At 61.4% G+C, this 112,814-nt stretch carries 99 protein-coding genes, 3 pseudogenes and 1 riboswitch (1 of these 103 running past the window's edge); of the genes and pseudogenes, 51 read left to right on the top strand and 51 right to left on the bottom strand.

The genetic code is table 11. The features are described 5' to 3' along the window. The 3 genes from CFE428DRAFT_RS00490 to CFE428DRAFT_RS00480 form a co-directional block, all read left to right on the top strand. Window positions 1-299, top strand: partial view of a hypothetical protein gene (locus CFE428DRAFT_RS00490; RefSeq protein ID WP_006977433.1) — the 3' portion only. 1,075 nt of this gene lie to the left of the window's left edge; the window shows 299 of its 1,374 coding nt (coding positions 1,076-1,374); the start codon falls outside the window, past its left edge; the stop codon is at window positions 297-299. A gap of 322 nt (window positions 300-621) precedes the next feature. Then, window positions 622-1,590, top strand: coding sequence for a tryptophan--tRNA ligase (gene trpS / locus CFE428DRAFT_RS00485; protein ID WP_042724164.1), 969 nt, complete (start codon window positions 622-624; stop codon window positions 1,588-1,590). Window positions 1,591-1,773: 183 nt separating this feature from the next. After that, on the top strand, window positions 1,774-2,010 hold the full coding sequence (locus CFE428DRAFT_RS00480; RefSeq protein WP_006977431.1) for a DNA-binding protein: 237 nt from the start codon (window positions 1,774-1,776) through the stop codon (window positions 2,008-2,010). 235 nt (window positions 2,011-2,245) lie between these two features. Here CFE428DRAFT_RS00480 and CFE428DRAFT_RS00475 read toward each other — a convergent pair whose 3' ends face one another. From CFE428DRAFT_RS00475 to CFE428DRAFT_RS00455, 5 genes are all read right to left on the bottom strand, one after another. After that, window positions 2,246-3,247, bottom strand: coding sequence for a PIN/TRAM domain-containing protein (locus CFE428DRAFT_RS00475; RefSeq protein ID WP_006977430.1), 1,002 nt, complete (start codon window positions 3,245-3,247; stop codon window positions 2,246-2,248). Window positions 3,248-3,567: 320 nt separating this feature from the next. Continuing rightward, complete coding sequence (locus CFE428DRAFT_RS00470) at window positions 3,568-4,518, bottom strand: MlaD family protein (RefSeq protein ID WP_006977429.1); 951 nt, start codon at window positions 4,516-4,518, stop codon at window positions 3,568-3,570. A gap of 12 nt (window positions 4,519-4,530) precedes the next feature. Beyond that, window positions 4,531-5,268: an ABC transporter ATP-binding protein gene (locus CFE428DRAFT_RS00465; protein ID WP_006977428.1), complete on the bottom strand. Its 738-nt coding sequence runs from the start codon at window positions 5,266-5,268 to the stop codon at window positions 4,531-4,533. Window positions 5,269-5,272: 4 nt separating this feature from the next. Then, complete coding sequence (locus tag CFE428DRAFT_RS00460) at window positions 5,273-6,055, bottom strand: MlaE family ABC transporter permease (RefSeq protein ID WP_006977427.1); 783 nt, start codon at window positions 6,053-6,055, stop codon at window positions 5,273-5,275. Between the two features lie 129 nt (window positions 6,056-6,184). Continuing rightward, a complete protein-coding gene (locus CFE428DRAFT_RS00455; protein WP_006977426.1) occupies window positions 6,185-6,454 on the bottom strand; it encodes a hypothetical protein in 270 nt (89 codons plus the stop codon). Window positions 6,455-6,846: 392 nt separating this feature from the next. Here CFE428DRAFT_RS00455 and CFE428DRAFT_RS00450 point away from each other — a divergent pair, with 392 nt between their 5' ends. Both CFE428DRAFT_RS00450 and CFE428DRAFT_RS00445 read left to right on the top strand, forming a co-directional pair. After that, complete coding sequence (locus CFE428DRAFT_RS00450; RefSeq protein WP_006977424.1) at window positions 6,847-8,466, top strand: O-antigen ligase family protein; 1,620 nt, start codon at window positions 6,847-6,849, stop codon at window positions 8,464-8,466. A 75-nt stretch (window positions 8,467-8,541) separates the two neighbouring features. Continuing rightward, the gene (locus CFE428DRAFT_RS00445; RefSeq protein ID WP_006977423.1) at window positions 8,542-9,864 is read left to right on the top strand and encodes a glycosyltransferase; all 1,323 of its coding nucleotides are present in this window, start codon (window positions 8,542-8,544) and stop codon (window positions 9,862-9,864) included. Window positions 9,865-9,978: 114 nt separating this feature from the next. Here the strand turns inward: CFE428DRAFT_RS00445 and CFE428DRAFT_RS32675 are convergent, their stop codons facing one another. Together CFE428DRAFT_RS32675 and CFE428DRAFT_RS00435 are read right to left on the bottom strand one after the other, a co-directional pair. Further along, entirely contained in the window at window positions 9,979-10,560 is a 582-nt protein-coding gene (locus CFE428DRAFT_RS32675) for a hypothetical protein (protein WP_049975500.1), read from the bottom strand. 212 nt (window positions 10,561-10,772) lie between these two features. Beyond that, the gene (locus CFE428DRAFT_RS00435) at window positions 10,773-11,534 is read right to left on the bottom strand and encodes a polysaccharide deacetylase family protein (RefSeq protein WP_006977421.1); all 762 of its coding nucleotides are present in this window, start codon (window positions 11,532-11,534) and stop codon (window positions 10,773-10,775) included. A gap of 120 nt (window positions 11,535-11,654) precedes the next feature. On the opposite strand from CFE428DRAFT_RS00435, the gene CFE428DRAFT_RS00430 reads away from it, so the two are divergent. The 4 genes from CFE428DRAFT_RS00430 to CFE428DRAFT_RS00415 all read left to right on the top strand — a co-directional run bounded on the left by CFE428DRAFT_RS00430 (window position 11,655) and on the right by CFE428DRAFT_RS00415 (window position 16,493). Next, window positions 11,655-12,773 (top strand): glycosyltransferase family 4 protein, encoded by a 1,119-nt coding sequence (locus CFE428DRAFT_RS00430; protein ID WP_006977420.1) that lies wholly within the window; start codon window positions 11,655-11,657, stop codon window positions 12,771-12,773. Further along, window positions 12,770-14,101 (top strand): nucleoside/nucleotide kinase family protein, encoded by a 1,332-nt coding sequence (locus tag CFE428DRAFT_RS00425; protein WP_006977419.1) that lies wholly within the window; start codon window positions 12,770-12,772, stop codon window positions 14,099-14,101. The genes CFE428DRAFT_RS00430 and CFE428DRAFT_RS00425 overlap by 4 nt, the downstream gene beginning before the upstream one ends. Window positions 14,102-14,196: 95 nt before the next feature. Next, on the top strand, window positions 14,197-15,417 hold the full coding sequence (locus CFE428DRAFT_RS00420; RefSeq protein ID WP_006977418.1) for a glycosyltransferase family 4 protein: 1,221 nt from the start codon (window positions 14,197-14,199) through the stop codon (window positions 15,415-15,417). Then, window positions 15,414-16,493, top strand: a complete 1,080-nt coding sequence (locus tag CFE428DRAFT_RS00415) for a hypothetical protein (RefSeq protein WP_006977417.1) — start codon at window positions 15,414-15,416, stop codon at window positions 16,491-16,493. The genes CFE428DRAFT_RS00420 and CFE428DRAFT_RS00415 overlap by 4 nt, the downstream gene beginning before the upstream one ends. A gap of 3 nt (window positions 16,494-16,496) precedes the next feature. On the opposite strand, the gene CFE428DRAFT_RS00410 is transcribed toward CFE428DRAFT_RS00415, so the two are convergent. Then, on the bottom strand, window positions 16,497-17,729 hold the full coding sequence (locus tag CFE428DRAFT_RS00410; protein WP_006977416.1) for a glycosyltransferase: 1,233 nt from the start codon (window positions 17,727-17,729) through the stop codon (window positions 16,497-16,499). Window positions 17,730-17,797: 68 nt separating this feature from the next. Here CFE428DRAFT_RS00410 and CFE428DRAFT_RS00405 point away from each other — a divergent pair, with 68 nt between their 5' ends. After that, window positions 17,798-18,631 carry a glycosyltransferase gene (locus CFE428DRAFT_RS00405; protein WP_157447390.1) on the top strand — a complete coding sequence of 278 codons (834 nt, stop codon included), beginning with the start codon at window positions 17,798-17,800 and terminating at the stop codon, window positions 18,629-18,631. Between the two features lie 6 nt (window positions 18,632-18,637). Here the strand turns inward: CFE428DRAFT_RS00405 and CFE428DRAFT_RS00400 are convergent, their stop codons facing one another. From CFE428DRAFT_RS00400 to CFE428DRAFT_RS00385, 4 genes are read right to left on the bottom strand one after another with little or no spacing between them, the layout of a single operon-like run. Further along, entirely contained in the window at window positions 18,638-19,630 is a 993-nt protein-coding gene (locus CFE428DRAFT_RS00400; RefSeq protein ID WP_006977414.1) for an NAD-dependent epimerase/dehydratase family protein, read from the bottom strand. A gap of 40 nt (window positions 19,631-19,670) precedes the next feature. Next, window positions 19,671-20,453: a WecB/TagA/CpsF family glycosyltransferase gene (locus tag CFE428DRAFT_RS00395; protein WP_006977413.1), complete on the bottom strand. Its 783-nt coding sequence runs from the start codon at window positions 20,451-20,453 to the stop codon at window positions 19,671-19,673. Further along, window positions 20,450-21,388, bottom strand: a complete 939-nt coding sequence (locus CFE428DRAFT_RS00390) for a glycosyltransferase family 2 protein (protein WP_006977412.1) — start codon at window positions 21,386-21,388, stop codon at window positions 20,450-20,452. Before CFE428DRAFT_RS00390 ends, CFE428DRAFT_RS00395 begins: the two co-directional genes overlap by 4 nt. Further along, the gene (locus CFE428DRAFT_RS00385; protein ID WP_006977411.1) at window positions 21,385-22,497 is read right to left on the bottom strand and encodes a glycosyltransferase family 9 protein; all 1,113 of its coding nucleotides are present in this window, start codon (window positions 22,495-22,497) and stop codon (window positions 21,385-21,387) included. The genes CFE428DRAFT_RS00390 and CFE428DRAFT_RS00385 overlap by 4 nt, the downstream gene beginning before the upstream one ends. A 179-nt stretch (window positions 22,498-22,676) precedes the next feature. Between CFE428DRAFT_RS00385 and CFE428DRAFT_RS00380 the strand changes: the two genes are divergently transcribed. Next, on the top strand, window positions 22,677-23,717 hold the full coding sequence (locus CFE428DRAFT_RS00380; protein WP_006977410.1) for an exosortase/archaeosortase family protein: 1,041 nt from the start codon (window positions 22,677-22,679) through the stop codon (window positions 23,715-23,717). Beyond that, the gene (locus CFE428DRAFT_RS00375; RefSeq protein WP_006977409.1) at window positions 23,707-24,411 is read left to right on the top strand and encodes an exosortase C-terminal domain/associated protein EpsI; all 705 of its coding nucleotides are present in this window, start codon (window positions 23,707-23,709) and stop codon (window positions 24,409-24,411) included. Before CFE428DRAFT_RS00380 ends, CFE428DRAFT_RS00375 begins: the two co-directional genes overlap by 11 nt. Window positions 24,412-24,557: 146 nt before the next feature. Here CFE428DRAFT_RS00375 and fabV read toward each other — a convergent pair whose 3' ends face one another. Beyond that, a complete protein-coding gene (fabV, locus tag CFE428DRAFT_RS00370) occupies window positions 24,558-25,754 on the bottom strand; it encodes an enoyl-ACP reductase FabV (RefSeq protein WP_006977408.1) in 1,197 nt (398 codons plus the stop codon). Between the two features lie 224 nt (window positions 25,755-25,978). Here fabV and CFE428DRAFT_RS00365 point away from each other — a divergent pair, with 224 nt between their 5' ends. After that, window positions 25,979-26,683 (top strand): hypothetical protein, encoded by a 705-nt coding sequence (locus CFE428DRAFT_RS00365; protein WP_006977407.1) that lies wholly within the window; start codon window positions 25,979-25,981, stop codon window positions 26,681-26,683. A gap of 6 nt (window positions 26,684-26,689) precedes the next feature. After that, a complete protein-coding gene (locus CFE428DRAFT_RS00360; RefSeq protein ID WP_006977406.1) occupies window positions 26,690-28,078 on the top strand; it encodes an FAD-binding oxidoreductase in 1,389 nt (462 codons plus the stop codon). A 131-nt stretch (window positions 28,079-28,209) separates the two neighbouring features. On the opposite strand, the gene CFE428DRAFT_RS00355 is transcribed toward CFE428DRAFT_RS00360, so the two are convergent. Continuing rightward, a complete protein-coding gene (locus tag CFE428DRAFT_RS00355) occupies window positions 28,210-28,785 on the bottom strand; it encodes an LURP-one-related/scramblase family protein (protein WP_006977405.1) in 576 nt (191 codons plus the stop codon). Window positions 28,786-28,887: 102 nt separating this feature from the next. Further along, on the bottom strand, window positions 28,888-30,381 hold the full coding sequence (locus CFE428DRAFT_RS00350; protein WP_042724163.1) for a TolC family protein: 1,494 nt from the start codon (window positions 30,379-30,381) through the stop codon (window positions 28,888-28,890). A 313-nt stretch (window positions 30,382-30,694) separates the two neighbouring features. Between CFE428DRAFT_RS00350 and CFE428DRAFT_RS00345 the strand changes: the two genes are divergently transcribed. The 5 genes from CFE428DRAFT_RS00345 (at window position 30,695) to carB (ending at window position 40,041) form a co-directional block, all read left to right on the top strand. Continuing rightward, window positions 30,695-31,816: a tetratricopeptide repeat protein gene (locus tag CFE428DRAFT_RS00345; protein ID WP_006977403.1), complete on the top strand. Its 1,122-nt coding sequence runs from the start codon at window positions 30,695-30,697 to the stop codon at window positions 31,814-31,816. Next, window positions 31,813-34,182, top strand: a complete 2,370-nt coding sequence (locus CFE428DRAFT_RS00340; RefSeq protein WP_006977402.1) for an SUMF1/EgtB/PvdO family nonheme iron enzyme — start codon at window positions 31,813-31,815, stop codon at window positions 34,180-34,182. The genes CFE428DRAFT_RS00345 and CFE428DRAFT_RS00340 overlap by 4 nt, the downstream gene beginning before the upstream one ends. Next, window positions 34,179-35,069, top strand: coding sequence for a hypothetical protein (locus CFE428DRAFT_RS00335; protein WP_006977401.1), 891 nt, complete (start codon window positions 34,179-34,181; stop codon window positions 35,067-35,069). The genes CFE428DRAFT_RS00340 and CFE428DRAFT_RS00335 overlap by 4 nt, the downstream gene beginning before the upstream one ends. A 111-nt stretch (window positions 35,070-35,180) precedes the next feature. Continuing rightward, complete coding sequence (gene hemB, locus CFE428DRAFT_RS00330) at window positions 35,181-36,170, top strand: porphobilinogen synthase (RefSeq protein WP_006977400.1); 990 nt, start codon at window positions 35,181-35,183, stop codon at window positions 36,168-36,170. A 541-nt stretch (window positions 36,171-36,711) separates the two neighbouring features. Beyond that, window positions 36,712-40,041, top strand: coding sequence for a carbamoyl-phosphate synthase large subunit (carB, locus tag CFE428DRAFT_RS00325; RefSeq protein ID WP_006977399.1), 3,330 nt, complete (start codon window positions 36,712-36,714; stop codon window positions 40,039-40,041). Window positions 40,042-40,533: 492 nt separating this feature from the next. On the opposite strand, the gene CFE428DRAFT_RS35190 is transcribed toward carB, so the two are convergent. Next, a complete protein-coding gene (locus CFE428DRAFT_RS35190) occupies window positions 40,534-41,073 on the bottom strand; it encodes a low affinity iron permease family protein (RefSeq protein WP_006977398.1) in 540 nt (179 codons plus the stop codon). Between the two features lie 552 nt (window positions 41,074-41,625). On the opposite strand from CFE428DRAFT_RS35190, the gene CFE428DRAFT_RS00315 reads away from it, so the two are divergent. The 3 genes from CFE428DRAFT_RS00315 to CFE428DRAFT_RS00305 are packed head-to-tail and all read left to right on the top strand — an operon-like array spanning window position 41,626 to window position 44,184. Further along, the gene (locus tag CFE428DRAFT_RS00315; protein WP_006977397.1) at window positions 41,626-42,393 is read left to right on the top strand and encodes a hypothetical protein; all 768 of its coding nucleotides are present in this window, start codon (window positions 41,626-41,628) and stop codon (window positions 42,391-42,393) included. Continuing rightward, on the top strand, window positions 42,378-43,043 hold the full coding sequence (locus CFE428DRAFT_RS00310; RefSeq protein ID WP_006977396.1) for a hypothetical protein: 666 nt from the start codon (window positions 42,378-42,380) through the stop codon (window positions 43,041-43,043). Before CFE428DRAFT_RS00315 ends, CFE428DRAFT_RS00310 begins: the two co-directional genes overlap by 16 nt. A gap of 4 nt (window positions 43,044-43,047) precedes the next feature. Continuing rightward, on the top strand, window positions 43,048-44,184 hold the full coding sequence (locus tag CFE428DRAFT_RS00305) for a hypothetical protein (protein WP_006977395.1): 1,137 nt from the start codon (window positions 43,048-43,050) through the stop codon (window positions 44,182-44,184). A 7-nt stretch (window positions 44,185-44,191) separates the two neighbouring features. On the opposite strand, the gene CFE428DRAFT_RS32670 is transcribed toward CFE428DRAFT_RS00305, so the two are convergent. The 3 genes from CFE428DRAFT_RS32670 to CFE428DRAFT_RS00290 form a co-directional block, all read right to left on the bottom strand. After that, window positions 44,192-45,229, bottom strand: coding sequence for a L,D-transpeptidase (locus CFE428DRAFT_RS32670; RefSeq protein WP_006977394.1), 1,038 nt, complete (start codon window positions 45,227-45,229; stop codon window positions 44,192-44,194). Window positions 45,230-45,270: 41 nt separating this feature from the next. Then, complete coding sequence (locus CFE428DRAFT_RS32665) at window positions 45,271-47,781, bottom strand: bifunctional serine/threonine-protein kinase/formylglycine-generating enzyme family protein (RefSeq protein ID WP_006977393.1); 2,511 nt, start codon at window positions 47,779-47,781, stop codon at window positions 45,271-45,273. A gap of 359 nt (window positions 47,782-48,140) precedes the next feature. Then, window positions 48,141-48,767 carry a sigma-70 family RNA polymerase sigma factor gene (locus CFE428DRAFT_RS00290; RefSeq protein WP_006977391.1) on the bottom strand — a complete coding sequence of 209 codons (627 nt, stop codon included), beginning with the start codon at window positions 48,765-48,767 and terminating at the stop codon, window positions 48,141-48,143. Between the two features lie 596 nt (window positions 48,768-49,363). Between CFE428DRAFT_RS00290 and CFE428DRAFT_RS00285 the strand changes: the two genes are divergently transcribed. Together CFE428DRAFT_RS00285 and CFE428DRAFT_RS36825 are read left to right on the top strand one after the other, a co-directional pair. Beyond that, window positions 49,364-50,506 carry an SIR2 family protein gene (locus CFE428DRAFT_RS00285; protein WP_006977390.1) on the top strand — a complete coding sequence of 381 codons (1,143 nt, stop codon included), beginning with the start codon at window positions 49,364-49,366 and terminating at the stop codon, window positions 50,504-50,506. A gap of 19 nt (window positions 50,507-50,525) precedes the next feature. Continuing rightward, window positions 50,526-51,014, top strand: coding sequence for a hypothetical protein (locus tag CFE428DRAFT_RS36825; RefSeq protein WP_131989697.1), 489 nt, complete (start codon window positions 50,526-50,528; stop codon window positions 51,012-51,014). 46 nt (window positions 51,015-51,060) lie between these two features. On the opposite strand, the gene CFE428DRAFT_RS00275 is transcribed toward CFE428DRAFT_RS36825, so the two are convergent. After that, on the bottom strand, window positions 51,061-52,077 hold the full coding sequence (locus tag CFE428DRAFT_RS00275) for a WD40/YVTN/BNR-like repeat-containing protein (RefSeq protein ID WP_006977388.1): 1,017 nt from the start codon (window positions 52,075-52,077) through the stop codon (window positions 51,061-51,063). Between the two features lie 486 nt (window positions 52,078-52,563). On the opposite strand from CFE428DRAFT_RS00275, the gene CFE428DRAFT_RS00270 reads away from it, so the two are divergent. Next, on the top strand, window positions 52,564-57,282 hold the full coding sequence (locus CFE428DRAFT_RS00270; protein WP_042724161.1) for an Ig-like domain-containing alpha-2-macroglobulin family protein: 4,719 nt from the start codon (window positions 52,564-52,566) through the stop codon (window positions 57,280-57,282). Next, window positions 57,206-58,267 (top strand): alpha-2-macroglobulin family protein, encoded by a 1,062-nt coding sequence (locus CFE428DRAFT_RS40725; RefSeq protein WP_337442613.1) that lies wholly within the window; start codon window positions 57,206-57,208, stop codon window positions 58,265-58,267. Before CFE428DRAFT_RS00270 ends, CFE428DRAFT_RS40725 begins: the two co-directional genes overlap by 77 nt. A gap of 44 nt (window positions 58,268-58,311) precedes the next feature. Here the strand turns inward: CFE428DRAFT_RS40725 and CFE428DRAFT_RS41500 are convergent, their stop codons facing one another. Then, the gene (locus CFE428DRAFT_RS41500; protein ID WP_237705410.1) at window positions 58,312-58,602 is read right to left on the bottom strand and encodes a hypothetical protein; all 291 of its coding nucleotides are present in this window, start codon (window positions 58,600-58,602) and stop codon (window positions 58,312-58,314) included. Here CFE428DRAFT_RS41500 and CFE428DRAFT_RS40820 point away from each other — a divergent pair. The 4 genes and pseudogenes from CFE428DRAFT_RS40820 to CFE428DRAFT_RS00260 all read left to right on the top strand — a co-directional run. Continuing rightward, window positions 58,513-58,848 (top strand): annotated as a pseudogene (locus tag CFE428DRAFT_RS40820) (biosynthetic peptidoglycan transglycosylase); the annotation flags it as partial. The gene CFE428DRAFT_RS41500 and the pseudogene CFE428DRAFT_RS40820 sit on opposite strands and share 90 nt — an antisense overlap. An 85-nt stretch (window positions 58,849-58,933) precedes the next feature. Then, window positions 58,934-60,553, top strand: a complete 1,620-nt coding sequence (locus tag CFE428DRAFT_RS32650) for a penicillin-binding transpeptidase domain-containing protein (protein ID WP_006977384.1) — start codon at window positions 58,934-58,936, stop codon at window positions 60,551-60,553. 389 nt (window positions 60,554-60,942) lie between these two features. After that, window positions 60,943-61,215: a hypothetical protein gene (locus CFE428DRAFT_RS36820; RefSeq protein ID WP_131989694.1), complete on the top strand. Its 273-nt coding sequence runs from the start codon at window positions 60,943-60,945 to the stop codon at window positions 61,213-61,215. Then, window positions 61,202-61,387 carry a hypothetical protein gene (locus tag CFE428DRAFT_RS00260; RefSeq protein ID WP_006977383.1) on the top strand — a complete coding sequence of 62 codons (186 nt, stop codon included), beginning with the start codon at window positions 61,202-61,204 and terminating at the stop codon, window positions 61,385-61,387. Before CFE428DRAFT_RS36820 ends, CFE428DRAFT_RS00260 begins: the two co-directional genes overlap by 14 nt. 12 nt (window positions 61,388-61,399) lie before the next feature. On the opposite strand, the gene CFE428DRAFT_RS00255 is transcribed toward CFE428DRAFT_RS00260, so the two are convergent. From CFE428DRAFT_RS00255 to CFE428DRAFT_RS00240, 4 genes are read right to left on the bottom strand one after another with little or no spacing between them, the layout of a single operon-like run. Beyond that, window positions 61,400-61,816: an ExbD/TolR family protein gene (locus CFE428DRAFT_RS00255; protein ID WP_006977382.1), complete on the bottom strand. Its 417-nt coding sequence runs from the start codon at window positions 61,814-61,816 to the stop codon at window positions 61,400-61,402. A gap of 46 nt (window positions 61,817-61,862) precedes the next feature. Further along, window positions 61,863-62,342: an ExbD/TolR family protein gene (locus CFE428DRAFT_RS32645; RefSeq protein WP_006977381.1), complete on the bottom strand. Its 480-nt coding sequence runs from the start codon at window positions 62,340-62,342 to the stop codon at window positions 61,863-61,865. 20 nt (window positions 62,343-62,362) lie between these two features. Further along, a complete protein-coding gene (locus CFE428DRAFT_RS32640; RefSeq protein WP_006977380.1) occupies window positions 62,363-63,277 on the bottom strand; it encodes a MotA/TolQ/ExbB proton channel family protein in 915 nt (304 codons plus the stop codon). Between the two features lie 31 nt (window positions 63,278-63,308). Beyond that, window positions 63,309-64,073, bottom strand: coding sequence for an outer membrane protein assembly factor BamD (locus CFE428DRAFT_RS00240; RefSeq protein ID WP_006977379.1), 765 nt, complete (start codon window positions 64,071-64,073; stop codon window positions 63,309-63,311). 65 nt (window positions 64,074-64,138) lie between these two features. On the opposite strand from CFE428DRAFT_RS00240, the gene CFE428DRAFT_RS00235 reads away from it, so the two are divergent. The 6 genes from CFE428DRAFT_RS00235 to metG all read left to right on the top strand — a co-directional run bounded on the left by CFE428DRAFT_RS00235 (window position 64,139) and on the right by metG (window position 69,536). Next, on the top strand, window positions 64,139-65,662 hold the full coding sequence (locus CFE428DRAFT_RS00235; protein WP_006977378.1) for a peptidyl-prolyl cis-trans isomerase: 1,524 nt from the start codon (window positions 64,139-64,141) through the stop codon (window positions 65,660-65,662). A 182-nt stretch (window positions 65,663-65,844) separates the two neighbouring features. After that, window positions 65,845-66,186: a tetratricopeptide repeat protein gene (locus CFE428DRAFT_RS00230; protein WP_006977377.1), complete on the top strand. Its 342-nt coding sequence runs from the start codon at window positions 65,845-65,847 to the stop codon at window positions 66,184-66,186. A 3-nt stretch (window positions 66,187-66,189) separates the two neighbouring features. Next, window positions 66,190-66,480, top strand: coding sequence for a DUF421 domain-containing protein (locus tag CFE428DRAFT_RS38575; RefSeq protein ID WP_006977376.1), 291 nt, complete (start codon window positions 66,190-66,192; stop codon window positions 66,478-66,480). Then, the gene (locus tag CFE428DRAFT_RS38570) at window positions 66,452-66,685 is read left to right on the top strand and encodes a DUF421 domain-containing protein (protein WP_006977375.1); all 234 of its coding nucleotides are present in this window, start codon (window positions 66,452-66,454) and stop codon (window positions 66,683-66,685) included. The genes CFE428DRAFT_RS38575 and CFE428DRAFT_RS38570 overlap by 29 nt, the downstream gene beginning before the upstream one ends. 208 nt (window positions 66,686-66,893) lie before the next feature. Next, entirely contained in the window at window positions 66,894-67,313 is a 420-nt protein-coding gene (locus tag CFE428DRAFT_RS00220; RefSeq protein WP_006977374.1) for a YidB family protein, read from the top strand. 585 nt (window positions 67,314-67,898) lie between these two features. Beyond that, entirely contained in the window at window positions 67,899-69,536 is a 1,638-nt protein-coding gene (gene metG / locus CFE428DRAFT_RS00215; protein WP_006977372.1) for a methionine--tRNA ligase, read from the top strand. A gap of 435 nt (window positions 69,537-69,971) precedes the next feature. Here the strand turns inward: metG and CFE428DRAFT_RS00210 are convergent, their stop codons facing one another. Further along, window positions 69,972-70,712 (bottom strand): rhamnogalacturonan acetylesterase, encoded by a 741-nt coding sequence (locus CFE428DRAFT_RS00210; RefSeq protein WP_006977371.1) that lies wholly within the window; start codon window positions 70,710-70,712, stop codon window positions 69,972-69,974. Between the two features lie 170 nt (window positions 70,713-70,882). Here CFE428DRAFT_RS00210 and CFE428DRAFT_RS00205 point away from each other — a divergent pair, with 170 nt between their 5' ends. Beyond that, a complete protein-coding gene (locus tag CFE428DRAFT_RS00205) occupies window positions 70,883-71,647 on the top strand; it encodes a hypothetical protein (RefSeq protein ID WP_006977370.1) in 765 nt (254 codons plus the stop codon). Between the two features lie 75 nt (window positions 71,648-71,722). On the opposite strand, the gene CFE428DRAFT_RS00200 is transcribed toward CFE428DRAFT_RS00205, so the two are convergent. Continuing rightward, window positions 71,723-72,736, bottom strand: a complete 1,014-nt coding sequence (locus CFE428DRAFT_RS00200) for an alpha/beta hydrolase (RefSeq protein WP_006977369.1) — start codon at window positions 72,734-72,736, stop codon at window positions 71,723-71,725. A gap of 271 nt (window positions 72,737-73,007) precedes the next feature. Beyond that, the gene (locus CFE428DRAFT_RS00195) at window positions 73,008-75,083 is read right to left on the bottom strand and encodes an SPFH domain-containing protein (RefSeq protein ID WP_042724159.1); all 2,076 of its coding nucleotides are present in this window, start codon (window positions 75,081-75,083) and stop codon (window positions 73,008-73,010) included. A gap of 131 nt (window positions 75,084-75,214) precedes the next feature. Then, window positions 75,215-75,389, bottom strand: a riboswitch (cyclic di-AMP (ydaO/yuaA leader). Window positions 75,390-75,609: 220 nt separating this feature from the next. Here CFE428DRAFT_RS00195 and CFE428DRAFT_RS38565 point away from each other — a divergent pair. The 4 genes from CFE428DRAFT_RS38565 (at window position 75,610) to surE (ending at window position 80,819) form a co-directional block, all read left to right on the top strand. After that, the gene (locus tag CFE428DRAFT_RS38565; protein ID WP_006977367.1) at window positions 75,610-76,677 is read left to right on the top strand and encodes a helicase-related protein; all 1,068 of its coding nucleotides are present in this window, start codon (window positions 75,610-75,612) and stop codon (window positions 76,675-76,677) included. Further along, entirely contained in the window at window positions 76,674-78,137 is a 1,464-nt protein-coding gene (locus CFE428DRAFT_RS38560; RefSeq protein WP_006977366.1) for an ATP-dependent helicase C-terminal domain-containing protein, read from the top strand. The genes CFE428DRAFT_RS38565 and CFE428DRAFT_RS38560 overlap by 4 nt, the downstream gene beginning before the upstream one ends. A 323-nt stretch (window positions 78,138-78,460) precedes the next feature. Further along, the gene (locus CFE428DRAFT_RS00185; protein ID WP_006977365.1) at window positions 78,461-80,080 is read left to right on the top strand and encodes a hypothetical protein; all 1,620 of its coding nucleotides are present in this window, start codon (window positions 78,461-78,463) and stop codon (window positions 80,078-80,080) included. A 46-nt stretch (window positions 80,081-80,126) separates the two neighbouring features. Then, window positions 80,127-80,819 (top strand): 5'/3'-nucleotidase SurE, encoded by a 693-nt coding sequence (surE, locus tag CFE428DRAFT_RS00180; protein WP_006977364.1) that lies wholly within the window; start codon window positions 80,127-80,129, stop codon window positions 80,817-80,819. Between the two features lie 272 nt (window positions 80,820-81,091). Here surE and CFE428DRAFT_RS00175 read toward each other — a convergent pair whose 3' ends face one another. Further along, window positions 81,092-81,451 carry a hypothetical protein gene (locus tag CFE428DRAFT_RS00175; RefSeq protein ID WP_157447389.1) on the bottom strand — a complete coding sequence of 120 codons (360 nt, stop codon included), beginning with the start codon at window positions 81,449-81,451 and terminating at the stop codon, window positions 81,092-81,094. A 327-nt stretch (window positions 81,452-81,778) separates the two neighbouring features. Between CFE428DRAFT_RS00175 and CFE428DRAFT_RS00170 the strand changes: the two genes are divergently transcribed. Then, window positions 81,779-83,023, top strand: a complete 1,245-nt coding sequence (locus CFE428DRAFT_RS00170) for an SHD1 domain-containing protein (RefSeq protein WP_157447388.1) — start codon at window positions 81,779-81,781, stop codon at window positions 83,021-83,023. Between the two features lie 162 nt (window positions 83,024-83,185). Here the strand turns inward: CFE428DRAFT_RS00170 and CFE428DRAFT_RS00165 are convergent, their stop codons facing one another. Both CFE428DRAFT_RS00165 and CFE428DRAFT_RS00160 read right to left on the bottom strand, forming a co-directional pair. Beyond that, window positions 83,186-83,524 (bottom strand): P-II family nitrogen regulator, encoded by a 339-nt coding sequence (locus CFE428DRAFT_RS00165; RefSeq protein ID WP_006977360.1) that lies wholly within the window; start codon window positions 83,522-83,524, stop codon window positions 83,186-83,188. A 72-nt stretch (window positions 83,525-83,596) separates the two neighbouring features. Beyond that, a complete protein-coding gene (locus CFE428DRAFT_RS00160) occupies window positions 83,597-85,327 on the bottom strand; it encodes an ammonium transporter (RefSeq protein ID WP_420196869.1) in 1,731 nt (576 codons plus the stop codon). 588 nt (window positions 85,328-85,915) lie between these two features. On the opposite strand from CFE428DRAFT_RS00160, the gene CFE428DRAFT_RS00155 reads away from it, so the two are divergent. Further along, complete coding sequence (locus tag CFE428DRAFT_RS00155; RefSeq protein WP_042724156.1) at window positions 85,916-86,764, top strand: glycoside hydrolase family 16 protein; 849 nt, start codon at window positions 85,916-85,918, stop codon at window positions 86,762-86,764. Between the two features lie 187 nt (window positions 86,765-86,951). On the opposite strand, the gene CFE428DRAFT_RS00150 is transcribed toward CFE428DRAFT_RS00155, so the two are convergent. Further along, window positions 86,952-87,176: a hypothetical protein gene (locus CFE428DRAFT_RS00150; protein ID WP_042724155.1), complete on the bottom strand. Its 225-nt coding sequence runs from the start codon at window positions 87,174-87,176 to the stop codon at window positions 86,952-86,954. A gap of 101 nt (window positions 87,177-87,277) precedes the next feature. Next, a pseudogene (gene recA, locus CFE428DRAFT_RS00145) lies at window positions 87,278-88,313 on the bottom strand (recombinase RecA). Window positions 88,314-88,456: 143 nt separating this feature from the next. Between recA and CFE428DRAFT_RS00135 the strand changes: the two are divergent. Next, the gene (locus CFE428DRAFT_RS00135) at window positions 88,457-90,154 is read left to right on the top strand and encodes a hypothetical protein (protein WP_006977356.1); all 1,698 of its coding nucleotides are present in this window, start codon (window positions 88,457-88,459) and stop codon (window positions 90,152-90,154) included. A gap of 158 nt (window positions 90,155-90,312) precedes the next feature. On the opposite strand, the gene CFE428DRAFT_RS00130 is transcribed toward CFE428DRAFT_RS00135, so the two are convergent. After that, window positions 90,313-90,708: a hypothetical protein gene (locus CFE428DRAFT_RS00130; protein WP_006977355.1), complete on the bottom strand. Its 396-nt coding sequence runs from the start codon at window positions 90,706-90,708 to the stop codon at window positions 90,313-90,315. Window positions 90,709-91,013: 305 nt separating this feature from the next. Then, the gene (htpG, locus tag CFE428DRAFT_RS00125) at window positions 91,014-92,846 is read right to left on the bottom strand and encodes a molecular chaperone HtpG (protein ID WP_006977354.1); all 1,833 of its coding nucleotides are present in this window, start codon (window positions 92,844-92,846) and stop codon (window positions 91,014-91,016) included. Window positions 92,847-92,947: 101 nt separating this feature from the next. On the opposite strand from htpG, the gene CFE428DRAFT_RS00120 reads away from it, so the two are divergent. Both CFE428DRAFT_RS00120 and CFE428DRAFT_RS00115 read left to right on the top strand, forming a co-directional pair. Beyond that, on the top strand, window positions 92,948-93,220 hold the full coding sequence (locus CFE428DRAFT_RS00120) for a hypothetical protein (protein WP_042724153.1): 273 nt from the start codon (window positions 92,948-92,950) through the stop codon (window positions 93,218-93,220). A 12-nt stretch (window positions 93,221-93,232) separates the two neighbouring features. Next, the gene (locus CFE428DRAFT_RS00115; protein WP_006977352.1) at window positions 93,233-93,658 is read left to right on the top strand and encodes a hypothetical protein; all 426 of its coding nucleotides are present in this window, start codon (window positions 93,233-93,235) and stop codon (window positions 93,656-93,658) included. A gap of 541 nt (window positions 93,659-94,199) precedes the next feature. Here CFE428DRAFT_RS00115 and CFE428DRAFT_RS00105 read toward each other — a convergent pair. Next, entirely contained in the window at window positions 94,200-95,168 is a 969-nt protein-coding gene (locus CFE428DRAFT_RS00105) for a hypothetical protein (protein WP_006977350.1), read from the bottom strand. A gap of 329 nt (window positions 95,169-95,497) precedes the next feature. Between CFE428DRAFT_RS00105 and CFE428DRAFT_RS00100 the strand changes: the two genes are divergently transcribed. Further along, window positions 95,498-96,229 carry a YebC/PmpR family DNA-binding transcriptional regulator gene (locus tag CFE428DRAFT_RS00100; RefSeq protein ID WP_042724151.1) on the top strand — a complete coding sequence of 244 codons (732 nt, stop codon included), beginning with the start codon at window positions 95,498-95,500 and terminating at the stop codon, window positions 96,227-96,229. A gap of 16 nt (window positions 96,230-96,245) precedes the next feature. On the opposite strand, the gene CFE428DRAFT_RS00095 is transcribed toward CFE428DRAFT_RS00100, so the two are convergent. The 5 genes from CFE428DRAFT_RS00095 to mntR form a co-directional block, all read right to left on the bottom strand. Next, window positions 96,246-96,773, bottom strand: coding sequence for a type II toxin-antitoxin system RelE/ParE family toxin (locus CFE428DRAFT_RS00095; protein WP_006977348.1), 528 nt, complete (start codon window positions 96,771-96,773; stop codon window positions 96,246-96,248). Between the two features lie 55 nt (window positions 96,774-96,828). Continuing rightward, on the bottom strand, window positions 96,829-98,202 hold the full coding sequence (locus CFE428DRAFT_RS00090) for an MFS transporter (protein ID WP_083804902.1): 1,374 nt from the start codon (window positions 98,200-98,202) through the stop codon (window positions 96,829-96,831). Between the two features lie 177 nt (window positions 98,203-98,379). Then, window positions 98,380-98,748: a hypothetical protein gene (locus CFE428DRAFT_RS00085; protein ID WP_006977346.1), complete on the bottom strand. Its 369-nt coding sequence runs from the start codon at window positions 98,746-98,748 to the stop codon at window positions 98,380-98,382. Window positions 98,749-98,759: 11 nt separating this feature from the next. Next, a complete protein-coding gene (locus CFE428DRAFT_RS00080; protein ID WP_006977345.1) occupies window positions 98,760-99,683 on the bottom strand; it encodes a hypothetical protein in 924 nt (307 codons plus the stop codon). Further along, window positions 99,673-100,119 carry a transcriptional regulator MntR gene (gene mntR / locus CFE428DRAFT_RS00075; protein WP_006977344.1) on the bottom strand — a complete coding sequence of 149 codons (447 nt, stop codon included), beginning with the start codon at window positions 100,117-100,119 and terminating at the stop codon, window positions 99,673-99,675. The genes CFE428DRAFT_RS00080 and mntR overlap by 11 nt, the downstream gene beginning before the upstream one ends. Before the next feature lie 167 nt (window positions 100,120-100,286). On the opposite strand from mntR, the gene CFE428DRAFT_RS00070 reads away from it, so the two are divergent. Further along, window positions 100,287-101,690 carry an Nramp family divalent metal transporter gene (locus CFE428DRAFT_RS00070; protein ID WP_006977343.1) on the top strand — a complete coding sequence of 468 codons (1,404 nt, stop codon included), beginning with the start codon at window positions 100,287-100,289 and terminating at the stop codon, window positions 101,688-101,690. Between the two features lie 12 nt (window positions 101,691-101,702). Next, on the top strand, window positions 101,703-102,131 hold the full coding sequence (locus CFE428DRAFT_RS00065) for a universal stress protein (protein ID WP_006977342.1): 429 nt from the start codon (window positions 101,703-101,705) through the stop codon (window positions 102,129-102,131). Window positions 102,132-102,223: 92 nt separating this feature from the next. Here the strand turns inward: CFE428DRAFT_RS00065 and CFE428DRAFT_RS00060 are convergent, their stop codons facing one another. Both CFE428DRAFT_RS00060 and CFE428DRAFT_RS00055 read right to left on the bottom strand, forming a co-directional pair. Beyond that, window positions 102,224-103,306, bottom strand: coding sequence for a beta-ketoacyl synthase N-terminal-like domain-containing protein (locus CFE428DRAFT_RS00060; protein ID WP_006977340.1), 1,083 nt, complete (start codon window positions 103,304-103,306; stop codon window positions 102,224-102,226). Further along, window positions 103,303-104,526, bottom strand: coding sequence for a beta-ketoacyl-[acyl-carrier-protein] synthase family protein (locus CFE428DRAFT_RS00055; protein ID WP_042724231.1), 1,224 nt, complete (start codon window positions 104,524-104,526; stop codon window positions 103,303-103,305). The genes CFE428DRAFT_RS00060 and CFE428DRAFT_RS00055 overlap by 4 nt, the downstream gene beginning before the upstream one ends. Before the next feature lie 175 nt (window positions 104,527-104,701). On the opposite strand from CFE428DRAFT_RS00055, the gene CFE428DRAFT_RS00050 reads away from it, so the two are divergent. Both CFE428DRAFT_RS00050 and CFE428DRAFT_RS00045 read left to right on the top strand, forming a co-directional pair. Further along, window positions 104,702-105,160: a GtrA family protein gene (locus CFE428DRAFT_RS00050; RefSeq protein WP_006977338.1), complete on the top strand. Its 459-nt coding sequence runs from the start codon at window positions 104,702-104,704 to the stop codon at window positions 105,158-105,160. Continuing rightward, window positions 105,157-105,537: a DnaJ family domain-containing protein gene (locus CFE428DRAFT_RS00045; protein ID WP_006977337.1), complete on the top strand. Its 381-nt coding sequence runs from the start codon at window positions 105,157-105,159 to the stop codon at window positions 105,535-105,537. The genes CFE428DRAFT_RS00050 and CFE428DRAFT_RS00045 overlap by 4 nt, the downstream gene beginning before the upstream one ends. A gap of 8 nt (window positions 105,538-105,545) precedes the next feature. Here the strand turns inward: CFE428DRAFT_RS00045 and CFE428DRAFT_RS00040 are convergent, their stop codons facing one another. The 8 genes and pseudogenes from CFE428DRAFT_RS00040 to CFE428DRAFT_RS40815 all read right to left on the bottom strand — a co-directional run bounded on the left by CFE428DRAFT_RS00040 (window position 105,546) and on the right by CFE428DRAFT_RS40815 (window position 112,247). Beyond that, window positions 105,546-105,914 (bottom strand): hypothetical protein, encoded by a 369-nt coding sequence (locus tag CFE428DRAFT_RS00040; protein ID WP_006977336.1) that lies wholly within the window; start codon window positions 105,912-105,914, stop codon window positions 105,546-105,548. After that, window positions 105,908-106,093 (bottom strand): hypothetical protein, encoded by a 186-nt coding sequence (locus tag CFE428DRAFT_RS36545; protein ID WP_042724149.1) that lies wholly within the window; start codon window positions 106,091-106,093, stop codon window positions 105,908-105,910. The genes CFE428DRAFT_RS00040 and CFE428DRAFT_RS36545 overlap by 7 nt, the downstream gene beginning before the upstream one ends. A 6-nt stretch (window positions 106,094-106,099) precedes the next feature. Next, window positions 106,100-106,351 (bottom strand): hypothetical protein, encoded by a 252-nt coding sequence (locus tag CFE428DRAFT_RS00030; RefSeq protein ID WP_006977334.1) that lies wholly within the window; start codon window positions 106,349-106,351, stop codon window positions 106,100-106,102. 9 nt (window positions 106,352-106,360) lie between these two features. Beyond that, window positions 106,361-106,555 (bottom strand): hypothetical protein, encoded by a 195-nt coding sequence (locus CFE428DRAFT_RS00025; RefSeq protein ID WP_006977333.1) that lies wholly within the window; start codon window positions 106,553-106,555, stop codon window positions 106,361-106,363. Between the two features lie 65 nt (window positions 106,556-106,620). Continuing rightward, entirely contained in the window at window positions 106,621-107,781 is a 1,161-nt protein-coding gene (nifS, locus tag CFE428DRAFT_RS00020; protein ID WP_042724147.1) for a cysteine desulfurase NifS, read from the bottom strand. Window positions 107,782-107,878: 97 nt separating this feature from the next. Next, window positions 107,879-108,556 carry a DHHA1 domain-containing protein gene (locus tag CFE428DRAFT_RS35180; protein ID WP_157447387.1) on the bottom strand — a complete coding sequence of 226 codons (678 nt, stop codon included), beginning with the start codon at window positions 108,554-108,556 and terminating at the stop codon, window positions 107,879-107,881. Further along, window positions 108,531-109,568 carry a single-stranded-DNA-specific exonuclease RecJ gene (locus tag CFE428DRAFT_RS35175; protein ID WP_006977330.1) on the bottom strand — a complete coding sequence of 346 codons (1,038 nt, stop codon included), beginning with the start codon at window positions 109,566-109,568 and terminating at the stop codon, window positions 108,531-108,533. The genes CFE428DRAFT_RS35180 and CFE428DRAFT_RS35175 overlap by 26 nt, the downstream gene beginning before the upstream one ends. After that, a pseudogene (locus CFE428DRAFT_RS40815) lies at window positions 109,565-112,247 on the bottom strand (MGH1-like glycoside hydrolase domain-containing protein). The gene CFE428DRAFT_RS35175 and the pseudogene CFE428DRAFT_RS40815 overlap by 4 nt, the downstream one beginning before the upstream one ends. Between the last annotated feature and the right edge of the window lie 567 nt (window positions 112,248-112,814).

Genomic DNA, 112,814 nt, shown 5'->3' with positions numbered 1-112,814 from the left:
CCTCGTCGTCAACGTATCTCGCCAGCGCCTACGACAAACGGTACTACTTTCTCTCCGATCCCGCCGGGAAAGCCTATTCTTTCGTGGGGCAACGATTCCTTCGGCTGCAGACCGTGGTCGATCAAGCGCGACTGGCCTGTGCCCTCGAACGCTTCCGCCTCGCGCGAGGCAGCTACCCGGGCCACGCTCGCGGGAATTGGTGCCGGATTTCATCATGGCCATGCCCCGCGATATCTACTCTGGCACGCCCTATCAGTATCAACGAATCGGCGATTCCTGTTTCCGGCTCTATGGGGTGAGCGAGAATCGAACCGACGATGGCGGTATCGGCACCCGTGGAGACAGCCCCGACGCCGTCTGGCTTTATGCGCCCCGGCCCCCGGCGCCGTGAAACTCTCTGCCCTGCACCCCGGAAGGACCGCGCAAGGTGCGAGGATTTTTAAAACTGCGAATAGGCGCCAGTAGACGCGAATAGCAAAACGCATTGCTCCCTTCATTCGCGTTCATTGGCGTCCATTCGCGGTTCCTTTTCCCTTCGCCGTTCCCGCTGTCTGGCTTCCCCTTTCTTGACAGCCCGGCGGAGGCTCGGGGATGGTGCGCCCCCGCACTTCGACATTTGTAATGAAACGCATTCTCTCGGGCATCAAGCCCACTGGCAAACCGCATATCGGAAACTATTTCGGCATGATGCGCCCGGCCATCGAATGGCAGGACAAGGGCGAGGCGTTTTATTTCATCGCCGATTATCATGCGCTCACGACCGTTTTCGATCCGGTGAAACTGCGCGAGTACTCGCGGGGCGTGGCGCTGGACTTTCTGGCCTGTGGGCTCGACCCGGCGAAGGCGGTGCTCTTTCGCCAGAGCGACGTGCCGGCGCATACCGAGTTGGCGTGGCTGCTGAGCTGCCAGACGCCGATGCCGATGTTGGAAAATGCCCACGCGTACAAGGATCATCTCGCGAAGGAGAAGACACCATCCCACGGGCTGTTCGCCTATCCGGTGCTCATGGCGGCGGATATCTTGATTTACGATTCGGACGTCGTCCCCGTGGGTAAGGACCAGAAACAGCACGTGGAAATCACCCGCGATCTCGCGACGAAGATGAACGGCATCTACGGCCCGATTTTTAAAGTGCCGGAGGCGAGCATTCTGCCGACGGTGGCCACCATCCCCGGCCTGGATGGGCAGAAGATGAGCAAGAGCTACGACAACACCATCGAGCTCTTCCTCGAGGAAAAGGCGCTGAAGAAGAAAATCATGGGCATCGTCACCGATTCGACGCCGGTGGAAGAGCCGAAAGACCCGGCGACGTCCTCGATTGTCGCGCTCTACCGCTTTTTCGTGCCCGAAACAGACGTGGAAAAGATGGAAGCGGACTTCCGCGCGGGCGGTGTGGGCTACGGCGACTTCAAAAAACGGCTCTTTGGAGCCATCTGGGAATATTTTTCTTCGATGCGAATCAAGCGTGCGGAACTGGCCGCCGACCCGGGGTATGTGGATGCCGTTTTGAAGGCGGGCGCGGAGAGGGCCTCATCGACCGCAAATCAAGTAATGGAGCGGGTTCGCAAGGCAGTGGGGCTGCGCGGTTGAGGTGTATTAGTAGCGTTTAACGCTACCATAAAATACGAGGTTTCAGGAGCAGTCTGCGCCCAAAAAAGGCGACCTTGTCAAAATCTTGCTGTTGCACACCCGTGTTTTCCGTCTAGCATTGCCCCCTCTTCGCGCTACCGGAGCATTTTCGGCGTGGGCGAGGACGTCAGTAATTGTTTGTATATGAGCTACCAGAATCCAGGGGGGGAGCGAATGGGATCTGATCCGATTGCATCCGAAAAGGTTGCTATTGAGCGGAAGATCTTTTTCCTCGACCTCAAAGAAAATCAGCGCGGTCGGTTTTTGAAGATTACCGAGGACGTGGGCGGACGGCGTGACACGATCATGCTTCCGGCGCCTGCCTTTAAGGATTTTCTCGAAGCCCTGCAGCGCTTGGTCGAGTTCGAGGCCAAGCTTTAATCGGCAAATCCCAATTCGACCCTTCCTCTTGGTGCCCGAATTGTGACGCGGGTTCGCCTAGATGGCATGAACTTGAGCCGCTTCTTCTACGATGGAGCGGCTCTTCTTTTGTACGGAAGTTGAGAGTGGATAGTTGAGAGTTGAGAGCCGGTTTCGGGTGATTTGGGAATCGGTCAGGCAGGCGAAGACGTGGCTCTCAACTATCAACTCTCAACTATCCACTTTCTGCCCCCCCTTACGCCGCCCTGATATCGGCGAAGAATAGCCGGCCCGCGCTGGTCTGCAGTGCACTCGCCACCACCACCGGTACGGTCTTGCCGATGTGGGCGCGCGCGTGGTTCACCACGACCATCGTGCCGTCCGGAAGATAGCCCACGGCCTGGTGAGCGTCGCGGCCTTCCTTGACGAGCGAGAGTTCCACGTGATCGCCAGCCGCCAGCTGCGGCTTCAGCGCCTGGGTGAGGTCGTGGAGGTTGAGCACGGAAACATTTTGCAGCCGGGCGATGGCGCAGAGTCCGGAGTCGTTGGTCAGCAAGCGCGCGTCGAGCATCTTCGCCACTTGGATGAGCTTGGTGTCCACGGGCGTGTGGCTGTCCTCCTCCGTTTCGTGGATGGTGACGCTGAGGTTTGGGTCGAGCTGCATGCGCTGGAGACGCTCCAGGGCGAGACGGCCGCGCTCCCGCTTCTGCGGATCCGAGGAATCGGCCAGGCGTTGCAATTCATCGAGCACGAAGCGCGGGACGACCAGCGAGCTGCTGAGGAAACCGGTCGCGCACACGCTCGGGATACGGCCATCGATGATGACGTTCGAATCGATGAGCAGAGGCGCATCGTGAACCGTGGCCTGCCGGAACCGGACATAGGGAATGATGATGGCGAACTCGTCGCGATTGCTGCGAATGGCCAGCATCATGCCGACGTAGCTGAAGGTCGCGTAGACCACGAGCGAGCAGACCCACTGCACTTGCTCGGAGGCCTTGTCGAGCACGCCGGAGCTCAGAAGCAGTTTCGAGAAGAGAAAGCCGATGAGCAGACCGAGTGTCGCCGAGGAAAAAACGCGCAGCGAAATGCCGTGGAGCAGCCGATCCGCGAGAACGACGAAGAGACCAAACGCCGCGCCGACCAAGGTGCCGGCGAGAGGCGACCCCATCAAAGGCTCACCAATCATCGACCCCAAACAGGTCGCGAAGACGACGAAGAGCGCACGCAGCAGGTTGATGGTGAGCAGCGGAGTCATTGGGGCAATATGAGACAGTTAAATTCTTCTAAGACAGCAATCGTTGAGACAGCTTTCCACGAAATGCTCTAAGAAGCGATGCCTTTCCTGACAGCGTTGCGAAGCGGTAGCCGGGGCCGGTGGTTCCCGGGGCCGGCCCATTGAGACTAACCATTACCCACATCTTTTTTGAAGGTCCCGCGGAGAGAAGAAGTGCCTGCGAATCACGCAAATCACGCGAATAAAATCCTCCTCATTCGCGTTATCTGCGTGATTCGCGGGCTCCATCCGCAGTTTTTTTTGAGATGTGGGTAATGCTTAGCCATTGAAACGGGTTACAACTAATGACGTTTCGGGCGGGGTGTCGGCGTCGCGGGCACCTCGGCAACGGTTGTTGGATGGTCTTTATAGAAAAGCACGCCGGAGCGTCGGAGATTGGCAATCAGGGCTCGAAGGTTTTCCGCCGTTTGCTTATCGGCGAGGAGCATGCCGAGCGTGCCGTCACCGGCGTTGGCTTTGTTCAGCAGGCTGTGTGCGGAATCGGCCACCTTGCGGAAATCGCCGATCCCGAGCCGCAGATCGCCGGCCGCGCCGTCGACTGTCTTCAACGTGAGCTTTGCGGAGTCCACCGCTTCCTGCGATTTCGTCACGACGAGATCCAAATCCTTCGAGGCCTTGGAAAAGTCCGCGGTCGCCGACTTCAAATTGGCCAGGGTGTCCTGGAGGTTGTTCAGGTTCTGCTTGCTCAGCAATTGCTGGTTGATGCTTGCGGTGGCCTGCTTGATCTCGTCGAGCTCCTCGCTGAGCTTGCGCAGGATGTCGGTATTCAGGGTGTCGATCATCTGGCTGCCCTTGGTGGTCAGTTCGTCGAGACCGCCGGTGCGCTTGCCCGTGATGAGTTCCCCGGGTTCGGCAAAATCGTTTGGCGCGAAATTGGGCGGCACGATGACGTCGATGTAGGAATCGCCGAGCATGCCGTTGCTGCGGATCTGAAACTGCGCCTTGCGGGGAATACGGACGGTTTCACGAATGCTCAGCTCCACTTCGACCTCGTAATTTTCGCCGACCAGCGTCGGTGCGCTCTTCGTCAAGCCGATGCGCGCACCGGAAAGTAGCACGTCGGCATTTTTCACGAGGCCGCTGGCATTCGGGAACCGCACGCGGATGGTGTAAAAGTTTTCCAGTCCCTGGCCGGCGCGGCCAAAGGTCACGACCAGGCCGGCGACGACGCCGAGGCCGACCAAGAGGAACAGCCCAACAAAGAATTCGACGCCTTTACGCTCAGTGCTCATGGGAAAATGGGGTTAGCTGGACTCGCCTGAGCGGCCCTCGATGAAGTTGACGATCGCTTCATCCTGCGACGCGCGCAGGTCTGCCGGAAGACCGTGAAAATAAATGCGGCCCTCGTGCAGAAAGGCGATGCGATCGGCGGTGTGAAACGCGGTCTTCATGTCGTGAGTGACGACCACGGATGTCACCGATAACCGCTTTTGCAAGCGACGGATCAGGTGGTTGATCGAGTCGGAGGCGATGGGGTCCAGGCCGGTGGTTGGCTCGTCGTAGAGAATGCACGCGGGGCGGCCAACGATGGTGCGGGCCAGGCCCACGCGCTTGCGCATGCCGCCGCTCAAGTTCTCGGGCATCTTCTTTTGCTCGCCCGCGAGATCGACCATTTCCAGGGCTTCCGCGACGCGATCGCGGATTTCCTTTGGGTTGCGAAGGCCTGCCTCGCGCAGCGGGAAGGCGATGTTCTCCTCCACATTCATCGAGTCGAAAAGCGCCCCGCTTTGAAAGAGCATGCCGACCTTTTTGCGGATCGCGCCGAGCTTCCGTTCGGGCAGGGGAGTGATGTCCTCGCCATCCACCCATACGGTGCCGGAAGTCGGCTTGAACAGCCCGACGAAGTGCTTGAGCAGCACGCTCTTGCCGCAGCCGGAGCGGCCCATGATGGCGCACGTTTCGCCGGTCGCGATCTCGAGATCGACACCGCGGAGCACTTCCTGCGCGCCGAGCTTCTTTTTCAACTGGCGGACGGAAATCATGATCTCAAACGCCGGCAGGGAAGACCATGTTCAGGGCGAAAGTGAGGAAGAAATTGAGGATCAGCACGGCGAGCGAACCGTTCACCACCGCTTCGGTCGGAGCACGGCCGACGCCGACGGCGCCGTTGCTGGTTTTCAGGCCCTGATGGCAGGCGATGAAGACGATGACGATGCCGAAGACCAGCCCCTTCGTGAGCGCCATCTTCAAGTCCCGCGGGCCCGCGTAGAGGAGCATATTGCGCACGTAATAGGCGGCCGAAATATCGAGCACATGCACCCCGAGGACGTAGCCGGCGAGGACGGAGACGGCGCAGCATTCCGCGACGAGCAGCGGCATGGAAAAGAGCAATGCGAGCACCCGCGGCACGACGAGGTAATCCGTGGGATGCACTCCGAGCGAGCGTAGGGCATCGATCTGTTCGGTGACTTTCATCGTGCCGATTTCCGCGGCGATGGCGGCGCCGACCCGGCCGGAGACCATGAGCCCGGTGAGCACTGGGGCGAGCTCGCGGAACATCGAGACCGCGACCATCGACCCGACGGCCGATTTCATGCCGAGTCGCGAGAATTGAAAATAGGCCTGGGCGGCGAGCACCGCGCCGGTGAAGCCGCCGGTGACGACCACGACCATCTGCGAGCGCCAGCCCACCTCCACGATCTGCCGCAACACCAACCGCCAGCGAATCGGCGCCACGACGAGAGAGACACAGGTCTCGGACACGAGCGTGGCCAGTTCGCCGAGATATTGCAGTAGCGACAGCGCGATGCGCCCGATCGTGGTAACCATGGGGAGTCGCGACGCTAAGCGGGCATGCCCCACTTGTCCACCGCCAGCTCGTGCCCGCCCGGAAGGGGATTAAAAATCCAGCGACACCACACTCTCGCGAGTACGGCCTTCTTGCATGTCGACTCAGCCCTACGAGGGCAAATGCAGCGGCTGGGTCTTGCTCTTGGGATTCAGTTCATCCGGGACCGCCCCGACCACCCGTGGGTCGAGACCGATTTTGCGGAAAATCGACCGGATCTCCTGAATGCGAAGCGTCGGCTCATCGAAATCGAGGTAAACGATATCGTGGTTGCTATCGACTTTGTAACGCAGACCCGGCACGGCTTCGAGCTCGTGATCGAGCTCGAGAATCTTCTCCAAGTTTCGAACTCCAGCGGCGTAGATTTCGATTTCGATCATAGCTTTACTTTGTCAAGACACGCGCATGCTAATCCCTCTTTGGATAGGGTCGCAACGACTATTTTCCAAAGCGTTGAAAAAACTTGCTTTGCGCTACGAGAGGGCACCGAGGGAATACGTATAAAGAAAGACGCGGGCATCGGATCCGGAACTGGGCGGTCTATTCATTATTTTAACGCCGCCGGAGGATGAAAATTGGAGGCTATTTTGAGCTGCGCTTTTCTCTGAAATCCGCCCCTCTGGGGTCCGCCCGATCCGCCATGGAGATCACTCCCGATGGCCAACTCGACCTTCCCGTGTAAAAGTCTGGTGACGCGTCCCTTTCGCCACGTCGGCCATTGCCACCTGCCGGGTTCGCGTCTATAGGAACCCGCCCCCCAAACCGTCTCTTCATGAACATTGATCGTTTTGCCAACCCGAATCTCAAGATTCCCAGCGCCATCGGTTGCGCACTCGGCCTGGCCGTCGGTTTGGGTATCTGGGCCGGGAGCGGAGATTTCGACAAGCTGAAGTATGTCCTGGCGGGGTTGGCGGCGATTGTCTTCGTCCTCTTTTTCCTACGGTTTACCTGGGTGGTTGGGCTCCTGTTTTGTTTCCTCGGATTGATGCAAATCGGCTTCGGTTTTACGATCGGTGATCTGGAAATGTCCCTCGCTTTGGCCGCATTTGTCTTTGCCGTCACTTGGTGGCGCAAGGAGCGGGTCAGTAAACCGCCCGTGCTCGATCAGTGGAGTTACTCGCTTTTCATTACTCTCTTGATCCTGTGGCTGGCTTACGTGGCTGGCCATACGGTTTTCAATATCTACGCCCCTTACCGGCCCGCGGATTATGCGCTGAAGAATCTTCTCAAGACCGTCGAGGCATGGGTCGGGCCGTTCCTCCTCATGGTGTATTTCGGCAGCCGCTCGGCGCAGATCGTAGTGAAGCGGAATTTTCCGAAGGTGATTGCTTGGTGCATGTTGTTGGCTCTGGCCGTGAATATTGCGTTTCGTGTGTACGGATTTTTGACGGGAGGGGCTGAGAGCGACAGCGGCGGGTCTCTCGATTCCAATGCGCCCGACAACTTTATCATTCCAGGACTCGATCTCGTGCCGGACGTTTTCGCGTTGCGCTCCCTCCCCCCGACATCGATGCTCTTTTGCGGCGCGGTATTGACGACGCAGTGGTTTAAAAAGCAACCGCCCGGAACGAGGCGGCTTTTCTATATAGTCATTCTTTTAAGTGTCGTAGGCGCAGCGATGAGCGGTGGACGCGCGACCATCGCTTTTGTGCTTGTGCTCTTCCTCGTGTTGTTGGCTATGACCCGGCAAGTCGGGTTGCTGATGTTGTCAGTGGGAGCATGTGGGCTGCTGATTGCTGGGGTGAACATGATGCCGTCGCTGGTCAAGAAATCGCCAAATTGGGTCCAGCGCTCTTTGAATGTGGTCCTCATTGAAAAGGATCAGGAAGTTTCGGAAAGGATCGAGGGTTCTACGGACTGGCGGTACCAGCTTTTTCAACGCGCATTGGATGAATGGCGATCTGATCCGCGCATTTTCTGGTTTGGGCGCTCTACCTATTCGTTCGGTTTGGATGACCTCATTGCCCGATCCGTCGCGGGTGAGCAGGATGCGACCCTTGAAAGCTCTCTCCGCCGCGGCGCCACCCACAACATGATCACAGACTTGCTGGTCATTTTCGGCCTGATAGGGCTGGTGCTTTATTGCTGCCTCTATTTCGCGTTGATGTTCTTCCTCTGGTGCCTTTATCGATCATCGGAAGTGGATGAAATTGCCAAAGCACTGACTTTGGTCCTGCTGATCAGCCTGGCCTTCAACTTTGCCTATGGCGTATTGGGCGGAGCGAATTTTCCGGTCACCCTAGCATGGTTCTATGTCATTTTGATTGCCTATGTGAAAAGCCAGCACGCGCTTCGCGAACAGGACTCGCGTCCGACGATTCAACCTCCCCGCAAGACGGTGGTCAGCCAGGTGCCGGCCTATGGCCGGCCAGCCCTGAGACCTTCGATCTAGGCGGGACGAGAGGGCTCGCGAAATTTACCACCGCCGCGGCCGGTTTCCACGTGGCGTTCATTTCGTTTCCAGTGAATGAGTGATGACAACCGCGCAGGTTTCGATTTCAACGGCATTCCTGCCACTGTAAATGAGGACACCATCGATATCGCCGACCACGCATCGCGGCAACCCGCGCCGGGGATGAATTCGTATCGCCGAGTCCTTCTCGTCGAACCGATCTATCACGTGCATTCGGTCGGGTACTATCAAGCCGCCTTGGACTCCACCGGATTTGAAGACGCCGAGTTTACGGTGGTCACCAGTGTTGTTTCCGACCAGGAAGCGCAGCGCCTGGAAGCCTTTGCCCAATCCCAGCCGCGTTTGCATCTGCGGTTGCTGGCCAAGCACGAGCCCATTAGCCGCCGGGTGCAGTGCTCTCGCCAGTACTGGCGGGTGATGAAGCAGATCGAGGAGATCCTCGAGCGCGAGTCGTTCGACTTCCTCGTCTACATCATGGTGGATCACACGCTGCCCATTTTCGCGCTGCCCTTCGCCAAGCGGTGGTTTCCGCATCACTTTGCCATGGGAATCCGGGGACTTGCGTTTCGGCATCATGGGCTCCGGCACACTGCGGCCACCCCGCGTGGGAAGCGCCTGGAAATCCTCGATCGCTGGATTCTCGGTCGTGCCTTGTGCAGCGGGGTGTTTCGCCGCCTGTCCTTTCTCGACCGCGAAGCGGCCCGCCGCGCCCGCGCTCTGGAGAAGACGCCGGTTAGTGGCGAGGGCGTCGATGCGGTGGATTTTCCTCACCGCGACCCGGCGGAGGCCCGGGTTGCGCTCGGTCTTTCCCCGGAGGATTTTGTGTTCCTGATCTTCGGATCCCTGGACCACCGCAAGGGCGTAATCGAAACGATGGAGACTCTTCGCTCTGTGGTATGTCAGGACGACCGTGTGGTCGTGCTCATCGGTGGCCGCGTGGCTCCGGGACTGCGCCCGCACCTCGAGGAAACGCTCCGGACCTGCAACTTCCGCGTCGTCATGCATGACCGGTTCATTTCCGACGGCGACATGCCCAACTATTTTGCCGCCGCCGATTGTGTGTTGTGTGGTTACAAAGATTTTGCCGGTTCGAGTGGAGTCCTTTTGCGCAGCGCAAGCTTTGGCAATCTGGGCGTAGTTTCCCCGAATGGCGTGATGGAAGACGCCGTACGGGAGTTTGGTTTCGGCGAAGTGATCGACGTGCGGGATCGTGCCGGGTTTGCCGCCAGTATCCGGCGCCTCATGCATCTGTCTCCCGAAGAGCGCGCCAAAATGTCCGCTGGGGCCATTGCCTACGCGCGCACACACGATTTTCGCCTCTACATGGGGCAATTTCTGACGCCGGAGGAGGCTGCTGCCCTGAAAGCAAAGGCGTAGCCAGTAGGCAGTCTATGACCCTCGAAGATTTAGCCTAAAAACGGGAATGCGGGTCGGGCCGGCCGTGAAAACGGCGGTGGCGTGGCGATGGGATGGGGGGCGGCGGCGGTGAAATCAGCCCGAAAGGAGCGGGCGGGCTTCGGCGGGCAGCTGGCCGAGCCATTTGCCGCCGAGCCAATGGCGGAAGATGTGGGTCAAGAGCAGCGTCCAGCGCTGGTCGATGGTCCAACGCTCCGTGATGATATGAAAGCGGTGTAAGGTGTTGCTGACTTGGGCGATGGATTGGACGAGCGCCTCCCGGTTTTCGTGCTGCAAACTGACTTTGACCGTGCTCTGGCCGCCATGGCGGGTCAGTCGTGCGACGCCCCCGAGCAAGGCTGGCCGGCTGGTGATCGCCTCGCGGTGATGGGCGCCATCGTGGAGCCGCGCATAGAGGTGCCACCAGTTGTAGACCAGCGCCACCAAGTTGGCCATGAACCGCCAGTGCCCGCACAGGATCGACAGCACCGCCGTGCCCAACACCTCGACCACCTTGCTCCCCCGATTGCCCTCATAGGCCAGAGGCGACTTCTCCACGAACTGCTCCCATCGCCCCCCCGTGCGCAAAAACTGAGCGAAGAAGATGAGCTGCCCCTCCCGCGTCACCGGCGCTTGATCCTCGAACTCCGCCCAATATCGTCCCCCAGGCGTATCCACAGGCCAGGGAAGTGGCTCCAACGGGGACTCACCCTCCGGGTGAATGGCAACGGCGCTTTCCAACGGCGGCATCCCTCACTACACCAACTCCTTACTCATTTGCCGATCCTTTTCCATTCCCGCTTTTAGGTTTAGAGGAATAGGCAGGATGCGAGCGATGGGACCCATAACTCCTATCTTTCCTATTCCTCCGCTCCGTCAATCGATTCAGCCTACCGCCCCGTCCACAAACGCCACCAATCGCGCAACTCCCATTTCGGATATCGCACCATGAAGCGACGCAATGCCATCGGCGGGGTCGCCTTGTTATTGAGTCCGCGCTTGGTGATGGTGGCAGTAAGAAAACCCGCCTCCGCGACCATGTCGCAAACCCGCTCGTTGTAATCGCCGTAAGGGTAGCAAAAGTGATCGATGCGCTGGCCGAAGATGTCCTCCAGCTTTTTCTTGGATGCGGTGATCTCCTCCCGCGCCGCGGAGGCGTCGAGTTGGGTGAGATGTGGATGCGTCAAGGTGTGCGCGCCGATTTTGTTCCCGGCCGCCAGCCATTCGCGAGTCTGGACGACATCCATCAAGCGTTCACGGGCGCATCCGAGGGGGATCTCCCATTCGTTGATGCCTCCAAGCCGGTCCGCGATCAGATAAGTAATGCCCTGAAATCCATGGCTCGCCATCGGCTCCATCGCGTGAGCGTGGAGATTTTCAAAACCGTCGTCGAAGGTCAGGACCACCTTGCGATCGCCGTTTCTTTCCATGCGCAACGCTTCGTCGATCCCTCCGCTGCGGAAGCCGGCGGTGTGCAATTCGGCCACTTGCTCCGCAAAGAGTCGCGGGCTCACATAAAGCAACGCGCCCGAGCCGCCAAGGCGCCATTTCGGGCGCGCCACCTTGTGATAGGTGAGAACGGGCAGACCCTCGGCAAAAAGCGGCGCCAGATGTCCCAGGCGAAGATAATATCGGGGAAGCTCGGCAGTCATCGAATCCTGTCCACATCAGCGTGGCCGGCGCCTTCTGGCAACTCAATGTCTTCGCAGCGCGGGATTTTAACTCGTGCCTGTGCAATTTCCCGCCTAGGTTCCCGCCACAAAAAGAAGCTCATGCAATCCGTACGCGTCGCAGTCGTGTCGAGGTGGCGTCCCGACAGGGCCGATGGGGTGGATCAAGCCGTGGCCTGGACGAGCCGTGCACTCGTGAATCTGGGTTGCGAGGTCGAGATTTGGGAGGCTTCGCCGCGCCACCACCGTCTCGGCTTTCGCGAGGCGGAAAGCGGGATTCGGGTATGCGAACTGCCAGTATTGGCGAAGGGTTTTGTCATTCCTCCCGTGACGCGCGAGTTCGTCGTGCGGGAGAGCCAGCGTCTGCAGGTAGCGCACTTTCACTCGTGCTTCGTGCCGGCCAATGTCCGGTTGGCGCCGCTGCTGCGTTGCCCCTATGTGATCACGCCGCACGGCGGCTACTCGCGCTTTCGCATGTGGTTGCGCGGGGCGGTGCGCAAGTGGATCTTTTTCTGGCTTTTCTCTCGGCGTTATCTGGAGCGGGCGGCGTTTGTGCATGTGCTTTCAGATTTAGAAAAGGAAGCGGTCATGGACCTTTGCGCGCAGCGTCGCTTCGTCGTCGCCACCAGTGGGTGCATTGGGTTTCCCCCCGCGCCTGCGCCGTGGCGCGAGACAGGGGTTGGGCGGCGGCTCCTGTTCATTGGACGCCTGGATGTCGATTGCAAGGGACTCGACCGTGCGGTGCAGGCTTTTGCGGCCGCCTCGGAAAAGGACGATCACCTGACGCTGGCGGGCCCGGATTTCCGCGGGGGAAGGAATGAATTGCAAGGCATGGTCGGGCAACTGCAAATCGCCGACCGCGTGACAATTCGCGATGGCGCTTTCGGCGACGAAAAACAACAGCTCATCGCGGCATCGGACGTCTTCATCCAGCTTTCACGTTGGGAAGGGGTACCGTTGACGCCGATCGAAGCCATGGGTCTAGGCCGGCCGCTTTTGGTCACGCCGGAAACGAATCTGGCAAACTATGTGACCAACGCGGACGCGGGCTGGGTGGCAGACGAAGCGGACTGCGTGGCCGGCATGCGGGCGAGCCTGCGCACGCCGGTGTCGGAACTACTGGCCAAAGGCGCCCACGCCCGGCGTCTGGTGGAAACGGAATTTCAATGGAACACGACAGCACAGCGTCTCCTCGATGGCTACCGGGACATCCACCAGTGAAACGCGTCTCCCTTCGCCACCTATGGGATTGCTTCCGGGAAAAGGGAATCGACGTGCTGGTCCTGCGCGATTTCGAGGCGTTGCCGAACGAAGTGCCGAGCGACCTGGACATCGCGGTGCGTAGCGTCGCCTGGCGCGAGGCTGCTTCCGAGGCGATCCGCCAGTTTGCCCGGGAGGAAAATCTCACGCTCGTGCAACTCCTGCGCCGGGCCTATGTGTGGGAGCACAAGATGCTCGGTCAGGATGGCCGCGAACTGATCATCGATTTGCATTTCCAGGGAGAAGGCTGGCGCGGGCCCATCTATCTCACCAGCGAGGAGCTCTTCGACGAGGCGACGAAACGTGGCGGCTGGTTCGAGCCCGCTCCCCATCACCAGGCGATGATGGCCGTCTTTCAGCACTTGCTCTGGGGTGGTTTCTATAAGGAGAAATATCACCCGCTCGTGCCGCGATGGATCGCCGGCCACGAGGAGGCTTTCACCGCGTGCGTCGCGCGGGCCTTCGGCGCCGATATCGCGCCGCGCATTGTCCAGATGATCCAGGCCGCCGATGCCGCCGGATTGGCCGCCATAGTTCCGGCATTGCGGCGCCGGTTGTGGAAACAGCGAGGGCTGCCTGATTTGCCAGGTTCGCTCGCTCGGCTTGCCGGATTCATCTGGAGTGAGATCGGGATCACCTTGCAGCGTTATGGACGATGGATCGTTTTCGTGGGTCCCGATGGCGTGGGCAAGACCACCGTCGCCACGCTCCTTTTGGCCGAGACGAAGGATTTTTTTCGGGGTGCGCGATATCACCACTGGATTCCGCCCTGGCAAAAGCCGCTAACTTCCACGGTGCCGGCCTCCGCGCCCAAGCCACCGCTGCGTGATCGGCCGGCTGGAACGGGCGCGACAATATCCTCCGCCCTGCGTCTGGTCCGGAATGTTTTTCGCGCGCATCTCGCTTACTGTTTTCGCATCCTGCCGCAACTCCTGCGACAGCGGTTGGTGATCGGCGATCGCTATCTATTCAATTATCACCTGGACCCGGAAAGCGTGCGTTACTATGGGCCCTCGTCCTGGGTGCGTTTTGCGCTGCGGTTCGTTCCCAAGCCGGATCTCGTGCTGTGTCTCGTGGCCGATCCGGAGGAGATTCATCGACGCAAGCCGGAGCTGTCGCTCGATGAAATTCGACGGGTCATCTCGCGTGGCGAGGAGCTTTCGTCGATCGGGTTTCACGCGGTGCAAATCCGCGCGGAAGAGGCCCCGCCCGCGGTCGCCCGGGCGGTTGCCGAGCGTGTCACGCAAACGTTGCATGAGCCGACATCGAAAGACGCAGCGCACCGTTGACATTCCATGGTGATTTTCCTCCCTGCATCCTTGTCCCCGGCTTGATGATTGCCTCGCCGACCTCCGCCCATTTTCGCTAACCACCGAATTGCCACATGAGCCGACGTTTACGCGTTCTACTTTCCGCCTACTCCTGCGAGCCAGGCAAGGGCTCGGAGCCGGAGGTGGGATGGCAGTGGGCGCGGCAAATGGCGCGCTGGCATGATGTGACGGTGCTCACGCGGGCAAACAATGAGCCGACGATTCGCGCGGGTCTGGCGCGGGAAGGCGAAATGCCGGGCCTGCGATTCGTCTTTCACGATCTGGCTGCGCCGATGCTCCGGCTGAAGAAGCGACTCGGGTGGCACGATCTTTATTACCGCCGGTGGCAGGCTTCGGCGCGGCAGGTGATTGCCCGAATGGTGCGGGAAACGCCTTTCGATTTGCTGCACCACGTGACGTACGCGGGCGCGCGGTTTCCGGCGGCGATCTTCGGTCACGGAGTGCCAGCCATTTGGGGGCCGGTTGGTGGCTTTGAGTCCATGCCGGGAGCGTTGCTGCCGTGGCGTTATCCGCGCGAGTTGACGGAGGAAGTGGCGCGCAACATGGCCAATGCCTTGCAGGTGGCGAGCGGGGCTTTGGGTCGGCGCGCGACGGCGGCGGAGTTGGCGATTGTCTCGACCAAAGAGACGGCGGCGGCCTTGGAGGGATCGGGCGTCCGCAGCCGCTTGCTGCCGACGATTGGTATCCATCTGAAGGATTTCGTTCCCCCCGATCCCGCGCCGGCGGATCACCTGCGGCTGCTCTTTGCCGGCCGGCTGCTTTATTGGAAGGGCGTCGAGCTGGCGATTCGCGGGTTGCATGCGTCGGGAACGACGGCGTGTCTCACGCTGATGGGCGACGGGCGTTTCCGCCGCAATGCGGAGAAACTGGTACGCGAACTCGGCCTGCAAGATCGCGTCGAATTCCGCGGACAGGTGGCACGAGCGGAGGTGCTCGCGGCCTACCGACTCTACGACGCCATGCTTTTTCCCAGCCTGCACGACACGGGCGGTTTCGTCCTGCTCGAAGCGATGGCGGCGACACTGCCCGTGATCTGCCTCGCTTGTGGTGGGCCGGCGCTGGCGGTGCTGGAAGGGTGTGGCTTGCGGGTCCCGCTGGGTTCACGCGAGGAGGTGATCGCGGGCGTGGCGGCGGCGATTCGGCGGTATGCCGAAGATCCGGAGCTGCGGCGGACACACGGCGCACAGGCACGAAAACATGTCGCCGAGAATTATGCGTGGGACCGGAAGGGCGAAATCATGAACTCCATTTACCAGGAGGTGCTGGCCAAGTGAGCGACTGGCGCGATCTGTTTTCCACACCGGCTGCTGTTGAGAGCGGCCGGAAATGGTCGTTCCGCGTTTTGCGCCGGCATGGGCACGATTTGCTGGTGTTGCCCTTGCAATGCCAGGCGGCGGCGCGGGCCATGACACTTTATGCCGCACAGACTCGCTTCGCGCGTTGGGGTAAGGCGCTCGTGCAGGCGGCGTTGAGCCTGGGGTTGCCGATGCCACTTCCCCGCGTCGACCTGACGATTGCGAAAACGGATCCATTGTTCGGGTGGCTGCAGGAGATGACCGGTGACGCAGAGTCGCCGGTCTTTGCCATTCTCGCCGGCAACCCCTCCACGCCGGGGCGGCGTTTCATTATGCTCGCTTTTCACGATGCAGAGCCGGTGCTTGTGGCCAAGGTCGGTATCGATCCGGAAGGGCGCGCGCTGGTGGATCGCGAGGCTCTGTTCCTGAAACGCGTGGCCCATCGCCTCCCGCACGTATCGCCACTGCGTGGCGCGAAATCGACGGAAGCGTTTTCGGGATTGGCGCTGGAATTCATCGACGGGCGGTCGCCCGCGGCGGACGACAGAGCCGGCCTTTGCAGGGTGCTTCGTTCGTGGCTCGACGAAACGCATCCCACACCGCTGGAGGCACTCGAGTCGTGGAAGCGGCTCGCGGCGCGGCCCAGCGCACAAGCCGTCGTAAAGCATCTCGTGGGACGCACCGTCGCGCCGGCGCTTTTTCACGGCGATTTTACTCCTTGGAATGTACGGGCGGAAAAGACTTCCGGTCGCTGGACGGTGATCGATTGGGAACGTGGCGAGGCTGCGGGGGTGCCGGGGTGGGATTGGTTCCATTGGGTGATCCACGTGTCCCTCCTGGTGCAGCGAGGTGACGCTGCCGCGATTCTCGCGCAACTGAACGCGACTTTGCAGTCCGCTGACTTTCGTGCCTACGCACAGGCTGCCGGAATTACCGGCCTGGAGCGTGCCTTGCTGGCTGGCTATCTTGTCTATCTCCACGACTTTATTGCTCCACCGGAGATTCAAGACAAGATTGCCTGCCTACGCGATGCGGTGATGGCGAATGCGGTGTGAGTTTTAGGCGGTGTAGCCCGCGGCCTTTTTCAGCGCAGTGCGCAGCGCGGCCAGGAATTGGGCCTGCGTGTAGTGGGAGACGAAGTAATCCCGCAAGCCTCGCGAAAGGTCGATGGAAAGAAATTCGACGAGCTTCTGCGCGATGCTCTGCGGCGCGTGGGCAGGAACGAGCCCGGGATAATCCGGCGGAAGGATACCCTCGAGCGCGGGAATCGATGTCGCAATGGCCGGCAGGCCATAAGCCATGGCTTCGGCGACGACGAGGCCGAAGCTTTCGTGATAACTCGGGAAGCAAAAGCAATCGCTGTAGAAAAAGAGCGAGTGCTTCTTCTCGGCCTCGACGAACCCCGCGTAGCTGACGCAATCCACCAGGTCGGGTTGGCACACGCGATATTGAAATTCCTTCTCTTCGCGCGCGTCGAGGAACGCGCCGGCGACGACAAGGCGGCAATGCAGTGGTGAGGCTTCACGGATGAGTCTGGCATTCGCCGTGGCGATACCTTCGAGGGCGTCGAAGAGCCCTTTGGCCCGGGTGCAATGGGCGAGGTAAAGCACCTGAAAGACTTCGGGTTCTCCGCCGGCCGCGGCGGACTCTTCGGCGGTCAAGGTCTGGCCCCGGAGCAGCTTGGCGCGAGCTTCCACGCGCGCGCGCCGATACGGCAAAAGATCCTCGTCGAAATCCGGACACGGATCGGGAATGCCGTTGGGTACGATCTCCGCCGTCTGTGAACGAAACCACAGGGCATCGCGCATGCTGGGAACAGCGACCGCGATGCCGACGGCGCCACGGCCGAGCAGACGGTGGGTGACCCAGCGCTCGATCCACGTCCCATCCGAGCGCAGCCAATCGCCGAGGCCCACCGCGTGCCAATGGTGCACGATATTGTGGAAGAAAGGCCTGCAGAGCAGCATCACAACCCAGTCGCGATAGAGCGCGGCGCGTTTGCCCGGTGCGGGCACATAATAAAATGTGTGCACGTCGTAGCGATACCGGCACCAGATCGCCTCGAGGCAATAGCGGATGACGAGCCACATTTTTCCCAAGCGGAACGAGCCGATATCCTCGAAGCCCTCCGAGTAGCGGCAATTGACGTGATAGCATTCGATGTCCGTCGGTAGCGGCTCGCCGGGAGGCCGTTGGCGGCAATCGCCGCCCAGTCCTTCCACCATCAGTTGCACCATGTAGCTCTGCCCGTGATGAGGCGGTGGTGTGTGGGCGAAGACTAAGAGCTTCATGAAGCAACCGACGAATTAGCGGAATGTGAGGTTGCTGGGAAGCCCGGGGCTGTGTGCAAATGGAGATCGTGAAGTTTTCCATCGTGACGCCCAGCTTTCGGCAGCTCTCGTGGCTGAAGCGTTGCGCGCGCTCGGTAGCGGATCAGGGCGTGGACGTCGAGCACATCGTGCAGGACGCGGGGACTGGCCCGGAGCTGGAAGCGTGGGCGGGTGCGCATGGCGGGATGCGACTCTTTGTAGAGTCGGACAATGGGATGTACCAGGCGCTCAATCGCGGACTGGCGCGCGCGACCGGGGACATCTGTGCGTGGTTGAATTGCGACGAGCAATACCTGCCGGGAGCGCTGGCGCGGGTGGAGCGGGTGTTTGCGGAGAATCCCGGCGCGGATCTGGTGGCCGGCGATTTCCTGGTGCTCGATCCCGCATCGCAACTGCTGGCGTTCCGCAAGATCACCCCGTTGCGGCGGACGATGATTCTGACCGATCACCTCTACGCGTTTACCTGCGCGATTTTCTTTCGACGTCATGTTTTCGGCGAGGGCATGCAATTCGACGAGAGTGTGAAGACCATTGCAGATGGAGACTGGATCGCCCGGGCGCTCGCGCGCGGGCATCGCTTTGCTTATGTGCGCGAATATCTCTCGGCGTTCACCTTTACCGGCGACAACCAGAGTGCGCAGCAACTCGCACGGGCGGAAACGGCGCGGGCGCAACAGGCATTGCCCAGGTGGGTGCGCGCTCTCGGGCCGGCGCTGCGTGGCGTGCGACGAATGGAAAAGCTGTTCGCGGGCGCCTATCGCAGCGGGCCAATCGAGTACCAAGTCTACGCCGCGGAAGATGACAAGCAGCGCACGCACTTTCGATGCGCACAGCCGCAGTTTCGCTATCCGACGGCGCGATAGGTCCGCTTACGAGCGGTTCACCACCGAGCTGCGCCCGCTGGTCATCTCGTCGTAGATCCAACGATAGGTCTTCTCCATGCCGTCGCGCAGTTTGGTACCGGGCTGCCAGCCGAAGACTTTCTCGATGAGCGTATTGTCGGAATTGCGGCCATTCACGCCCTTCGGCGCGCTCAGGTTGTAATTACGCTTGAGCTTCACCCCGGCGATGGCCTCAACGATATCCACGAGCTGGTTGATGGAGACGAGCTCGTTGCTGCCAATGTTGATCGGCTCGATGAAGTCACTGTTCAGCAGCCGCTGCGTGCCGTAGAGGCAGTCATCAATATACATGAAGCTGCGGGTCTGCTCGCCGCTGCCCCAGATCTCGATTTCGTGTTTCCCGCTGAGCTTTGCGTTGATCACCTTGCGGCAAACCGCCGCCGGCGCCTTTTCGCGGCCGCCGTCGTAGGTGCCGTGCGGGCCGTAGACGTTGTGGTAGCGGGCAACGCGCGTCTGGATGCCGAAGTCCTCGCGGAAATGGCGGCACATGCGCTCGCTGAAAAGCTTTTCCCAGCCATAACCATCCTCGGGTAGCGCCGGGTAGGCGTCCTCTTCCTTCAGCGCGGTGACATTCGGGTCGCGCTGCTTGTCGCCGTTGTAGACGCAGGCGCTGGAGGAGAAGAAGAAGCGCGAGGCGCCGAATTTCTTCGCGGCCAGCAGCAGGTGCGTATTGATGAGCACGCTGAGCATGCAGAGCGCCTTGTTCAGCTCGATGAAGCCCATGCCGCCCATGTCCGCGGCGAGATTGTAGATGACGTCGCAGCCGTCCACCGCCTTTTCGCAATCACCGAGATGCTCGAGGTTGAGCTGGTGGTTTTCTACGTCATCGAAGCGCTGATACCATTCGGCCAGCGGCTTTTTATCGACGGCGCGGAGTCGGGTGTGGCCCTGGCGGCGAAGATCAGCGATGAGGTGGCCGCCGATGAAGCCACCGGCGCCGCAGACGAGAATTTTGCTCATTGATTTAACTAGGTGCGGGGGATGGAAAGCCCGTCACTGTCTACGGCGCGGTGACGCCTTCAAGCGGATATTTACGCAGCCCGAACATTTGACCGAGGATTCGCCAGATAAATAACGGGTTGTTGACCAAATAGCGGCGGCCCAGGCGGCGGGGTTCCGAGCACAGGCGGTAAAACCATTCCAGCCCCGAGCGTTGCATCCAACGAGGCGCCTGGGAGACCCGGCCCGCATGAAAATCAAACGCTGCACCGACGCCGAACATGAGGGTCGTATCGAGCTTGGAAAGGTATTCGGCCATGAATCGTTCCTGTTTCGGCGTGCTCAGGCCGACCCAGATGATGTCAGGACGCGCCTCGCGGACGGTCCGCTGGAGATCGGCCTCTTCCTCGGCATTGAGCGGGCGGAAGGGCGGACAATATGTGCCGCAGATGGTTACTCCGGGGAAGCGGGCTTCCAGCCGGGCCTTCAGCTCGTCAGCCACTCCGGGAGCGCCGCCGTAGAAAAAATGGCGGAAGGCGGTCTGCTGGGTGGCGCGGAAGATTTCCAGCATGAGGTCGGGACCGTAAACACGATCCACCCAGCGGCCCTGCACATGCCGGCCGAGCCAGACCAACGGCATGCCATCGGTCGTGTTAAGAAAAGCCGCATTGAGGATGGCGCGAAAGGCGGGTTCATTTTGCGCTTCGCTCACCCCGTGGACGCCGGTGACGCAGACGTAACCTTTGCGCTTCTCACGCAGTGCCTCCAGCACCGCCTCGGTGGCGACGGAGAGATTCATCGCGTGCAGGGCCACGCCGAGGACATTGAAGCGTTCGATCTTCATGGAGCAGGGGGCAGCGCGGCGAAGCGCGCCCGGAAAGTGCGACCCGTGCCGGCGCCCGCGGGCTCTCCGAGCACCGCTCCGCGCCACAGTGCGGCGATGGCATCCGCAACGGCCGGCCACGACCACAGGCGGAAGAATCGGCGCAGCGCCCCGAGAATCGTCCAAGCGATGCGACGACCGTGAGGCAGGCGGAATCCGATGAATGCGATGTTTTGCACCATGGCACTATGTTTCAGGTATTCAGCCTCGCGGGAAAGCGCGGTGTTGTCGGGCGGCGGCAAATGTTGCACGGCCACCGCCGGCACGAGAATGCCCCGGGCTTGCGCGGTGAAACGCAGGCTGAACTCGAGATCTTCGCCCCGGACCCAAAAGTCATCGCGATGCGGTCCGTGCCGCTCCAGTGCCGTCCGCTTCACGAGGAGGCAAACACCCTGCGCCCAGAGAAAATCGCGCGGCTCGGTGCCGAAACGTGCGCGAAATTCCTCCGGCGTGCCATCAAAGGCGTCGCGCAATTCCGGAACTCGCTGAATCAGGCCCGGCAGCCAGCCGACGTGGCCACGGGCATCGGTGACGAGCGGGTAAGCCAGGTCTGCTTGCGCCCGCTCCATGGTTTCGGCGAGCACCGTGATCGTGTCCGGGGCCAGTACCGCGTCGTCATCGAGAATGAGCACGTGGGTGAGATTTGCCTCGGCCATTTGCAAGGCGCGCTGCTCGGCCAGCTTCAGTCCGCCGCCGCAACCGAGATTGGCGCCCGGGCTGAGATACTGCGCTCCGGGATACGCCTTCTCGACCAACGCCTGCACTTCCGCGCTGCCTTCGTTATCCACCACGATCACCGTGCTGAGTCCGGTCACCTGCAGGAGCGACTGCAGCAAACGCTGAAGTTCGTGCGGGCGCCGATAGGTGGCGATCAAGGCGGCGACGGAAAGACTCATGACACCGGCAACGCTTCCACACCGGCAAATTCCCGGGACAGCAACCCGCGATCGATCAAATTGCAGAGATGCTCGCGGATCTCGGGCCACACCCGGTCGGGCGCCAGACGCGTCATGCAGAACGGCTCCGCGAACTTGCAGTAGTCGAAGCACGGCCGCCATGGGCAGATGTCGCGGATGACCACATGGTGCTGGTCACCCCACGGCCGGAACCAATCGGGATTGGTCGGGCCGAAAATCGGGATGACCGGCCGTCCGCAGGCCGCGGCAATGTGCCCCGGGCCGCTGTCATTGCAGAGCAGCAGGTCGACGCGCCCCAACACGTCGACCAACTCCGGCACGGTGAGAGGCCGCAGCACCCGGTCCGCCAGGGAGGTTAGCGCGGGGCCGCAACCTTCCGGGCCGGGGACGAGCACGAAATCGAAGTGGAACCGGGCTCGCAGTTTCTCGACCAAGCGGACGAAATACGCCTCTGGCCAGCGCCGCACGCCGATGCGTGCACCGGGATGCAGGCAGAGAATCGGCTTGCCGGAGAGTCCGGCAAACATTTGATCCACGCTCTCCGAGCGATACTGCGCGTGGTCCAATTGCGGGCCGGCGTCGTCCATGCCCGGGAGATCGAGCGCCCGGCCAATATCGCGCCAATCCTCCACCTTGTGCTGCTGAGGTAGGGAGCGGGTGAGTGGGTCCGTAAGGAAGGCATCGCTGCCCCAAACCGCAAAGCCGTAGCGCTTCCGTGCCCCGGCCAGCAGCATGACCAGATGATCGCGCGGGTCGTTCCGCACTGAGACCGCCGCGTCGAACGGTTCGGCGCGCAACTGCCGGAAAAGCGCGAAGACTTTACCCCAGTTCCAGCGCCAGAGCGCATATTTGCCGCGGTAGGCTGACCACGGCGCTTCAAAGCTAATGAAGCGAATATCGGGGAACGTCGGCTGGAGGAGCCGCGTGGCGTGCTCTTTGCCGACGAGCGTGATGTCGTAGCGCTCCTGCGCGGCGCGCAACAGGGGAGTGGCAAAGGTCAGGTCTCCCAGTCCCCAGAATTCGAGAACCAAAAGCTTGGGACGGTTCGAAGTGGGCGGGGCGTCGGACGAAAGCAAAATTTCGGGCAATGCTAGAGTTGGGGGTGAAAAGTGGCAAGACGCCGCCGGGTTGACACCAGTTTTTTACCTGGCCGCTCACGGTCAGCGACCAAAGGCGCGCTGCAACACCTTTTTGTCGGCAAATTGTGACATTCACGTGCCTTGCACCCATTGAAAGAACCCGAGGAATCTGTAAAGTGCCGTCGCTCATGCCTTCCGCTACGGCAGTCGAACCCCCTGAGCCCACCCTCGGTGAAACGATGGCGGGCGTGACCGCGTGGGTACGTGAAAACCCGCTGGCGACGCTCTTGCTGGCCATCTGCGGCGGCTTGCTCGTCTACTTTTACGGGTTCTACAGCGTCTTCATGAATGGGGCGCAATCGACGGCCGTGTGGGCGTGGAAAGGCTGGAACGACGAGAACGATCAGGTCCACTGCCGTTTCATCGCGCCGATCATCCTTTTCATTTTGTGGCAGCGCCGTGGGGAGCTCATTTCGATCGTGAAAGAGCCCAGCCTGCGCGGGCTGGCTTTCGTGATCAGCGGCATCGTTTTGTTCGTCCTCGGCATTCGCTGTTTGCAGGCGCGTCTCGCCATTCTCTCCCTGCCGCTCGTCGTTTACGGCAGCGCGGAATATCTCGGCGGAAAGGCCTGCGCCCGCATCTTCATTTTCCCGTGCCTGCTCATGCTCTTCATGGTGCCGGTCGGAGGCGTCATTCAGAGCACGGTGACGCTGCAATTGCTGGCGTCGAAGACGGTGGGTGCGCTCTGCGCCTTGCTCGGGATCCATATTCAACTTATCGGCACGACCATCAATGTGGATGGGCATTCTTTCGAAGTAGCCGGCGGGTGCAGCGGGATTCGCTCGCTCATGGCCATGACCATGCTGGCCGCGCTTTACGTCTATTATGCGCTGGGCCGTCTGTGGCAGCAGTTCGTCGTCTTCGCTGGGTCCATCTTCTTTGCCTTGATCGGCAATATCGCCCGTCTCTTCACTGTCGTGCTGGTCGCCAAATTCTGGAACCCGGAAATCGCCGGTGGCCTGTATCACGACTACTCGGGCTTTGTCTTCTTCCCCATCGCCGTGCTCGCCATGGTGGGCTTTGGCAATCTCATCAGCCGCGATTGGAGCCAGGCCAGCGCCCGCATCGCCAAAACGCTGACCGCGCCCGATCACGAAGCGCCGCGCAAAGACGTGGACGAAGTGGAAGGCGAAAAGAAACCCGCCAGCCCGATTTCCTATGACTACTAAGCATCTCGCCATTCTCCTGGCAGTACTGCTGGTTGGGCTGGGCAGCGTCTTCCTGCTGCCGCATCACCTCGGTTTTCAACCCGTAGGCGTGGAAATGAACCTGCCGAAGATGGTCGGCGGCTGGTATGGCCGGGATCTGGATTTTTCGGAGAAAGAGCGCACCGTCCTCGGCGAAGACGCCGGCACGGAGTTCGCCCGCAAGGCCTATCACAACGGCGCGGGTTTCGAAATCATCGCGTCTGTCGTGCTCTCCGGTGAGGACATGAGCCGAAGCATCCATCGTCCCGAGCGATGCATGCCCGCGCAGGGATTCACCATCATCGACAAGGGCGCGGTGCCGGTCGCCTTGGGAGATCACGGATTGCTTCGCGTGACGCGGCTGCAAAATGTCCGCAACGTGACCGAGGAAAGCGGGAAATCCCTGGCGCTCTATAATGTGACTTATTACTGGTTCGTCGGGCACACGGTGACGACGAGTTCGCACATCGTGCGCACGTGGCTGGATATGAAGGACCGGCTGCTCCACGGCTACAACCAGCGTTGGGCCTACGTTACCGTCGCCGCGCAATGGCCGCCCGGCGCGGAGCAGGATCCCCGCGCCCAGCGAGTGATCGATGACTGGATGAAGGATTTCATCAAGCAACTCGTGCCGAAGATCCAGAAGGACTCGGTGCAGATTGCCAGCGTGAATTGAGGGAGGGAGGATTCCGCGGAGGGATCGGCTCTTAATCCTTATTCTTTAATCGTTAATCCTTAATCTTAACCGTCATTGATTAACGATAAAGGATCAGGATTAAAGATTAAGAACCTCATGAGCGGAGGGCCCCTCTTGAAGGCCCTCTACGCCGAAGCCGAGGGCATCGGCGCCACGGGGTCGGCTTCGGCTTCGTAATCCACGCCGGGCAGGCCGAAGCCGAAGAGCTTCAGGAATTCCGTGCGGTAGCCGGCCATGTCGGAAAGCGCATCGAGATTCTCAGTCGAGACATCCGGCCAGAGTTTGGCCACGGCCTGCTGGATGTGCGGGCGCATCTCCCAATCATCGATGCGGATGCGGCCGGCTTCGTCGACCGACGTGGGCGCGCCGCCTTTGAGGCGCTCGGCGAAGAGGCGGTAAATCTGTTCGATGCAGCCCTCGTGCAGGCCTTCGGCCTTCATCACTTTATAAAGCAGCGAAATGTAGAGCGGCACTACGGGAATGGCGCTGCTGGCCTGCGTGACCAGCGCCTTGTTCACCGAAACCACGGCATGGCCGCCGGTCTTGCCGAGCTTGTCCTGCAACCGTTTGGCGGTCGCCTCGAGATCCTCTTTCGCCCGGCCGATGGTGCCGTTGCGATAGATAGCCCAGGTGAGATCCGGCCCGATGTAACTGTAAGCCACGGTGAAAGCATTGTCCGCGAGCACACCGGCCGCGCGTAGCGCATCGATCCACATTTCCCAATCCTCTCCGCCCATCACGGTGACGGTATCGGCGATCTCCTGCTCGCTGGCGGACTCGAGCGTGATGTCGTGCACGACGCCTTTGTCGGTATTGACCGTCTTCGCCGTATAGGGCGCGCCGATCGGTTTGAGCGTGGAGCTGTGCGTGACGCCGGTGCGCGGGTGGGTGCGGCGGGGAGAGGCGAGGCTGTAGATCACGCCATCGACCTGCCCGAGGTCCTTCTTGATGAGATCGATGGTCTGTTGCTTGATCGCGTCGGAAAAGGCATCGCCGTTGATGCTCTTCGCATAGAGCCCGGCGGCGTGAGCCGCTTTCTCGAAAGCCACGGAATTGTACCAGCCCGCGCTGCCCGTGCGGCCATCCTCACCCGCCTTCTCGAAGAAGACACCGATCGTGGACGCGCCACCGGCAAAGGCGGGGACGATCCGGCTGGCCAGCCCGTAGCCGGTGGAAGCGCCGATCACCAGGATGCGCTTCGGCATTCCCGCGACGGAGCCTTGTTTCCGCACGTATTCGACCTGCTCATTCACATGAGCGGCGCAACCGGCGGGATGGGCGGTGGTGCAGATGAATCCACGAATCCTGGGCTTGATGATCATGCAGGCATGTTTGGGCGCGACCGAGCGGCGGGTAAAGCAATTCTTGAGGGGGCCCTATACTTCCTGTTTTTCCCATTCCTCCCATCCGCGAATAGGAGGTATGGGAGGAATAGGAAAAATAGGAGTTCCAGGAAAGCCGCTTGCGTCTTTCCACGGTCTTCGGACATTCACTTTGAAATGCGCCGTTAACCCCGATAGAGTTACCGGCGGTTCTTCTTCCTGCCATGCGATCGTCATTACTCGCTTTCATCCTCGGGCTGTTCGCCAGCGCCGGCATCTGCCTGGCGGCGGCCGACCCGTCGTCGGCGCTGAACGCCATCAAGCAACTCCCGCGTGGCGAAGCTAAAAAGATCGCCCGCATCGAAGCGCGCGAGGGCACTCCGTATCCGGATCGCTGGTACATCATCGTGAACGATCCGAAGGATGAAAATGGCGTGCACGAGTACGTCGTCTCCGGTGGGGAGGTGGTGGCTTCGCGGAACATCTCGCAATTTGCCGAAAGCGTGAAGCCCACCGACGTCATCGGCTCATCGAACGTGCGGGTCGATTCCGACAAATTGGCCGACCTCGTGCAGCAGTACGCCGAGGCCAACAAGGTGGCCATCGCCAAGCTCAACTACTCTCTCTACAAGGAAGGCGCCGATGCCACGCCGCTCTGGAATGTGACCTGCATCGACGAAAACGGAAAAGAGATCGGCCATATCGTCGTCAGCGCAGGAAAGGGAAACGTCATCTCGCATGATGGCTTCACCGCCGAGCCCGGGGGCAGCGCGGGCATCGTGGAAACGCAGAATAGTTCGGAGCCGGATGGCTCCGATTCGCGGCATCAGTCTCACAAGAATGTGGCGCACGAGTCTCCATCGCCGCAGAAGAAGGATGTCTTCAGCAAGATCGGCAACAGCCTTTCGAAATTTTTCACCGGACACTGAGGCAGGATGTTATTAGTGCGCCAGTTGGAGAAATTGCTCGGCAAGAGCCGGGTGAGTGTTGACCCCGCCACGCTCGTCGAACATGCGGGCGACAAATGGTTCGCCAGCCATCCGCCGGAGGTGGTCGTCTTTGCCGAATCCACCGCGGATGTCAGCAAACTCATGAAGTTTGCCTATCGGCGGCGGATTCCTGTGACGCCGCGTGGCGCCGGTTACGGCTATGTCGGCGGCTGCGTGCCGCTGCAGGGCGGCATCGCGCTTTCGCTGGCCCGGATGAATCGCATCAAGGAAATCAATTTCGCCGACGCCGTCGCCGTCGTGGAACCGGGCGTCATCACCGCCAGGCTGCAGGCTGGCGCGCGCGAAAAGCGGCTCTTTTATCCGCCCGACCCGGCGAGCATGAAGGATTGCAGCCTCGGTGGGAACATCGCCACGAATGCCGGCGGCCCGCGCTGCCTCAAGTACGGCGTCACGCGGCAGTACGTCCTCGGGCTCGAAGTCGTCCTCTCGAATGGGGAGGTGCTCCGCACTGGCGGGCGCACACACAAGAACAAGACCGGCTTCGATCTCATCGGCATGTTCGTTGGCTCGGAAGGGTTGCTCGGTGTGGTGACTGAGGCCACGCTGCGCCTGCTGCCGTTGCCGCCGGCCCGCGCCACGCTTTCCGCGAGCTTCCGCACATTCCGCCAGGCGGCCAGGGCGGTGCAGGAAATTTTTGCGGCGGGGTTCCTGCCCTCCGCGCTGGAGATCGCCGATGCCTTCACGCTGGAAGCTGCGGGAGAATATCTCGGCAAACATCTCGCGCCGAAAGGCAGTGCGCATCTGCTCGTCGATCTCGATGGCCAGCCGGAGTCTGTCACCTCCGAGGTGCACGCGCTGGCCAAACTTTTGGAAAAGCTCAAACCCATCGGTGCCCGGACCGCGCTCGGCGAGTCGGATTGCGAGGAGCTTTGGAATTTGCGGCGCGCGTTCTCGATGTCGCTCAAGGCCACCGGCCTCACCAAGCTCAACGAAGACATCGTCGTCCCGCGCGGCAAACTCACCGATCTCGCGGAATTCACCGAGAAGCTGCGCAAGAAATACGGCTATCCCATCGCCTGCTTCGGCCACGCCGGCGACGGCAACATTCACGTCAATATCATGGCCGCGAATTACCACCAGGATCGCGCGGTCTATAAGAAGGTGGGCAAAGCGCTCGACGAATTGTTTCACCAAGTGCTCGCGTGGGGCGGGGTCATCACCGGCGAACACGGCATCGGCATCGCCAAGCAACGCTGGTGGCCGGACGCGACCAGCCGGGTCAGCCGCCAAGTCCACGCCACGTTAAAAGCCGCGCTCGACCCGCACGGGATCTTGAATCCCGGGAAGTTCGTCAAAGCCGTCGGCGGGAAGTGATCCGCCGGGCAATTCCGCGGCTCTTAATCTTTAATCATTAATCCCTTAATCATTAATCCTCCTCTCGCTGCTCGAAGAAAGATTAAGGATTAACGATCAAAGATTAACGATTAAGAACGGCTCCGGCCGTCTTACTCTTCCTTCTCTCTCGCCGTCTCCTTCATCAGTGCGAGCAACGCGCAACTGATGGCGAAGCGAGGATCGATCTGGCCGTTGCCGGGCGAGAGGTCGAGGACCTCTTCCTTGATGAAAAAGCGGAAGGTCTGTTTCAGCGTCGCGACGACTTGGCCGTTGAGCTCGATCCGATGCCGACCGGGCAGGAACTTGAGGAAGCGGCGCAATAAGGCGGACCCGTCTTCTTCCATCAGCCCGACGACTTGATCGTTGGCGTCGAGAATATCCCACGTGTCGCGGATAATGGACTTCATGCCGCGCGACCGAATGCTGCCGGTCTTTTCGCCGGTGCGCGGATCGAAGACATCGTGGGCCATGTTGATGGCGACAATGCTGCGCGAGCGCACGGTGAGCACGGGCGTGGACTCGGTCTCGTCCGTGAAGATGGTGAACTCCTCACGCAGTTTCATCAGCGGATGCTTGAGGAACATCACCAACGAACCATCCGGCGCATAGACGTAATACTTGCGCCCGAACAAGGACAGGAACGGCCGCTTGATGGTGTATTGCTGGTGGGCGAACCGAGCGTCCATAGTGCCGTGGGAAGCGGAGAGTGTTGGAGGGGTCACGAGCTGGCGATGTTAGATAAGCGATGATACGTAGTCAATACATATCAGGGAAACCACGGCGTCGGCTTACTTGAAAAACACGACATTGTGGACCTTCAGCGCGGTGCCGGTCTGGCGCTGATATTCGCTCACCGCCTTGTTGTAATCCGCGCGGGCGCGCAACTCGGCAGCTTCGGCCTCGGCGAGTTTTTCCTGCAGGTCGAGCACTTCGAAGGTGGTGCCAGTGCCGGCCTTGAGCTTCTTGTCGGCGGCGTCGAGGGTCTCACGAGCCAGGCGCGTGGCTTCGCTGGTGGAAGTAATCCGTTCGCCCGAAGTCACGATCTGTCCCGAGGCGTTGTCCACGTCCACCACGACCTGTTGCTCGAGCTGCTTCAGCGCGACGAGGGCCTTGGCGCATTCCAGCGCGGCGGCGTTGCGCGCCCCGCGCGCTTCGCGATTGGGGATCGGCAGGCTCATGATCGCGCCCGCCGTCCAGAGGGTCTGATCTTTGTCGCCAATCCGGCTCAGGCTGCGCCCGATCTCGTTGTCGATGCCCAGGAGCGCCAGGCTGGCCGTGAGGTCGAAACGCGGAAGCACTTCGTTGCGGGTGAAGGCGAGGGTGATGTTGCTCCGTTCGATGGTCAGAATGGCCTGGCGATAATCCGGACGCAGCTCCAGGGCCTCGCGAATGGCGGCGCGGACATCGGCATGAAACGGCGGCGAGGGTGGGGGCTCGATCTCGATTCTCACATCGAGCAGCCGCTCAATGTCATTCGTCACGAGTTGCTTCAGCAGGTTCTCGTTGTCGAGGATCGTGCGCCGGGCGAGGATCACCGCCTCTTCGCGTGAGGCCACTTGGGCGCGCGCCTCGGCGACGTCGAGCAGGGCCATCGTGCCGATTTTTTCCCGCGCCTGATTGTCTTTCAACAATTGATTGGCCAGCTCCTGGTTTTGCTCGGCCACCTGCAGGTTCTCCTTCGCGAAGTGCAATTCGTTGTAGACGAAGTTCGTCGTCGTGATCGTATCGATGATCTGCTGGCGCAATTGCCATTCGGTCACCTTCGCGTTGTTCCGGGCGATGCGGACCTGGGCGAGATTGGCCGCCGTGCCGAAGCCGCGGAGCAGCGGTTGCTTGATGCTCACGCTGGCTGTCGATTCGTAGAAGTTGGTGAAGTGATTGAAGATGCCGAGCGTGTTGCTCGAGCTCAGGCCCAAGTCGTAGGTCAGGCCGATGGAAGTGGCGCCGGCCAGGTCGGCGCTGAGGAGATCGGTGCGGGTCAGCGCCCGCGTCCTCAGGTGAATGTCGTTTTGGAAAAGACCCGGCAGGGCGTTTTCCGTGCGCTGCGCGGTCAGCGAGAAAGTGGGGTCGAAATGCCCGAGCTGCTGGGTGATGTTTTCCTGGGCGATCTTCGGCTCGAATTTCTCGACCTGGATGGCGAAGTTCTTGGCCAGCGCGGCCTGGATGGCCGTCTCCAGGGTCAGCTTCAGCACCGAGGGCTTGGGGGCAGGGGCGTTATCCCCGGCCAGAGCAGTGAGGGAAACGATGAGGAGGGGGAAAATGAAGCGCGCCAGCCGGAGCATGGGGAAAGTCGGGATAGAAAGGAAACGGGGGTAAAGGGAGTCGGCGGGAAGACCGACATTTCGCATACACCAAACCCGGCGGCATCGAGAAATATTAAACCTCATTAGTAATAAGACGCGGCAATTTGCCAAAAGTGCTTATGCCGGGTTGGCACGGTTTCTGGTCCGTTGGAGCCCCGCACGCGGTTTTCGGGTTTTCCAGAAGCCGACTCCCGTATTCTCCCGCAGCTCGCCCGATCTTCAAATTCCTCGAAAAATAACCCTCGTTTGACACCTTCCCGGCCCAAACCTACTCTGGGCGACTTTCGGGACTATGCTTACCGCCTCCCCCATCACCAATCAGCCCGTAGGCAAGACATTCAGTATCGCCATCAGCATACTGGGGCTGGGCGCGGTTTTGCAACTGGTCCTTATCGGTTGGGCTTTTGTTAAACGCGCACGCAGCGGGGCGCCTCCGCCCACACTCATGGCCCAGGTCGTGCCCTCCACGACTCTGGAGCACATCCCCATGCAGCAACCTGGGTCGCTGGATGTGGGGGCGAATCCGTTGAGCGAGCCCAAGCAGTCTTTCACGACCAATTCGTCCAGCACGGAGCCTTCCCGTCCCACCCCGGTGCCGAACCGGCCGACGGCCGCCGAACCGGCGAATCGCTTCGATGAACTCGTGTTGCAGGGCAAGGAATTGCGCGAGCGCGGCGACATGAGCACCGCCATCACCAAGTTCCGCGAGGCCGCGACGATCGACGCCAGGAGCGCGGTTCCGATCACCGAACTGGCCATTACCTACGACAAGATGGGCATGGCCGACAAAGCCGCGGAGAGCTGGCGCAAGATTTACGAGATGGGCGATTCCGCGGGTGTCGCCTACCAGGCGGCCAAGGCCAAACTCGAAGCTTCGCAAGCCTATGCTCTGCGCCAGGTTGCCAAGCCGCCGGTCGTCGGTCCCGCGCCGCAGCAGAACAGCACCCCAGTCGATACTTCTGCCGCCATCGATGGCATCAATGCCGGTGCCATGCTCGGCCTCCTGCAGGTCAAGGAGGAGGACCTGCACGACGATAATTCCGCCAAGCACTTCCTCCTGCACATCCCGATCAAGGCCCGGCCCAAGGCGCACGTCGATGTGAAGGACCTCGTCATTCACGTCCTCTTCTACGACATCGCGAATGAGCAGAACGTCGTCCCGACCAGCGCGAACGTGCAATCCCGTTGGGCGACGCCGCCGGCCGACTGGGCGGACACCGACACCGAAGAGCTCACGGTTGAATACCAACTTCCCAAGCCCGAGCGCGCCGCGAAGCACGACAGCCTGAAATACTTTGGCTATATCGTGCGCATCTATTACAAGCAGCAACTTCAAGCCGCGACCGCTCAACCCGAGCGTCTCGCGCAACAGTATCCGCCACCCCCCACCCTTCCGAAAGAGAACGAGAAATGAGAATTCTGCTGGTCGATGACGACACGGCCATAATCCAGAACCTGCTCGCCAGCCTCAAGACCCTCCCGGGCCATGAAGTGCGTGTGGCGACCAATGGTCAAAAAGCTTTGGAAAACGCGGCGGCCCTGGGGGGCGTGGATCTGCTGATCACCGACGTGGTGATGGAGCCCATGGACGGCTTCACCCTGCGCGACCACCTGGTGTCGCAATATCCCGGTATCCGCACGATTTTCATTACCGGCTACGATCTCAGCGATTACCCCGAGCAAACATCGAATCACCAATTGCTCACCAAGCCCTTCCAAGGGGAGGAATTGCTGGCGGCGATCGCCCGGGAGATGCTTTCCGCCCAGCCGGCGGCCCCGGCCGCAGTGCCGCGCGCGGCCATTCCCGTGCGTGGGCCTTCGCCCATGGACGTGGTCGATCAACCGACGATGCGGATCGAGCTGCCACCGGATGCCCGTGGAGGCGGCCCAGCGGCTCCGAAGAAGGCAGCGCCCGCCCCGCGTGCTGTCCCCTCGGGAGCTCACGCGACCGTGCGCGTTCCCGGTACGACCAAGATACAGCCGGTGCCCGCGCCCAGCGCGCCCCAGGCCGCTCCGCGTCCCGCGACCCAGCAACCGGCGCCGGCGGCAACCGCCAGGGCCACCGCGGTGCCAAAGGCCGCCACCGCTCCCGTTCCGCGTGCGCCTGTCGCGCCGCCACCTCCTGTCGAGCCCGAGTTTGAACCCGAGACCGAAGAAGACACCTCCATCGGATCCTTGGGCACGCAGTTGGTCGAGGCTTCCGACCCGGGTGAATTGGCCGGCCAGCTTTTTGGCGCCTACCTGCTCGACCAGAAGATCGCCGAAGGCCGCTTGGGCAGTGTTTATTTCGCCGTCCAGGTTTCCATCAATCGCCCGGTGGGGATCGAAATCCTCGATGCCGACAAGGCTGACGATCCGGACACCCGCGATCGCTTCATCGCCGACGCGCGCGCCAAGGCGCAGGTGCAACACCCGTCGATCATCGCCGTGTACGAAGCGGGCGAAGCCAACGGCCGCTACTTCTACGCGCACGAATACGTCGACGGCACAAACCTCGCCCAACTCAAGGCCGCCGGCAGCAAGCTGGATGAAATCTCCGCGCTGAAAATCCTCCGCGTCGCCTCCGAAGGTCTCGCCTATCTCGACTCGCACAATATCCCGCACCAGGTGCCCGACGCCTCCAGCATCTCTGTGGGCAAGAATGGCCAGTCGCATCTCGCGAACCTCGCCGAGCAAGCCACCGATGAGCAATTGCCGCCGGAAGAGGAAATCAAGATCCTCGGCCGCATCATGCTCAGCGTGTTGCCCGCCGTGCAGTCGCTCAATCCGGGTTTGCGGGATTTGCTGAAGGGCATGGTCCAGACCGGGCCCGACGCGCTCACCACTTGGGGAAAGGTCCTGCAGGGCATCAAGGCCATCGAGCCGAAAGTCATTCCCATCGAGGCTGCGAAGATCAGCGCCCAGGACCGCGCCGCCATCGCCGCCGTGGAACTCGCGCGCAAGCAGCAGAAGCGCACGCTCTACTTCAGTGTCGCCAGCGTCTGCAGTCTCATCATCCTCACCATCGTCCTCATCTTCTGGGTTTACTCGAGCAACGAGCGCAACCTCGACGAGCAGGTGGATATTCCCGCCGGCGAATTCATCTTTGCCGTCGGCGAATCGAAGACGCTGCCCGAATTCTGGATTGATAAATACGAGGTCACCTATGGCCAGTACGCGAAATTCGTCCAATTCCTCGAGCAACACCCGACCTCGGAATACGACGATCCGCGCCAGCCGCGCGTGAAAACCGCGGCCATGCACAAGCCGGAGCACTGGGAGATTTACTATCAGAACGCCAAGGCCGGCAAAGCGGCGCGGGGTGTGAAGATCGACCTGAACTGCCCTGTCATGGAGGTGGATTACTGGGATGCCTACGCCTACGCCAAGTGGAAGGGCCGCGAACTGCCGACCGAAGAAGAGTGGGAAAAGGCCGCGCGCGGCACCAAGGGCTTCAAATTCCCCGGCAGCGATGATTTCAACCCGAAGAACGTCAATTCCGGGATCGATCATGACCCGAATCACCCGGACGCCAAGGGCGCCGTGGACGGCTACAACTTCTGGAACCCGGTCGACAAGATCAAGGGGGACAAGAGTCCGTTCGGCGTCATCGGCATGGCCGGCAACGTCAGCGAATGGACCGGCAGCTGGGACGCCGCGAAGCGCAGGGCGATCGTCAAGGGCGGCAGCTTTGCCGCGAAAGAGGTCAATCTCGATAAACGTGCAGAAATCGATCCCAACAAAGTTGACGAAACGATTGGATTCCGGACAGTGAGCCACACCCCCCCTGCCAAAAAATGATGAAGCTCCTACGCTCGCTGCTCCTCTTCTGCCTCGCGGTCTGCTGCCTGGCCACCGCCGCCCATGCGCAGATCACCGTGGAATGTTCCATCAAGCAGCGCTTCCATCTGCTCTACGAACCGATCATCGCCACCGTGCTCGTGACCAATCGCGCCGGGCGCGACATCACGCTCTCGGACACCGACGAGTATCAGTGGTTCGGCTTCCGCATCATGGGCGAGGACGATCACATGATCCCGCCCCGCGATCTGCACTACAAGCTGGCGCCGTTCGTGGTAAAGGCGGGCGAAACCGTCAAGCGCACCGTCAACCTCAACGAACTCTACGAGATGGGCGGCGAGGGCCAATTCCGCATCCAGGCCTCCATCTACTACTCCGGCCTCGATAAGTTCTTCGTCTCGCGCCCCACCTTCATCGACGTGAACGAGGGCCATCTCATCTGGAAGCGGACCGCCGGCATTCCTGAAGGCCAGCCGAACGCTGGTCAGATGCGCATCTTCTCGCTGCTTTCGCATGAGGTCGGCGAAACGAATACGCTCTACGTCCGCGTCGAAGGCCAGGATGACGGCATGGTCTACTGCACCTTCCCGATCGGTCGCATCCTCGACAACGTCCAGCCGCAGGTCGAATTCGACTCCAATAACAATCTTTACGTCCTGCACCTCATCGGCATGCGCGCCTATGTGCTGACCAAGGTGACCTCGGCGGGTGAATTTGGCGGCCAGGTGAATTACTCCGCGCCCAAGACCCGGCCGACCTTGCGCCATACTGTTGCGGGTGGCCTCGAGATTATCGGCGGCAAACGCGAAAACGCCGTCGCCCCGGAGATCCGCGCCAACGATCTGCCGAAGCTTTCCGACCGGCCGCCGAATATCCCGAAGAATTGAGGGTCGCCCGGCCTCTTAATCTTAACCGTAATCGTAATCTTAATCCCTCTTCAGCAGTGAAAGAGTAAGAGTAAGATAAAGATTAAGATTAAGAAGAAAGCCCGAGAATCCATGCATCTGTCGAAGCGTCCCCGCCGTCTGCGTTCGTCGCCGACCCTCCGCGATCTCGTGCGCGAGAATGCAGTCACCGTCGATGATCTCATCCTCCCGCTCTTCGTCAGCGAAAAGGTCACCGGGCGGGTGCCCGTGGCCAGCATGCCGGGCGTCTTTCAGCTCTCGGAAAAAGAATTGATCGCTGAGGCACTCGCCGCCCACGACGAAGGCATTTCCGCCGTCCTGCTCTTCGGCATTCCGGAGGTAAAGGATGAACGCGCCTCGCAGGCCTATGCGAAGGATGGTGTCGTGCAGCGCGCCGTGCGGGTCTTGAAAGCCGCACGCCCGGACTTGCTCGTCATCACCGATGTGTGCCTCTGCGAATTCATGAGCCACGGCCACTGCGGCATCACCCATTTCCATGGCGACCAGGCGCACGTCGAAAACGACGCCTCCGTCGAGCTGCTGGTGAAGACCGCCGTCTCCCACGCGGAGGCTGGCGCCGACATCGTCGCACCGAGCGACATGATGGACGGCCGCATCGGCGCCATGCGCACCGGACTCGATGCCGCCGGCTTCCAGGACACGATCATCATGAGCTACGCGGCCAAGTTCGCCTCCGCGCACTACGGCCCCTTCCGCGACGCCGCGGAGAGCGCCCCCGCCGCCGGCGACCGCCGCACCTACCAGATGGACGCCGCCAACGCCCGCGAAGCCCTGCGCGAGACCGCCCTCGATATCGAGGAAGGCGCCGACCTCGTCATGGTCAAGCCCGGCCTCCCGTATCTCGACATTCTCTGGCGGGTGAAAGAGCGCTTCGGCCTCCCCACCGCCGTCTACAACGTCAGCGGCGAGTACGCCATGGTCAAAGCCGCCGCCCAAGCCGGCTGGCTCGACGAACGCGCTACCGTACTGGAACAAATGCTCGCCTTCAAACGCGCCGGCGCCGACCTCATCATCACCTATTGGGCCCGGCAGGTCGCGGGGTGGCTGGCGGGGAAGAAGTAGGTTTTAAAACGCAGAGGCGCGGCGCGGCAAAGCCGCAACCAAAAGGGGAGCCACGAACATGCGAAAAGACAGGGAAGGGAAAGTGACCCGCGAATCACCCGAATGACGCGAATGATCTGCCCTCATTCGTGTTATTTGCGTGATTCGCGGGCCAAAAATTCTACGCGTCGTGCGGACATTTTCATGGTTAGCACTGCAGAGAAGAAAAGCGCGAAGCGCCCCCCCAAAAAACGCCGTCATCCTGAGCGAAGCGGGGAAGCATGGGCGGAGTCGAAGGACCTCCAATTTCCGGGGGTTTTTGCGCGGAGCTTCCACCGTTCCGCACGTGACTACGTGCCCATCGCGTCGCGCCTCCCTCCTCTGCGTCTCTGCGTCTCCGCGTTTGTTCCCACGGCACCACGGACTTCTCCTAAAGCGTCGAATCTGCGTTTTAAAAAATCCCCTATGCTCGTGATTTTCACCATTTCCCCATTTGCGCATCCCCTCTGCCGCTGTTAGAACCTTCGCACTTTTGCCCCAATGAAGCCGGGGCGTCGTTACCATGCCCAAAGATCCCACGCTCCACAAAATCCTCGTCATCGGCTCCGGCCCCATCGTCATCGGTCAAGGCTGTGAATTCGATTACTCTGGGGTGCAGGCGTGCAAAGCTCTGAAAGAGGAAGGTTACGAAGTCGTGCTCGTGAACTCCAACCCGGCCACGATCATGACCGACCCCGAGTTTGCGCACCGCACCTACATCGAGCCGATCACCCCCGAGGTCGTCGGAAAAATCATCGAAGCCGAAAAGCCCGATGCCCTCCTGCCCACCCTCGGCGGCCAGACGGCACTGAACTGCTCGATGAAGCTCCACGAGCTCGGCGTGCTCCAGAAACACAACGTGCGCATGATCGGCGCCAAGCCCGAGGCCATCCACAAGGGCGAAGATCGCCAGGCCTTCAAGGAAGCGATGATCAAGATCGGTCTCGACCTGCCGCGCTCCGGCACCGCTCACACCATGGAGGAAGGGCGCAAGGTCGCGGCCGAGATCGGCACCATGCCGCTCATCATTCGCCCGGCGTTCACCCTCGGTGGCAGCGGCGGCGGCATCGCTTACAACAAGGAAGAGTTTGAGATCATCGTCGCCCGCGGGCTCGATCTCTCGCCGGTCAGCGAAGTGCTCATCGAGGAATCGCTCCTCGGCTGGAAGGAATTCGAGATGGAGGTCATGCGCGACAAGGCGGACAACTGCGTGATCATCTGCTCGATCGAAAACGTCGACCCGATGGGCGTCCACACCGGCGATTCCATCACCGTCGCCCCCGCGCAGACCTTGAGCGATCGCGAATACCAGAACATGCGCGACGCCAGCTTTGCCGTCATCCGCGAGATCGGCGTCGAGACCGGTGGTTCGAATATCCAGTTTGCCATCGAGCCGAACACCGGCCGGATGATCGTCATCGAGATGAACCCGCGCGTCTCGCGCAGCTCCGCGCTGGCCTCGAAGGCCACCGGCTTCCCCATCGCCAAGATCGCTGCCAAGCTGGCCGTGGGTTACACGCTCGATGAGGTGAAGAACGACATCACCCGCGAGACCCCGGCGAGCTTCGAGCCGACCATCGATTACGTCGTGGTCAAAGTCCCGCGCTTCACCTTCGAGAAATTCCCGCAGGCCGACCCCGTGCTGACCACGCAGATGAAGAGCGTCGGCGAAGCCATGGCCATCGGACGGACGTTTAAGGAAGCGTTGCAAAAGGCGCTGCGCTCGCTGGAGATCAAACGCTTCGGGCTCATCGGTGATGGCAAGGATGCCGTCGTTGATGATGACACGCTACGCACCAAGCTCACCGTGCCGAATGCGGAGCGGATCTTTTTCCTCGGTCTCGCCTTCCAGCGCGGATGGACCGTTGAAGAAGTCTTTGAGCTGACGAAGGTGGATCGCTGGTTCCTGGAAAATATCCGGGAAGTCGTCACGGCTGCAGAACAGCTTGCAGCCAGTAATTTTGGTGAACTCGTGGATGGTTACACCGAGGCAGACAGTAAGAATCTTCCTTTCGATGAGGCCAAGTCCTTCTCTTTGAAAGCGCAGCTCCGCCGCGCAAAGAAGTTGGGCTTTTCGGACGTACAGCTTTCTGTGCTTGGACAACGTTCCGGAAAAAGTGCTGCCCCGGTTTTCGCGATCTCTCACATTCGCCATCCGCAAGAGATCAACGTCAATCCCACCTACCGTCTCGTCGACACCTGCGCGGCGGAGTTCGAAGCTTACACGCCTTACTACTACTCCACCTACGGCGACGAAAATGAGCGCCGGGAGAGCGGAAAGAAAAAGGTCATCATCCTCGGGGGCGGGCCGAACCGCATCGGGCAGGGGATCGAGTTCGACTACTGCTGCGTGCACGCGGCGTTCGCGCTGAAGGAACTCGGCTTCGAGACCATCATGGTCAACTCGAACCCCGAGACCGTCTCGACCGACTACGACACCAGCGACAAACTCTACTTCGAACCGCTCACCCTCGAAGACGTGCTCAATATCTGCGAGCAGGAGAGCGAAAATCTCTTTGGCGTCATCGTGCAATTCGGCGGACAGACCCCGCTCAATCTGGCCAAGGGCCTGGAGGAAGCAGGCGTGCCGATCATCGGCACTTCGCCGAAATCCATCGAGATTGCCGAGGACCGCAAGCTCTTCGGGGCGATGCTCGACAAGCTCGGCATTCGTCAGACCGCCGGCGGCACCGCCGTGACGGAAGACCAGGCGGTCACCGCGGCAAACACCGTCGGCTATCCCGTGCTGGTCCGCCCGAGCTTCGTCCTCGGCGGCCGCGGCATGCAGCTCGTCCATACCGAAGCCGACCTGCGCAAGTACGTCCGCGAAGCCATCGAGGCCGCGCCCGGCGCCACACCGAACACGGCGTCGAATCCCATTCTCGTCGATCACTTCCTCGAAGACGCGCTCGAGATCGATGTCGATTGCATCAGCGACGGCCAGACCGTGGTAATCGGCGCGATCATGGAGCACATCGAGGAAGCCGGCATTCACAGCGGCGACAGCGCGTGCGCCATCCCGCCCTTCTCGCTGAAGGAAGAAGTGAAAGCCGAGATCACCAAGGCGACCAAGGCCATGGCCAAGGAGCTTCACGTAAAGGGCCTCATGAACGTGCAGTTCGCGGTCAAGGACGACGTCGTCTACGTCCTCGAAGTGAACCCGCGGGCCAGCCGGACCGCACCGTTCGTCAGCAAGGCCATCGGCGTGCCGCTGCCCAAGCTCGCCGCCAAGATCATGGCCGGCCAGACGCTGCAGGAACTCGGCTTCACCAAGGAAATCATCCCCACGCACTACAGCGTGAAGGAAGCCGTCTTCCCGTTCATCCGCTTCCCCGGCATCGACATCATGCTTGGGCCGGAAATGAAGTCGACCGGTGAAGTGATGGGCATCGACCAAAACCTCGGTCTCGCCTACGCGAAAGCCCAGATGGCCGCCCAACCCGCGCTGCCGAGCAAGGGCAACATCTTCATCAGCCTCGCCGACCGGCAAAAGCCGAAGTCGATCGAGATCGCCCGCGGGTTTGCCGATCTTGGCTTCAAGCTCTTCGCCACCAGCGGCACCGCCAAAGCGTTGAAGGCCGCCGGCATTGCCGTGACCTCGCTGCACAAGCTCAACGAAGGCCGCCCGCACGCGCTCGACATGATCAAGAACGGCGAGCTCGCCCTGGTCATCAACACCCCGAGCGGCAAGGTCTCACGCGAGGACGAAGTGAAGATCCGCAGCACCGCCACCGCGAACCGCATCCCGGTCATCACCACCTTGCGCGCCGCGCGGGCCAGTCTCGAAGGCATCCGTGCCTTGAAAGAACACGGCCTGAACGTCAAGCCGCTGCAGGAGTGGCACGGGAGATAGAAGGCAGAACACCCAACATTGCCCCCACGGCACCATGGGCGTCTCGCAAAGCCTCGGCTCAACATCCAACGCCCAACATCCAATGGGCCACCGCGGGGCCACTCCGCGGCCGCGCGCCTGCGAGGTTTTCGGGAAGGGATTGTTCACGGTTGCACGATGAATGAGCGGTCGCGCAGTAACGTGCGAGTCGGCTGGAGCATTCGCATTTAGCGACAGCGCTCCAAAAAAGCCCGTCATCCTGAGCGAAGTGCCCCGGTGGGCGAAGGCGGGCGGGGCACGTAGCGAAGGACCTCTGATCTCCGCGGGCGAAGGCGGCGAGTGGGGATGGGCACGGGGTCGCGTGCAAGTTGGGAAAGCTCCGCACGAAAACCCACGGAGATCAGAGGTCCTTCGCTCCGCCCATGCTTCCCCGCTTCGCTCAGGATGACCGCAAATTTTTTTGGACCGCTACTGCTAATTTCGAAGCCGCTCTTTGCTCCCCCCAACCGCATTTCACACCCCCGACGGCGAACCAGACCGGTCCCGCGGCTCGCCATTGGATGTTGGATGTTGGGTGTTGGGTGTTGGATGTTCTGCCTTTCCCTCCCGCGAAGCCGCGCCACTCCCGCCCCCACTATCAATATGTACAAACGGCGTCCCCGTATCCTCCTGGCCCGCTTCCATCTTCTTCCGTGATTTCGCCGCGATCTCCACGTAAAGCTCCCGAATCCGCGCCAGGTCTTCATCATCGAGTTCCTCCAGATCGAGTAACGCTGTATGCGCTCCCTTGGTCGCGCGAATCAACTCATCCAGCTTGATCTGAATCGCGTCGCTATCGCGGTTCTGAGTGTTCTGAATCAGGAAAACCATCAGGAAGGTGACGATGGTGGTGCCGGTATTGATCACCAGCTGCCACGTATCACTGAACTTAAAGATCGGTCCGGTGATGGCCCAGACAACAATCGTCGCCGCCGCCAGAAGGAAAGCCATCGGTTTGCCCGTAGCCCGGGCCGATCCCTTGGCAAAACGGTTAAACCAGGAACAACGGTTCATGCTGTACGTGATTCGCAGAAGAGCGCCCGGTTGCGCGTCCCGCTACGCGGTGCCGCAATAGCAGCGCCGCGTTGACAACCAGCGAGGCGCCAGAGTTCCGGGGAGCACACTCGTCCCGGGTGTTGGTTTCGGCGTCCCGCCGAAGCGGACTTTCCAAGCTCTCGCAGTCACGCGAACCATCTCCGCTGAACATATTCGCGTCTATTGGCGCCCATTCGCGGTTTAAAGCTCTTCCTCTCTGCGGTCCTCTGCAGTGCTAACCATGAAAATGTCCGCACGACGCGTAGAATTTTTGGCCCGCGAATCACGCAAATAACACCAGTGAGGGCAGATCATTCGCGTCATTCGGGTGATTCGCGGGTCACTTTCCCTTCCCTGTCTTTTCGAATGTTCGTGGCTCCCCTTTTGGTTGCGGCTCCGCCGCGCTGTGACCTCTGCGCTGAAATGAGCCTCCGATCCGGTGAAGGCCACCCTCGCCTGACAATTCTTTGACAATCTTCTCACGACCGTTTGGCACATCGCCTCGCGACTTGGACTAGCTGTGGAGTCGCAATGAAAACCAAACTGCATTCCCGTAAATTCTTCATCCCGCTCGCCGGGCCCATCTGTGCACTATTGGCGGTCGCCACGTTGACCCCACTGGTCAACAACTCGAACACCTACGCCGCGGAATCTTCCCTCGAATACCTCGCGAAGAAAGTGAAGATGCCGGCGTCCACGCCGGCGGAATCGAACAACAAAAACAATAATAACGACGACAACCACGGCAATCGCACGCCGGAGGAATCGCTGGCCGCCGGGCTGAAATACTTGCTCAAGCAACAACATGCCGATGGTGGTTGGGGCCAGGGCGGCGGCTGGCGGCAAGCCACTGCGAACTCACGCAGCGGCGGTGGCCGCGTGGAGGGGCCGAACGTGGAAGATCCCTCTGACCTCGGCAATACCAGCGCGAGCGTAGTCACTCTCTTGCGTGCCGGCGAATCGCCAACCGAAGGCCAGCATCGCGATGAGATGAAGAAAGCCTTCGAGTACATCTGCAAACAAGTCGAGAAGGCCGACGACAATTCGCTCTACGTGACCGATGTGCGCGACACGCAGTTGCAGGTGAAGATCGGCACATACGTTGATACCTTCCTCGCCGGCTGGGCGCTCTCGGAAATCAAAGGCCGGCTCCCGGACGAAGCCGCGGAAAAACGCCGCTCGGCCGCGCTCGATAAAGTCGTCGGCAAGATCGCCCACAACCAGCGGGCGGATGGCTCCTTCGCCAACAACAACGGCTGGGCCTCGGTGATTTCCCAGGGACTTTGCACAAGGCGCTGAATACCGCGGCGCGCAGCGGGGCGAAAGTGACGCAGGAAACGCTGGATAACGCGCAGAAACAAAACGTCGCCGGACTCGATGTCTCGAAGGGGAGCTTCAGCGCGCCGGCGTCCACGGCGGCGGAGCCTTCGAGTGCGGGCGTCTCGCTCTATCGGGAAGCGGCGAAGTGGAATGGCCTGGTCGAGAACAGCCGTTCGAATATCGCGCGCAAGCAGGCGGCGGAAAAGACCATCGCCGATGCCAGCGCGCCGCCGCCAGCCAAGGCCCAGGCGCAAAAGGACCTCGAGCAGATCGCCAGCGACGACAAAGCGACGCGGGCCGCGAATGACGCGGTGGCGAGCAAGCTGAGCGATACGCGTTACGTCGCCGGATTCGGCAACAACGGCGGCGAAGAATATCTCAGCTACATGAACGTCACCGAAGGCATGCACGAACGGGGTGGCAAGGAGTGGGAGGATTGGCGCTCGAAGATGACGAAGACGGTGTGCGGCGCGCAGAATGAGGATGGAAGCTGGGCGGGCCAGCATTGCATCACCGGTCGCACCTTCTGCACGGCGACGGCGTTACTCACCCTGCTCGTCGAGAAGGGCAAGGACAACGCGGGCCTTTCCAGCACGAATGCGCCGGCCGCGCCGGTGGCCGTGAAATGATCCCATGAAGCTGACGCGACGCGAGTTTTTGCGGGGAATGGTCGGCTGGGGCGGACTGCTGGTAGCCGGTTCGCTCGAGCTGCGGGCGGTGCGCGCGGCGGAGCCGATTCGCCGCGCGCACCGTTACCTTGCGGCGCGGCAATCCGCGGATGGCGCGTGGCGCTCGGGGCGCTACGCCGCCTTCCGCGAGGGGGATGTGCTCACGCCCGTGGTGCTATGGGCGATGCAAACGGGCAGGGGGGAGAATGGTGCGGACGCCGTCTTCGCCCATGGGCTCGCGTGGTTGCGGGCGCTGACGGATCGGTGTTGTGGGGAGGAGAGCCCGTGGCCGGCATTGCGCTATCCGCTCTTCACCGCGAGCTATGCCACGCAGGTCTTCGCGCGAAGCGGCGACCACGCTCGGGCGTCGGCCTGGGCGAAGATCGTTGAGGTCTTGCGCACCCGTGAAGTGCTCGGCTGGCCGGCCGGCGATCCGATGTGCGGCGCGTGGAGCGATGCCTCGACGCCGCCGCAGTACGTCACACCGGTGCCGGACATGCTGGCGCCGAATATCTCCGCGACCGCGCTGGCCGCGGTGGCGCTGCGCGCCGCGGGTGGCGATCCGCAGTCCGCGCTGCCTTTCATCGAACGCTGCCAAAATTTCTCCGAGGGCGAGCCGACGAAATTCGATGATGGCGGCTTCTTCTTCGCGCTCGACGATCCGATCCGCAACAAAGCGGGTCGGGCCGGTCGCGACGGGCGCGGTCGCGAGCGGTTCCATTCCTACGGCAGCGCGACCTGCGATGGTTATTTGGCGTTGCGGGCCTGCGGACTGCCGCCGGAACATCCGCGCGTGGAGGCCGCGGTGGATTGGCTACGCGACAACAGCGAAGGCCTGTCGCATGGCGGAACGTGGCTCCCCGGTCGCGAAGAAGCGCGTGTCTCACTGGCGTTCTACCACAGCCAGGCACTGGCCGCGGTGCTGCGAGACATCCCGCAATCAACCGACTGGATCCGGCGCTTGCGCTCTTCCCTCAGCTCGGAATTGATCGCCCGGCAAAGCGACGAAGGCTCCTGGCAGGGCCTCGCCCCCGATAGCTGCGAAGACGAACCCCTGCTCGCCTCCGCTTTCGCTCTGCGCACGCTCTCCCTGCTGGCGTGACTGCGCGTTATTGATCCAAACTCAGCGAACGCGGCTTCGTCTTCGGATTCGGCGCCAGTTGGCCAAAACGCGTCACGTCCTTGGGCGCAGTCTCGATCTTCGGCCCATTCGGCAGGCCTGCCGAAAGCATACTGCCTTCCATGGCATGAGCCACGGTGGAATGGGAGACATTCGAAACGGTGAAGCTGGAGTGGGATTCCGACTCGACGATCGGTGCGCCGAAGTCGGCCACAGGCGGGAGCATGGCCCCCTTGCCGGCCGAGTGCCTGGGCGAATTTGTGGCCATTGAGGACGGCGCGGACGGGAAAAGTTTCGTTGGCTCCACGACCACAGTCGTCCCTTTCGAGGCCGGCCTGGTGTTCGCCGCCACCGCCGCCGGAGCCGGGCTCGGAACGGGAGCCGGCGTGGTGACCGCGACCGCCGCCGGCTTGGATGCAGGCGCGGGCGCCGAGACGATGACCTGCGGCTTCGGCTGCACGTACTTCGCGTAGTGCGGAAACTTGTCGGTGATGATCGAGACCGGCGTATCGATCGCCGCATCATCGAAGACCTCCAGCACGTCCTTAGACCGCATGCGGATGCAACCGTAGCTGACCGGCTTGCCGAGCTTTTCTTCCTCGGTCGTGCCGTGGATGTAAATGCCTCGGGCTCGGGCGTTATGGTTCTGCTCCTCGAGGCCCTCCAGCCAGAGAATACGGGTCACGATCGGGTCGCGTCCGGGTGAATTGGCCGGCAAGACCTCACCGGTGGCGTGCCGTTTCTTGATCACCGCACCGCTGGCCAGGTCCTCGCCGATCTTCTCGCAGACCCGCAGGTTGCCGACGGGCGTCTTGTAGCTGCCGTAAGAGTCGCCGGAACCGTATTTCGACGTAGAAATCGGGTATTTCTTCCAGAAGCAACCGTCCTTGAGCACCGTGAGCTTCTGCTCGGGGATGCTGATGACGATGCTCACCTGGGGCACGTACGGCACGATTTCGTCCGCGGCGGCAACGCTCGCGAACAGGACGGCGGCGATGAATGCCCCTATGTAAGGATGTCCCTGCACGGAGCGTCGATCTAAAGCCAATATTCCGGTCGATGCAACCCCTACTTCTCCGGCACCAGCACGCAGCGAAAGCCGTAGATGACGTCCCGCTCGGCGCGCTCGACGACGTTGCGGTAGGAGGAGCGCAGCTCACCGGGCGAGGCCGTGCCCCAGGAGCCGCCGCGCAGCACACCCCAGTCGCGCGCCCCGGTGCTGCCGCCCTTGTAACTGTCCAGGCACCACTGCCAGACATTGCCGCTCATGTCGAATAGCCCGAGGTGGTTCGGCGGGAAGCTGCCCACTGGTGAGGTCTGCGGAAAGCCATCGTGATAGCCCGCGATGGCCGGCGCCCCGCGCTTGCTGGGGAAGTCGGCGAAATTGCCCGCGCCCGGCGGAGGCGGCCACTGCTTGCCCCACGGGAAATCCTTCAGCTTGCCGTCCCGCTCCTCGGGGGTATTGCCGCCTTCGTCGGACATGCCGGCGGCGGCGCTCCATTCCTTGTCGGTCGGCAGGCGGTAGCTCTGGCCGGACTCCAGGCGTCCCGCGGCCAGCTCTTTCTTGGTCAGCCAATCGCAGAAAGCGGTCGCGTCCTCCCAGCTCACTTTCACCACGGGATGCGTAGGATCTTGTGCGAAATCCGGTGTCGGCCGCTGCCGGCTGGTGGCCGTGCAAAAGGCTTCGTAATCCTGCACGCGGGCCGGCCAGACGGACACCAGCAGGTCGCCCACCGGGACGAATTTCATGCCGAGAGTATTTTCCCAAGGCTCGCCCTGGCGCGGGCCCAGGCGCTTGGCGAAGCGGGCTTCGAGGAACTGCTGCTTTCCTGGCTCGACGGTGCCGCCGACCTCGAGATTCTTGAACCCGGCGAAGCGCAGCTCGTATTTCACCGGGCCCGGATCGAGTGACTCCAGCAGGCAGGGCGTACGATCGATCTCTTTGCCGTTCTGCCACACGCTGGCTCCGGAGGGCGCACTGGTGATCTTCACGCTGCCCGTCGGAAAATCGAAATTTACCTCCACCGGCGCCGTGTGATCCGCATTGATGACCCGATGCTGCTCCGGCCAGCCTCGATAGGTGGCCACGATCTCGTGCTCGCCCTCGGCCACCATCATGGTCTCGATCGGCAGCGGGCCCAGCGGCTGGCCGTCCAGCGATACCAGCGCTCCCGCCTGCATGCAGCTGATCGAGATCGAGCCCGAGGGAAACTCCACGTCCTTCGTGGTAATCTCGTCGCGGGTGATCTTCAGCGGCTCCACATGCACCCGCGTATCCATCTTGAGCGACAGCACATAGTCGCCCAGCAGAAGATTCGGAACGGTCGCCGGGGTCTTGCCCGTTTTCACGATCGTGTCGCCGCGCTTGATCTCGAAGTCGACCCCGCTCGGCTGCGAATTGATCTGCACCGTGCCGTGCGATTCGTGCAAGTGCAGCACGGGTGGATGCGCCTGCTCGCCTTCCTTGATTTCAAACACCACGTCCTCCGGCTCGAAGCCGCCCCGGACGATATGCGCGGTGTGCTTGCCCACGGGCAGCTTGGAAAATTCCGCCGGGCTGACCGGCATATCCGCCGGGCTCTTCACGCCGGCATTGTCCAGCACCACCCACGCGCCGGACGGCTCGGTCTCGATGAGCACGCCGCCGTAGGCATTGTGATGCTGCGCGGAATAAAAGCCCGCTGTGCCGAGCACGAGCAGACCGGCCAGCGCGGCGATGAGCGGCCGCCGCCGCCGCACGTGTTCGCTCAGCGGCTCGCCATCGCGCAAGTGAATGAGATCCTCGTGCATCTCCTCGACCGTCTTGTAGCGATCGCCGCAATTGTTCGCGCAGGCGCGCAGCAGGACTTCGTTCAGCCGCAGGAGCGTCGACTTGTCCGGTAGTTCGTCGATGTCCGTATTCACCGCCGGGAAATCCATCCGGTCCTTCCCCATGGCGAGTTCGTAGAGCACCTTGCCAAGGCTGTAGATATCGGCCTGCGGCGAGCCCGGGCCTTCCGGCGGCACATAGCCTTCGGTGCCGACATACGAGTCCTGCCCGCTCGCTGCCACGAGGCCGATGTCTGCGATCTTCGGCACGCCGCCGACGAAGATGATGTTCGCCGGCTTGATGTCGCGGTGCACGAGTCCCTGCCGATGCAGCACGGCCAGCGCATTCGTCAGCGAGAGGCCGATGGTGATGCATTCGTCGGCCAGCAAGCGCGACCGGCGGGAGAGCTCGGTCTTGATCGTCTTTGGCACATAGCTCGCTGGGTCGATGCAGGCTTCGCCGAGATGGTCGTCGGCCAGCTCCATCACGTAATAGAAAAAGTCCCCGGCCTCATCGCGGCCCACGTGCAGGATGTCCACGAAGCCCATGTCCTCGCGCGAGATCGGCTCGAACTTGGCCATGCCTTCGAACTCGCGCTGAAACGCCTTGTCGCTCTCGAAGGTGCGCCGATCCACGATCTTCACCGCGCGCCAGGTGCCGGTCAGGCTGCGCGCCAGCCAGATCTCGCCGTACGAGCCACGGCCGATGCTGCGAACCATCTCGTGGTTCGGCACATGCGGCGCCTTGGGGTTGTCGGCAGTAGAGGGCATCTCCGGGCGACTGTATCGTTACCGTCCTTCCAGCACAAATACGCAATGGAGGGGGTCATCGAGCGAATCCGGGAAGCGCAACCCATTTTTCAGCCGCTTCCGGGCGCGGGGGCTCAATCGCTTCCAGGGCCATTCCTTCGCCCTCTCTGCCGTCATCAGTGGATTTGGACCCGTCTCGGCGGGGAGGGAACAGGACATTCTGGGATTCACCAAGGTCTACGGGGCTTCGCTGGGTAATGCACGGATGCGGCCTCTGCCCTCCGTCGTTCCCACACCGAGACACCCACTCGGCCCCATTTATTCCCCATCCTGTTGGATTTTTGCATTCAGGAACACGGATCGCGTTCCGCCCGCGATGATCAGTGCGACTTCTCCAGTGCCGCCACTTCCTTCTTCAGCTGCGCCGAGAGCCGATGCTTCACGATATAGACCTGCGCAATGCTCACCGACAGGCTGGCCGCCACCTTCGCCGCCGTCCATTGTTTCACCACCAGACAATCAAAAATCTGGTAATGCTTCGCATCCGCCCGGCGCTTCACCCGCTGCAGCGCCGCCTGGAAAACGTGCTGCTGCCACTCCTGGTCCCACGTCGTGCGAATGTCGAACCCATCCGGCACCCGCTCGATCGTCGCCGTCTCCCGCGAGGCCGTGCCCCGCGTCGGATGCTGCGCCGTAGCCGGCGCCCGCTTGCGAAATTGATCGGCAATCCGCCAGCGGGTGATGTGCAGCAGCCACCCCTTGAACGACCCCGCCTCACGCTCGTATTTCGTGATGTTCTTGGCCACCGTGATCACCGTCTCCTGCACCACATCCTGCGCTTCCGCATCGGTCAGCCCGCTCTGCCGGGCCACGCCATAAATCAGCCGCCAGTAGGTCTCAAAAAACTCCTGCCAATTGCGCTGATCCTCCCAATTCTTCAACCGCTCCACCAAACTCTTCCGCGTCGCATTGAGACGCGGTCCAGTCGCAGGGGTCGGGGCTTTCATCGGACTGCCAGAGTAGCAGCATGGACGGCGAAAAAAGGAGGATAAAATGATCTGCTGCAGCCGGCCTGTCTCCAGAGTCCCCATCTTTCTTCTGTAAGTGACCGCTGCTCAGAGCGCGCCGCTCCGGCGGGAGGCTCCGCTGCGATGTCTTCGCCCAGCCCGCAGGGCGAAAGAATAGAGCCCAGCACGTCAGTGCTGGGACAGTTCAGAAAAGCGAAAGTCCCGTTGGGGGCGAAAGAACTGCATCACGCATGAAACGATGGTGAATACCCAGGAATGTGCGGAAGGAGAATCTCGGGGAGCGCGCCTGTCCGGGGTGCTGGCGACGGCGACTCGCCGGAGCGAACATTTTCATCTCTGGAAATACAAGAGACACATTGGTATGGAGCTTCCACACGCCAGTTGGTCGCAGCGCCTTGGGAAGCGTGCCCGGCGTTTGAGGCGACGGCCCTACACTAACGTGAACTCGCCACACCGTGCTTTTAGGGAAGAAGGTGATTCATTGCGGCCAAGTAGAATAAGCCGGAATTTTTCACGGCGATTGGCTCAATATTTCTTCCCTCGACGGCGTATGTTCATAGATTTGAGCAACTGACATGGAGGTCGAACAGAACGAGCCAAAGAAGCAACGGCGTAGGATGGTCTTGCTGGGGGCCGGAGCCTCAATGCCTCATGTGCCTTCAGCCTACGAAATGACAAAACGGATGCTGGATGCGGTAGAAGGCGACAACGTACCTAAACGGATTCGACGTGCCGTCCGCATGGCCGTCGCGAGTCTTCAATTTGGCGTGGGTTTGCGTGATGAGAGGCCAACGGGGGATGTCAATATCGAGGAAGTGGTAAATGTACTCACGACCTTAGAACAGCGTCACACTTTGGAGGCCGCCTCTTTAATTGGCGCCTGGCATCCTATCGTTGAAGATTTGGACCGAATTACAGTTCAACCCAACCCTCCTCTAGTGCGAGGAGTTGCCGCAAGGGGCGGCGCACCACACGCTACGACATTTGCCTTTCCATCACGAGAGGTGCCTGCCTTTGGAAAGGTTTTCACGAACACCAAGCGCTTTTTAGTTGAGCAATTGAAGTCGTTAGTGTGGCTCAATGAAACAACGGACCTCCACCATCTTGAGCCCTTGGTCAAACGGGCGGCGCATGAGCAGATTCCGTTGGCGACGTTAAACTACGATAACACGATTGAGCTCGTTGCACGGAAGCTTCAGTTGCGATTCGATACCGGTATTGAACACTGGAGAAAACATGGATCATTCAATCATGGCGATAGCGAAGGCATACCATTCCGCAAACTTCACGGGTCTCTCAATTGGGTGCTACGAACCGAAAGTGCTGTCGCGGAAGCGTCGCTGAGCCGTGAGGTAATCGCTGAGGTGGACGAAAGGGAAATGCAAGACGCGGAGTATGAGCCTGCCTTGATTTTTGGAGGGCGTAACAAACTTACGGTTCGTGGCCCGTTCTTGGATCTACTGCTCGATTTTCGTGAGCGCTTGCGAGCAAGCGAAGACCTTATTGTCATAGGCTACTCGTTTGGCGATGACCATATCAATGAGTACATCGCGCAATGGTTGAACACTTCCTCAGAAGGGAGAGTTATCATCGTGAACGGGACGAACTTTCAACTAAAGGCGCGCGGTTTTGCTAGAGCTCTAATCGATTTGGGTTCTCCGCGCGTGCTCAATACCATGAAATATGCTAGTGACGGGATAGAGCAGCTATTCAATTAATAGCGATTCTCGAATGTCAATGAAACCAAGCGCCCTCGAAATCATCTGTGCGAGAGAAGAGCGCCGGATGATGGATCGCATTGGGGATACGATGCGAAAATATTTTGAGAAGCCACCATTCCCCCGTTTCGAAGTCGAGGCTGATATTCGCGGAATGCTGCACAGTGACAGTATAATTGAGCAAAGTCTGGCTTGGAGAATTGGCGGCTGCACCCCGCTTGGGAATCCAATTCAGATCGAGTTGGAAATCATCCATGACGAAACTTGGATTCCGGTGGTTTCCATTTCCTCGACTGAAATCGATGAACCAGTTCTTATCGTCGTTCAGCGACACGACGATCACACTTTCGAAGCCGTTACGGAATTGCTTGACATTTTGGTCGCTAAAGCCCTCTCGCGTTGTTCTTATGAAGAGCAAAATCTAGGGGTTCTAATTGCGGATTGGAATGAAGCAACAATTTACCCTATGCCTGCTCGCCTCGAATCTCGGAAGGAGCGTCCTTGGTAAAAAAATAGCAACGGTGCATCACGGTGCGCTGCCACGAGGCTCTTTCTCACGCCGCTTCATTAATCGCCATTTCGCAGATCTCGTTGATCCGGATTTCCTTTGACCATTGGGTGTTCAGACGCGCCCAATTCAGACCGGCGTCGGTGGAGTGGAAGACGTCGTTTTCCCAGGCGGCGTAGAAGGTGCCGCGTGCGCTCGGATGCGCGGCCAGGAGGGCGGTGTGGCGGCCAGCGGGATCGGGGAGGCCAGTGGTGACTTGCTGCCACGAGGAGCCGGCGCTGCGGCGGTAGAGGAAGGACTCGGCGGGTTTGTAGTGCGATTGCCGCGGCGAACGGGCGGAGGAGATGAGCACGGTATTGGGATCGCCGGCATCGAGGGCGACGCTCCAGACGTAGCGGTTTTCGAGGCCGTCTTCGAAGGGCTGCCAGGTGTTGCCGCCATCGTAACTTTCGAAATAGCCATCGCCCGCGGCGGAGTAGAGTCGGTCGGGCGCGGCGGGATGGATGAGGAGTTGGTGCGTGTCGTAGGGACTGCTCGCGGTGCGGTCCTGCCAGTGGGCGCCGGAGTCCGGGCTCCGGATGAGGGCGCCGGCTTCGATGGCGACGAAGATTCTTCCGGACACGTGCGGGTCGGGTTCGATCCAGCGGACGTGATGCGTGTAGGGGCGCGGCGGGAAGCTCCAATCTTTCGATGACGGGAGAGCGGTCAGGTCGGGGCAGGGCTGCCAGCTTTTACCGACATTCTCGGAGCGGTAGATGGCGCTGGGCTCGGTGCCGGCGTAGATGACTCCATTATCGTCCACGCGCTCCAGGGTGCTGATCGCGACGGACTGCACTTTGGATTCGGCGATGCCTTCGCCTGCGGGGCGCCAGCTTTGGCCGGCATCGTCGCTGTGCCACAGGCCGGAACCGAAGGTGCCGCAATAGACGTGTTGTGGTCGCAGAGGATCGACGGCGACGCATTGCACGTCGTGACCAGTAAGTTGCAGTTCGCACTGGGCATCGTCGCCGTTGGTGGTGAGGACGACGAGCGCATCCTCGATTGCGAAATAGAGCTTGGGCATGGCAGAAAAGCGCGCCGGGTGAACGGTGCGCGGGGTGAAGTCTTCGCGTTTGAAAGATTCGGATTTCGAAGGAGGGATGCGCGTGCGGAATGACTCTGCGCGCTGGCCACGCGCTTCCGAATGCAGATGGCTTGCTGGAGGGTACCGCGCCGTCGGTGCTTAGACTTAAGGTGTGGGCGGCGACGGAGCCTAAGCATTACCCACATCTCAAAAAGACTGCGGATGGGGCCCGCGAATCACGCAGATAACGCGAATGAGGAGGATTTTATTCGCGTGATTTGCGTGATTCGCAGGCACTTCTTCTCTCCGCGGGACCTTCAAAAAAGATGTGGGTAATGGTTAGGACGGAGCGCCGCCCTCCAAGGGACCGGGTTCGGTGAACCCGGCTACGGCGCCTCCGGCAAGCGACCTCAAAATATTTCCGCGGATTTTTGAAAGAACGCGCGGCAGGAGGCCGTATTCCGGGAAGCCCTTTTATTTCTTTCTATGAAACTACGCGTTTTTTTAGCTGCGTTTGCCGGTGCTTGCGCCGCAGCGGTTGGTTTCACCGGATCCGCTCTGGCGGCGGAGCCGGGACCGGTGCGGTTGATGGGGACGGACAAAATCGAGCCGACGACGACGTTTGAGGTGCGGTTCGATCAGGCGATGGTCGCGCCGGAGAAAGTTGGCAAGCCGGCGCAGCGGGCGCCCGTAGTGTTTCAGCCGGCGATCAAAGGCACTTTTGTGTGGTTGAGCCAGCGCAGCGGTTCCTTCAAACCGGAGGAACCGCTGTTGCTGGGGACCGCTTACGGGGCGACGCTTGCGCCAGGATTGATAAAGGCGGATGGCCAACCGCTATCGGCGAATTTTCGGGAGACATTCCAGACACCGCCGATGGTGATCAAGGGATGGAATGAGCCGCGGACGTTCAACGGAAAGGATGCCCCGGCGCGGCCGGGTGTGGTGCTGCTTTTCAATGCGAATGTGGACGCGACCGCGGCGAGTGAGTTCATTCACTTCGTGAGCGCGAAGGGCGAGAGCGTGCCGGCGAAGGTGGTGAATGTGAATTCCGACAGCAACGATGGGTTGTTCCCAGTGTGGCGGAGCAAGGACCAATCGGTGCTGACGTGGGCCGAGCAGTTTCGCACCAAGGAAACCCCGAAAAACTTGCATGGCGCCGCACCCGCTCGCGGGGCGGGCGCGAATTTGGTCTCGGTTTCGCCGCAGCGTCCGCTCGGTGTCGGCGCGTGGAAATTGATCGTGAAGAGCGGCATTCCCACGACCGAAGGACCGGCGCACACCGTCGACCCGCTGGAGGTGGAAATCGGGAAGGTTTTGCCCTTTGAAATCAGCGATGCGCGCTCGACGAATGATCTCGATGATGGACGGAAGCTGATCGTCTCCTTCTCGAAGGAACTGGCCTCGAATGCGCTCGGCAAAAACGCGGCGCGGTGGGTGCACGTGGAGCCGGAACCGGCCCATCTCGAAGTGGAGGCGAACAATCAAAGTTATGTGCTCACGGGCGATTTCGAGCTGAACAAGGACTACCATGTGACTGTGCCGGCTGGGCTGCCATCGGTGGAACCGTTCACGCTGGCCAGGGATTTTCGCAAGACCGTGCGCTTCGGCGAAATTCCGCCGCGGCTCTATCTGGAAGGTTTCGCCACGCAACAGATCAAGACAGGCACCCGGCAGTTTCATTTGCTGGCGATCAATGTGCCGAAGATCCGCGTCACCGCGCGCGTGGTGACGACGGAGTCGGCGCTGCGCGGACTGCAGGAATATCAGGACTATCTCTCGCCGTCGGAGGACGAGAAACATCCCCGCAAGGAGACCGAGCCGTACGACAAGGTGGCGCTCGATCGTCTGCCTGGCACGACGTGGACGCGCGAGATCGACGGGACGAAGCGCGCGGACGAAAAGCAGGAGATCGCGCTGAACTGGAACGAAATCATCGGCGCGAACCAATCGGGGATTGTGCTGCTCACCGCGGAGCAGGCGGGCAAGCCAGCGACACCGAAAGCGCGGCCCGGCGTGCAGGCCATCGTGCAGGTCACAGATGTCGGCGCGGTGTGGAAGGAATCGAAGGCGGAGACGTTTGTGCATCTCTTCTCGCTGACCAGCGGCGAAGCGCTGGCGGGCGTGAAGCTCCGGGCGCTGGACGAGAAGGGCAAGGTGCTCGCGGAGGAGACGACGGATGCGGGCGGTGTGGCGCGCTTGAAGACGCCGGAGCGCGCGCATTGGCTGCTCCCGTTGCATGGTTCCGATGCGCCGCTCATCGACTTCCGCAATTTCCGGGAAAATCTCTCCCTGTATCGGCTCGGCATCCGCGATGTGGGCTGGCAGAGCAGCGGCGAAGAGGCTGGGCGGCAGGCGCTGCTCTTCACCGAGCGGTCGGTCTACAAGCCGGGCGAGACGGTGCACTTCAAGGGCATCGTGCGCGATTGGCGGCAGGGGCATGCGCACATTCCGGCGGGCGTGAAGGTGACGTTGCGGCTCTACGATCCGCGGGACCGACAACTCGCCGAACGGACGGTCGCGCTGTCGGATGTGGGATCGTTTTCCGAGGACTTCAAGCTCACCGGCGCCGCGCTGGGACAACATCGCCTGGAGATGTTGATGGCGGACTCGCGCGCCGATGTGGATGCGATCGCGCAGCAGGTGTTCGAGGTGCAGGACTACACGCCGAATGCGTTTGAGATCACCATCCCGGAGCCGCCGAAGACGATCGGGCCGCTGAAGCTGGATCTGCCGGTGACGGCGCAGTATTACATGGGCAAGGCACTGTCGCGCGCGCAGCTGACGTGGTCGCTGGAGGCGAGCGATGAAGGCTTCCGCCCCGAGGGATTCGCGGCGTTTCAGTTTTGCAATGCGGTGGTGGATTATCGTCTGACCGCGAAACTATTGCGCGATGCGCATTTCTCCGACCAGGGCAAAACGGAGCTCGATGCCAAAGGCGGGACACGGGTGGCGGCAACGATCCCGTTGAACACGAAAGCGCCACAGCCCCGCACTGCGCACCTGTTGTGCGAGATCACGGACCTCGATCAGCAGACCGTGTCGCGTTCCTCGGAGTTCACCATCAACAGCTCGGACTTCTATCTCGGCATCCGGCGCTCGCCCGACATGCTGCACGAGGGTGATACTCTGCCGGTGGATGTGGTCGCTGTCCGCACCGATGGAACGCCGACGTTGAAGCCAGTGAAGGTGGTGCTGCGCTTGAGCCGGATCGACTGGCAGACGAATCGCGTGGAGACCGCGGGGAACGCCTCGGAGTATCGCAGTGAGCCGCGTTTCGAAGTGCTGACCACGCGCGAGGTCCAGACCTGCGCGTTGGTCGGCACGGAGAATAAGTGGGCGCTGGCGCCCGGTGAGAAAGGGACGTCGTTTGCCGTGGGCAAACCAGGCGAGTATTTGCTCGAGGCCACGAGCGAGGATGCGCAGGGGCGCAAGGTGGCGACGACCACTTCGTTCAATGTGTGGGGCGCGGGCCAGACGGGGTGGAATTATTCGAATCCCTTCCAGATCGAGCTCGTGGCCGACCGGGCGGAGTACCGCGCCGGGCAGACAGCGAAGGTGCTGGTCAAGACGCCGATCGCGGGCGAAGCGCTGGTGACGGTGGAGCGCGAGAAAGTGTTGCGGTCGTTCGTCACGCATCTTCAGGGGAACGCTTCGGTCGTCGAGGTGCCGCTGCAGGAAAGCGACGCACCGAATGTCTTCATCTCGGTGATGATGCTGCGCGGCGCGGCGAACAGCCCGAAGAAGTACCAGGCGCCGGAATACCGTGTGGGTTATTGCCAGCTCAAGCTCGCGCGGCCGGAGTCGAAACTCACCGTGTATGTGAAGCCCGAGGCACCGAGTTATCGGCCGGGTGACCAGGTGAGCGTGAGCGCCGAGGTGCTGGACTCCGGCGGACATGCGGTGGCGAACGCCGAGGTGACGCTCTATGCGGTGGATGAAGGTGTGCTCAGCCTGATGGGTTACAAGACGCCGGATCCGCTCACTTTCTTCAACCAGGAACGCGCCCTCGCCGTGACCACTGGGCTGACCTTGCCGACGCTGCTCCCGGAGGATCCGGGGCAGCGCGCCTATGGCAACAAGGGTTACCTCGTGGGCGGCGGGGGCGATGAAGCGAGCGCGGCGTTGCGGAAAGACTTCACGACCTGCGCGCTGTGGCAGGGCAGCCTGCGGAGCGACCCAACGGGGCATGTCGAGGCGAAGTTCGCGGCGCCGGACAGTCTCACACGCTATCGGCTCATCGCTGTGGTGCAGACGGCACGCGATCAATTTGGCAGCGCGGATTCGTCGTTCGAAGTGAACAAGCCGATGATGCTCGAGCCGGCGCTGCCGCGCTTCGCCAATGTCGGTGACACGATCCTGCTGCGCGGTGTGCTGCATAATCTCACGGAGACTGCTGGCGAAGTGGATGTGCGCGTGGAGTTGGACCGCACGGTGTCGTCGTCGAGCGAAAAGCGGCATGTGCAATTGCCGGCGCACGGTTCGGTCGCGGTGGATATTCCGGTGACGTTCACGCAGGCGGGACGCGCGGTGTGGCAGTGGACGGCAGCGTTTACCGGCGACGGGATGAAATACCAGGACGCTGTGCAGACGACCCTGCAGGTCGGCTACCCGGTGCCGCTGAAGCGGGAGATGCGGCTGGCGGAATTGCGCGGCAACGAGGCGAACCTGCTCGCGAACGTCAGCCCGGAATTGCTCGAAGGCACGGGCACGATGCAGGTGAGTCTCACGAATTCGCGGGCGATCGAGTTGCGCGAATCGCTCGATAGCGTGCTGGAATATCCCTATGGCTGTGTGGAGCAGACGACGTCGAGCATGCTGCCGTGGATTACGATGCGCGATTTCCACAGCGTGCTGCCGTCGCTGCAGAAGTCGCCGGCGGAAATCAAGGTGGCGGTGAATCGCGGCGTTGATCGGTTGCTCTCGATGCAGACGTCGTCGGGTGGGCCTCAGCTACTGGCCGGGCGGGGAAGAGCCGATGTTCTGGGGGTAGCGCGTATGGTGCGTGGGCATGACGATGGCGCGGCGCGCGGGATTCCAGGTGCCGGACGATTCGTTCGATCGGCTGATGAATTATCTGAGCCAGCAATTGCGCGGGACGAAGGGCGAGCACACGGATCGGCACTCGGCCATGGCGGGCTTCTCGGATCGTTGCCTGGCGCTGTATGCGCTTGCGGCCGCGGGAAAAGCGGAGCCTGCTTACCATGAGCAGATGTACCGGCAGCGCGACAAGCTCACGCCGGAGGATCGCGCGGTGCTGACGATGGCCATCGCGGAAAGTCACGGGCCGTCCTCGATGATTGCCGAACTGCTCAAGCCGCGGCACGAGAAGCCGTTGCCGGAGGACGATTACTTCTGGTCGTCGTCGCGGGATACCGCGATGCGGCTGCTAGCCTGGGAGCGGTGCCAGCCGAAGTCGAGTAATGTCGAGAAGCTGGCCACGGAACTGATGAACGAGCGTGTGGCCGGCCAGTGGAGCACGACGCAGGGCAATTGCTGGTCGCTGCTCGCGCTGGCGGAATACTTCCGTCACGGGGAGAAGCCGGACACGAACATCACGGGGACGCTGGCCTGGAATGGGCGGACGGAACCCGTCACGTTGAATGCCAAATCGGCGCTGGATGTCGTCCACTTCCCGCTGGCGAAGGATGGCGGCGGCAAGCCGATGCCGTTCGTGAATCCGTGGAAGAAGCGGGTCTTTGCCGAGGTGCTGGTGGAGTCACAGCCGACCAGCTTCGTACAGCCGCGGCAGGACCGGGGCTATTCCATTCAGCGCCATTATGCGAAAGTGGAGGACGACGGCACGCTGCGGGAATTGAAGGAGCCGCGCATCGGCGATCGCGTGCTCGTGACGCTGGATATCACGGTGCACCAGCCAGCGCATTATGTGGCGGTGGCCGATCCGTTGCCGGCGATTTTCGAGGCGGTCAACCCGGTCTTCAAATCGCAGGAGACGTTGGCCGGACATACACTCGGCCTCGATTGGGAGAGCAGTAACCATGAATTGCGCGACGATCGCGCGCTGTTCTTTGCCGACGACTTGAATTCGGGTGAATACAGCATCCGCTATCTGGCGCGGGTGCGGGCGGCAGGCACGGCGACGGCGCCGTCGGCGAAGATCGAGGAGATGTATCATCCCGAGCGCTACGGGATGACGGAGACGGTGCAACTCTCGAGCCTGCCGTTGAAATGAAGCCCGGTCGCCTCATCGCCGTGAAGAAGACCGCGTGGTGGCTGCTACGTGGCGCCGTCGTGCTGGCGGCGCTGGGCTGGGTGGGGCTCCAGTTCGTGACGCTGCCGCCGACGCTGTTGCGGCCGGCGGCGCAGAGCGTGGAGTTTACGGATCGGCACGGCGTACCGCTGCGGGAGGCGCGGACGGAGGAGCGTTTCGCGCACAGGGTGGAGTTGTCGGACGTACCACCGAATCTCATTCACGCGATGCTCGCGGCGGAGGACAAACGTTTCTTCGAGCATCACGGAATCGATTTCGCGGCCCTGGCGCGTGCGGTCTTCGGCAATGTGCGGCACGGACACGTGACGTCGGGCGCGTCGACGATCACCCAGCAGCTCGTAAAGATTTCAGATCCACGCCCGCGCACGCTGACGACGAAACTGCTCGAGGCGGTGCGCGCGGTGCGGTTGGAGCAGTTGTGGACGAAGGACGAAATTCTCGAGGCGTATTTGAACCGGCTTGATTTCGGGAACATGAACATCGGCGTCGCGTCGGCGGCGGATTACTATTTCGGCAAGCCGCTGGGAGATTTGAGCGATGCGGAAGCGGCGTTTCTCGCCGGGTTGCCGAAGAATCCGACGCGGCTGAATCCGCATCGCAAATTTCGCCCAGGCGAAGCAGCGCCAGATGACGGTGCTGGAGCGCATGTGGGACGATGGCTGGCTGGGCGCCGATCAATTTGCCAACGCGTCGCAGGAGAAGCTCACGCTGCAGCCGCGACAACGGCTTTTCCGCGCGCCGCATTTCGTGGATTTCGTGATGCAGGAATTGCCGGCGGGTGCGCCGGCGACAGTGGCGACCACGCTCGATCTCGACCTAAACCGCTTCGTGGAAGACACGGTGAAAGAACGGCTCACGCCGTTGCGCGAAAAGAATGTGCACGACGGCGCGGTGGTGGTGATCGACAACCGGACGGGCGAGGTGATCGCGCTGGTGGGTTCGGAGAATTATTTCGCGCCGGGCACGGGCCAGGTGAATGGCGCATTGGCGTCGCGCTCCGCCGGGTCGACGTTCAAGCCTTTTACTTATCTGCTCGCGCTGGAGCGTGGAGCGACGCCGGCGACGATCGTGGCGGATGTGCCGGCGACGTTCGCCACGTCGACGGGAGTGTATCGGCCGGAGAACTACAACAAACGCTGTCATGGGCCGCTGAGCTATCGGCTGGCGCTCGCCAATTCGCTGAATATCCCGGCGGTCCGGGTGCTGAGTTCGCTCGGCGGTGCGGGGCCGCTGCAGGCGCGGTTGCGCGCGTGGGGGATGACCACGCTGGAAGAACCGGCGGAGCATTATGGCCTCGGGCTGACGATTGGAAATGCGGAGACGCGTTTGATCGAGCTGACGAATGCCTATGCGGCGCTGGCGCGACTCGGCGAGTGGCGGCCGTATCGCCTGGTGCTCGATCCGGCACTGGAGAAGCGCGTGGATATTGCGTCGATCCCCGTCGCGGCCGGGCACACGGCGCAGACGCGCGATGCGGCGTGGCTGATCGCGGATATGCTGAGTGACAATACCGCGCGGATGATCGGCTTCGGGTCTCACTCGGCGTTGCGGTTCGATTTTCCGGTGGCGTGCAAAACCGGAACGAGCACGGATTATCGCGACAACTGGACGGTGGGATACACGCCGGAATTCACCGTTGGCGCGTGGGTGGGAAATTTCGATGGCTCGCCGATGCGCGATGTCTCGGGGGTGACGGGTGCGGCGCCGATCATGCACGCGGTGATGGAGCATTTGCATGCACGCTTTGGGACGACGTGGTTTGCCACGCCGGAGACGGTCGTGGAGCGCGAGGTGCAGCCGCTCACCGGCAAGCTGCTCACGCAAGCGCGGCTGGATGCGGTGCGGGAGAAGTTTTTGCGCGATCATTTGCCGCCGGTGGAATCGCCGGCGGATTACGATGCCGAAGGGCGGGTTAAGCTCGGGCCGGACTATCGCGCGTGGATGGAGAGCGGGGAGAATGGGATCGCGTCACGCGCGTTGTGTGATGCGCGGGACACGACGCTGCGGGTGGAAGCGCCGGTGGCGGGGACGACGTATGTGATCGATCCGGATTTGCCGTCGAGCCGGTTCGTGCCGGTGCTGGCGAGTGGGGCGGCGCGAGCGGTGTGGCAGAGCGATTCGCTGGAGTTCCGCGAACGAGATGGACGGACGTATGCGGAGGTGAGCGAGGGGATGCACCGCCTCAGCGTGCGGGACCCGGCCACGGGTGCGCGGGCGGAGACGTGGATCTATGTGAAGACCTTATAGAGCGTGGAAGCCGCCGAGGTGATGATCGGCGGAGGAGAAGCCGCCGCCGCTCCCGTGGGGGGAGCGGCGGTGTGCTTTCCGCGCCGGCGCGGAGGGGAGATGACGAATGACGAATGACGAATGATCTCGCTGAGCGGGAACGAATGACGAAAGGGCGGGCTACAAAAATGGGGGATGCTACCATCAAAGGGGCAAGTCACGATTGTTCGTAACTGCAAGGACGACATTTCGTAGATTACGAATAATTGGAGGGGGGGCCTCTGGGCGTTCTGGGGGCGTAAGATGCTGGTGAGGTGGGTGATAAGGCCGTACGGGAGGCCTGGCACGTAAGATGTGTTACAGAGGTTCGTTCACACGAAACTCAATCCAACCACAAACCGCCAAATCCCATGAATATGCCCATTTCCTTGGAAGATTATCGGTTCCAGTATCCCAACAGCACCTCGATCCCGACACTTAGCCAAAGCGGCTTGATTGGTGGCTTGCTGGCGCGGCGTGAGCGCAGGCTGGCTCGCCGGGCTCAACGTCGGGCGATATGGAATTTCGTCGTCGGGTTGCCGTTCCGCGGACTGGCTTGGATCGTCGATTTGTTCCGTCCGCATGCGCCGGCCCCCACTCGCGCCCCACATATTCGCCGAGGGGGTATTTATGTCGCCGGCTGATGAGATCCGCGCCTATGCGGAACTGCGCCGGAGGATGCACGAAGCGTTGGCGGCCGAGCATCCCGAATGGATCGAGCCCAATGGCGAATCGCCGATGCTCAATCTCTACGATGAGCGCCTCGCCGAATTGCTCAAGCACCTGCATCCGCCGGAAGAGCGGGCGGTCGCTTGAGAAGATGGACGCTTAAGAGAACGTCAGATTCTTGATGCCCGCGGCAGCGCAGGCGTTCAAGACATCGATGATGCGCTCGTGGCGGGTCTCGGAGTTGGGCCGGATGATGACTGGGTCTTCCCCGCCAAAGCCTTGGGTGGCCTTGAGCCAGTCCCGCAAAGTGAGGAGATTCTTATCTGTCGGCGTGCCGAAAGCCTGGTTGTTGGCCACGACCTGGCCCTCGGGTGAGATATCGATGATGATCGGCGTTTTCGCCGTCGAATCCGCCGTGGCCTTGGCGCCGCTGGGGAGACTGATATTCAGCTCGTTCTCGGTGACCTGCGAACCGGCGCTGGCCATGAAGAAGAGCATGAGCACGAACACCACGTCGACCATGGGCGCGATCTGGAACCCGATGTCGCCGTCTTCTGAACCTACGCTACCAGCCATGAGCAGTTCCTTTCGTTAAGCATGAACGTAAAAATGAGTTGGGGGATTAAGGATTGTTCGAGTCCTTGTCGACCACTGAGAAGGTCACCTTGCCGACGCCGGCTTTGCCCGCGGCGATCATCACCTGCTTGAGGTAATCGTAGCGCACGTTGCGGTCGGCACGAATGAGGATGCGCATGTCGGCATTGGCCTGCACCTTGGTCTGCAAATAGCCGACCATCTGCTCGGGCTGGCCGAACTTGTTGTTGTCCACCTCGAGGCCACCGATGTTGGTGATCGGGTTCCAGGTGACGTTGACGATTGTCTGGCCCTTGGTGTTCTTCTCCGCCGGTTTGGCGTCTTTGGCCACCGGGAGGGTGATGTCCTTGTTGACCTGCAACACTTCCGTCGAGCTGATCGACATGAAGAAGACGAGCAGCACGAGCAGAATGTCGATCATCGGCGCGATCTGGAACTCCGGATCTTCCTCGGGAGGAAGCCGGGTCGCCTGCCGGTTCTGCTTCGCATGTGTCGCACGGTGGGCCATGGATCAGGTCCCTTAAGGGCTTAGGCTTCCCAGTCGAGGGTCGAACCACAGTGCGGGCAGGGGTTCACGCCGGGCGTGACCGAGCCGCCGCAGATCGGGCAGGCCGTGGTGAGAGCGATGGAAACTTTGCGCGCACCCGCGGCGATTGCACCGCCACCGGAATTAAAGCTGTCGCCCACCTGCACGCCCTGGAGTTCGTCGAAGGGAATGTCGAGGAGCAGCGAGTTCACCACGTCGTCCGCGTGCACGATGCACATCTGGGAGATGTTGCGGAAGACGTAGTAGGAAACGAAGGCCGGGATGGCGATGAAGAGACCGCTCGCCGTGGCGAGGAGCACTTCACCGATCTTGCCGGAAAGCGCGCGTGGATCGCTGATGCCGCTGCCGGCCAGAACGCGGAAGGCGCCCATCATACCAATAACGGTGCCGAGCAGCCCGATCATGGGGCTGACGACCCCGATAACCGAAAGGTAGCTGTTCCGCGTGCGGAGCATGGTGGCTTCGCGCAGGCCATGTTCGGCCACCGCGTCTTCCACGGCTTCCTTGCCACGGCCGATGCGGGTGAGGCCGGACTTGAGGACGTTGGCGAGATAGTTGCGGTTCGCGTTGCAGGTCTCCCAGGCTTCCTGGTAGTTGCCGGCGAGAATGGTCTGCTGCAGGGCGGCGATGAGCGGCGGCGGGGCGAGCTTCGCCTTGCGCAACTGCATGATGTTCTGGATGATGAACGTCACCATCGTCACCGAAGTGCCGATGATCGCGCACCAGATGAGCATGATCAGCGGGCCGCCTTCCTTGATCGTTTCGAAGACGCTCTGGCCACCGGGAGGCGCAGCAGCGGCGCCGTCATCCTGCGCCAGGCCGGTGGCGCGGCTCAACAAGACGGTGGCAACACAAAGGGCGAGAGGAATGTAACGGCGGAAGCGGGGGTGGATCATAGTGACTGACTTTGAAGAGAAGAGGTGAAAATCAAGGAACGACGACATCGGGGTGGGCGGTGCGCAGGGCCTCGGCATGTTCCTGTGCGGCGGCAACGGCGACACGGTCATAGTAAAACAGGGTTACCGTGCGCAAATAATCTTCGAGGGCGCCGGGTAAATTTCCGGTGGCTTCCTTGACTTCGCCGCTCACCAGGAAGGCCTGGCTGTAGGCGAGGGCGTTGGCCGCCGTCACGGTCTTTTCCTTCAGGGCTGCGTCGGTGATCGGCCCGATCTTTTGCTTGGCCGTCTCGAAATCCTTCTTGGCGACCGCCAGGCGGGAGAGGCCGATCTCGGATTGCAGCGAGCCGCCGTTCGGGTAGAGCGTCTTGAAGTCGTTGTAGGCGGCTTCCGCCTTCGAGATATCGTTGAGGGCAATGTAGGTATCGCCGAGCATCCCCGTGGCGTGCTGCGCCCACGTGGAGGGCATCCCCTTGAATTTGGCGGTGACTGCCTTGAGCAGGGTGAGCGCTTTGTTGAAGTCCTTGGCCTGATAGGCGGCGACGGCCTGGGCGTATTCCGGCGGAGCGGGCATCCGGACCTCCTTGATGTTGGCCAGCGGGAGGCCAAGCTGGCCCTGACCCACGTAGAAATCGAGCATCTTGCCGGAAGCGGAGACGCCGATGATTTTTACCGAGCGTTGCTGGTTGTCATTCGTGATGATCAAATCCTGCGCGCGGGCGGTAAAAGCCATCAGCAACGCGATACCGGTGGCAAAAAGGAGTTGCTGGATAGTGAGGGGGGCACGTAGCTTCATGCGCTCTGCGGGGCGGAAGCTAGTAATGCAGTCGCCCGAAAGCAACTAAGAAACTTCCCCAATTCATGGTTCAGCATCTTTTCCGAAAATATCAGCAGGCGATTATGATCTCCGTAACGGTGCTGACGATTATATCCTTTGCGCTCCTTTATGGTCACACCGACGCCCTGGACCGGAGCGGAAGTGGCAAAGTCGCCGTCATTTACGGCAAGAATATCTCCCTCCCGAGTGCCCAGCGTGGCGTCCGCAAGGGCGATCTCTGCCGGCAATTGGCCCAGATGGAGGCCTACCAGCCCAAGCATCCGATGATGGATCTGTATCAGGCGCTGGCCGTGAACCGGCAGGAAGCGCGCGAGAATTTCTTCTTCAACAGCCTCGTTCTCAAGCATGAGGCCGACGAACTCGGGGTGAGCGCCACCGAGGACGAAATCTTCGCGGCCACGCAGGCCCTCCCCGCCTTTCAGACCAATGGCGCCTACGATTCCCAGAAGTACATCATGATCGCCCAGAATGTCCTGCCCAGCATGGGGTTCACGACGGATGATCTGTCCGAGTTGATCGGCGATTCCATCCGTTTCCAGAAGGTAAAGGCCCTCCTCGGGACGACCGTGGCGCCGTCCGATAGCGAGATTCGCGATAGCTTCACCCAACTCAACCAGAAGACCGAGGCTTCGGTGGTGCGCTTCAAGCTCGACGACTTCCTGGCCACCACCCAAGTGCCGGAAGAGGACGTGAAGAAGCTCTACGAAGAGCGGAAGTCGACGCTGAAGACCGATGAAACCCGCAAGGTGCGATTCGTGGCCTTCACCCTGCCGACCACGGACAAGCCGCTGACCGGCCCCGCCCGCGTGAAGGCGCTGACCGACCTACAAAAGAAGGCGGAGGATTTCAGCGTGGCAATGACCGACAAGAACGCGAAGTTCGACGAAGTGGCGGCCAAGTACAACGAAAAGGTGCAGGAGTCGCCGGAGTTCCCCGCCTCCAAGCCGCCGGAGGCCTTGGAGTCCTCGAGCGAAATCGGCGCCGCGGCCTACAAGCTCACCAAGGACCAGCCGAACAGCGACGTGCTCGAGACGCCCCGCGGTTACTATGTGCTGCAGCTCGCGAATATCACGCCGCCGCGTCCGCTCGCCTATGAAGAAGCCAAGGCGAACCTCGCAGACACGCTCAAGCACGAGCGGGCGCAGGAAGCGCTGAACCTCAAGGCCACCGACGTGCGCAACAAGATTGAAGAAGCGATCAAGGGCGGCAAGACCTTCGCCGCCGCCGCTCAGGAACTCGGAGTCAAGGCGGAGGATTTCCCGGCCTTCTCGCCGAAAGAACCGAAGATGGATCAGCCGAACGCCATGGAAGTGATGCAGGCGACCGGCGATCTTCATCAGGGGCAGGTCAGCCCGGTGGTGCCGAGCTCCGATGGCAGCTTGATCGTTTACGTCAGCAAGCGTCTGCCGATCGACGAGGCCAAATACAAGGCCGACAAAACCCAGCTCGCCGACAGTCTCGCCGAATTCCAGCAGACGGCGCTCTTCCAGCAGTGGCTCAAGCTGCGCCGTGCCGCCGCGCAACTGGAGAGCCATTTCCGCGCGTAGAGCGGAAAGTTGATGGCTGAGAGTTGAGAGCCGCGACATCTTCTTCCCCGCTTTCTCAACTCGGCGCATTCCTTAAATCCCTCCCGCGCATGCTCTGCTTTTATCATCAGGACATGGAAGCGGTCGGGATTTGCAAGTCTTGCGGGCGTGCCATTTGCCATGTTTGCTCGACGCACTAGACGATGAGCCTACCTCCTGAGATCGAAGAGCTTTTTGACGATGCCAATGGCGATCTCGCCTTGGGCGACCTGGAGGCTGCGGTGGAGAAGTATCGCCGCTGCACCGAGCTTGCGCCGGATTTCTTCGATGGCTGGCACGCGCTCGGCATGGCGCTAATGAAGGTCGGTCAGTACCCGGAGGCGATCGAGGCGGGACTGAAGACCGTGGAGATGCGGCCCAACGAGCAGCTCGCCTGGTCGAGCCTTTCGCTATTTTACGTGCGTGCCGGTATGATCAAGGAAGCCGAGTCCGCCAGCGGCAAGGCGCGCATCCTGGGCTGGGGCGGCAAAGTAAAGAAAGACTGACCTATGGACGCAGGCGCCGGCAATCTCTGGTCCTTCAACGGCGGTGTGTGGTGGCACTTCATCGTGCGGGCGGCGGTTGTCTATTTGATGGTGCTCACTGTCATCCGCATCTCGGGCAAGAAGCAGGTGGGGCAAATGACACCGTTTGAGCTTGTCCTCTTCCTGCTGCTGAGCAACGCCGTGCAGAATTCGATGAATGGCGGCGACAACTCGATCACCGCCGGGGCGATTCTCGCGTCTACGCTCATCGGGCTTTCGCTCATCCATGAGCTGGATCACGCGCCGGTCCCGTAAGCTGGAAAAGATCATCGACGGCGAGGCGGAGATTCTCATTCACAACGGCAAGCTACGCCCCCACGCCCTCGAAAAGGCTGGCCTTACCCAACACGAACTGCTCGCGGCCCTGCGGGAGTCAGACTGCGCGGCCATCGCCGACGCCCACACCGCGATCCTCGAGACGAATGGAAGGATTACGGTGCTGACGCGGAAGCGGGAGTAGGAAGGCAGGAAAGACAGAACATCCAACATCCAACGTCCAACACCCAATGAGGAACGCGCGATACCGCACACGCTTGCGCCATTGGATGTTGGACGTTGAGTGTTGGGTGTTGGATGTTCTGCCCCTCCCACTGCAGAGTTGACCCCGCACAACGCGCGCCCGAAACTCTCTGCCTCCGTTAACGTCTCTTCCAACCCTCTATTTTCCTATGGGCCTCTTCGATTCTCTGCTCGGTTCCGTCCTCGGTGGCGGCGACAAAACGCAGATCCTCACCAGCCTCGCCAGTTCCCTCATCGCGGATCACAGTTCCGGCCAGGGATTGGGGGGCTTGCTCCAGCAATTCGAAAGCGCCGGCCTTGGCCATGTCGTCCAGTCGTGGGTCGGCTCGGGGCAAAACCTCCCGGTCTCGGCGGAGCAAATCGAGCAGGTGCTCGGCAGCCAGTTCGTCCAGCAATTCGCGCAGCAGCACGGCATCGATCCGAACCTCGCCTCGGCCACGATCGCGCGGGTCCTTCCGCTGCTCGTCGACCACCTCACGCCGAACGGTCAGGTGCCGGTGCACGGCCAGGTGCAAAGCATGCTCGCGAGCTTGCTCGGCGGTGGCGCCGTTCCGCCGCCGGCGAGCTGAGTTGGAAAGATAAATTCGAAACCGGGAGCCATAGACGCTTGCGTTCCTGGAGTGCGGCTGTCCCCTGCCGCTTTCGAGAGTCGATTCCCAAAGCGGTAGAGGACGCTCAGCATTACCCACATCTTTGCTCGGTGTTTGGGCGTCGATACAGATAGCGCCTTGGGAGCGGCGACTTTCCAGTCGCCGACCGGAACAAACGCGCGGAGCGCCATCTTTGGGGCGTCGCTCCGCGACGCAGGGTCTTTTCTAGAAAGTCGCCCCTCCCAGTGAGCCGCAGCCGAATTCCCGCTGTCCCTAAACCGACAAAAAGATGTGGGTAATGCTTAGAGAGGACTACCGCATCTCCAAAACGCCGTCGCGAAACGCTTCGCGCAGCGTAGCTCGCGGGCGTTGACTGGCGAAATTCTTCTGTCGTCGCGATAGCTTTCCTAAGGACACGCTCACAAGATCTGCCAATCGATCTCGAAAGTACCAATTTGGTTCCAGTGCGCTACTGACTCGACGAACTCAACGGAGTCGTCGAAATTCAATGGTTCTGGCAATACGGCGACAACTCGCGCATCCAGTAAACTCCTTTTTCCCAACATGGCTGAGACCTTTTTCATCACCACCGCAATCGACTACACCAACGGCGCGCCGCACATCGGGCACGCGTACGAGAAGGTGCTGGCCGATGTGCTCGCGCGTTTTCATCGCTTGAAAGGCGAGGACGTTTTCTTTCTCACTGGTGTCGATCAGCACGGGCAGAAGGTGCAGCAGAGCGCCGAAAAGCAGAGCGTGGAGCCGCAGCAGTTCGTCGATGGCATCACCGCCAAGTTTCTCGCGCTGTGGAAAAAGCTGGAGGTCGAATACGATGGCTGGGCGGCGACGACCGATCCAAAACACAAGCAATGTGTACGCGCGATCCTGCAGCGGTTGTGGGATGACAAGGGCGAGGATGGTCAGAGCAAGTGGCTCTACAAGAAAAGCGCGGGCGGCTATTACTCCGTGCGGCAGGAGCAATTTCTCACCGACAAAGAGCGCGGGCCGGATGGCGAATTTGGCCCGGAGTGGGGACAGGTCGAGTTTCGCGAAGAGGAGAATTTTTACTTCCGCCTGCTGCCGCACAAGCAGTGGCTGCTCGATCTCATCGATGCGCGCAGCAAGGCGGGCCAGCCGCTCGTCGTGCCGGATTTTCGCGTCGCCGAGCTGCGCAACGCGGTCGAAAAGCTCGAGGGTGACCTGTGCATATCGCGTCCCGATACGCGGCTGAAGTGGGGCATTCCTTTTCCCGAAAGCTTCGGCGCGGGGTTCGTCACGTTCGTGTGGTTCGACGCGTTGGTGAACTACATCAGCTTCGCGCCGGATTACGATCCCACGGCGGCCCGTCCGTCGGAGAAGTTTCTCCAGTACTGGCGCAACATCGTGCACGTCATCGGCAAGGACATCCTCATCCCCGCGCACGGTGTCTACTGGCCGATCATGCTCAAGGCGATCGGCTTCGCCGACGAGGAAATCCCCACGCTGCTCGTGCACGGCTGGTGGAACATCAAGGGCAAGGGCGGCGAGAGCGAGAAGATGAGCAAGACGCTCGGCAACGTCGTCGATCCCGACCTGCTCGCGGACAAGTACGGCGCCGAAGCGGTGCGCTATTATTTGATGAGCGACATCGCCACTGGGAAGGACAGCGACTTTTCCGAGGAGCGGCTCATCCAGCGTTTCAACACCGATCTCGCCAACAGCCTCGGCAATTTGCTCAATCGCACGCTCAACATGGTGGCGAAATACCGCGAAGGGATTTTGAAACGCACCGACGCGGATGCGCAGAGCCCGGAATTTGCCCGGGAAGGTGTGGAAGCGTACGTCTCGAATATCAATCCGGCCAACGCGGAGCCGCTGCTCCACCATGCCATCGATCGGGCGATCAATATCGCGGTGGCTTGCAATCAATCAATCGACGCGGAGAAGCCGTGGGCGCTGGCCAAGGACGCAACGCAGGCGGAACGCCTCGATGCGGTGCTTTACCGGCTCGCGGAATCGCTGCGCATCACCGCAATCCTGCTCTCCCCGGTGCTGCCGAAATCGGCGCATGGCATCTTCGATCAGCTCAATTGGAAAATGGATTTGAGCGGCAAGGCCGAGCGCTTCCATTTGGCCGAGGCACAGTGGGGCGGCTTACCCGATGGGCATCAGCTCGGCAAGCCGACGCCACTCTTCCCACGCATCGAAATCCCGAAAGAGTAAGCGCACCGGCGCGTCCACACGCCCGTAGCGGCGCCGTTCCCGGGCATCGGCTGAACCTTCGCGGAGGGACGTGCTCCTCTCCGTTTTCCATCATTGTGGGCCGGACGGAATGAAGAGCGGGAACTCGCGGGGTATCCGTTCAGCGAGCGCCGCTGCCAGCCCGGAGGGCGGCCGGACCGTAGCCGGGGGTTGAGCGAGCCTGCGAGTGACACCCCCGGGAAATCATCCACAAATGAATGCACCCCGAAGGTGGTGCCGGAATTTCTCGCTGAGAGGAGATTCCACCATCCCTCCGGGATGGAACCCGTGGAGGACGGGTGTTCCGGGGGTGGCGCTCGCAAGCTCGCTTACCCCCGGCTACGTTCCGGCAGCCCTCCGGGCTGAGAACAACGCACGCCAAACGGATGCCACGCGCGAACGCTTCCCTCCGAGGTGTTACTTCGCCGCGCCGGTGGCCTTGAGCAACGGCTGCAACGCCGGCACTGCACTCGGCAGTTTGCTCATCACCAACTCCGCCATGGCGCGGGCGCCCTTTTCGCCGAAGTGCGTGTTGTCGCCGGGCTTGTTTTCGAGTTCGTGGCACTTCTCCTGGCCAAGCTTGAGATACAGCTCGCCGCTCATCTGGTGGAGATCGACGACGGGCACGTGCAATTCCGCGCCGATGGCCTTCATCGCATCGGCATAGGGCGCGAGGATGTCTGTAAGTTTGCCATTCGAATCAAAGGTGCGCCGGTGCATGGGCGTGACAAAGACCGGCACGGCGCCAATCCCGCGCGCCTCGGTCACATACTGCCGCAGGTAATCACGATAATCGCTGGCGGCGTCGGTCGCTTCCGGGTGGTCCTTGGCGTGGGAATCGTTGTGACCGAACTGGATGAGGATGAACTGCGGTTTCTCGGCCAGCGTCTTGGCCCAGCGGCCTTCCTTGATGAACGTCTTCGTGCTGCGCCCGCCGGCCGCGAGGTTCACGATCTGCACGTGGGGGTTGAAATAGTCGCCGATGTAATGCCCCCAACCGCGGCTGGGGCTGTCCTCGGGATATTCGCAAACGGTCGAGTCGCCGATGACGGCGATTTTCACGGGAGTGTCTGCGGCGGCGCGAACGGTGGCGAGGCCGAGGCAAAGGACAGCGAGGAAGGAAAGGGCGCGGGAGAACATGGGCAGGGGTCGGATCATTTCGCCGGAGTGTAGCGAATGCAAGACTCCCGCCGAAACTGGGAAAGGAGCCCCTATTTGCGCTTCCCCCGTTTATTTCGCGACGGCCCGAGCCGTGAATGGCGCACGGGCACCGTGATTTTGCGGGTTATGCTTCTGGTATGGGTACTCTTTTTGCTAAATCACCAGTGATGCATGCCATCCCAGCCGTTGTTTTTCTGATCGCCGCCCTGGCTTGCGCTTTTATCGGCCGCATCCTGCTCATCAATGCGGCATTCGGCGCGAGCACCCTCTGGGGCTTCACGGTGCTGTTCGTTCCTTTTGGTCCTCTCTTCTTTCGGATGAAATACCGCGAACTGGCGTATCCCACGCGCTATTGGCGCATGGCGACCCTGCCGCTGTTCGCGCTCTTTATCGCCAACGGTGGGAGCATGAACACCCTGCACGGATTCAAGGGTTTTTCCCTGCAGTCCTTGGAGGATTTGGCCAAGCCGAAGACCGAAGTCGCATCCGCGGGGGATACGCATTTCAAGCTCCCCGGAACTGATGCGCTCAAAACGGCGGCCGCGATGGCCGTCCCCACACCAGCACCGACGCCGGTGACGGCAACGACTCCTGCGACGAAAACGGCGGCTCCTGTAGCGAATGCGACGGTTCCTGCGACGAACGCAACGGCCCCCGCGGCAACGCCTTCGAAGGGGGTGGCGGCGGCGATGTCCACGATGCCCGCCGCACCGAAGGTGCTTTCGCTGGCGGAACGGCTGGAGGCGAATCGCAAGGAATTCGAGCGACTGGCGGAATGGTATACGAACTTGAAGAACGAACGCGGCTATCTGCGCAAAGGCGACGCCGCGGGGGTGATCGCCTATAACGCGGAAGCGGCGAAGTATCAGACCGCGCTGCAGCTCGCCAAGACGGAGCAGGCGGATCTCGCGAAGCTCGCGGCGAAGCAGTAGCAGAGAGTGCTTAGTTCTCAGTGCTCAGTATTCGAGCTCGATACGGAGACTAAGGACTAAGCACTTTTCCCGCAATCACCGCAGCGCGCCGATTGCAGAAGCGAGGAACCCGTGCACCGAATGTCGCCATTGGTCGGGCGCGCGGTTGAGATAAGCGGCGTGTCCCTGGCCTTCGAATAGTTCGAACGTGCCGTGCGGACCGAGCGCCTTGGCGATGGCGCGGGCGTTGGGCAGGCCGACGCGGAAATCACGGTCGCCCTCGAGGAGCAGCGTTGGGCATTGCACGTCGCGCGCGTAGTCGACGGGGTTCATCGCGAAGCCATCGAAGCCGAGTTGCCTGCTGCCCCAGAAGGTGAGCAGATTCGCAAACGGGACGCCGGGAATGCCGAACGCGCTGAAGCGATGCGCCACGGTGGTGACGAGGCGATCGTACGGCGCTTCGAGAATGAGCGCGGCTGGCTGGACGGTGTGGAGATGTTCCGCGCGGAGGACGGCCGCCGCGCCGAGCGACATGCCGAAGAGGACCTGCGGCGCATCCGGCCGGTAACGGGCCGCCTCACGACTCGCCGCGGCCACATCGTCCGCCTCATACCAGCCAATGGTCGTGGTATAACCTTGCGAGCCGCCGACGCCGTGAAAATCCACCAGCCACGCTTCGTAGCCGAGGCCGTGAAATTCGCGTGCGTAATTGAGGAGCGATTCCTTGCTCGCACAATAGCCAGGGAAGAGGAGGACGACGGGCTGGCCGGGCTGGCCAGGGATGCGCCAGGCCTCGAGTTGCAGGCCGTGAGAACCGGGGAAGTGCAGGCTTTCGTAATCGAGTTTGCGATCCGCGGGCGTGAGATGATTTACCGGACGCGGAAGCGAGAGTGTGCCGAGGAAGAGCCGCGTTTTGTCCCAAGTCGTCATCGGCACATGAATGTGCGGTCGCACCGCATTCGGTACGTAATGGGTCATCGTCCGCGCGGCGATGTAGGCGGCGCCATTGACCACGATGAAGGCGACAAACAAGACGACGGCGAAGAAAATCCAGATGCGTCGCAAGGTGCGCCGCGTCGGGCAAGCGGGTGTGGAGGTGGGATCGGCCATGGATACGGATACGAAAGGTGAGCGAGAATTCTTACGCGAAAGAGTCAGCGACAGATTCAAGACGAGACAAAGAGGTTCCGCGTTCAAAACGCCGAAGAGGTTCGCGGGGTTACGAAGAGAAGGATGAAGGATGAAGTGAAGTGCGCGGCGCGGTTTGTGTGGAAGGGCGAGCTTCGTGATCAAACTACACACGCTTCTTCATCCTTTCCCCGAAAAAACAAAAGAGCCGTGGCGGATCGGACGCCACGGCTCTCGTTCCTTGTGAGCTACCTTAGTTCACGCGGATGATCTCAGTCTCCTGCTCGGGCTCCGTGCCCGCGGGAGTCTTCGGCGCAGCCGGCGCTTTCGGTTTCTCCTCGAAGCCGCCGATACTCTGCCAGGTGGTCAGCACCTGCATGATGGACTGGAACAGCCCAGTCTCGGCCGGGGTCTTGCCATCGCCGCCCTGACTGAAGAGCACGACGCGCTCCGGCACCAGCGGTTGCTCGCTGTGGGCGAGCTGTTGGGACACAATGCTGAGCGCATACAGGCGCGGGTCAGTGAAGGCTTCCACCTTCTGCCGGCTGACGTTCGCTTCGGCCTGGCCGATCTGCGCGATCTTGGCGCCTTCGCCCTGACCTTCGAGTTCGGTGGCCCGGGCCCGGCCTTCGGCCAGCGCGATGTCGCGTTTTGCCAACCGTTCGGCTTCCGCGAGTTGGGCCGCACCGCGGTTGCCCGCGATCTCGATCTCCACGCGCGTTTGCGTGAGCTGGGTCTGGCGCTCGGCTTCGGCCTGCGCATGGTTCAGCAGCTTCTGTTGCACCGCGGCTTCCTGTTGCTTGCCAAAGGTCGCCTTCTGCTCCTCGGCCAGACGACGCTGGCGGAGTTGGTCGAAGAGACGGTCGATCGGGTCTTCCTGGCCGGGCTTGAGCGGCCCGGTTTCCGGACGGCCGATGAGCACTGCCACGCAGTTGATGTCGAAGCTCTGGAACCGGCGGCCGAGTTCCTCGGTCGCGCGGCGCTGGATCTCTTCGCGGCTGGTCAGCAGGTCGAGCATGTTCGAGGCCTGGGCCACATCGCGGAAGTAAGCGGTGAGGATCGGGTCGAGCGTTTGCGTAATGAGCCGGCGCACATCGCCGAAACGTTGCACGACGCGCGGCGCCTTCTCGTAGTCGATATGGAGCACGAGGGAGAGCGGCAGCAGCGGCTCATAACCGTCCGCCGTGATGAGCGGGATGCTCGTCAGGTCTTCATCGTAACGATGCGCCTCCGTCTGGCCGGTGATCCAGCGCAGGACGAAGTTCACCGTGGGCACGAGCTCGACTTTGATGGCATACGGGTTCAGCGCATACTTGCCCGGCGGCAAGGCATCGCGCCACACACCGCGGCGGCCGGCTTCGACCTGCACGCCGTAGCGGAACTGCGGGCCGGTGACGTCTTCACCGGCGGAGCCATAGTAGCTGATGACGACGCCGACGTAGCCGATCGGGATGAGCGTTTTTGGTTGCAACTCAACCGTGGCAAACCAGCGGTTGATGAAGTACGTGCCGTCCGTGAGGACCTGCAATTGCTTGCCGCGGCGGCCGCCGAGCGCCAGGAACGTATCCGGATCCTGGAAGTAATTGTGTCCGCCCGAGGCGCCGTCGCCGACTTGCGGGGCGATGAATTCACCCGGGTCGAGCGTCGGGCCGTCAGCCACGGTGATGATGCCGATGAGGTCGTGCGGCGAGAGCTTCGCGGCATCCGTCTGCACGGCATGATCGCCACTACGCTGGGAGTAGAAGGCGGAGCCCACGAGCACGGGCGAAAAGCCGCGCGCGGTATCCAGCTCCTGCTGCCACGAGGCGCATTGCTCGCGCTCCTGGCGGCTCACCGGCCCGGCATGAATGCCTTGCTCGGTGATGACGACAAAGAGCGCCGTATTGATGGCGTAGACGCCTTCACGCAGGATGGCGCGCTGGCGGCCACGCTGGCCGTTGTTGGTCAGGAACGCCACGGGATCCTGGAAGCCATTGCATTCCACGATCGAGCCGAGCGTCTGCGACGCGGTCAGGGGATGACCGTCGCGCGCATAGACGTAGCCGATGCGGCCTTCCGCGATGGTGACCAGCGGCACGGTGTGCACGCTGTACATGTAGAACGGATAGCCAATGTGCAGGCCACCACGCAGTACGCGCGCCTGGTAACCCGCTTCACCAGCCAGAGCGATGATGCGGCCGTGACCCAGCGAACCCTTTTCGGACCATAGCTTTTCCAGGATGCCGACACGACGGTGCGGAATGTATCGAACACCGATCAGCCAATAAACGGCCATGATCGCGAATCCCCCTATCACGACCCAGTAAACCACAGAGAATAGGACAGACATGCCGTCCATAATTTTTGCTTTCTAACTTGTGCGCCGTGGCCCTTGCGAGAGGCCACCGCGCGGTGACGTTCTGAGGGCATCCAGGCCGCCGCGATCCGCCGTGTTACCACGGCCAACCGGAGGGCATCCTATCTGCCTCTTGATTGCATGCTGACGGAGTTAGCTGTCGGGCTTGGGCCATCAAGTGCCCCCGGCGCCGCAAGCGCCGTTCGCCCCGAAGCCGCGCGACAAGTTTTTCACGCGCGGCGGTCATTGGATCCCCCGCTGCCCCGGCCACTGGGCCGAGACATTAAGCTGGCAAAGAACTGAGTCACTCATATCAAACGGCTTATCGGCAGCAAGTGAAATCGGAATGGTGGCATTGATTGAACCAATTATCATTTCCGTGGCATAGGTTTGGCTGTGTATTGATTCTTAATCCTTAATCGTAATATTACTCTTAATCCCTCAGCCTCAGTGGTAAGATTAAGAGGCCTGGACGCTCACGGCTATCACCCCAGAAAATTCCTGCTATTCGTCTCTCCCCTTGAATCGCCGCGAACTTCCCATCTTCGAACTCGAAAACAGCCTCGTGTCTGCGTTGCGCCAGCACTCGCGACTCGTGCTGCAAGCGCCCACTGGCTCGGGCAAGTCCACGCAGGTTCCGCAGATCGTTCTCGACCAGGGGCTCGCCGGGGATGGCGAGATCGTCGTGCTGCAACCGCGCCGCCTCGCCACGCGCATGCTCGCGGCCCGCGTTGCGCACGAACGCAGCGTGCGCCTGGGGGATGAAGTCGGCTATCAGATCCGTCTCGATAAGGTGATCTCCGCGCGGACGCGCATCCGCTTCGTTACGGAAGGGGTGTTGCTGCGCCAGATGCTTTCCGATCCGAAGCTCCGCGGCGTGAGCGTCATCGTCTTCGATGAATTTCACGAGCGCCATCTCTACGGCGACATCACCCTCGCCCGCGCGCTCGATTTGCAGGAGACGCTGCGCCCCGATCTCAAGCTCGTCGTCATGTCCGCGACGCTCGATGCGGGTTCGTTGCAGAAATATCTCGCGCCCTGCGAACTGCTCACCTCGCGCGGGCGCACCTTTCCCGTCGATATCGAGTATCTCGACAAATCGCTCGGCGATCTCCCGGTGTGGGATGCGGCGGCGGATGCCTTCGAGACGCTTGCCCGGGAAAGCGACGGCGACGTGCTCGTCTTCATGCCGGGCTCGTACGAAATCCAGCGCACCATCCAGGCGATTAAACACACGCGCGCGGGCGGCCAGTGCGTGGTGTTGCCGTTGCACGGCGAATTGCCGGCGGGTGATCAGGATGCGGCCGTTGCGCGGTACGACCAGCGCAAGGTCATCGTCTCGACGAATGTCGCCGAAACCTCGCTGACCATCGAAGGCGTGCGCCTGGTCATCGACAGTGGGCAGGCGAAGATCGCGCGTTTCGATCCCTATCGCGGCATCAACACGTTGCTCGTGGAACGGATCTCGCGTGCCAGTGCCGATCAGCGTGCGGGTCGCGCGGGACGCACGGCGCCCGGGTCGTTGCCTGCGCTTGTGGACCGAGCGCGAGCATCAGGATCGCGCCGCGGCAGGAACTCCCGGAGGTGAAACGCCTCGATCTCGCCGAGGTCGTGCTCACCTTGAAAGCGAGCGACGTGGAAGATGTGGCCGCTTTCCGCTGGCTGGAGCCGCCGGACGCGCGCGGCCTCGAGCGTGCCCTCACGTTGCTCACCGATCTCGGCGCGCTCGATAGTGTCGGCAGCATCACGCCGCTCGGCCGCCGGATGCTCGCCTTTCCCGCACATCCACGTTATGCGCGCATGTTGCTCGCCGCCCACGAACTCGGCTGCGTGCGCCCGGTCGCGCTCATCGCCGCGCTCACCCAAGGCCGCAACCTCCTGCGCCGTGCCGAAGGCAAGCAGATGCAGGAAGACCGCGAAAGCTTGCTCGGCGAAAATGCCGAGAGTGATTTTTTTACCCTCATGCGCGCGCATCGTTTTGCCGAGCAGCGCAATTTCAATCCGCAGGCCTGCCGCCCACTGGGCATCAATGCCATCGCCGCGCGTGAAGCTGCTGCGCTGACCGATCAATTTCTGCGTATCGCCAAGGACGAGGACCTGAACATCGAATCCGGCAATGTGACCGACGAAGCGCTCCAGCGCTGCGTGCTCGCCGGTTTCCCCGACATGGTTGCCATGCGCCTCGATAGCGGCACGCTGCGTTGTGCGCTGGTGCATGCCCGTCGTGGAGTGCTCGCGCGCGAAAGCGTGGTCAGCACGCCGCTGCTCGTGGCGAGTGAAGTGCGCGAAGTGGAAATCCGCGGCGAAGTGGAAACGTTGCTCACGCTGGCTACTGCAATCCGCGAAGAATGGCTGCGCGAACTTTTCCCCGATGGCTTCGCTGAAACCGCTGAGGTCTATTTCGATGCCACGCTCCGCCGCGTCCTCGCCAAACGGCAGACCCGCTTTCGCGATCTCGTCTTGCATGCCGAGCAGTCCGACAAGGTTCCGGCGGAACAAGCCGCGGCGTTACTCGCGCGTGAGGTGGAAGCCGGCACGTGTCCGTTGAAGAACTGGGACAACGCGGTGGATCAATGGATCCTGCGCCTGAACCAGCTCGCGAACTGGTATCCGGAATTCGAATTGCCTAAGATCGGCGACGACGATCGCCGGATGCTCGTTGAACAAATCTGCCTCGGTGCGACGAGCTACAAGGACATCAAGGAACGCCAGGTGTGGCCGACGGTGAAGAGCTGGCTCTCCCCCGCGCAGCAAGACCTGCTGGAGAAATACGCTCCCGAGCGCATCGAGCTGCCGAACGGCCGCAAAGCGAAAATTACCTACGACACGAAAGCCGCACCGACGATCGCGACCCGCATCCAGGATCTCTACGGCGTCGACACCGAAATCCGCATCGGCGGCAATCGCGTGCCAGTCGTCATCCAGGTCCTCGCGCCCAACCATCGCCCCATCCAGATTACGTCTAACCTCGCGACGTTTTGGAAAGATAGCTACCCGAAGATCAAACAGGAGCTGCAGCGTAAATATCCACGGCACGAGTGGCGGTGAAACGATTTGCACTGGTCGCCGCAAACAAACGGCGCGCCCGTCGTTCACATGCGGTCATCCTGAGCGCAAGGAAGGAGCCTAAGCGACTGACTGCAGTCGAAGGATCTCCAATATCCGTGGGCGAAGGCGGTGGGGGTAGCGTGTGTCACTCGCAAAGTGGGGAAGCTCCGCGCGAGAACCCGCAGAAATTGGAGGTCCTTCGACTCCGCCCATGCTTCCCCGCTTCGCTCAGGATGACCGTGATTGTAATTCGGCGCTGCCGCTCCATGCTGCGCGGGACCTGAAATTGAAACCGTTCTGGTTAGTCCGGCAGCCCCCAGTCAATGAGAACCTCATTCCTCCCCGCGGTCGCTTTTGCTTTCCTGCCTGTCATCTGTCTCGGGCAACAGAACCCGGCGAATGGCGCAGTCACATCCCATTCCGGCGGTCTGCACGGCTATATCGGGTTCAGCGCGACGCGCCCGGCAGAGCATTCCGAGTACAGCGCCGGCATGGGATTTTATACCGCAGTCTGGCCGCTGATCGATCAGCCCTTGGCCAATTTTCAGATCGGCCTGGCTGGCGCGTGGATCACGCCGGACAATTCGGACAACAAAGATCGTCCGCTCGCGCCGGAAGGGACGCTCGCCCGCAAGTGGAAGGAACGCGGCCCCACCTGGGACAGCGTTTTCCAAACGGTGGAAGGCGGACTCGGGTACTGGGCGGGCAACCACTTCCGCTACGGCCCGCCGAAGTTCAGCATGAATGCCACGCCGCAATGCTATGACTACGAAGTCGGTTCACCGGGCTGGTCATTCTTTTACAGCAACGCTGCGCTCCCGGACAATCGGCTGGGCGTAGCCCAACTGAGCAACCGGTTGCTGATTCCGCCCGACGCGCTGCCCTTCCGCGGGACGCCCAACGGTGAGTTCCTCGGCTACACCTGGATGGCGTTGCCCTTCACCGATCTCACCACGGACGATCCGCCGACGGGCGACCAGAGCTGGACCTGTTTTGTCAGCGCGCAAAACTTCAAGGGCCCGATCGCTTATTACATCCCCGAGACCTGGAGCAAGATCGGGAAGATTTTCAATTATCCCTTCGATTACGGGCGCGGTCTCGATGCGCGCCCGGGCAAAATGGGCGGCGGCGCCATGGAGATCAATACGGTGCCCCGGTTGGATACGACGGACGCACAGGGCGTGACTTACTCGAAGATTCCGCAGTTGCATTTTCCGGTCGATGCGGCGGGCCGGGCGTACCTCGTGGAAGACGTAACCTATTACTCCAGAGCGGCTCTCTACGATGCCTTCAAGGCCTGGCGTGACGGCGGTCCGCCTTGCACCGGACGTTTCGAGCCGAAGGGAGCGTGGAAGTCCACGTTGACCACCAAGACCCCGCGCTTTGATCAGGAGGGTCGGAAGATCCACGGCGTCGAGCAGGCCTTTGATACCAAAGTCTTTGAGGGAAATGTGTGGGGGTTGCAGTGGTCGAAGAGCGCGCTCAGCACGGTCGGCGTATTCCCTCAGTATTTCAAACGGACCGGAGAAGAACAAATCGCGGTCGCGGCAGCAGAGGTCCCCGCGGCGCTGCAATCTCACGATTTCAAACTGGCCAATGCCGGTGAGCCCTACACCTCCCCGAACGTCGGCGCCTGGAGTGAACCCGGTCCCAGAAGTGGGCCCTTTACGGTGAAACTGGCTGACGGCTCAGTCGTGACTTATTCGTGGTATCGGTTCGTCGATCAGCCGTCCTTTCAGCAGTACCACTGGAGTGCGGAGAAGAAGGCGAAGCTGCAGGCTTTCGTGGAGAAGATCCACGCGACCTGGCCGATCGATCGGGAATACATGCCGCCACCGAGTCGAGGGGCGCTCGTGTCATTCGATCCCGCCCTGCTGGTGACGCCGCCCAAGGGTTTGGAAGTGGGCTATGTCCCGATCGTCACGCGCCAATCGGCGCCGTGAGCGGTGTCGCGCTTCCGTTCTCTTCGTATTTCGCTAGCTTGCGCGGATGAATCTCCTGCTCAGCAACGACGACGGCATCGATGCGCCCGGACTGGAAGCGCTCCTCGCCGCCGCGCGTGAATTTGGCAACCCTGTGGTCGTCGCCCCCGCGACCCCGCAATCCGGCGTCAGCCACAGGGTCACATGGGAGAGCAGGCTGCTTCTCGAACCCCGTGGCGAAGATCATTTCGCCGTGCATGGCACCCCGGCCGATTGTGCCCGACTCGGTTTGCTCCGAGTGGCGCCGGATACGAAATGGGTGCTCAGCGGGATCAACGACGGCGGCAATCTCGGCGCGGATGTTTATTACTCCGGAACCGTCGCCGCCGTCCGTGAAGCTGTGCTGCACGGTTGGCCCGGGATCGCCTTCTCGCACTATCGCCGGGAAGGCAACGAAGACCTGGACTGGGCGCGAGCGACACGCTGGACCGTGCGCGTCCTCAACGAGTTGCTCGCGCGCCCCATCGAGCGCGGCCTTTTTTACAACGTCAATTTTCCCCACCTCGCGCCTGGCGAGGCCGAACCTCCCATCGTCTTTTGTCCGCTCGATCCTCATCCGCTGCCCCTCAGCTATCGGCACGAAGAAAACGGCGAGCACTATTACAATGGCCATTACCACTCCCGGCAACGCACCGTGGGCGCCGATGTGGACACCTGCTTTTCCGGCGACATCGCCGTGACAGCGATCCGCTTGTTTTAGAGCGGTTCTTGAAAGTCATTTCCGAATCGCCGGAGATGCTGGAGGGCCGAGGTGGCGGAGGGGAATGGTGGTGGCCGGTGATGGGCGAGCTACCGCGCCGTCGGTGCTGAGAGGAAACGCGCGTTTCGGCACCCCTAAACCGCGCCAAACCCACAATCTTCCGGGAGTTTGAAACTACAACATCCTTCGCGCCAAGAAATCCCCGCTTGGCGCGAAGGAGTGTAATAGGATCGATTGACTTGAATCAAGATCGTTTCCTGTTCGGTAGGGCTCTAATTTGATTTGCCGGTGCTTCCCATGAATTTCCAGGCCGCCGCATTCAGCCACAAGACGATGATGTGGATGACGATGTAAGTCATCAGTGAGTATGCTCCGGTGGCAACCACGATCGACCTTTGCATCCAAATAGACGCAAGCATTCCGAGCAACGCGCCGGCGCGAATGCGCTGGAGAATGAGAACGGCGGAGACCACCAGGAGCAGCATTCCAATCCCCTGAATTGCCGCGTTGGCCGCACCCCGGGCTTCCCAGATTTTAAAAGCAACGTGGCCTTTTAAAACGGCCAACACGAGGCAACCGCTAGCGGCAAAGCCGTTGATGACGACCTGCAGCTTTTCGATTCGCTCGCTCACCCCTCCATGATTTCCGCAATACCGGCGCCAGTCCACGCCGGAATTGATGCCAAGCCCCGAAAAACACTGCTGAAATAACCCCATTCCAATGCGTCAAATCGGCCAATGCCCAAATTAGGGCACTGCCTCCTATTCGGGCATCGCATTCAATGACGATCCATCGGCTGATCTGCCAGACCATTTAAATGGAACTGCAGTCTCGATCACGTGCGGCAGGAGAATTCCGGGGAGCGCACTCGAGAGGGGGTGAGCGTCCGTTACCGAATCCGTTCGTGCATTTTCCCCCGATTCATGAATTATCACCGACCGAAAGGCAGAGGTGACCCCATGAATCGAATAGCAGGTATCCCCGGAAGCGGCCTGATGGCTGGTGGCCTGGCATTGCTTCTCTTGACCCACGCGAGCATCGCGCAAACACCGGTTCCCGCGAGCGCCGTGCGCACGTGGACCGATCAATTGGGACATGTCAGCCGGGCGGCCTTCGTGAGTGCCAACGACACGTCGGTGACGTTGCGCCTGGAAAACGGCAAGGAGGCCTCCATTCCGCTGGCCGTTCTGTCGAAAGCCGATCAGCTTTACATCCAGCAGCAAAGAGGACGTCCTGCTACGCCCGGCGCTTCCCCGTTGATTCCGACAGGCAAGCCGCTGACGTGGCCGGGCGTGGTCTCGGTCGATTCCAAGGCGCTGAACATCGTCGCCGGCAAACAGGACCCGGCGGCGCGGCAATTCGAGTACGAATCCGGTTCCTTCGAATTCACCGCCAACGCTCCGCTCAGCGCCAGCGTGATGCGCGATGTGGCGATCGATTTCGAGCTCGGCCAGGCGTTGTTCAATCAGCTCCCCTGGGGCTGGCAGCCGAAGCCGAAAAAGGGCACGCGCTTCCGGGTGTTCATTACGGAAACACCGGAGGATTTTGCCGCGGTCGGCGGCCAGCCACGCACGATTGGCGGCTCGAAGGATGACTACATTTTCGAAAAGATGTCGGCTCTCGGCCTGCAAAAAGTAGGGCAGCGTTACGCCTTCGATTACAAGATCAAGAAGGAGGGGGACGTGCTCGGTCTCACCTATCGCTTGCTGGCCGGTGACCTGCGGCAGTACACCCTGCCCTGGTCCGAGCTTGGCTTTGAAGAGCTCATTCGCCACGTCGCCTATCACTCCGGCACTTTGCGCTTCAACGGACTGGAGCCCTTCCTGAAAGGGCAGATCGAGGCTCGCGCCCGGCAGGAAGTGAAACCCGAGGTGAAGCGGTTGCTGGCTTACCTGCGGATGCCGCGGACCGGAGAGCGCACGAATGACGAGACGCTGCTCCGTGAGCACTATTTCGACGGACTGCTGCTGGTGTATTTTTTCGGGTTCCTCGATGGTGATGGCAAGGGCACGCGGCTGCATCAATACTATCAACAGGTCGCCCAGGAAGCGCTCGCCGCTCGCGATGCCGCGACGCGGTCTCCCATCAGACCCAGCGATCGAGCGCTCCAACTCGTCGAGACGCTGACTGCCGGTCGCTCCGATGAACAATTGCACGACGAGCTGATGGCCAAGTACCGCGCCATCGGGATCAAACTTCAATAGTCCTATTCTTCCTATCGGTCCTATACCTCCTATTCGGGAGATAGGAGGTATAGGAGAAATGGGAGTTATAGGAGCCGGCGCCTCCCCCAAAACGCAAACCGCCGGCGATGAGCTCGTGGCCACCGCCGGCGGTCTGGTTGTTTTGTTGGTGTAGTCTTGGCTTTAGACGGCCTTGTCGCCGTGCTCATCCGTGCGGATGCGGATCGCATCTTCCACGGCGGAGACGAAGACCTTGCCATCGCCGATCTTGCCGGTCTTGGCGGCCTTCACGATCGCGCCGACCGCTTGATCCACGAGGTTGTCCGTGAGGACGATCTCGAGCTTGATCTTGGGCAGGAAGTCGACGGTGTATTCGCTGCCGCGATAGATTTCGGTGTGGCCTTTCTGGCGGCCGAAACCTTTCACTTCGCTGACCGTCATGCCTTCGACGCCGATTTCGGCGAGGGCTTCCTTCACTTCCTCGAGTTTGAAGGGTTTGATGATTGCTTCGATTTTTTTCATGCGTTTCTAATCCTGTTTATGGTGTGGCGGGTGTCCCGGTGGCGAGCACCAGAAGCGAAATGCCAGGCACTCTTAGATGTAGCCCTCCTCTTGATGGTCGGTGAGGTCGAGACCCACGGTTTCTTCCTCGGGCGTCGGACGCAGGCCGATGACCAACTTCACGATGAAGCCGAGGACGAGCGAGCCGACCACCGAGAGGACGAGCGTGATCGCCACCGCTTCGAGCTGCTGCACGACGAGCGTGCCGCTATGGATAAACTTGTCGACGTTCGCTGCGAGGTTGGGGTTGACCGCGTCCGGGTTCACCTTGCCGTCCGCGAGCTTGGCGGGCACCGCGAGGATGCCGGTGATGATCGCTCCCGTCGTGCCGCCCACGGCGTGCACGCCGAAGGTATCCAGCGCGTCGTCGTAACCGATGGCGCCCTTCACGAACACCACGAAGATGTAAGGAATGACTGCCGCAACCAGGCCGACGATCATCGCACCATTCGGGCTCACGAAACCGCAAGCCGGCGTGATGACGACCAAGCCCGCTACGATACCCGAGCAGAAGCCGAGGATGGAGGCGTGACCCTTGTGAATGAGCTCGATGAGCGCCCAGACGAAGCCCGCGGTCGCGGTCGCCAGCGTCGTGGTGGTGAAGGCGTTGGCGGCCACACCGTCCGCGGCCACAGCCGAGCCGGCGTTGAAGCCGTACCAGCCGACCCAGAGCATGCCGGTGCCGACCATACAGAGCACCATATTGTGCGGAGCCATCTTCTCTTTGCCGAAGCCGAGTCGCTTGCCAAGGATGAGGCAGAGGATGAGCGCGCTCCAACCCGAGGTCATGTGCACCACGGTGCCGCCGGCGAAGTCGATCGCCTTGATGGCTGCCGCCGGATAGTGATCCGGGCTGCCGCCGTTCCACACGCCGTTCATCAGGCCGCTGATGCCCCACACCATGTGGGCCATCGGGAAGTAAACCACGAACATCCACAGGGCGATGAAGAGCATGATCGCGCTGTATTTCATACGCTCGGCGATGGCGCCGACGATGAGCGCCGGGGTGATGATGGCGAACATCAACTGGTAGCAGGCGAAGACGTTCTGCGAGACCCAGTAGGAGTAGTCGGTGTTCGGGGCACTATTGACGCCCTTGAAGAAGAAGAATTCGCTGCCGCCGAGGTAAGGGCTGTTGAAGCTCTTGCCGAAGACCAGCGAGTAGCCGAAGGCCCACCAGAGCACGGTGACCAGACCGGCGCAGCCGAGGCACTGGGCGCAGACGCTGAGGACGTTCTTGCGACGGACGAGGCCGCCGTAGAAGAGCGCCAGGCCGGGCAGGGTCATGAAGAGCACCAGCGCGGCGCTGGCCATCATCCATGCGTTGTGACCGGGGCCGGAGGTGGCCGTGCTGGGAGCCGCCGCCGCGAGGGCGTCGGCGCTGAGCTTGGCCCATTCCGGAGGCAGGGTTGGGTTGCCATCCTTGTCCTTGGGACCCGTCTTGAGCGGAACGGTCGGGTCGCCATTGGTGAGGTAAGCTTCGAGCATACCCACACGCGCCTCGAGGGTCGGCGACGGGCCGGTAGCGGCAGCGGTTTCAGCGGCGGGTGCAGCTGCAGGTGTGGCGGCGGCGGGAGCGGCGGGCGCTTCCTTTGCTGCCTCGGCAGCGGGAGCGGGCGCGGCAGCCGGAGCTGGTTCCGCGGGAGCGGCTGCCGGAGCAGGCGCGGCTGCAGGCGCCGGAGCGTCCTGAGCCGATGAGGTGGCGACGAAACCCGCCCACGACAGCATAGCCGCCGTCGCAAGCAGGGATAACGTTCGGTTCAATTTCATACAGGGTAGTTGGTGGCTTGGTTTGTTTTTGGTTTTTGCTGCCGCCACTCCGGACCCATCCCGCGCGGGTCAGGCGCGGAAATTTTCATTCGGGGAAGCGAATTTCGGGGTCGATTTGTCGGCGGGCGCCCCTTTAGCAGCAGGTATGCCAGCCCTGTCAGCGCCAGCGATTTACAGAGGAAAATGGGATGGCGACCACCAAATTACCGGCCCGATCGGTGGTCAAAAGGCGACAACAGAATCCGAGCTGGTTAAAATGAACCAGTTGGCTGATTTCGCTTCAACAGTCGTCCGAGCCGCGAAAAGCCGCTGCCCATCGTGGTGAACTCGGGCTTCGTGAGACGCAAGTTCGGAGAAGCTCGAAACCGAATGCCGGAGTGCCATTGTGACCGAAGGGATGGAGCCGGATTACGACAACCGGGACACAGCCGATCATTCGCTCCCTCTGTAAATGGCCTTCGGGCAGCTTGGCATAAATTTAGCTAGAAGTTAATCTGCTTGCGCTATATTGTGTAAGCAGAAGCGCGAATGCGACTACTCTGTCCTCCGCTGAGCGCCATCGGCCTTCTGGCCTTGGTTTCGATGGCTTCTTCGCCCCTTGTGGCGGCTCCGCCCACCGGCTGGAAGCTGGTGTTCAACGATGAATTCGAAGGCCAGACACTCGACGCGAGTAAATGGAGCACGGCCATGGATTTCCCAGGCACCCACGGCCCGCGCTATCACAACGAATTTTACCTCAGCTACACGCTGGATGAGGATGTGATCGTGAGCGACGGCGTGCTGCGGCTCCGCACCGAGAAGCGCTTGGTCTCCGGTCAGGAACCGATGGGGCTCTTCGACTATTCACAGGGGCTTGTCTCGACGCGGGATCATTTCACGTTCACGTATGGCTACGTCGAGATCCGCGCCAAGTATCCGGGCGGCAAGGGAATGTGGCCATGCTTCTGGCTCATGCCGGAGGATGAAAACGCCTGGCCGCCGGAGTTCGACATCGCCGAGTACTACGGCGGTCAGCACAAGATGCATCACGGCCTCGCTTATGGCTCCATGAGAGAGACCAAATGGGACAGCTCCGTGGATGCCGAGACGGATTTCATCAACGACTGGCACACCATCGGCCTCGAGTGGACGGCGGGAAAGGCCGTGTGGTATGTCGACGGCGTTGCGTGCAAGACCGTGACGGCCGATTACGTGCCTGGCGTGCCGATGTATGTGATCCTGAGCAATAGCGTGGGCGCCGCGGGCAGCGCCGCCAGCGCGCCGGATGAAAACACCGTCTTCCCGAACGACTTCCAGATCGACTACATCCGCGTCTATCAACCCGGACAACCGATCGTGAAAACCGAGCCGCCCGCGCCGCCGGTCAAAGCGCCGGCCCTGGAGCCGACCAAGCCGATCATCGCCGTCCTCCCCGCGGCTCCGCTGCCGTGATTGCGCAGTGGGTGAGGTCCTCTAGGAGTAGTGCCCGAGACAGAGCTTGGAGGGAAGCGCTCCATCGCTTCCTTGGCGAAGCTTGCTCCCAGCACGGACAGAGGCTCGCCCAAGGACCTGCCACCACTTGTCCCGTACGCCCGCAGCCTCGGCGGCGCCCTCCAGGCGGCCGCTCATTCCGAAATGCTCACGCGCGGTTGCGTCGAGCCGGGCGGGCGCGCAGCTTAAGCAGCGAAAGAAACCCGGCCACTTCGACAAGTCCTTCTGCTTCCCGACGCTCTCTCGTCGAGAGCGGTTTCCCCGAATCCTGCTGATCGAGCAAGGTGGTAAGGCGTCGCTGGACAGCTGCGGGAAGCTTGAAACCGGCCAAGCCCGCTGGAATAGGCAGGTCGATCGAGACGGCGCGGTTCATGTCCAGATTTCTCAAACGAATAGCCGGAGACTCAAAGTAGGTTTCCGTTCGGCAGGCACCCGATCAAAAGGCGGATCCGGCGCAGCGGTGGCCGCCGGGGACTACTTTTTCTCCTCGTCGAGCTTCGCCTTTACGGCGGTCTCGAGTTCTTCGTAGAGGGCGGTGTCGTTCTTGATCAATTCCTTGGCGGCGTCGCGGCCTTGGGCGAGTTGGTTGCCCTTGTAGCTCAACCAGGAACCACGTTTTTCAACGATGCCCTTTTCCAGCGCGAGGTCGAGCAGGGCGCCAGTGGAGCTGATGCCCTCGTTGTACATGATGTCGAATTCCGCCTCGGTGAAGGGCGGGGCGACCTTGTTCTTCACGATTTTGACCTTCGTCCGGTTGCCGGTCACCGTGCCGTCGCCGATCTTGATCGCGCCGATGCGGCGGATGTCCACGCGGACGCTGGAGTAGAATTTCAAGGCCTTGCCGCCGGGGGTAGTCTCGGGGTTGCCGAACATCACGCCGATTTTTTCGCGAATCTGGTTGGTGAAAATGCAGATGGTGCGGGCCTTGGAAATAAGCGAGGTGAGCTTCCGCAGCGCGGCGCTCATGAGGCGGGCCTGCGCCCCCACGGTGGTGTCGCCGATTTCACCTTCCAGCTCGGCCTTGGTCACGAGGGCGGCCACGGAGTCGATCACGATGACGTCGAGCGCATTCGAGCGGACCAGCGTCTCGCAGATGCGCAGCGCTTCTTCACCGGAACTCGGCTGCGAGACCAGCAAATCGTCGAGATTCACCCCGAGCTTCTTGGCGTATTGCGGATCGAGCGCATGCTCCACGTCGATGAAGGCGGCCAGGCCCCCGCGCTTTTGCGCCTGGGCAACGACGGTCAGCGTCAGCGTCGTTTTACCCGAGCTTTCCGGTCCGAAAACCTCCACGACACGTCCCCGCGGAAACCCACCTACACCGAGCGCTCGGTCGATGAGGATATTGCCCGTCGGAATGACTTCCACATCGAGCTTCTGATCGGCCCCCAGGCGCATGATGGCACCTTTCGCCGTAGTCCTTGGCGATCTGCTGGATGGCGAGATCGAGGTTTTTATTGCGGGCGGCGGTGACTTTGCTGTCTTCCTGGGATTCGCTTTTCGTGGCCATAGGGGCGCCAAACTATATGTGCCCCGCGGTGGTGAAAAGCAAAACTTGTGGTCATTTGTACAGTGACCCCTCTGATAAGAGAAACTGCTTTTTTCCTCGCGTTCGGGCCGGATGCGCCTTTGTTTATCGGCTGATTTTCCCACATGGAAACGAATTCACCTGCGGACGAACCTACGCCCGCCAAATCACCCGAGACTCCTGCTGAAGCGGCGCCGGTCGAAGCGCCTGCCGCGGAGATTTCTGAGACCCTCTCTGTTCCGCCTGAAACCAAGGCGCCTGAAACCGTGTCGCCCGGCGAAAATGCCGAGCCGGCCGAAGCTGCCGAACCGGTCGAGGCGAGTAGCGAAGCCGAAGCGCCGGCGGGCGAACCCGCGGTGGCCGACGAGCTCACCCAATTGGCCGAAGCCTCGCAGAAGGCGCGTCTTTCACCTGCTGACGAAGAGCGCATGGCCACACTGCTCAAGGAAGCACTGCAGGGCGGACGCGCCGGTGTGGCACGCGCCATCGAGGCGTTGCCGAGGGTTCCGTGGATCGTCGGGGTCCGCGCGGTCGAAGCCATCTGGCCGGATCTCACGGCTGGCTTCCGCACGCAATTGCTCGCCGGCCTGGCCAAGGACGAATCGGACCCTTCGCGCCGTATTCGACTGAGTCTGGCCCGGGCGCTGTTCAAGATGGATGTGCCGGTGGCGTTGAAACTCGCCGTCGGGGTCGCGCGCGAATTGCGCGACAAGGAAACCGGCGCGCTCACGCCGAAACAGGCGCAGATTTTCGCCAATGTCTTCATCGGTCGTGGCAAGCCTTGGCTCGCGCAGCTCACGCTCGCGGATCTCAAGCCCGCGGATGGCGATGCGCTGGTCAATTGCGCGGTGGTGGCCGTCTTCACGTTGCCGCATCCGCCGGTCACCCAGCTCGGGGTCCTGAAATGGGCGCGCGAGCAGGAGCGGCTTGGCAAGCTGGACGCCGCGGCGCTGGAAGCTGGCAAGAAAGGCGTCACGCGCTGGAGTGCGAAATGGCAGGGCGCGCTGCGCAAGGAAGTGAGCGATCTGCCCGAGGAGATCATCGCCGTCCTCAAACCCGTGGTCGAGCAAGCGCCCGCGGCCGAGCCCGAAGCGGCTGCCGGTGAAGCTGGCGAAAGCAATGAAGGTGCGTCCGCGGAAGCACCCGAAGCGGCTTCCGACGATGATGAGGACGGGGACGAGGACGAGGACCTCGATGAGGATGACGAGGACGAGGAAGAGGATGAAGACGAAGAAGAAGATGAGGACGACGACAGGAAGGAGAAGGGAAACGCGCGCAAGCCGCGTCCCGTCTACGAGCCGCGTCCGCAGAAGCCCGCCGCAGAGAGGCCAGTCTACACACCGCGCGGTGCCGGCGTGCCGAAGAATTTCAATCTCAACGAAGCGCTCCGCAACATCGACAACTACGTGCAGTCGCTGCGGGCGGATCTGAATTCCGCGCAGTCGAAGCTGCGCACCCGCGAAAACCAGCGGCCGGAGAAATCCGGCGCAATCATTCCGGGCGAACCGACGCCGGAGGAATTGGCGCGCCTCAACCAACAGCTCGAGGCCCGCAATACCGAGCTTCAGGAACGCATTCACGAGCTGACTCAGCATTCCGAGGATGTCGCGGTGAGCACGGGCGCCCTCACCGGTGCCCCGGTGACCGATGCCGCGGCCCAGTTGCGCACTCTCCTGGCGCTCAAACTGCAGGAAGACTACGCGGATTTCATGGCGCTGGAAAAAGAATCGAACGACCTCGTGGTCCAGCAACATTACAAAGGCCTGCTGCGCCATGTCTTCGAAGTGCTCCAGCAGCTCGAAGTCCCGCTAAAGGCCGAGTAACGGAGGGACGCGCTCCCGCGCGTTTCCTATATGCTGGAGGGCACCCCGCCGTCAGGTGCCGGGAAATGTACCGATCCGAAAGAGACAGCGCCTCTCCGAAATAAAAAGCCCCGGCCTCTTTCGAGACCGGGGCTGGCAAACTTTTAAGCGAAGCGCGTTTAGTTCGGCTTCGGAGCCTCGGGGGCCGGAGCGGGCGCGGGGGCCGGAGCCGCAGCGGGTTCCTTGGGCGCGTCAGCCTTGGGGGCCGCGTTCTTGGTTTCGTCGACGGCCTTCTCGGCAGCGTCCTTGGTCTTCTCGACCGCCTTGTCCGCGGCGCTCTTGGCCTCGGCGGCAGCCTTGTCGATCGCGGCAGCGGCTTCCGGAGCCTTCTCCTTCTCCTTGGCCTTGGAGTCGTCGATCTTGGCTTCGGCACCAGCCTTCGCATCGCCGGCCTTCTGCTCGACAGAGGCCTTCGCGTCGTCAGCCTTTTGCTCGACCGAGGCGTCCTTCTTCTCGCAAGCGGCAAAAGCGAGCGCAGTCGCGGCCGCAATGGCAAACGTAGAGTACAGTTTCATGTGTGGGTTTAGGGGTTTTTAGGTTTAGGGGTTGATAGTCGGGACGATAGGTCGGCCCTGTGGGCAGGCTGGACAGGCAACTGCGGCAAGTCAATGACAGTCTGACACAGAACCGACGTGAGAACACCACGTTAAATTGGCGTCGACGAGGCCACCCCGGGATAACTTCTTTCTTAGATAGAACCGAAGGCGGCCAGACCGGCATAAAGATACCGGGAAAAAGGACCGATCCCCGGTCTCAAAAGATCGTCCGATCCCTTCGTCGCCCGGTATCTTCGCCGGGTAAGTAAGTCCTCTTAAGGCGGCTACTTATTCAGCAGCTTTTCGAGCAGGCCATTGAGGCGGCCGAGCATCGCGCGCGGATCTTCCAAAAGGCCGGCGGCAACCAGCGCGTTATCGAAGATCTGCTCCGCCACTTCGCCGGCCAGCGCCGGGTCGGATTGTCGGATGGCATTCAGCCGGACCAGCATGGCGTGGTCAGGATTGATCTCCAGATTCGGCTTCGATTCCAGCGGTGCTTCGCCCTCGCGACTCATCATCTTCATCATGCGGCGCATGCTGGAAGTCATGTGCGTGTCGCTGTCCACGACCACCGCCGGGCTGCCAACGAGCCGCTTCGAGCTGTGGACTTCATTCACGCGATCGCCGAGGCGTTCCTTGATGAAATTGGCCAGCACGCGGGCGTCTTCTTCGCTCAGCGCGCCGCTGCTTTCCTTGTCGAGCTTGAGGTCGGCCTTCTCCGCGGCGACGAGACGCTTTTTGTCGAACTCGCGCAACTGTTCCATCACGATTTCATCCTGTGGTGCGTAGAGGAAGAGCACTTCGAATTTCTTCTCGCGGAAGACTTCGTAGTACGGGCTGGCCAGCGCGGCCTCGCGGTTCGGCGCGGTGAGATAGTAAATCTCCTTTTGCTCCTCCGGCATGCGGCCGACGTAATCGGTGAGCGACGTGGTCTTGCCCACGTCGGTGTGCGACGACTCGTTGCGCAGGAGCTTGGCCAGCGTCTCGCGATGCTGGTAGTCATTGGCCACGCCTTCCTTCAGGCAGTGGCCGTGCTCGCGGAAGAACTTGTCGAACTTTTCCGGGTCGGCTTTGGCTTCTTCGTCGAGCCACTTGAGCACGCGCTTGGTCAGCACGTCGTTGATCTTCCGCAGCAGCGCGGAGTCCTGCATGGTCTCGCGGGAGATGTTGAGCGGCAGGTCTTCGCTATCTACCACGCCTTTCAGGAAACGCAGCCACTCGGGGAAAAGATTCTTCGCCTTCGGTTGGATGAGTACCTTGCGGCAGTAGAGATTCACTTCGTTCTCGCCGCGGGCGAGCGTGAGCAGTTCGTAGCTCTTTTCCGGGACGAAGAGCAGCGCGCGGATGGACAGCGGCGCGTCCGCCGAGAAGTGCAGCCGATACAGCGGCGGTTCGCTCTCGTGGGCGACGTATTTGTAGAAGTCGTTGTATTCTTCGTCGGTGATCTCGCTCTTGTTTTTCGTCCAGAGCGCCTGCACGGTGTTTACCGCGTTGCCGTTCAACTCGATGGGGAAGGGGACGAAATTCGAGTAGTGCTTGATGATGCGCTCGATGTTCGAGGCCTGTGCGAATTCCGTATCCTTGAGCTGGACGACGATCTTCGTGCCGCGCGACAGGTCGCTGGCCGCATCGATCTCGTAACCAGTGCGTCCGTCGCTCGACCACACCCAGCCGCTTTCGCCGGGCTGATACGAACGCGTGTAAACCGTGACCTTTTCCGCGACCATGAACGCGGAATAGAAACCGACGCCGAATTGGCCGATGAGGTTCGCGTCGTCCTTGTTCGCCTTGAGCTGCTCGAGAAACGCCTTCGAGCCCGAGTGCGCGATGGTGCCGAGGTTGTCGATCAGCTCCCCATGGGTCATGCCGATACCGGTATCCGTGAAGGTGATCGTCTTCGCCTGGCCATCCGTCGAGACGCTGATCTTCAAAGGCAACTCGGGTTCAAAGACCTCGGTGCCCGAAGTCTGGAGGAACTTCAGCTTCTCGCTGGCGTCGGCGGCATTCGAGATCAGTTCGCGGACGAAGATCTCCTTGTCGGTGTAAAGCGAGTGGATGACGAGATCGAGCAGTTGGGCGATCTCCGCCTGGAAAGCATGTTTTTCAGTCGTGGACATAAAATGAAAATGAAATTCGGGGCGCGAAATCTACATGCGCGGACCGTAGGCGATCAATGGAGGAGTTGTGGAATAGGCCTCCGCTCGCGTATAACGCCGCTATGGGACTTCCCATCGAAGTAGGAATTCTCGCGGATTTGAACGAAAATGATTCGGAGGGCGCCGATCATTTTCGAGCGGAGCGTCTGGCGGAAGCGCTGTCCTTGCCCTTCGATCTCGATTGCGACAGCAAAGAAGTGTGGGAAGCCGCTGAATATCAGGGCCAGAGCGACACTCTCTGGAAGAAATTCGGGCGCGAATCCTTCAGTTGCCTAAGCCTTTACATAGCAGCCAAGCATTCCATCCGGAATGAGGTGGCAATCGTCTTCACCTAGCAACTCAATCGTATGAAACACCCTCTCCTGTTCTTGCCCCTAACGCTGGCAATTTTAACCTCGGCCACATTTGCCGAGCGGCCGGTGGGTGAAGAGGTATTATGGGACGGCTTTCATCACATCTCACGCCTGGAGCGGTCTGTGCACGACGTCGTGGAGGTGAAACGCAATCCCCTCTTCGACAACGCCCCATTTCTGCGTTTGCGAGGTGACGACAAATTGGTTCAGGCTCTCGAAGCCGACTCGCAGCACAAAGGCTACCTCATTCCCGCGCAGGTCAAATACTATCTCCTCTCCGACGGTCATTTCTACCTGATCGAGACCAAGGAGGAATCCGGAAACTTCTCCTGTCGGAAACCGATTGGGGCGCCGACTATTGCCTGCTTTTCGACTGGGATGTCCACTTTGGAAAATGCTCAAGCCGCTGCCGCAAAATAGTACCCATCCCCTTTCGCGGATTCCTTCACTGACGAAAAGTACTACGCAATCCTATCTGGCATCGCCAAGGAGTTTCCAGAGGCAAGAGCAAGCGACAAGCGGAAATACGCTAAAATTCCTTCCGCTCGAGTCATTTCGATACCCGGCCAAACCGTGGTGGAGTTCAGGTGTCTATCGTTCGACGAGTACCGTGACTGCATCTACGATTACACCATCAGAATCAGCCGCTCGAATCTATTGATCACCGGAATGAATGTCCTTCAGGGCCCAAGGTATGTCAGTAAAGACGAATTCGAAAATTCGGATGGGGACTCGTCTCTCCCCAATGCCCCACCTCCCCGCACAATCGATCCAGCGACAGCGAAGTTGAAGAAAGCGGAATACGACAAGATGGTCCGATTCCAGGACGCGCTCCTTTGGCTCATTGAGCACAAGCGGCGCTGACGCCGGGGATGGAACTTGACATTTTCCTGGAAAGGCTCGACGCGGCGAAGGGATATGACCGCCACAGCCCATCCTCGGTTTCACCCATCGAGCCGTCTCATTCGGGAAGCAATGTCCAGTGCTTCCCATCGGGCGAAGTGAGCAAACCAAAGGTGGTTTTGCCCACCGCGTCCTCGCCCATCAAGATCATCACCCACTGCCCGCCTTCACGCCAGACGAAGGGAGCGCCGTACTTGCGCGCCATCCATTTCTGGCGTGGCAATTCCAGCGGCCCCTGCGGTTGCCACGCACGCAGGTCCGACGATACCGCCAGTGCGAGGTGCTGATTCACCAGACCTTCGCTGTAGATCATCGTCCAATCCTTTCCGGTGCGGAAGATCATGATGTTCTCCACGCCGTCCGGCGCGCTCGCGGATACGCCGAGGAGCGGCGCGTCCGGGGTCAGAATTTCCCAGTGTTCCAGCTTGGGATCGTGCGTGATAGCGTGCCCAAGAAGGTTCGCCCGCAGTGTTTTTCCCGCTGCGTCGGTCACGTTGGTGCTGCCAATAAAATAGCAATGCAACGTGTCTCCTTCCACGATGAGCGTGGGATCGATGACGCGCTGCAGGGTATTCCAGGGCAGCGTCCGTGCTTCCGGCAGAAACGCCTTGGGCGCCGACCACGCGTGCAAATCCGGCGACTCGCTGAAACAAAGTTGCGTCGGCGTGGAGGGGTAAGTCTGATAAGGCAGAAGATAGCGCCCATGCCAAAACACCACGTCGCCCGGCGAAGCGTAACCTTTTGCCGAAACGTCGTGATCTCCTTCGAAATGGACGAAATCCTGGGTGAGCGCTTCGGCGACCGTCCAACTGCCGGGCGATGCCCACGTCTTTCCCGCCAGACGGGAATAAAAAAGGTGATACCCCTCCGGGGTCTTGAGCACCGAGGGATCGCGAAGGTTGTCCGCAGTGGCCCAGACGGGATTGTGAAGCAAAGCAAAATTGAGATGAAGCTCTTCAGCGCAGGACAGGCCTGAAGTGACGGCCAGCAACACCACGCCGGCGAGGGCAGAGCACGGAATTTTCATTTCAATTCCCTTGCGACGATCGGCGCAGCAACCACCGCCGGAGCGAGTAACACAAACTGGATGATAGGGCAGCGACCATGCACGGAAGAGAGGATGAGGGAGTCCCCGCTTCGTGGGCAAGCGTGTTCCGAAGCGGCCGCCCGGCCAGCCCCCGAAGAGCCCCTCTCGGAGCCGAAGAAGCCGCATCCATCGTTGCGCGCTCCTTCACCGCTTCCCACATTTATTCCATCATTCCGCGAATCCGCCGTTGCGCCCCTACCCCGGTCTGGGCCAAGCTTCCCTCCCCCAATTTCAATCAACCCAACTATCCAACCTCTTTTCTCTTCGTCATGGGTCGTCAATGGCTCCAAGCAAAACGTGAAGTAGCCGGCCTCAAAAAAGGCCAGATGGTCGGCAAGCTCGTGAAAGAAATCATGGTCGCCGCCAAGCTCGGTGGGCCAGAGCCCGAGGGTAACGCCCGGCTCTTTGCCGCCATCGAAAAGGCGCGCCGGGCCAGCGTCACGCGTGACGTCATCGAGCGGGCCACGAAAAAAGGCGCGGGCATCGGCGACGAAAAGCTGGTGATGGATCACGTGGTCTTCGAGGGCTACGCGCCGCACAAGGTGCCGCTCATCGTCGAGGTGCTCACCGACAACAACAACCGCACCGCGCCCGAATTGCGCGTGCTCTTCAAGAAGGGCCAGCTCGGCGCACCGGGCAGCAACAAGTTTCTCTTCGACCACGTCGGTCTCGTCGAAGCTCACACCCCGGATCCCAGCACCGATCTCGAAAGCGCCGCCATCGAAGCCGGCGCCAATGAAGTCGAGCCGCTCACCCACGAACAAAACGACGACATCCCCGTGGGCGTTGCCGGAGGCCGCTTCATCACCGACCGCGCCGCCACCGCCGCCGTTTCCAAATGGCTGGCCGGCAATGGCTGGACGGTAGTGACGAGCGAACTCGGCTACGTCCCGAAACAATTCCCGACGCTCACCGACGCCCAGCGCCAGGAGGCCGGCGAATTCATCCAGAGTATCGAAGACCACGACGATGTTCACCGCATTTGGGCTGCGCTGAAGTAGCGGCGCCTTTCCGGCGTTATCTTCGCCGCCATTGGCGATCGTCGCGCGCGGCGTGGATCACGGAAATGATGAGAATCACGTCGTTCGTTATTTCGTATACGACTCGATAAGGGAAACGAGCTGGGAAAAGCCAGCGAATGTTCCGGGTTCGATGGCGACGGGCGGTGAGAAACGGGTTCGCAGGAAGCCCCTCAATGATCCGGGCGATTTCCTCGAGGAATTCGCCACCCAAGCCGGGTTGCTGCTCGTCGTACCAAGCTGCAGCCTGGGCAATGTCGACCTCCGCAGCGGGGCGGAGCAGCACCCGAAAACTCATCGAACGTATTTCGCCATGAGCCGCGTCCTCACCTCTTCCCAAGGGATAGCGGAAGCAGATCCCGTCGTGCTCGGCAAGTCGTGATTCGATCAGGCGCTCTTCCTCCGGGCTGAGGGAATCGTCGCCATCGAGCCCAGTCGCTGTCCAGCGCGAGAACTTTTCGACGACCTGTTGCCGCTGCTCGCGGGTGAGGCGCGGGATTTCTTCGAGAATCTCAGCCAGGCTCATGCGTGTAGCATAGGCGTCGCTTGGACGATTTCAAATATCCATTCCTTGCTGCGGGCTACAACTCCGATGAATGTTGCTTTTCCTGCACGCTGGCGAAGAGCGGCAACGCCACGCACCACGCGAGGAAAATCTGGAGCAAAATCAGCACGTGGAAATAGGAGAAATGCGCACCGCCGGGGACGGTCCATGTCGTCCACGCCACGGGCATGTGATCCTTGATCCAGCCGCCGGTGAGCGCGCCAATTGAGCCGATCGTTCCCGCGATGGACCAATGCACGGCCATGGCCACGGTGCGGCCGGTATTCGGGGTGAGCGCTTGCGCCAGGCGATACTGGCAGAGCTGCATGCCGGCGTAGAATCCGCCGATGATCAGTGAAGCCACGCTCATCAGTAAGACCGGCTGAGGCACGGGGCCGATGAGCGGCAGCGAAATGTGCCGCGGTGAGACAAAGAACCATCCGAGGGTGAACAACGGACCGACCGAGGTGAGAAACATCGCGACTGTGCGCCCGCCGAAGCGATCGATACCATGACCGATCGTGTGCGACCAAATGACCGCACCCAGTGCCGAAGCCAGGACGAGCCACGTAGCCTCGGAGTAAGTGGCGTCGAAGGTCTCGTGCAAATAGACGACGTTGAAAAACCCGGGCGTGCCGTAAAAGTAACCCGGTAGCGCCAGCGCGGCGGTCCAGGCGCCCATCCCGAGGGTGAATCGTCGGAAATCACGCCGGCGCAGCGGCGCGAGCAGACGTTTCCACGGCGACTGCCCGGGCGTACTGCGGTGTGGTGCGGGTTCGGCTACACCGGAATGCACGACGATGTCTCCGATGCCAAACGTCGCCGCGATGGCAAACACGATCGTGAAGCCACCCAAACCGCCTTCGGCATGCTCGCCCTTGTCGAGGATCCAGCCGTAGACAAACGCGGCGAGGAACACGACACTGGAAAGCAGGCGCTGGCGGCTACCCCAGAAGCGGCCGGCCCGACTCGCTGGCAGCAAATCCGCCATCCAGCTCAGCCACGGCGCCTGGCTGGCGTTCCCGAGGCAATCGCTGAGGCCGAGTGCGATGATCAACACCACTGCCCAGTGCGCTTCGCCGGACGGCCAGAGCAGGGGCAGAAACGCGGGGACAAACCAGAGCGCGCGATGCGTCGCCGCCACACTTCCCCAGAACGGCTTGCGCCGATGCAGCCGCTCCACAAAAAAGGCCGACGGCAATTGCATGAACATCGCCGCCTGCCGGATCGCTCCCATGAGCCCAAGCTGAAACCCGGTCGCATGAATCGCCTGCATGAGCAGCGGCGTGGGCAGGCCGTAGACCGCCACCAACCAAACGGTGCCAAGGCAGCCCGCGATGACGTTCTTCCGCATCGACTTCTCGAGATCCTGTTCAGAAATCGCAGGAAGTTCGGGTGGGCGGGGTGACATGAGGAGTTTTCCATGACAACCCACCGCGTTTCCGTAGGCAAGGCAGGAGCGTACCTTGCGATAGTCTCAGCTCAGTACGGCTTGGCGATGATCCGCCGCTGCGGATCGAGCGCGCCCTGTTCCTTGAAGATCGGTGCCGGCGAGACGTTCTTCAGTTCGTAGCCCCGGAGCTTGAACTCAGGATAGAAGCCATTGCTCGCGGGCTCGTAGACGGTCTCGCCGGTGAAAATCGCCGTAGAGCTTGTACTCGTAGCCGTTGTCGCTGCCGATCTTGCCGAGTTCGCGGTCGGGCGCGAGCTTCCCTTGCTCGTTGAGCATGACCATCTTGGCATTCGCCCACGATTCGCCCGGCTTGCGGATGTACCCCCAGAATTTGTAGTCCACCTTGTAGTAACGGCGGCCGATGTAGTAGTTGCCCAGCGGCTCCTGCTTGATCTCGCCCAGCATCGCCGTGCGGCTTTGGGTATTCGGGTCGGCTGTGGCGCAGCCGGAGAAAAGGAGGGTGGTGAAGAGGAGGTTGAGTGCGAGGAAACGCCGGAGTGTCATGGATGAAATTTTCAATGCAGGCCGAGCCGGCCGAGGAACGGCTGGATCCAATCGGAGAGTGCGTCCTCTTTCAAGGAATGGGGCTCGGGAATGTTGCCAAAGAGGTGCCACGATTCGCTGTGCCCCACGGATTCACCCGGGGCGAGGGTGCGCAGAGGGCTCAGGGTCTCGATCTGGAGTCCGGTGGCGTTGCTGAAAGTTTCGAAATTGCAGCCGTAGTCGGGATACGTCGCGCTTTCGTCGAACTCGACGAGCTTCACGAAGAGTGTGCTGCGCGTGAAATAGCCGATCCACTTCATGCGATGCTGCAGCCCGAGCTTCGTCGGCGAGCTGTGCGCCGTCTGCCGCAGGGTGATGAACTCACGCCCCCACCGCCAGCGTTCATCCGCGGTGTCGGGTGTAAGGCCACAGCACCTGCCAGGCGATCCGGCGGCGTGTTGCGTGTGTGATGAGCCATCGGTGGCCGTGGGATGATTTCCAGTCCGCCGGCTTCCATCGTGGTGACGCCCCCAGGTGGCCAGCGTCGCCGGCGCAGTGCCCGTATTCGTGGCGCGATGCTCGATCTTCACCTCCGGTGAATGCTCCGACAGCGTCACGGTCAGCGTCTTCTTGATGTGCCACGGCGCCGCCGGCGCATTCTCCAGCCGCACGCCATCGGGCAGCAGCTCGTGAGTCACGGGCGAATTGTCCGGAAAATAAGTGCGCTCATTTTCCGGCGCGAGCCAGAGACGATGCCCGCCCCGGGCGATGTAGACGTCTTCGCCACTCTTGCCGAGTTCGTCCGCGTTGGTCTTCAGCACGTTCTTCCCCGCCGGCAGATGCTGGTAGGAAATGACGCGCGGGCCGACGTCGAGCGTGATCACCAATTCGGCGTGATCGTTGGCGATGCGGAGGCAGTTCGTCCATCCGCCAAAAGCTGTTTTTTCAATTTTCATCGATATCCTTGCGCACTTTCACGAGCAGGGCGGGATGCCGCTGCAACTGCTCGGTGAGCGCTTCGATGGCGCGCACCGTGGGCGGGCTGATGTGATGTTCCATACCTTCGACATCGTGATAAATGACGTCGTCGTCGAGGCCAAGGAGTTTGAGAAAATCGGTGAGCAACTGGTGCCGGCGGGTGATGTTGCGGGCCAGCGCCTCGCCGGCGGTGGTCAGCGCCAGGCCGCGATATTTCTCGTACTTCAGCAGCCCCTCGGCGTCGAGGCGCTGCACCATATTCGTCACGCTCGCCTGGGAGATTTTGAGGCTCTGGGCGATATCCACCACGCGGGCATAGCCCTTGGTGTTGATGAGCTCGAGGATGCGCTCGAGGTAATCCTCGACCGCCGCAGAGCTGCGGGCCGGCAGGCGGATGGAGGTAGGAGCAGGCATGAGCAAGAAACGCTAGGGGCTAAAAAAGCGACGTCAAGAAAACGAAGAATTCGACCATTGACACAATCGTAGATCGGGACAACTAATTTAGCCATGGCTAACTTTTTGAACCGCGAGAAACATCTCCCCGAAGCGCGGGCGATTCGCTGGCCCGTCGTTTTCGCTTCATGAGCAACGCCCATCGCACCGTCCCCCCCGAATCCACCGCCGGCTGGCGCCAGGTAGCGGGGCAGGCCTCGTTGCCGGAGGTGCATCGCAGCGTGGTGGTGCCGGCCAATGCCTCGTTCTGGCGCAAACTGCTGGCCTTTTCCGGGCCCGGTTTTCTCGTGGCCGTGGGCTACATGGACCCGGGCAATTGGGCCACCGACCTCGTGGGTGGGGCAAAATTTGGCTACGCGCTGCTGTCGGTCATCATGATTTCGAACCTCATGGCGATCCTGCTCCAGCACTTGTGCATCAAGCTGGGCATCGTCACCGGACGCGATCTCGCCCAGGCCTGTCGCGACCACTATTCGAAGCCCACGGTCTGGTTCCTGTGGGTTCTCTGCGAGATCGCCATCGCCGCTTGTGATCTCGCTGAAGTCATCGGCTCGGCGATCGCCCTGCAACTGCTCTTTGGCATCCCGCTCACCTGGGGCTGTATCATTACCGCGCTCGATGTGCTTGCGGTGCTCTACTTGCAAAACAAGGGCTTCCGCTATCTCGAGGCCCTCGTCATCACGCTCATCGCCACCATCGGCACCTGCTTTGCCGCGGAGCTCATTTTCTCCAGGCCCAGCCTCGCCGGCGTCGCCCTCGGTTTCATTCCCCGCGCGAACATTATCACCGATCCTTCGATGCTTTACGTGTCGATCAGCATCCTCGGCGCGACGGTCATGCCGCACAATCTCTACCTGCACTCCTCCATCGTCCAAACGCGCAAGTATGCGCAGACACCGGAGGGCAAGCGCGAGGCGATCAAGTTTGCCACCATCGATTCGACCACCGCGCTCATGTTCGCGCTCTTTATCAATGCGGCCATTCTCATCCTCGCGGCTGCGGCCTTTCACTGGTCTGGCCACCAGGACGTGGCGGAAATCCGGGATGCGTTCAAGCTGCTCAGCCCGCTGCTTGGCGTGGGTCTGGCCAGCGTGATTTTTGCCGTGGCGCTGCTCGCCTCGGGACAAAATTCCACGCTCACCGGCACTCTGGCCGGCCAGATCGTCATGGAAGGTTTCATCAGTATCCGGTTGCGGCCATGGTTGCGGCGCTTGATCACTCGGGCGCTGGCGATCGTTCCGGCGGTCGTCGTCATCGGCATTTGGGGCGAAAGCAAAGCGACGGAGTTGCTCCTCATCAGTCAGGTGGTGCTCAGCATGCAGCTCGGTTTCGCGGTCTGGCCGCTCATGCGTTTCACCAACGAAAAGACGAAGATGGGACCCTTTGCGAATGCCTTGTGGATCCGCCTCCTCGGCTGGAGCACCACGGCGATCATCATCGTCCTCAACCTCATTTTGCTCTTCAATACCTTCGCGCCGGACTCCGTGCTCAAGGCAGTGTATGGTTCGCTCGGCTGGCCGATTCCCACGTAACCCTCTCGCGTCATGTATCGCAAAATCCTCGTCGCCCTCGATAACACGGTAGCCGATCGGGAATTGCTGCCGCACATCGTGCAATTCGCCGCGCTGGCGAAAAGCGAGTTGCTGCTCCTGCACGTCGCCGACGGCTGGGTGGCGCGCAATTTCGAGCAGCTCAATCTCGCGGAGTCCGAGGAGATGCGCGAAGACTGGACCTATCTCGAGGAAACGGCTGCGAGGCTGCGTGGAGAATCGGGCCTGAAAATCGAAACGCGCCTCGCGCTGGGCAATCCACCCACGCAAATCCTCCAAGTGGCCGAACAAGAGCATTGCGACCTCATCGCGCTCGCCTCGCACGGACATCGCCTCGTGGGGGATATCATCCACGGCAGCACGATCGACGAAGTGCGGCACAAAGCCCACGTGCCGATCCTCGTCGTGCCGCCGCGGAAATAGTCCGGGGAGGGGATGCGCTCCCGCGCGGTCCCCAATATTTCTCCGCCGGCCAAAGATGGGAACGCGCAGGAGCGCATCCTTCCGTTGCGTTGTTACACTGAATTCGCGCGCCTCAACACCGCCCCGCCGGCCTGCTGATTAAAGCCCAGCGCGGAGACCAACACCGATTCGATTTTCACGGTTTCCGGCGCCATTCCCGGCAGGAGCCCATGCTCCAGCGTTAGCGCCGCGACGACCGTCTGCAACAGCGCGCTCGCTCCAAAGCTCTCTCCCCATGATCGCTTCGGCAAATAGACCGTCGCGCCCATAGCATGCCGCCCCAAGGCCCGCTGCTCGATCGCATCGACGAACGTCCCATTCGCGCAGCCGATCACGGCATCGGCGCCGTTGCCGGACAACAAATCCGCGTAAATCCGCGAGAGCGCGGCCTCCCCTTCGCGTTTCCGAAAAACCGGCGCACCCTCGTGCACCTGCAAATCGACTTTGCCCTCGCGCGCCAGGACCACCGCCGCGGCGCCTTCGGCCAGCAACGCCCCGCGCGTGCTGCCCACCCGGCGGGCCATCCGCCATTCGCGATACGCCTCGCACAAAATCCAATCGCACTCCTCACTCCCCACGACCACCACGCGATCCAGATCGTCCGTCGCCAATATTTGCTCGGCAAATTTCAGCGCCCCCAGTCCCACCGTGCCATCGCCCACGAGCGTATAGCTTGCGCCGTCGATTCCGAGCTGCGCGGCAAGGTGACTCGCGGGCGCATTGTAAACCGTTTCCGGAAAAAGCAGTGGGCTGGCCACGTTCGCGCCCTGCTTCACGATCTGCTCGTAAAACTTGCGCGTGTAGACCACGCCGCCGCTGGAAATGGCGAAGACGATCGCGGTGCGCGCGGCGGATTCCGGGGTGAGTGTGATGCCGGCGTTTTGCAGTGCCGCCAATCCCGCCGCCACGGCGAAATAGGAAATCGCACTCGATCGTCGCAGCCGCGGATTGCGGGCCAGCGCATCGACCGTTTTCAACGGCACCGGCGCGTAGATATGCTCCCGACCGGTCTCCGGATTCGTGACGATCTTTGCCTCGGCGACATCGCCGCGACCGAGACGGTCCCACACTTCGTCGAGACTCGCGCCGAGCGGTGTCACCCAGCCCAATCCGGCAATGCGCGCGCCGGTCTTCATGCCGCAGCCTCCTCGAGGACGATGGAAGCGTTCGTGCCGCCGAAGCCGAAGGAATTCGAGATCACGCGACGCACCTGCGCGTCGCGCGCTTCGTTGGCCACGATGTTCAGCCGCCACGCCGGATCGATCTCCTGGAAATGGATATTCGGCGGCAGGAATTGCCGCTGAATGGCGAGCACGGAAAACACCGCCTCGATCGCTCCCGCGGCACCGAGCGAGTGGCCCATCATCGACTTGGTCGAGCTCACCGGCACGCGATTGCCGAAAAGCTCCGCGATGGCCGTTCCTTCCGTGGCGTCGTTGAAGATGGTCGCTGTGCCGTGGGCATTGATGTAGTCGATTTCGTCGGCCGCACGATGCGCATCCGCCAGCGCGCGCTCCATGGCCTGCCGCGGGCCGACCCCGCTCGGGTGCGGTTGCGTGAGGTGATGGTTATCCGTCGAAATGCCGTAGCCGGTGACTTCCGCGAGAATCGGTGCTCCGCGCCGCCGCGCGCTCTCCAATTCCTCGAGTGCGAGCAGGGCTGCGCCTTCGCCGAGCACCAGGCCCGTGCGGCTCTTGTCGAACGGGCGAATCTTTTCCGCGGTCGAAGCCTGCAGCGAATCGAAGCCCACGAAGACCATCTCGGAAATCGCATCGTAACCGCCGCAGAGCACCCGCTGATAGTGCCCCGCGCGAACCAAGCGGAAAGCATGCCCCACCGCATTCGTGCCGGAGGCACAGGCGTTGGCGATGATCTGGCTCGGCGCCGCACAGGGCCAGGCATCCTCGGCATCGAGCACCGGCTTTTGCGGCAGATAGTTCGCCAGCCACGCCGCCCGTTCGTGCGGATGTTTTTTTTGCACCTGCGCACGGTAAAACGCCTCGCCGAAACTCATCCCGCCACTGGTCGTGCCGATGACCAGCAGCTCGGGATCAAAGGCGCCATCGCCCCGCCGCACCTCATTCGCCGCGGCCATCATCATGAGACTGGCCGGATGATGCAGGTGCTCACGCCGATGCCTTTTCAAACCGGCACCTGCCTTCAGCTTCGCCAAATCCACCAGCCCCGCGGTCTTGCAGCGCGTTTTGGACACGTCGAAAGCGGTGACCGGCGCCACGCCATCATGCCCCGCGCGCAAGGCTTTGCTCGTTTCCTCGCAGCCGAGTCCCAGTGGGCTGACGACACCGATGGCCGTGACGGCAACGCGACGCGGCTGGGATGCGGGAGAAGAAATCATGTGTCGGGAAACCTTTTCGTCGCGCCGATAGTCGCGCGCAATGAGCAATTCGTCGATTGGCGACGGAAGAAGGCGAGCGAGGTTATAGCATAGCTTTTTGACTCCGGGCCAATTCGCGGCGAAGATCACAGCCCGAATGGCCGAAATGTCCGACGAATCCATCCCAAACGCCTTAATGGCAGAGAATTTCGCTTCCGCCCCGCAGCCGAACCGGCAGGCCCTGCGCATGCGCTTCTTCTGGTTCCTCGCGGGGGCAGGGGTGAATTACCTGCTGATCCTGATCCCGTTCAAGTGGCTGAAGGCGCATACCGGGCTGCCCAACATGGAAATCGCGGGCTGCAGCATGGCCGTGAGCGCCACCTTCTTTTTCCTGTGGAATTACTTCGTGAACTTCCGCACCGACTCGCGGAAACGCGATGCCCTGCCCCGCTACATCCTGGCGGTTTGCTGCATGTGGCTGCTTTCCTCGGTGACGCTGGGCTTTCTCAAGGATCACAATTTTCATCTGGCTTTGAGTCTCGGCCGATTCCCCCTCGATCTCGATATCGTGGCCACGCAGTTCTTCCTCAGTGGGCTGAAGTTTTTCCTCTATCACAAGTGGGTCTTTCCCCTGCCGAAAGAACCGGCGGCGTGAATTGGACAAAACTCGCTGAGAACCGCATCGAGGAAGCCATCGCCAGTGGCGAGTTCGAGAATCTGCCGGGGAAAGGCCAGCCGCTGGATCTTGCGGAATACTTCGCCCTGCCCGCCGCTGAGCGCGCCGGCTCCATGCTGCTGAAGAATGCCAACGTCATTCCGCCCGAGGTGCAGATGTTGAAGGAGATTGGAGAATTGGAAGAGGCGATCACGCGATCGGAGAATGCCGGAGAGGAAGATCGGCTGCACAGGACCGACAAGGCCGCTGCTGCCACCTCCCTTGCCAGGCTCCGCGAGCAGCTTCAAGAAAAGCGCGTGGCTTTCTCGCTAGCCATGGAGCGCCGCCGCCGCCGCGAACCGCGCGCGGTCGAGTAGGGTAACCACTACTTCGCTGGCGCGGCGAATACACCGGAGGCCGCCTTGACCGAGATGCCTTGATTGCGCGCGTAGGCCGCCGCGGCCCGCTGACGGATCTGCACGGGCGATTCTCCACGAGTCCAGCCGGCGAGGGCGTCTCGCAGAATGAAACCGCCGGGATACATGAGTTGCGTGGTGGTGAGCAACGGAGTTGCTCCGGCGGCCGATAAGTGAGGGCCGAAATAGCGCTCGCTGATGCAGCACAAGACGATGGCCTGCCGGCCGAGGCCACGCTGGGCTGTCGCTTCCGCGGGCAGCGAAAAATCCATCAGACCATCGTGTCCGATGTAGGCGACCAATGGGCAATGGTCGACGGGTTCGCTGCTGGTTAGCACCTGGAATCGCGACCCCAGTAGAGATTGTGTTCGGCATCGTCGCCATTCCCGATCTTTGCTGGCACGGGCACGATGCCTTGCGTGGCGTTGTCCGCCAGCGCGACGAAGACATGAATTTCCGCGGCTGGAGCCGGCACCGCCATCCAACAGGCGATGAGGACTATCGCGAGCAGTTTCAATCAGGTTTATTGGGCGACTTTCAGAGTCAGAATCTTCACGTGCCGATCGGCGAAATCGATCCAGTAGTGAATGGCGTATCCTGCGTAGATGTGAATCTCGATGCGGCGCCCCGAAATATCGCGCTCGTGATCATCAGCATATTGATCTGGCGACGAGCGCAGACTGACAAAGCGTTCGAGCAACAGTGCGCGCTTTTTCTTGGGAATCGCATCGAGGACGGCGATCGCCTCCAAGTCCACTAGAAGCCGATATTTCACAGGGCCGCGCTATTCCGAATAACGCTTTTGCAGATCGTCCAACTCAACCCAGTGTGTAGGGTCGACGTCGTCGATTTTCCGAGCCAATTCCCGCCGAAATTCTTCGTCCTGTTCGGTTTGGCGCGCGACGAGAAAGGCGATCAACTCACGTTGCTCCGCCAGCGGAAGATGGGCCGCCTCGTCTTTGAGTTGCGTTAGGGACATCGAAGGAATTCCTACTCGAATTTCAAGACGGTGTCAAAGGGGGTGCGACGCCTCGAATCCCCGTCCTACGCCGCCATCGCGATCCGCCGCAGCTTGCCGATCACCTTCGGCATGATCTCCAGCGCCTTTTCCACCTCGGCGTGCGTATTAAAGCGGCTGAAGGAGAATCGCAGGCTCGCCCGGGCGCGTTCGTCGCTCAAGCCCATGGCCTTGAGCACATGCGAGGCGTGCACGGAACCCGTGGTGCAGGCCGAACCGCTGGAACAACAAATATGATTTTGGTCGAGGAGCATGAGCGCGCCTTCGCTGTCGATGCCTTCAAAGGCGAGATTCGACGTATTCGGCAAGCGGTGCTCGGTGTCGCCATTCACGTGCGCGCCTTCGATCTGCGTGAGCACGCCCTTCTCGAATTCGTCGCGCAACTTCCGCACGACCGTCTTCTCGTGATGCAGGTTGTGCCCGGCGACTTCACACGCCTTGCCCAGCGCCACGATGCTGGGCACGTTCTGCGTGCCGGCACGTTTGCCGTTCTCCTGGCCGCCGCCGATGAGATACGGCGCGAATTTCGTCCGCTTGTTCACATAGAGCACGCCCACGCCTTTCGGACAGTGCAGCTTGTGTCCGGAGAGGGAGAGGAAATTGATCTTCGATTCCGCGAGATTCAGCGGGATCTTGCCCACGGCCTGCACCGCATCGGTGTGGAAGAGCACGTGCTTCTTGCGGACGATCTCGGCGATCTCGTGGATCGGGAAGAGGACGCCGGTCTCGTTGTTCGCCCACATGACCGTGACGATCGCGGTGTCCGGGCGGATGGCCTTTTCCAATTCGTGCAGGTCGATCTGCCCCTTTTCGTCGACGCCCAGCCAGGTCACTTCGTGGCCCTGCTTGGCCAGCGTTTCGCAATGCTTGAGCGTCGCGCTATGCTCCACCCGGGTGGTCACGATGTGCTGCCGGTCGCGGTCCATGAGCAACGCGGAATTGATCGCTGCATTGGTCGATTCCGTGCCGCAGCTCGTAAAGATGACTTCGCCCGGTTCGCAGCCGATGAGGTGCGCCACGCGTTCGCGCGCCTTGTCCAGCGCCTTGCCCACCTGCTGGCCGAAACGGTAGCCGCTGGAGGGGTTGCCATAGAGCTCGGTGAGGTAGGGCAGCATTTCGTCGACGACCGCCGGGTCCACACGCGTGGTCGCGTTGTTATCGAGGTAAATGAGCTCCGACGTCTTCATGTGATTTTGGCAAAGGGCGCAGACCATACCCCATGTGTTAGGGGTTGGCCAATGGTACTTTGTGTCACAAAAGCCCCGGCTCCGATTCGGAAATGTTCTACTCCGAGCGCCGGACGGCCCGAACGTGGATCTGCGGCGACACGGTGCCCTGCCATTCGTTGCGCTCGATTTGGAAGGCGACGTCCCACGGCAGGCGCGGGAGTTCCTGCGCGGCGGAGTTGAACCACACCGCGCGGTACTCGTCGCCGTTCTGGCGCAGGATGAGCGAGAGATGTTTCTCTTTCATCACGCGCGGTTCGCCGGCCAGGGTCACGCCGCGCGCGGCGAAGAGCGGGTGCGGATTGCCCATGCCGAAGGGTTGCAGCGACTCGTGCTGATCGAGCAATTCGTAGTCGATCTCGCCCAGCGTGAGCTCGGCGTCCACGCGCAGGCGCGGCTGGAGTTGCTCGTCGGTGAGAATCTCCCGCGCGCAGGCGCAGAAGGCCTGACGAAACTCCGCAAAATGGCCTTCGCGCACCGTCAGGCCCGCGGCCATTTCGTGGCCGCCGTGCTTTTCCAGAAAGTCGGAACAACGTCCCAGGGCCGCGACCAACGAAAGCCCTTCGATGCTCCGTCCGCTGCCCTTGCCTATGCCCGCTCCGTCGAAGCCGACGACGAACGTGGGGCGATGATGCCGCTTTTGCAATCGCGAGGCCACGATCCCGACGACCCCCGGATGCCACCCTGCGGCGCCCACGACGATGGCCGCGTCACGCGCGGCGTCGAACAATTCCATGAGCTGCGCTTCGGCCTGCTGATACACCGCCTTCCTCCACCGGACCGCCGCTCGCGATTCTGCGCATCGAGCGTCGCGGCCAAGCGTGCGTGCGCGACCGGCATCCTCGGTGAGCAAGAGCTCCAGTGCATCTTGCGCGGTCCCGAGGCGTCCGGGCGGCATTCAAGCGCGGCCCGAGTCCGAAGCCGATATTGCCTGGACTGAACGGCGCGGACAGTCCGCTCACCTCCACGAGCGCGCGCAGGCCGACCCACTTCGATTGTGCGAGCTGGAGCAAGCCGTTCCGGACAAAGATCCGGTTCTCGCTGCGCAGCGGCACGAGATCGGCCACGCTGCCCAGGGCCACGAGATCGAGACATTCGCGCAGATCGAAGTCATTCGCCTTGCGCAGCTTGAGCAACGCGTGCGCGACCTTGAAGGCGATGCCCACGCTGCACAGATAATGAAAATCGTCGCCCAGCTTCGGGTTCACCAGCGCCACACAATCGGGCAGGGCGTCCTTGCACTCATGGTGATCGCACACGATGACGTCCACCCCTTGCGCGCGCAGGGCCGCGATCTCCGCGACCGAGGACGTGCCGCAGTCCACGGCGATGACGAGTTGCGGATCATGCTCGCTGACGCAGCGCGCCACGCCATCCGGACTCAAACCGTAACCTTCATCGGCCCGCGAAGGCAGGAAACAAGCCGGTTCCGCGCCCATCGCTCGCAACACGCGCGTGAGCAGGGCGAGCGAAGTGACGCCATCCACATCGTAGTCGCCGTAGAGCACGATGCGCTCGCGCCGGTCGATCGCCGTGAGGATGCGCTCCGCGGCGAGACCCATGTTCGGCAGCAGAAAAGGATCGCGCAGCGACTTCAACCGTGGCGCCAGGAAATGCTCCGCATCCATGGCGCTCGACAGGCCGCGCCGCATGAGCAGTTCGGCGGCGAAGCGCGCCACGCCGAGTTCACCGGCGAAACGCTTCACCTCACTGGAGTCGATCGGTTGCGGAAAAATCCAGCGCGTCATGGCTGACTCGGCGCCTCCTCCCGGTCGCGGGCCACCATGTTCAGGCAGCGGGTAATCAAAGCCGTCCAACCCGTCTGGTGCGGCGCGCCGAGGCCCCGCCCGGACTCGCCGCAGAAATGCTCGTGGAAGAGCACCAGGTCCTTCCAGTGCGGATCGCCGGCATAGCGCGGATCGCCGCCGTTGCACGGCCGGCCGCCGTGGGCATCCGGCAGGAAGAGGTGCGTCAGGCGGCGCGCGATTTCATGGGCGATCTGGTTCAAGTTCATCAAGTTACCCGAACCGGTGGGAAACTCGACCTGGAAATCATCACCCCAGTAATGGTGATACCGTTCCAGCGCTTCGATGAGCAGATAGTTCATCGGCATCCAGATGGGGCCGCGCCAGTTCGAGTTGCCGCCAAACATGCCCGTGCGCGATTCCGCCGGCTCGTAGTCGATGCAGTATTCTGAGTCGTCGAACTTTAGCTGATAAGGCTTGTGATAATAAGCGCGCGAGAGCGAGCGGATGCCGTGCGGCGAGAGGAATTCATTTTCATCGAGCACATACTTGAGCACGCGCTCCAGTTGCGCCCGCGTGGGAATGGCCAGTAGACGCCGCACGGTCGTGCCATCCTGGGTGTGAATCTTGCGATAGGAAATATTCTGCGCGAGATCGAAGCGGTACTTCACAAACCACTTCAGCCGCTTGGAGAAACCGGGCAACTGGTCGATCACGTCCTGCTCGAGAATTTCCACGGCGAGGAGCGGCAGGAGACCGACGAGTGAACGCACGCGCAGCGGCACGGTGTGCCGGCCTTCAATGAGCAACTGGTCGTAGTAAAAACCATCCGTCTCGTCCCACAGGCCGCCATCGCCCACGTCGTTCATCGCGTCGATGATCTCCACCATGTGCTCGAGGAATTTCGAGGCGATGTCCTCGTAGCTGGGATTCGTGCGCGCGAGCTCCAGCGCGATAGAAAGCATGGTGCCGCAGTAAAAGGCCATCCACGCCGTGCCATCCGCCTGGGCCAGCGACTGTCCGCTGGGCAACGGCTTCGAGCGATCGAAGAGCCCGATGTTATCGAGGCCGAGGAAGCCGCCGGCGAAGATGTGTTTGCCCTGCACGTCCTTGCGATTCACCCACCAGGTGAAATTGATGAGCAGCTTTTGAAACGCGCGCTCGAGAAAATGGGTGTCGCGCTGCCCTGCCGCGCCGCTGATCTTGTAAACGCGCCAGCAGGCCCAGGCGTGCACCGGCGGATTGACGTCGCGCAGATTCCACTCGTAGGCGGGCAGCGCACCGCTCGGGTGCATGTACCATTCGCGCAGGAAGAGCAGGAGCTGCTGCTTGGCGAAGTGCGGATCGATCCGCGCCATGGGGATCATGTGAAACGCCAGGTCCCACGCCGCGTACCAGGGATACTCCCACTTGTCGGGCATGGAGATGATATCGGCGTTGAAGAGATGGCCCCAGTCGCGGTTGCGCCCGAGTTTTCGCTCCGGCGGCGGAGGCGGCATGTTTGGGTCACCAGCCAGCCAGTCCTTCACGACGTAGTGGTAGAATTGCTTCGACCACAGGAGGCTGGGCGTAAGCCTGGCGCATCACCCGGCGCTGCTCAGGGCCGAGAGCCCGCGAGCATTTCACATCGTAGAAGGCATCGGCCTCCGCGCGGCGTGTGGCAAAGGTTTCTTCGAAATCGCCAAAGGGCACCGTGGGACAAGCGTGCGCCGCGGCGAGGCGGAAACGCAGCACGACTTCGCCACCCGCGGGAATCATCAACCGGTAATGCGCGGCGGCCTTGGTGCCGAATTCGCGCGGGTTCACCGTATCGGCCTTGCCGTGCACGACCGCTTCGTGAAAGGCGTCCTTCACATAGGGCGAGAGATTCGGCGAGCCGAAGAGCTTCTCGTTATTCGACTCATTCTCCGTGAAGAGCCATGGCGCGATGGTCTCGGCGGCGAAGCGGAACGAATGCAGCGATTCGTGCTGCAGGGTGAGCAGATGGTCGTCGAGCTTGGAGATGCGCGGCTTGAGCGTGCAGCCCTCGTGTTTGCAGCCCCACAGCCAGGTGTTGCGAAACCATACGGTGGGCAGCACATGGATCGGTGCGGCGTCGGGCCCGCGATTGGCCACGGTGATGCGGATGAGGATGTCGTCGGGATCGATCTTCGCGTATTCGGCGATGACATCGAAGTAACGCGACTCGTCGAAGACGCCGGTGTCCTCGAGTTCGAACTCGCGTTCCTCCCGCGAGCGCCGGGCGTTTTCCTCGATGAGCCGTTCGTAAGGAAACGCCGCTTGCGGGTATTTGTAGAGCGCCCGCATGTAGGAATGCGTGGGTGTGGAATCGAGGTAGTGCCAGACTTCCTTCGGGTCTTCGCCGTGATTGCCCTGCGGGTTGGTGAGGCCGAAGAGGCGCTCTTTCAAAATCGGGTCGCGCTCATTCCACAGCGCGAGGGCGAAGCAGAGCCGGCCTTCGCGATCGCTGATGCCGAGCAGGCCATCCTCGCCCCAACGATAAGCCCGGCTGCGGGCGTGCTCGTGAGGGAAGTAGGTCCAGGCGTCGCCATTGGCCGAATAATCCTCCCGCACCGTGCCCCACTGGCGTTCGGTGAGGTACGGGCCCCAGCGTTTCCAGTTCTTCTTGCGCGACGCGTCCTCCTCGAGGCGCAGGTGTTCGGGGGTGAGATGGGAAGACATTGCACCCTACGCTGAGGCATCGGTAGGGCGGACGTCAATTTGCGTATCGGGGGCGCGAGGCGCACGGCTCTTAATCCTTAATCTTATTCCTTAATTTTTAATCACTGATCCCGGGCCAACGCGGCAGAGGGGATCAAGGATTAAGGATCAAAGATTAAAAATTAAGATTTTTGCCCGCGGGGCGTCACAGCCAGGGCGGCTTTGACAAGAACAGAGGTATGAATGCCAGCCTCACTCGGATCTGCTGCCACCTCCTCTGCATCGTCCGTCGCCCGGCCAAATGGCGCTTCTTCGTGGCCGGTATTGGGCGGGAATTGGCCCTTTGCGCGCACCCGATGGCGCTGGCGAGGGCCTGAACGCGGTCTCGGGAGTTAGGGAGACGGATGTCATGGTGAGCGCCCGGTAGAAACGCGCGCAGCGCTCCAAAAAAACCCGTCATCCTAAGACCCGGAAACTGCTACGCGGGATTGTTTGCTGGAGCAAGAACCGGCCGCGGAGGCTGTGGAGGTCCTCTTGAATATAGCGTGCGGCAACGGCTTTCCTGGGAGGGGCACTTATGAAAACTTT

It is taken from the genome of Chthoniobacter flavus Ellin428 (assembly GCF_000173075.1).
Lineage (GTDB): Bacteria > Verrucomicrobiota > Verrucomicrobiia > Chthoniobacterales > Chthoniobacteraceae > Chthoniobacter > Chthoniobacter flavus.
This window is presented reverse-complemented; position numbering and strand designations above follow the sequence as displayed.

Bases quoted from the DNA above. Each gene is read 5' to 3' on its own strand.
- trpS (WP_042724164.1), top strand. From the start codon at position 622: ATGAAACGCATTCTCTCGGGCATCAAGCCCACTGGCAAACCGCATATC.
- CFE428DRAFT_RS00480 (WP_006977431.1), top strand. From the start codon at position 1,774: ATGAGCTACCAGAATCCAGGGGGGGAGCGAATGGGATCTGATCCGATT.
- CFE428DRAFT_RS00475 (WP_006977430.1), bottom strand. From the start codon at position 3,247: ATGACTCCGCTGCTCACCATCAACCTGCTGCGTGCGCTCTTCGTCGTC.
- CFE428DRAFT_RS00470 (WP_006977429.1), bottom strand. From the start codon at position 4,518: ATGAGCACTGAGCGTAAAGGCGTCGAATTCTTTGTTGGGCTGTTCCTC.
- CFE428DRAFT_RS00465 (WP_006977428.1), bottom strand. From the start codon at position 5,268: ATGATTTCCGTCCGCCAGTTGAAAAAGAAGCTCGGCGCGCAGGAAGTG.
- CFE428DRAFT_RS00460 (WP_006977427.1), bottom strand. From the start codon at position 6,055: ATGGTTACCACGATCGGGCGCATCGCGCTGTCGCTACTGCAATATCTC.
- CFE428DRAFT_RS00455 (WP_006977426.1), bottom strand. From the start codon at position 6,454: ATGATCGAAATCGAAATCTACGCCGCTGGAGTTCGAAACTTGGAGAAG.
- CFE428DRAFT_RS00450 (WP_006977424.1), top strand. From the start codon at position 6,847: ATGAACATTGATCGTTTTGCCAACCCGAATCTCAAGATTCCCAGCGCC.
- CFE428DRAFT_RS00445 (WP_006977423.1), top strand. From the start codon at position 8,542: ATGAGTGATGACAACCGCGCAGGTTTCGATTTCAACGGCATTCCTGCC.
- CFE428DRAFT_RS00435 (WP_006977421.1), bottom strand. From the start codon at position 11,534: ATGACTGCCGAGCTTCCCCGATATTATCTTCGCCTGGGACATCTGGCG.
- CFE428DRAFT_RS00430 (WP_006977420.1), top strand. From the start codon at position 11,655: ATGCAATCCGTACGCGTCGCAGTCGTGTCGAGGTGGCGTCCCGACAGG.
- CFE428DRAFT_RS00420 (WP_006977418.1), top strand. From the start codon at position 14,197: ATGAGCCGACGTTTACGCGTTCTACTTTCCGCCTACTCCTGCGAGCCA.
- CFE428DRAFT_RS00410 (WP_006977416.1), bottom strand. From the start codon at position 17,729: ATGAAGCTCTTAGTCTTCGCCCACACACCACCGCCTCATCACGGGCAG.
- CFE428DRAFT_RS00400 (WP_006977414.1), bottom strand. From the start codon at position 19,630: ATGAGCAAAATTCTCGTCTGCGGCGCCGGTGGCTTCATCGGCGGCCAC.
- CFE428DRAFT_RS00395 (WP_006977413.1), bottom strand. From the start codon at position 20,453: ATGAAGATCGAACGCTTCAATGTCCTCGGCGTGGCCCTGCACGCGATG.
- CFE428DRAFT_RS00390 (WP_006977412.1), bottom strand. From the start codon at position 21,388: ATGAGTCTTTCCGTCGCCGCCTTGATCGCCACCTATCGGCGCCCGCAC.
- CFE428DRAFT_RS00380 (WP_006977410.1), top strand. From the start codon at position 22,677: ATGCCTTCCGCTACGGCAGTCGAACCCCCTGAGCCCACCCTCGGTGAA.
- CFE428DRAFT_RS00375 (WP_006977409.1), top strand. From the start codon at position 23,707: ATGACTACTAAGCATCTCGCCATTCTCCTGGCAGTACTGCTGGTTGGG.
- fabV (WP_006977408.1), bottom strand. From the start codon at position 25,754: ATGATCATCAAGCCCAGGATTCGTGGATTCATCTGCACCACCGCCCAT.
- CFE428DRAFT_RS00365 (WP_006977407.1), top strand. From the start codon at position 25,979: ATGCGATCGTCATTACTCGCTTTCATCCTCGGGCTGTTCGCCAGCGCC.
- CFE428DRAFT_RS00360 (WP_006977406.1), top strand. From the start codon at position 26,690: ATGTTATTAGTGCGCCAGTTGGAGAAATTGCTCGGCAAGAGCCGGGTG.
- CFE428DRAFT_RS00355 (WP_006977405.1), bottom strand. From the start codon at position 28,785: ATGGACGCTCGGTTCGCCCACCAGCAATACACCATCAAGCGGCCGTTC.
- CFE428DRAFT_RS00350 (WP_042724163.1), bottom strand. From the start codon at position 30,381: ATGCTCCGGCTGGCGCGCTTCATTTTCCCCCTCCTCATCGTTTCCCTC.
- CFE428DRAFT_RS00345 (WP_006977403.1), top strand. From the start codon at position 30,695: ATGCTTACCGCCTCCCCCATCACCAATCAGCCCGTAGGCAAGACATTC.
- CFE428DRAFT_RS00340 (WP_006977402.1), top strand. From the start codon at position 31,813: ATGAGAATTCTGCTGGTCGATGACGACACGGCCATAATCCAGAACCTG.
- CFE428DRAFT_RS00335 (WP_006977401.1), top strand. From the start codon at position 34,179: ATGATGAAGCTCCTACGCTCGCTGCTCCTCTTCTGCCTCGCGGTCTGC.
- hemB (WP_006977400.1), top strand. From the start codon at position 35,181: ATGCATCTGTCGAAGCGTCCCCGCCGTCTGCGTTCGTCGCCGACCCTC.
- carB (WP_006977399.1), top strand. From the start codon at position 36,712: ATGCCCAAAGATCCCACGCTCCACAAAATCCTCGTCATCGGCTCCGGC.
- CFE428DRAFT_RS35190 (WP_006977398.1), bottom strand. From the start codon at position 41,073: ATGAACCGTTGTTCCTGGTTTAACCGTTTTGCCAAGGGATCGGCCCGG.
- CFE428DRAFT_RS00315 (WP_006977397.1), top strand. From the start codon at position 41,626: ATGAAAACCAAACTGCATTCCCGTAAATTCTTCATCCCGCTCGCCGGG.
- CFE428DRAFT_RS00305 (WP_006977395.1), top strand. From the start codon at position 43,048: ATGAAGCTGACGCGACGCGAGTTTTTGCGGGGAATGGTCGGCTGGGGC.
- CFE428DRAFT_RS32665 (WP_006977393.1), bottom strand. From the start codon at position 47,781: ATGCCCTCTACTGCCGACAACCCCAAGGCGCCGCATGTGCCGAACCAC.
- CFE428DRAFT_RS00290 (WP_006977391.1), bottom strand. From the start codon at position 48,767: ATGAAAGCCCCGACCCCTGCGACTGGACCGCGTCTCAATGCGACGCGG.
- CFE428DRAFT_RS00285 (WP_006977390.1), top strand. From the start codon at position 49,364: ATGGAGGTCGAACAGAACGAGCCAAAGAAGCAACGGCGTAGGATGGTC.
- CFE428DRAFT_RS36825 (WP_131989697.1), top strand. From the start codon at position 50,526: ATGAAACCAAGCGCCCTCGAAATCATCTGTGCGAGAGAAGAGCGCCGG.
- CFE428DRAFT_RS00275 (WP_006977388.1), bottom strand. From the start codon at position 52,077: ATGCCCAAGCTCTATTTCGCAATCGAGGATGCGCTCGTCGTCCTCACC.
- CFE428DRAFT_RS00270 (WP_042724161.1), top strand. From the start codon at position 52,564: ATGAAACTACGCGTTTTTTTAGCTGCGTTTGCCGGTGCTTGCGCCGCA.
- CFE428DRAFT_RS40725 (WP_337442613.1), top strand. From the start codon at position 57,206: ATGGCGGGCTTCTCGGATCGTTGCCTGGCGCTGTATGCGCTTGCGGCC.
- CFE428DRAFT_RS32650 (WP_006977384.1), top strand. From the start codon at position 58,934: ATGACGGTGCTGGAGCGCATGTGGGACGATGGCTGGCTGGGCGCCGAT.
- CFE428DRAFT_RS36820 (WP_131989694.1), top strand. From the start codon at position 60,943: ATGAATATGCCCATTTCCTTGGAAGATTATCGGTTCCAGTATCCCAAC.
- CFE428DRAFT_RS00260 (WP_006977383.1), top strand. From the start codon at position 61,202: ATGTCGCCGGCTGATGAGATCCGCGCCTATGCGGAACTGCGCCGGAGG.
- CFE428DRAFT_RS00255 (WP_006977382.1), bottom strand. From the start codon at position 61,816: ATGGCTGGTAGCGTAGGTTCAGAAGACGGCGACATCGGGTTCCAGATC.
- CFE428DRAFT_RS32645 (WP_006977381.1), bottom strand. From the start codon at position 62,342: ATGGCCCACCGTGCGACACATGCGAAGCAGAACCGGCAGGCGACCCGG.
- CFE428DRAFT_RS32640 (WP_006977380.1), bottom strand. From the start codon at position 63,277: ATGATCCACCCCCGCTTCCGCCGTTACATTCCTCTCGCCCTTTGTGTT.
- CFE428DRAFT_RS00240 (WP_006977379.1), bottom strand. From the start codon at position 64,073: ATGAAGCTACGTGCCCCCCTCACTATCCAGCAACTCCTTTTTGCCACC.
- CFE428DRAFT_RS00235 (WP_006977378.1), top strand. From the start codon at position 64,139: ATGGTTCAGCATCTTTTCCGAAAATATCAGCAGGCGATTATGATCTCC.
- CFE428DRAFT_RS00230 (WP_006977377.1), top strand. From the start codon at position 65,845: ATGAGCCTACCTCCTGAGATCGAAGAGCTTTTTGACGATGCCAATGGC.
- CFE428DRAFT_RS38575 (WP_006977376.1), top strand. From the start codon at position 66,190: ATGGACGCAGGCGCCGGCAATCTCTGGTCCTTCAACGGCGGTGTGTGG.
- CFE428DRAFT_RS38570 (WP_006977375.1), top strand. From the start codon at position 66,452: ATGAGCTGGATCACGCGCCGGTCCCGTAAGCTGGAAAAGATCATCGAC.
- CFE428DRAFT_RS00220 (WP_006977374.1), top strand. From the start codon at position 66,894: ATGGGCCTCTTCGATTCTCTGCTCGGTTCCGTCCTCGGTGGCGGCGAC.
- metG (WP_006977372.1), top strand. From the start codon at position 67,899: ATGGCTGAGACCTTTTTCATCACCACCGCAATCGACTACACCAACGGC.
- CFE428DRAFT_RS00210 (WP_006977371.1), bottom strand. From the start codon at position 70,712: ATGATCCGACCCCTGCCCATGTTCTCCCGCGCCCTTTCCTTCCTCGCT.
- CFE428DRAFT_RS00205 (WP_006977370.1), top strand. From the start codon at position 70,883: ATGCATGCCATCCCAGCCGTTGTTTTTCTGATCGCCGCCCTGGCTTGC.
- CFE428DRAFT_RS00200 (WP_006977369.1), bottom strand. From the start codon at position 72,736: ATGGCCGATCCCACCTCCACACCCGCTTGCCCGACGCGGCGCACCTTG.
- CFE428DRAFT_RS00195 (WP_042724159.1), bottom strand. From the start codon at position 75,083: ATGTCTGTCCTATTCTCTGTGGTTTACTGGGTCGTGATAGGGGGATTC.
- CFE428DRAFT_RS00185 (WP_006977365.1), top strand. From the start codon at position 78,461: ATGAGAACCTCATTCCTCCCCGCGGTCGCTTTTGCTTTCCTGCCTGTC.
- surE (WP_006977364.1), top strand. From the start codon at position 80,127: ATGAATCTCCTGCTCAGCAACGACGACGGCATCGATGCGCCCGGACTG.
- CFE428DRAFT_RS00170 (WP_157447388.1), top strand. From the start codon at position 81,779: ATGAATCGAATAGCAGGTATCCCCGGAAGCGGCCTGATGGCTGGTGGC.
- CFE428DRAFT_RS00165 (WP_006977360.1), bottom strand. From the start codon at position 83,524: ATGAAAAAAATCGAAGCAATCATCAAACCCTTCAAACTCGAGGAAGTG.
- CFE428DRAFT_RS00155 (WP_042724156.1), top strand. From the start codon at position 85,916: ATGGCTTCTTCGCCCCTTGTGGCGGCTCCGCCCACCGGCTGGAAGCTG.
- CFE428DRAFT_RS00150 (WP_042724155.1), bottom strand. From the start codon at position 87,176: ATGAACCGCGCCGTCTCGATCGACCTGCCTATTCCAGCGGGCTTGGCC.
- CFE428DRAFT_RS00135 (WP_006977356.1), top strand. From the start codon at position 88,457: ATGGAAACGAATTCACCTGCGGACGAACCTACGCCCGCCAAATCACCC.
- CFE428DRAFT_RS00130 (WP_006977355.1), bottom strand. From the start codon at position 90,708: ATGAAACTGTACTCTACGTTTGCCATTGCGGCCGCGACTGCGCTCGCT.
- htpG (WP_006977354.1), bottom strand. From the start codon at position 92,846: ATGTCCACGACTGAAAAACATGCTTTCCAGGCGGAGATCGCCCAACTG.
- CFE428DRAFT_RS00120 (WP_042724153.1), top strand. From the start codon at position 92,948: ATGGGACTTCCCATCGAAGTAGGAATTCTCGCGGATTTGAACGAAAAT.
- CFE428DRAFT_RS00115 (WP_006977352.1), top strand. From the start codon at position 93,233: ATGAAACACCCTCTCCTGTTCTTGCCCCTAACGCTGGCAATTTTAACC.
- CFE428DRAFT_RS00105 (WP_006977350.1), bottom strand. From the start codon at position 95,168: ATGAAAATTCCGTGCTCTGCCCTCGCCGGCGTGGTGTTGCTGGCCGTC.
- CFE428DRAFT_RS00100 (WP_042724151.1), top strand. From the start codon at position 95,498: ATGGGTCGTCAATGGCTCCAAGCAAAACGTGAAGTAGCCGGCCTCAAA.
- CFE428DRAFT_RS00095 (WP_006977348.1), bottom strand. From the start codon at position 96,773: ATGAGCCTGGCTGAGATTCTCGAAGAAATCCCGCGCCTCACCCGCGAG.
- CFE428DRAFT_RS00090 (WP_083804902.1), bottom strand. From the start codon at position 98,202: ATGTCACCCCGCCCACCCGAACTTCCTGCGATTTCTGAACAGGATCTC.
- CFE428DRAFT_RS00085 (WP_006977346.1), bottom strand. From the start codon at position 98,748: ATGACACTCCGGCGTTTCCTCGCACTCAACCTCCTCTTCACCACCCTC.
- CFE428DRAFT_RS00080 (WP_006977345.1), bottom strand. From the start codon at position 99,683: ATGAAAATTGAAAAAACAGCTTTTGGCGGATGGACGAACTGCCTCCGC.
- mntR (WP_006977344.1), bottom strand. From the start codon at position 100,119: ATGCCTGCTCCTACCTCCATCCGCCTGCCGGCCCGCAGCTCTGCGGCG.
- CFE428DRAFT_RS00070 (WP_006977343.1), top strand. From the start codon at position 100,287: ATGAGCAACGCCCATCGCACCGTCCCCCCCGAATCCACCGCCGGCTGG.
- CFE428DRAFT_RS00065 (WP_006977342.1), top strand. From the start codon at position 101,703: ATGTATCGCAAAATCCTCGTCGCCCTCGATAACACGGTAGCCGATCGG.
- CFE428DRAFT_RS00060 (WP_006977340.1), bottom strand. From the start codon at position 103,306: ATGAAGACCGGCGCGCGCATTGCCGGATTGGGCTGGGTGACACCGCTC.
- CFE428DRAFT_RS00055 (WP_042724231.1), bottom strand. From the start codon at position 104,526: ATGATTTCTTCTCCCGCATCCCAGCCGCGTCGCGTTGCCGTCACGGCC.
- CFE428DRAFT_RS00050 (WP_006977338.1), top strand. From the start codon at position 104,702: ATGGCAGAGAATTTCGCTTCCGCCCCGCAGCCGAACCGGCAGGCCCTG.
- CFE428DRAFT_RS00025 (WP_006977333.1), bottom strand. From the start codon at position 106,555: ATGTCCCTAACGCAACTCAAAGACGAGGCGGCCCATCTTCCGCTGGCG.
- nifS (WP_042724147.1), bottom strand. From the start codon at position 107,781: ATGAAGACGTCGGAGCTCATTTACCTCGATAACAACGCGACCACGCGT.
- CFE428DRAFT_RS35180 (WP_157447387.1), bottom strand. From the start codon at position 108,556: ATGGAATTGTTCGACGCCGCGCGTGACGCGGCCATCGTCGTGGGCGCC.
- CFE428DRAFT_RS35175 (WP_006977330.1), bottom strand. From the start codon at position 109,568: ATGACGCGCTGGATTTTTCCGCAACCGATCGACTCCAGTGAGGTGAAG.